We start from the raw sequence: 110,255 nt of genomic DNA on the forward strand, positions 1-110,255 counted from the left end.
GCCGCCGCCTACGAGGAGGTCACGCCTTATGGCGTCCGTTAGCCGGCGCGTGTCCTAAGAGAGCGGACAGCGGGCCCACGCATCCGACGGGACCGAGCCCGAACCGCGCGGGTCGATCCGGGCGCTCGCGCCCCGCCTCACGCGCCGATCGGCACCTTCAGCACCTGGCCGACGAAGATCTGGTTCGGATCGCTGATCAATTGCGGATTGGCGCGCGCGATGCGCAGGAACTGGCCGGCGTCGCCGTAATTGTCCCGCGCGATCTTCGACAGCGTGTCGCCGGCCTTCACCACATGGATGCGGTAACCGATGTAGCCCGGCACGATGCGCGGCCCATAGATCACGGGCACGATCACCTTGTTGATCTCCGACCCGTCCTGCGCGCTCTCCTCGAACACTTCCACGAACAGCCGGTCGAGCTGGAAGGCGGCATTGCCGATCGCCGCCTGAACCTGGAACTGGCCATGCTCGCCCGTCCCGCCGCCGACATTGAAGAATCCCGTCCGCTCGTCGTGTCCCTCGTGCACACGCCAGTTGAGCGTGGCCTCGAAACCCTGTCCGATCCCGGCGATGAGCACCGGATCCCCGACGAGATCGAACGGCTGGGGCTGCTGGATGATGTTGGTCATGGCGCAAATCTCCGCTCCGACGCGATAGGTGCCTCCAAAGGGCACGCTGTCAGGAAAAGCCGAAGAAGGCTCCGGCGTCTGTGTTGCGGCTCACAGACGCGGCGAGAAACACCGGATTTCGCCCGTCTCGGTCGGGTGATCGCCAGAATCCGCGTATGATCCCCTACTGCAGCGGGACCTCGTAGACCTTCCCCCAATAAGGCGCGTTGGACGTATCGTCGACCGACATGACGAAGATCGCCTTCCCGTCAGGCGCGAAGGCGAGGTTCGGCGCCGTCGGGGAGGGGACGTCGATGGCCTTCACGAAGGCACCTTCGGCATCCACCACGACAATGCGGCCGCTCGAATACTGGCCGATCCAGAAATTGCCGTCTGGCCCGATCTTGATGCCGTCCGGGTAGGCGCTTGCTCCCGACGCCTCGTCGACCGCGCCGACGCGCACGAAGAGGCGGCGGTCCGACAGGGAGCCGTCTTCGCCGACCGCGAAGGAGATGACACGGCCGGCCTCCGATTCGTTGACGTAAAGACGGTTGCCGTCCGGCGACATGGCGATGCCATTGGCATAGTGGAGATCGTCGGCCGCCATGCGGATCGTCCCGTCGGCGGACAGGTGGTAGATTTTTCCCACGATCGGCGCCGATTCCCAGGGTCCCGAAGCGGTGAACCAGGCTCCGTCCTTGCCGTCCGATGTTAGATCGTTCGGTCCGAGGAGCGCATTCCCGGCATCGTCCTTGTCATAGGTGGCGACCGTCTTGCCGTCGCGCGAAACGCGGGCGATGGTGCCGTTGTCGTAGCACGTCACGACCAGATCGCCGTCGCCGAGCGGCAGCACCGCGGAAGGCCCGCATCCCTCGCTCTTCCACAGCTCCTTGTTCGTCTGCCCGTCCCAGACCAGGATCGTATTGCCGCCATACTCCACGTAATGCAGCTTGCCGTCGATGGAGGCCGGCCCCTCGGGAAACGCCGCCTTTTCGTTGATGACCTTGATGTCTGCTGCCGCCGCACCCTGCGCAGCCCCGATCACCACCGCCACGGCGACGGCCATGCTCCAGTTCCTCATCGCGTGCTCCCGTGAATGTTGATACGTCCTCGGGAGGGAACTGTGATCGCTTTGTAGAAAGGAAACAAGACGGCTGCGGGCAGCCGAACGAGAGGAGCGAGAATTCCCTTATTTCGCCCTCTCGGACGAAAATATCTATTCCGCCGCGATCTTGTCCTTCCCGGCTTCGAGCACCGTTTCGACGCATTCGTGCCATTCGTCTGCTAGCGCCGGGTCGGCGGGCGAACCGTCCTCGAGCAGGGAGGCGCTACCGAGAAGCACGCCGATGTCGTCGGAAGCGGTCCGTGCATATTGCCGCTCGAGAAACTTCAGCATGGCCTCGTATGCCTGCCGCTCCGCCAGTATCTTCTTCTCTTTCTCGGGCATTCGATCACTCCGGTTTCGAGAGGCCGGTCAGCGCATTGAACGTTCTTGGAGCATCGTTCACTCCGCCGTTCCTGATCCGGTTCCCGCGACTTTGCACCCACACCTGCCGCCCATCGCTTAGGGCGCGAGCATACCACGAATTTCCAAACCGGTCCTGACCGAGGAAGTTGGGAAGCGCAAGAGTGGACAGTAGGAGTTCGCGATTTGCAGGCGTGTCGGGTACGTGGCCGGCGGCCTGACGGAAGATATGTGCTGCATCCGTCTCGTCGATGTGGCCGCCCGTATCCATTGCCTCACAACGGAATGTTGTCGTGCTTCTTCCAGGGGTTCTCGAGGTCCTTGTTGCGCAGCATCCGCAAGCCGCGCGCCACGCGACGGCGGGTGGAATGGGGCATGATGACCTCGTCGACATAGCCGCGCTCGGCCGCCACGAAGGGCGACAGGAAGCGGTCCTCGTAGGCCTTCGTGTGGGCGGCGATCTTCTCCGGGTCGGCGATGTCCTTGCGATAGATGATCTCGACCGCGCCCTTGGCGCCCATGACGGCGATCTGGGCCGACGGCCAGGCGTAGTTCAGGTCGCCGCGCAGGTGCTTCGACGCCATGACGTCGTAGGCGCCGCCATAGGCCTTGCGGGTGATGATCGTGATCTTCGGCACGGTCGCCTCGGCATAGGCGAAGAGCAGCTTGGCGCCATGCTTGATCAGCCCGCCATACTCCTGGCTCGTGCCGGGCAGGAAGCCGGGCACGTCCACGAAGGTGACGATCGGAATGTTGAAGCAGTCGCAGAAGCGCACGAAGCGCGCCGCCTTGCGGCTTGCATCGGAATCGAGCACGCCGGCCAGCACCATCGGCTGGTTCGCCACGAAGCCCACCGTGCGTCCCTCGACGCGACCGAAGCCGGTGACGATGTTCTTCGCGAACGCCGCCTGGATCTCGAAGAAGTCGCCCTCGTCGCAGGTCTTCAGGATCAGTTCCTTGATGTCGTAGGGCTTGTTGGCATTGTCCGGCACCAGCCGGTCGAGCCCCATGTCGATCTCGTCGACGGGCTGGAAACACTCGATCTCCGGCAGGGGCGCCGTATTGGACGCCGGCAGGAGGTCGATCAGGCGCCGCATCTGCAGAAGCGCCTCGACGTCGTTGTCGTAGGCGCCATCGGCGATGGAGGATTTGGTCGTGTGGATCGAGGCGCCGCCGAGCTGCTCGGCCGTCACGGTCTCGTTGGTGACCGTCTTCACCACGTCCGGCCCGGTCACGAACATGTAGGACGTGTCGCGCACCATGAAGATGAAGTCGGTCATGGCCGGGGAATAGACGTCGCCGCCCGCGCACGGTCCCATGATCACCGAGATCTGCGGGATGACGCCCGACGCCAGCACGTTGCGCTGGAAGATTTCGGCGTAACCGCCGAGCGCGGCTACACCCTCCTGGATGCGCGCGCCGCCCGCGTCGTAGATGCCGATGATCGGCGCGCGGTTGCGGAGCGCCATCTCCTGCACCTTCACCACCTTCTCGGCATGCGCCTCCGACAGCGATCCGCCGAACACGGTGAAGTCCTTGGCGAAGATGAAGACGGTGCGTCCGTTCACCGTGCCCCAGCCGGTCACCACGCCGTCGCCGGCGAATTTCGTCTTCTCCATGCCGAAGTCGGTGGAACGGTGCTCGACGAACATGTCGAACTCCTCGAAGGAGCCCTCGTCGAGAAAGACGCCGATGCGCTCGCGTGCCGTGAGCTTGCCGCGCTTGTGTTGCGCGGCGATGCGCTCGGCGCCGCCGCCCTGGCGGGCGACCTCGCGCCTGCGCTCCAGCTCGACCAGGACTTCCTTCATGAATCTCGACCCCCCAGAACCATCCATTTCGTCGGCGACCGTGTTAGCACGGCGCAATCGGAGTGCAAGCGCAACGCCGGTCTGCCGCGCCTTTCGGCGCGGCCGATCTCGAAGCGTGCTACCAGCTGCCGGTGTTCTGCATGGAAACCCAGGGCTCCTGCGGCGCCAAGGCTTCGCCCTCCTGGAGAAGTTCGATGGAGATGCCGTCCGGCGATTTCACGAAGGCCATGTTGCCGTCGCGCGGCGGCCGGTTGATGGTTACGCCCATGTCCATGAGCCGCTGGCAGGTCTCGTATATGTTGTCGACCTTGTAGGCGAGGTGGCCGAAATTGCGCCCGCCCTTGTACTCCTCGGGATCCCAGTTGAAAGTGAGTTCGAGTTCGGGTGCCCGTGACGCCGCGGAGGTCGCCTTGTCCTTCGGCGCGGCGAGGAAGATCAGCGTGAAGCGCCCCTTCTCGTTATCGATCCGGCGGACCTCCTCGAGCCCGAGCTTGTTGCAATAGAAATCCAGCGAGGCCTCGACGTCGGCGACGCGGACCATGGTGTGCAGATAGCGCATTTGGTACTTTCCTGATCATTTTTCGGCGGCGGCCGCCCCCTCGCATATGCCGCAGGCAGGCCGTCGAGGCAACATTCAGCCGGTTAAGCTTGCCGAAGCTTGTGCGGGGCTTGAATCGGACTGCGTAAAACTTGAAAAAAATGCTTAGCGCCTGCTGACAGGGGCGACCACGGTGTTATCCTGAAATCGGGAATCAGTAGAGTGGCCGATTGGAAGGTGCGTTCGGATGGGGGATAATTCCTCTGCGGAGGGACGGGAATTGTTCAGGGCCGCGGCCTTGAATGCCGACAGTGGCCCGTCCGAGGATCTGACCGAAATAGCCGGCGCGATCAAGTGGTTCGACGTCGCCAAGGGATACGGCTTCATCCTTCCCGACGAGCCGCACTTCGGCGACATCCTGCTTCACGTCACATGCCTGCGGCGCGATGGTTTCCAGACCGCCATGGAAGGGGCACGAATCGTCTGCCTGATCCGGCGCGGCGATCGCGGTTTCCAGTGCTTCAAGGTCCTGTCGATGGACATGAGCACGGCGGTTCACCCCAAGGAACAGCCCGCCCAGCGTACGCATGTCACCGTCACGCCCGAAAGCGGTCTGGAGCGGGCGCTCGTGAAATGGTTCAACCGCACGAAGGGCTTCGGCTTCCTGACGCGCGGCGAGGGGACGGAAGACATCTTCGTTCACATGGAGACGCTGCGGCAGTTCGGCATCGCCGAGCTTAGGCCTGGACAGGTCGTGCTGGTTCGCTTCGGCCGCGGCGAGAAGGGCCTTATGGCTGCCGAAATTCATCCCGATGTTGGGACCCTGCCGTTCTCCAACTGACGGGATCAGACATCATGCGACGCTTTGCCGGGCTGGCACGGATGCCAGCCCTCGTCATTTTCACCGCGCTCGTCGTTCTTTCCGTTGCCCGCGTGTCTGCGCAGGAAAGCGGAAGTCCGATGATCCTGCCGGTCGATCCGGCGCCGCTCGTCGTAGAGACCGACGCGGGTGCGAAGAGCTTCGCCGTCGAGATCGCCGACGAACCCGAAGAGCGTCGCCGGGGCCTGATGTTTCGCGAGCGGCTGCCAGAGAGCCAGGGCATGCTCTTCGTCTTCGAACAGACGCAGCCGCTCGGCTTCTGGATGATGAACACGATCCTGCCGCTCGATCTGCTGTTCATTTCGGAAGACGGCGAGGTGCGCGCCATCCTCCAGGGCGAGCCGTACTCGACTGACACGATCTCGCCGGGTCCCGACGAGCCCGGGCGGTTCGTGCTGGAACTGAACGCCGGTACGGCGGAAGCGCAGGGCATCGAGGTGGGAGACAGGCTCACCCATCCCGTCATCCAGGCCGCCGGCGGCAACTGAGACGGCGGGACGCGGAGCGGATGCCAACTTTCTCGCACGAAGGGTTCGACCTTGCCTTCATCGACGAAGGGGAGGGCGATCCGGTCCTGCTGATCCACGGCTTCGCCTCGAGCGTGAAGGTGAACTGGATCGGCCCCGGCTGGGTGAAGACGCTGACCGAGGCGGGATACCGCGTCATCGCCATCGACAACCGGGGTCACGGCAACTCCTCGAAGAGCTATGATCCGGAGGACTACCGGCCGTCGCGCATGGCGGCCGACGCGGCTGCCCTCTTGGATCATCTCGGTATCGAGCGCGCCCATCTGATGGGCTATTCCATGGGCGCGCGCGTCTGCGCGTTCACCGCGCTGGAGCACCCTGCAAAGGTCGCCACGATCGTGTTCGGCGGTCTCGGGATCGGCATGGTGGAGGGAGTCGGCGAATGGGACGCCATCGCAGGCGCGCTGCTCGCCGAAGATCCTGCCGCCATCGACCATCCCCGCGGCCGCATGTTCCGCGCCTTCGCGGATCAGACGAAGAGCGACCGTCGCGCGCTCGCTGCCTGCATCGCGACATCGCGCGAACTCGTCAGCGAGGCGGATGCCGCGCGCATCTCCCAGCCGACCCTGATCGCGGTCGGCACCATCGACGACATCGCCGGGTCGCCGGATCGTCTCGCCGCCCTGATGCCGCAGGCGGAAGTCTTCGCGATCGAGGGCAGGGACCACATGCTCTCCGTCGGCGACCGCACCTTCAAGAAGCGGGTCCTGGGGTTTCTGGGCCAACACCCGCTCCGCGCCCGCTGAGAACGCTGCGCTGCTTGTCTCGCGGCGTTCCGATTGATCCATCGCAATGCAGTTGCCCCCGTGCCGGACCATCCTGAGCCGTCAAACCGGTTCCGGTTGCGGAGGGGCTGCCCATGTATTCGAAGATTCTCGTTCCGATCCACCTCGGCGAAGCGGGCAAGGCAAAACTCATGCTCGACGCCGCGCGCCAGCTGGCCGACGCGGGCGCCGCCATCGTGCTCGTCAACGTCGTCGAGGAGGTTCCGGCCTACGTTGCGGCCGAGCTTCCGCGCGGCCTCATGGAGAGTTCGAGGGAGGAAGCCGTGCGCAGGCTCGAGGAACTGGCCGGGCGGGAGGGTATCGCGGCGACCGTCGATGTCCGGATCGGCCATCCGGCATCGACGATACTCGCAGCGGCGGAGGAGCATGGCTCGGATGTCATCATCATCGCGTCGCACCGGCCCGGATTCCAGGACTACCTGATCGGCTCGACGGCCGGGCGTGTGGTGCGCCATGCGCGCTGCTCGGTCCTCGTCATCCGCTGAACTCGTCGTTCCCCCTGGCGGCCGAGCCGCTTATTCGTCGGCCAGCATCTCCTCGATGCGGCGCATCTGCTCGCCGACGATGTCGCACTCCCGCGGGCTGGACTGCGACATCACCTTGTCGATGATCCCCGTATAGACCTCCAGCGCCTGCATCAGCAGGGCTTCGCCCTCCGGCGTCAGGAAGAGGCGCATGACGCGCTTGTCGGAGGCATCGCTCTCGCGCCGCAGCAGTCCCTGCTTCTCCAGCTGCGGAAGAAGCATGGTGATGTTGGACCGGCCGACGAGCAGTTTGCGGGCGAGGTCGTGCTGCGACATTCCAGGATGCCGGAACAGGTTCATCAGCATGTCGAGCTGCGCCAGCTTCAGGTCGAAGGGTGCCAGCGCCTTGGTCAGCGCCCGTACGACCGCCTTTTCGGCGCGCACGACAGCGATCCAGTTCCGGAATCGCGGATTGTCCCAGGGAAGGTCTTGCTTTTTGTTCATCCTTGAACTAATATTGTTCACGCTTGAACTAATTGACGGATTCCCACCATGGCATCATTTCCGCTGACTGTCATCCGTTCCGCGTTCCGAGTAGCAGACCACATCGTCCCCGAAATCGCCGGAAGAGCCGCCTTCGAGCTGTTCTGCCGTACCCCGCATCCCGATCGCGTCCCGGAGAAGGAAAGGCGTGCGCTTGAGCAGGCGGCGCCCTTCATGGCCGCGGCGCGGCAGCATCGCCTGACCGCCGGCTCCGGCTGGGTCATGGCGCATGACTTCCGTCCTCCCCAGGAGGTCGAGCGTCGGCGCACCGTCCTCGTCATCCATGGCTGGCATTCGCGAACCGATCACATGACGGCATTGATCGATGCGCTTCGCCGGTCGGGCGCCCGCGTGATCGCCATCGATCTTCCCGGCCACGGCAAGTCCTCCGGCCGCCGGCTCAACATGGCCAATGCCGTCGAAGCCGCCGCCACGGCCGCCGGATGGTTCGGCCCGTTCGACGCGGTCGTCGGCCACTCCTTCGGCGGCGCGGTTGCCGTCAATGCGATCGTCGGCTCCATCCGGGGTATCGCGGCGATCGCGGCCGAACGCCTCGTGCTCATCTCCGCGCCCAACTCCATGCCGGCCTATTTCGCCGATTTCGGCCGCATGATGGACCTCGGCACGCGCACGCAGACGGCGCTTGTCGGCCATGTCGAGCGGGTCTCCGGCCATCCGCTGGACGATTTCGTCGGCGCCAACCAGCTGGCGCAAGTGGATATCCCCACGCTCGTCATTCACGCGCCGGACGACAAGGAGGTGCCGGCCGAGAATGCGAAAGCCTATGCGGGCGCCGGCCGCCACGTGCGCCTTGTGTGGGCGCCGGGCCTGGGTCACCGCCGCATCGTCGCCGGCCCGGGCGTGCTCGCCGAGCTGACGTCCTTCGTCGCGGGCTGGCAGCACGCGGCGTTGGCCCACTGACGGCTCAGCTCCTGGGCTTGCCCGGCGCGTGGGGCAGGCCCGCTTCCTTCCAGGCGGAAAAGCCGCCCTCGATGTGGCTCACCCGCTCGAGCCCAAGATCCTGCGCGGTCTTGGCCGCGAGCGCGGAACGCAATCCGCCGGCGCAGAAGAAGACGAACTGCTTGCCCGAGGAGAAGATGTCCTTGTGATAGGGGCTGTCGGGATCGATCCAGAATTCGAGCATTCCGCGCGGACAATGAAATGCCCCGGCGATCCGTCCTTCGCGGTCGAGTTCCCGCGGGTCGCGCAGATCGACAAGCAGCGTGTCGTCGCGCCCGAGCCTTTCGGACGCGGCATGCGGCGACCATGCCTCGACCTCGGCGTTCGCCTCGTCGAGCATGGTTTGCAGGTTCTTCCTCGCCACCCGTTCTTCCTCCCTGGGGTCCGCCTCAGCGGATCACCACCACCTTGGTGCCGACGCCGACCTGCTCGTACAGGTGAATGACGTCCTCGTTCGCCATGCGGATGCAGCCGGAAGACATTGCCTGCCCGATCGTCCAGGGCTGGTTGGTGCCATGGATACGGTAGAGCGATCCGCCGATATAGAGCGCGCGGGCACCGAGCGGATTCTGTGGGCCGCCGGGCATGTAGGCGGGTAGCTTGCGGCCTTTGGCGGCCTCGCGGCGGATCATCTGCGGGGGAGGGGTCCAGCCCGGCCATTCGGCCTTGCGGGATATCCGGTCCGTACCGGCCCAGGTGAAGCCCTCGCGGCCGACGCCGACGCCGTACTTGATCGCCCGGCCGTTGCCCAGCGTGTAGTAGAGCCGCCGCTCCGCCGTATCGACGATGATCGTGTCCTTGCCGTATCGCCCGTCATAGCGCACCACCTGGCGGGGAATCGGAGACTTGTCGGACGAACGATAGCGGCTGTGTTCCGCCCTCGGCTGACCGCCGCGGAGGAAGCGTGCGAAGGCGTTCTCGGCCTGCGCCGTGCCGGTCGTACCGAAGCCCGGCCCCGGCGCGCACAGGAAAAGGGCCGCCACTACGGTCAGGAGAATACGCGAAGAAAGTCCCGTCATTCCGTCTTTTCCTCTCGATTGGACGGGGGTCCGTCCACTCCGCCTGTCATCATGCGGCCATGTCGCGGTCAGTCAACCTGGGACTCCGGCCAACGCCGCGAAGGATCATCAACGTTGCGTGAGCGTGCGTCGCGGCGAACGGACCGTCAGCCGAGATCGAATTCCTTGAAGAAGTCGTTGCCCTTGTTGTCGATGACGATGAAGGCGGGAAAATCCTCGACCTCGATCCGCCACACGGCCTCCATCCCCAGTTCGGGATACTCCAGCACCTCGACCTTGCGGATGCAGTCCTGGGCCAGCCGCGCCGCCGGTCCTCCGATCGAGCCCAGATAGAAACCGCCGTGCCGGGCGCAGGCCTCGCGCACCTGTCGCGACCGGTTGCCCTTGGCCAGCATCACCATCGACCCGCCGAACGACTGGAACTGGTCGACATAGGCGTCCATCCGCCCCGCGGTCGTCGGGCCAAACGATCCCGAGGCGTAGCCGGCGGGCGTCTTGGCGGGGCCTGCGTAGTAGACCGGATGGTCCTTCATGTAGGCCGGCATCTCCTCGCCGCGTTCGAGCCGCTCGCGGATCTTTGCATGCGCGATGTCGCGGGCGACCACGATCGTCCCGGTGAGGGAAAGCCGCGTCTTCACCGGGTGCTCCGACAGGATCTTCAGGATCTCGGCCATCGGCCTGTTCAGGTCCACCTCGACGACGCCCGATCCGAGCCGCGCCTCGTCGATGTCGGGCATGTAGCGCGCCGGATTGGTCTCCAGTTCCTCAAGGAACACGCCGTCCTTCGTGATCTTGCCGAGCGCCTGCCGGTCCGCCGAGCAGGAGACGCCGAGCCCGATCGGAACCGAGGCGCCGTGGCGCGGCAGGCGGATGACGCGCACGTCGTGGCAGAAATACTTGCCGCCGAACTGCGCTCCGACCCCCATCTGCTGCGTCAGCCGATGCACTTCCGCTTCCATCGCGAGGTCGCGAAACGCGTGCCCGGCCTCGCTGCCCTGCGTCGGCAGGCCATCGAGATAGCGCGTCGAGGCGAGCTTGACGGTCTTTAGGTTCATCTCGGCCGACATCCCGCCGATCACGATCGCGAGGTGATAGGGCGGACAGGCCGCCGTGCCGAGCGTCAGGATCTTCTCCTTCAGGAAATCGATCATCCGGTCGTGCGTCATCAATGACGGCGTGCCCTGGTAGAGGAAGGTCTTGTTGGCCGAACCGCCGCCCTTGGCCACGAACAGGAACTTGTAGGCGTCATCGCCTTCCTCGAAGATGTCGATCTGCGCCGGCAGATTGTTGCGGGTGTTCTTCTCCTCGAACATCGACAGCGGCGCCAGCTGCGAGTAGCGCAGGTTCTTGCGCTCGTAGGCGTCGAGGACGCCCTGGCCGAGCGCCTCCGCGTCGCCGCCTTCGGTCCAGACCCTGCGGCCCTTCTTGCCCATGATGATCGCCGTACCCGTGTCCTGGCACATCGGAAGGATACCGCCGGCCGCGATGTTGGCATTCTTCAGGAGATCGTAGGCGACGAAGCGATCGTTGTCGGTCGCTTCGGGGTCTTGGAGGATGCTCGCGAGCTGCCTGAGATGTCCGGGCCGAAGCAGGTGGTTGATGTCGGTAAAGGCCGCCTCCGAGAGGAGCCGCAACGCCTCCTTTTCGACGACCAGCACATCCTGACCGCGGAAGCTCTCCGTTCCGACATGGTCCGAGGCAAGTTGCCGGTAGGGGGTCGCGTCGGCGGATAGCGGGAAAATCTCGGCGAGAGCCTGTCCGGTCACGATCGGTCTCCTGTTCGGAAGCGCCGGCGCTGTTGTAGCGGCAGGCGGCGAAAAGTCCACGAGCGCAAGCGCCCGCGTCCAATGGCGCCGTATTTTCATGGAAGCTTAACCTTCACGGGATGATTCACTATAGTGGGCTCGGGTGACGCCGGTCGCCGACGGGTCTTCGCAACCCGCTCGGTCCAGGAAGGGCGGGGCTCGAAACGTGCAATCGGACAGATCATGAAGCTACGCCACCGCAGCATCCTCCTCCCCGCCGCCGTCGCTGCCCTTCTGGGCAACGCCGAGCAGCCGGCCCAGGCGCAAAATCTATTCCAGATGCTGTTCGGGGGCGGTATCCAGCAGCGCCAGTCGCGCGAGGATTATCGCGGGCGTCATCAGCGCTACGAGCAGCGCTCGACGCGCCAACCGGCGGTTCGGCCGGCGGCGCGACCGTCGGTAAAGTCCGCCCCAATCACGAAAATCTCGGCTCCATCCTACCACCAGTACAAGGCCGACCCGCTCGTGAAGGTCTCCTTTCGGGAACTGATCGAACGGCCGCGGAACGTCTCTTTCGAGCCGACGCTGAACGCTTCCGGGTTCGGCGAGGCTGTAGGCGGGCTCGAGGGGTTCGACCTTGCGGCGGAGAAGGAGATCGCCAAGGCGATCGAGGACTATTACGGGGAGCATCCCGATTTCATCTGGGTGACGGGCTACAACGCGAACGCACGCTCGGTGGAAGCCATGCGCGTGCTTGGCGCCGCCGGCACCTACGGGCTGGACCCCGCCCAGTACACGGTCACGCCGCCACCCGCCGGGTTCGACCTGTCGAACATGCCGGCACGCAACCGCGAGCTGATCCGGTTCGAGATGGCTCTGTCCGCCCGGGTGCTCCGCTACGTCCGCGACGCCTTTGCGGGACGCGTCAATCCGAACCGCATCTCGGGCTATTATGACTTCCCGGAGAAGCCGCTTGACCTCGCCGCCGTCCTCGCCACGCTTTCCCGCAGCCAGGACGCGCGCTCGTATCTGGAGTCGCGGCATCCGCAGAACGACAGGTACCAGGCCTTGGTGGCCGAACTCGAGGTTCTGCGCGCGAGCGCCGAGAACGACATCGTCGTCGACGCCGGGCTGCTGCTCAAGCCGGGCGGGAGCAGCCCGGAACTGCCCAAGATGCTGAAGCTCTTCGCCCGCGAGGCCGACGACGCTTTCCGCACCGAATACGCGGACCTTCTCGCGCTGAACGTGGATAGCCACACCTATGCCGACGATCTGGTGCCGCTGGTCAAGGCGGCTCAGAAATCCAAGGGGCTCAGTGCCGACGGCGTCATAGGCCCTCGGACTGTCGCGGCGTTCGCGGGGATGTCGAAGGCCGACCGTATTCAAAAGGTAGAGACCGCGCTCGAGCAGTTGCGTTGGCATCCATCCGACCTCGGCAGCCCACGCGTCTTCGTCAACCAGCCGGCTTTCACCGCGACCTACAACGACCATGGCGTCGACCAGCTGTCGATGCGCGTCGTCGTGGGCAAGGTCTCGAACCAGACAAGCTTCTTTTTCGACGAGATCGAGCAGATCGACTACAATCCCTACTGGGGCGTGCCGCAGTCGATCATCGTCAACGAGATGCTGCCGCGTCTGAGGGAAGACCCCGGCTACCTCGACCGTTCGGGATACGAGGTGACGGACTCCAAGGGCCGACGCATCGCTTCCTCGTCGATCAACTGGTGGCAATACGGTAGCAAGGTTCCCTTCAGCGTGCGCCAGACGCCGAGCGAGGCAAACGCGCTCGGGGAACTGAAGATCCTGTTCCCCAACAAGCACGCCATCTACATGCACGACACGCCTTCCAAGAGCCTCTTCGACAAGGACGTACGTGCCTTCAGCCATGGCTGCGTGAGGTTGCACGATCCGCGTGGCATGGCGGCGGCGGTCCTCGGCACCTCCGTCGATCACGTTGCGGAGAAGATCAGCCAGGGACATTCCACTGAAAAGGTGGGCCGCAAGATCCCGGTCTACGTCGCCTACTTCACCGCATGGCCGGACCAGGCCGGCAAGGTCGAGTATTTCTCTGACATCTATGAGCGCGACGACCGCCTTTCCAAGGCGCTCGAAGCCGTCGCCGAGGTTCGCTCGGCCTCCGGCTGAGCCGTCGGGGCGGGCGGCATCGCCCGTCCACTGGTCGTCGTTCCGCTACCGGTTCTGCGTCAGGCTGTAGAGAAACTGCGCGATGTCGCTCTCGAGCGGGAACGACAGCATTCCCATGACCGAATAACCGAGCAGCCACGGCATCAGGTAGAACCTGATCATGAAGAAGAACCAGGCAACGAATAGCGGCACGAGCGGTTCGATGAGGAAGCCTGGCGTGAGCGGCCGGAAGACGCGCAGGATCGGGTTGGTCGCGCGCACGAAGAACCGCATGAAGAAGAAGTCCGAATCTTCCGGAAGGAAGAGGTTCATCGCCGCGCGGCCGATCAGCGTCCACATCACCAGTCCCAGGATGTAGTCCACCACGATCACCCAGATCGGGTGCATGAAGATCAGGTCTTCCAAGAAATAACGCCTCCCAAGGAAAAGGGCGGGAGCAAGTCCCGCCCTCTCTCGTTCGCTCTAGCCTTGCTCAGTGGCCGGTTGCAAGGATGGTCTTGCCGCTCGGTATGCGCACCTCGTCGACCATGTCCTGCACCTCGCGCGAGGGCGCCGGCGTCAGCAGGCTGACGGCGACCATGCACACGAGGCTGACCGGCATCCCGATGATGCCGAAGCGGATGTGATCGATGCCCCACCACGGATCCATGAGCCCGTTGTAGACCATGTAGAGGTACCACGAGCCGGCGACGAAGCCGCCGACCATGCCGGCGATCGCACCGGCGGTGTTGGCCCGTTTCCACCATATGCCCAGCACCAGCGGGAAGAAGAGGCCGGAGCAGGCGAAGTCGAACGCCCACGCGACCGCGCCGAGGATTCCCGTCAGTTTCAGCGACGCGACCAGTGCGGCGGCCGCGCCGATGAACAGCAGGAGCACGCGGGCGACGATCAAACGCCGCGACGTGTCCGCCTTCGGGTCGATGATCTTGTAGTAGAGATCATGCGACAGAGCGTTCGCGATGGCGAGCAGCAGCCCGTCCGCCGTCGACATCGCGGCGGCCAGACCGCCCGCCGCGACGAGACCCGAAATCACGTATGGCAGTCCGGCGATTTCCGGCGTTGCCAGCACGACGATGTCGGGCCGCATGAAGAACTCGTTGATCTCCACCAGGCCGTTGCCGTTGCTGTCCACGACACCGAGCATTCCGACCGACATCCAGTGCTGGATCCACTCGAGATTCATCACCGTCTCGTAGGAACTGCCGATGATTGCCGTCGGCAGGCTGGGGTCGAGAAGCTGGAGCTTCGTCAGCGTGGCGAGTGCCGGTGCCGAGAAGTACAGCAGGAAGATGAACAGCAGCGACCAGCCGACCGAACGGCGGGCCGAGCGGACGGATGGCGTGGTGAAGTAGCGCATGAGGATGTGCGGTAGCGAGGCCGTGCCGGCCATCATGCAGATGGCGAGCGAGACCATCGCCCATCCCTTGCCCGAGGGCGCGTTCTGCGGCGTCGTCAGAACCGAAACGCCGGTTATGCCGGCCTCTCGCAGTTGGGCGATCGCTTCGGGTGCGGCGGCCGCCCCGACACCGAGCTGGGTCTCCAGCGCGGCGATCTGATTGACGGCGTCGCCGTAGGAGAAGTGCGGGATGATCCCGAAGCCCTGCTTGTTCGACATCCAGATGATCGGCACCAGGTAGGCGATGATCAGCACGATGTATTGCGCAACCTGGGTCCAGGTCACGCCACGCATGCCGCCGAGCATCGAGCAGATGAAGATGCCGAGCAGCCCGAGCCAGACGCCGAACTCGAACGGGACGCCGAGCGTCTGCGCGGCGATCGTTCCGGTCGCGTTGATCTGCGCCGTCACGTAGGTGAAGGACGCCACGACGAGCACGATGACGGCGCAAAGCCGGGCCGTGTTGCCGCCATAGCGCGTGCCGATGAAGTCCGGCACCGTGTAGCAGCCGAACTTGCGCAGATAGGGCGCCATCAGCGAGTTCACGAGCACGTAGCCGCCCGTCCACCCGACGATGAAGCCGAGGTAAGGATATCCGCCGAAATATACGCCGCCGGCGAGCGCCACGAAAGATGCGCCCGACATCCAGTCGGCCGCCGTTGCCATGCCGTTGTAGAGCGCCGGCACCTCGCGTCCTGCGACGTAGTAGGCGTCGACTTCCGCCGTCCTGGAAAGCCAGCCGATGACCGCGTAGATCGCGATCGTGAAGAGCAGGAAGCCGATGCCGATCGTCTCGGCTCCGACGCCCATTTGCTCGAGCACCGCCATGAAGGCGAAGAAGACAAGGAAGCCGAGCGTATAGAGCGCGTAGACCTTGCCCAGATTGTCGATGAAGCGGCCCCGTCCGGCCGTTGTGGTAGCCATCGTCGCGCCCCCCTCAGTCGCCGACGCCGAACTCGTCGTCGATCTGGTCCTGGCGCCAGTTCTGCACCCAGATCAGCACGACGAACGCGATGAGCGAACCCTGGACGGACATGTAGTATCCGAACGGGAAGCCCAGGAACGTGAACGAGTTGAGCGGTGCCGCCGCCCACGGGATGATGATTGCAAAGAGAACCCAGAGGGCCAGGATCACGTAGGTCAAGTTTCTGGTCTTGATCCAGTGCTGTGCCCGGGCCCCAGCGTCTGCGCTGGCCATCGAAGTTACCTCCCCTCGAGCGTGCCCGCGCGGGATGCCCGGACACAAGCCGCCCCGACCAGGATGGATTCGGGGCTGTGTAAATGATTAACCTCGAATACCCCTTGTGCAAATAATCCTATCGTAGCATGTCCAACGAGCCTTCCGGCCATCGGGTGAGCATGAAGCACGTCGCCAGCCAAATCGTCGAAGCCGCCCGCTGGGTGCGCGAGAGCATCTCCAAACTGTCCATCCGGCGCGATTCGGCCCCGATCGACAGTGTCGAGCGCGTCTGCCACTTCGCGCGCACCCGCGCCGCCCTGATCTCGCAGAAGAAGCTCTACGGCTACCTCAAGGAGAGAATGGGAACCCGCTATCCGAAGATGTTCACCGACGAGATCTTCGTGCAGTCGATCAACGTCGCGAAGCTCCATGTCTACGCAGCCAGCCTCGCGGACCTCACGTGCTTCTGCGTCGCGAATGCCACCGGGGACCCGGCCTTCGCGAACGATGACCGTGACCGTATTGCGCGCGAGTGCTTCCGGGCGGGAATCGAGGAGAACACGGGCGAGGCATCGCAGGCGGATCGCCAGGCCTGGATCGATGCCTTCGATGCACGTCTGGCGAAGACGGTCTGGTCCATGCGCCGCGCCGGCGGCCAGCACTTCATCGAATGTGGACCGGCGCTGATCCGCTGGGCTCCTATTGCCGACGAACTGAAGCGGTACGACCGCGAGATCGTGGAGAACTCCATACGCTACGCGTTCGTCGAGGTGCGGACCGATTTCCTCAACCGTCTCGACGGTGTAGCCGTGGCAGGGGACTGGCGGCGGATCGACGGATGACGCAAACCCGCATTGCCGCGGCTGCATCGACCCGGGCGCGGTGTCGTGGCTATTGAGCCGGTGATTGCTTCTCCATAAGAAGGGAAGCGTGCGGAGTGGGGAAGCGCTGCTTTGATGTTCAAGAAAATCCTGATTGCCAACCGTGGCGAGATCGCCTGCCGCGTCATCAAGACCGCCAGGAAAATGGGTATTGCGACCGTTGCCGTCTATTCGGATGCCGACCGCGACGCGGTGCATGTCGAGATGGCCGACGAGGCCGTCCACATCGGTCCGGCAGCGGCCGCTCAGAGCTATCTGGTCGGCGAGAAGATCATCGAGGCGTGCAAGGCGACGGGCGCCGAGGCGGTGCATCCGGGCTACGGCTTCCTCTCCGAGCGCGCCTCCTTTTGCGCCGCGCTGGAAAAGGAGGGCATCGTCTTCATCGGTCCCAAGCCCCGGGCCATCGAGGCGATGGGCGACAAGATCGAATCGAAGAAGTTCGCCAATGCGGCAAAGGTGAACACCGTGCCGGGCTGGCTCGGCGTCATCGAGGACGCCGATCATGCAGTGAGGATCGCCGGGGAGATCGGCTATCCTGTGATGCTCAAGGCGTCCGCCGGCGGCGGCGGCAAGGGCATGCGCATTGCCTGGAACGACGCCGAGTGCCGCGAAGGTTTCCAGTCTTCGAAGAACGAGGCGAAGTCCTCCTTCGGCGACGACCGCGTCTTCATCGAGAAGTTCGTCGTCGACCCGCGCCACATCGAGATCCAGGTGCTCGGCGACGGCCACGGCAACGTCGTCTATCTCGGCGAGCGCGAATGCTCGATCCAGCGCCGCAACCAGAAGGTCGTGGAAGAGGCTCCGTCGCCCTTTCTCGACGAAGCAACCCGGCGCGCCATGGGCGAGCAGTCAGTCGCTCTCGCCAAGGCCGTGGAATACCAGAGCGCCGGTACGGTGGAATTCATCGTCGACAAGGAGCGCAATTTCTACTTCCTCGAGATGAACACACGCCTTCAGGTCGAGCATCCGGTGACGGAACTGATCACCGGCATCGATCTGGTGGAGCAGATGATCCGCGTCGCCGCTGGCGAGGAACTGTCGATCCGCCAGGAGGACATCAAGCTGAACGGCTGGGCGGTCGAGAGCCGGCTCTATGCGGAAGACCCCTACCGCAATTTCCTGCCGTCGATCGGCCGCCTGACGCGCTACCGGCCGCCGCAGGAGGGGCGTTTCGGCGACGTGGTGATCCGCAACGACACCGGCGTCACCGAAGGCGCCGAAATCTCGATGTTCTACGACCCGATGATCGCCAAGCTCTGCACCTGGGCGCCGACCCGCATCGAAGCAATCGACGCGATGTCGGACGCGCTCGACGCGTTCGTGGTCGACGGGATCGAGCACAACATCCCCTTCCTCGCGGCGCTGATGCAGCATCCCCGCTGGCGCGAAGGGCGGCTTTCGACCGCCTTCATCGCGGAAGAGTATCCGGACGGTTTCGAACCCATCCTTCCGACCGACGAGGAAAAGACCATCCTGGCCGCTGTCGCCCTGTCGGTCGAACTCCTGCGCAAGGATCGGCTGGACCGGCTGACCGGCCGTCTGGCACCCCACTCCGGCGTGCTGAAGGCCGACTGGGAGGTCAAGATCGGCGACGAGTACATTCCCGTCAGCATCACGGAAGGGATGATCTCGATCCCCTTCGAGATGGATGTCTGCGTCGCGGGGGGCGAACCATTGACCGTAGCGTCCGCCTGGCGTCCCGGCGAGGCGGTGTGGCAGGGAACCGTCGGGAAACGTTCCGTGACGGCGCAGCTGCGGCCGATCGCCAACGGCCTTCGCATCGCCTGGAAGGGCATGTCGGTGACGGCCCGCGCCATGCTGCCGGCGACCGCCGCACTCGACCGGCTGATGCCTGTCAAGTTGCCGCCGGACACCTCTAAGCTGCTTCTGTGCCCGATGCCGGGAATGGTCGTCTCGATCGCGGTCGAGGAAGGGCAGGAGGTCAAGGCCGGCGAGACGCTGGCCGTCGTCGAGGCCATGAAGATGGAGAATGTGCTCCGCGCCGACCGCGACCTGACGGTCACGAAGGTGAACGCCAAACCGGGCGAGAGTCTTGCGGTCGACGCCGTGATCATGGAGTTCGCCTGAAGTACGTTTGATTCCGGTTCTGCGGCGGATTACATTCCCACCATTCCCACCATTCCCACCATTCCCCCGACCTTCGAATGCTGCCGGGGAGGGGCCTGATTCGACGGCTTACGGCTTGTTGCCGAGGCGCTTCACGGAAATCCTGATTCGCAGCTTTGCAAGGCGTGTGCGTGAGGGCCGGGCCTCGCGAACGATCCGTACTGAGTAGTGGACAGCCCGACATCACGGCTATCGGCACTGGACGCCCGTGGCTCCTGCAACGATGATGCCGCAAGAATTCCCTGAAGCCCCGAGTCTCATGGCCGAAGAACGCAAGATCCGCGATCCGCTGAAGCGCGCCGCGGCGGAAGCCGCCGCTCCGCCGGCGCGCGTGCGCACCTTCATCCACCTTCGCGTCCACTCGGCCTATTCGCTGCTCGAAGGCGCGCTGCCGCTGAAGAAGATCGTGGCGCATGCGGTTGCCGACGGCGCGCCGGCGATCGCGGTGGCCGACACGTCCAATCTCTTCGGCGCGCTGGAATTCGCGCAGTATGCCGCAAAGGACGGCGTCCAGCCGATCATCGCCTGCCAGCTTGAACTCGCCTTTCTGGGCGAGGAGCCACAGTCGAGCCGCGGCCACGGGCGAGCCGCCGGCCGGGAGCGCGCGTCGGTCGTGCTGATCGCGGCCACCGAGGCGGGTTACGCCAATCTCGTCCGCATCGTCAGCCGCGCCTATCTGGAGACCCCGCCCGGCGACCCGGTGCAGGTGCGCGAGGAGTGGCTCGCCGCGCTGTCTGACGGCGTCATCTGCCTGACGGGCGGCGAGGGCGGCCCGATCGGCTGCGCCCTGAAGGGGGACCGTCCCGCATTGGCCGAGGACCGCCTGCTCAGGCTGAAAAGCGTCTACGGCGACCGCCTCTACGTCGAATTGCAGCGTCCGAAGGGCTACGACCGCGCGGTCGAGGCGGCGACGGTGGAACTCGCCTATGCGCACGACCTGCCGCTCGTCGCCACCAACGAGGCGTTTTTCCCGACGCGCGACGACTACGACGCGCATGACGCGCTGATCGCCATCGCCGAGGGCTCGGTGATCGGCGACGACAACCGCAGGCGACTGACGCCGGACAATTTTCTCAAGTCACAGGGCGAGATGTCCGCACTCTTCGCGGACCTGCCGGAAGCGATCGACAACACCGTCGAAATCGCCATGCGCTGTTCCTACTATCCGAGGAACCGCAGCCCGATCCTGCCGCGCTTCACGTCCGCGTCCGCCGACGATGCCGAAGCCGCCGAACTGGCCGAGACGGAGGAACTGAAGCGCCAGGCGCGCGAGGGCCTCGCAATGCGGCTGGAAACGCTTGGCGCCTCGCCCGGATACACCCACGAGCAATATGCCGAACGGCTCGAATACGAGCTCGGCGTCATCGAGCGGATGAAGTATCCGGGCTACTTCCTGATCGTCGCAGACTTCATCAAGTGGGCCAAGGCGCACGACATCCCCGTCGGTCCGGGGCGCGGTTCGGGCGCCGGCTCGCTGGTCGCCTATGCGCTGACGATCACCGACGTCGACCCGCTGCGTTTCTCGCTGCTGTTCGAGCGCTTCCTCAATCCCGACCGCGTGTCGATGCCCGACTTCGACATCGACTTCTGCCAGGATCGTCGCGACGAGGTGATCCGCTACGTGCAGGAGAAATACGGCCGCGACCAGGTCGCCCAGATCATCACCTTCGGCACGCTGCAGGCGAGGGCGGTGCTGCGCGACGTAGGGCGCGTGCTGCAGATGCCCTACGGCCAGGTGGACCGGCTCTGCAAGATGGTGCCGGCCAATCCCGCCAACCCGGTCAAGCTCGCCGACGCCATCGCCGCCGAGCCGCGCTTCCAGGAGGAGATGGACAAGGAACCGATCGTCGTGCAGCTGCTCGACATCGCCAAGAAGCTCGAAGGCCTCTACCGCCACGCATCCACCCATGCGGCGGGCATCGTCATCGGCGACCGGCCGCTGTCGGAACTCGTGCCGATGTACCGCGATCCGCGCTCCGACATGCCGGTCACGCAGTTCAACATGAAGAAGGTCGAGGACGCCGGACTGGTCAAGTTCGACTTCCTCGGCCTGAAGACGCTGACGGTGCTGGACACCGCCGTGAAGCTCGTCAAGCGGCGCGGCATCGACATCGATCTCGCCAGGCTGCCGCTGGACGACGAGAAGACCTACCAGATGCTGGCGCGCGGCGAGGTCGTCGGGGTGTTCCAGGTGGAATCGGCCGGCATGCGCAAGGCGCTGATCGGCATGAAGCCCGACCGCATCGAGGACATCATCGCGCTGGTGGCGCTCTATCGTCCCGGCCCGATGGAGAACATTCCGACCTACAACGCGCGCAAGCACGGCGAGGAGGAGATCGCCTCGATCCATCCGAAAATCGACCACCTGGTGAAGGAGACGCAAGGCGTCATCGTCTACCAGGAGCAGGTGATGCAGATCGCCCAGGAACTGGCCGGCTACACGCTCGGACAGGCCGACCTCTTGCGCCGCGCCATGGGCAAGAAGATCCGCGCCGAGATGGACAAGCAGCGTGGCGTCTTTGTCGAAGGCGCGGTGAAGAACGGCGTTTCCAAGCAGCAGTCCGACTTCATCTTCGACCTTTTGGCGAAGTTCGCCGACTACGGCTTCAACAAGTCGCATGCCGCCGCCTATGCCATCGTCTCCTACCAGACCGCCTACATGAAGGCGCACTATCCGGTCGAATTCCTGGCCGCGTCAATGACGCTCGATATGAACAACACCGACAAGCTTGCCGACTTCCGGCAGGATGCCCTGCGCCTCGGCATCGAGGTCCTTGCGCCCTCGGTGAAGACCTCCTACCGCGCTTTCGAGGTCGGCGAGAACCGCATCTACTACGCGCTCGCCGCCATCAAGGGCGTGGGGGAGGCCGCCGTCGAGCACATCGTGGCAAAGCGCAAGGAAAAGCAGTTCGAGACTCTGGAGGATTTCTGCGAGCGCATCGATCCCAGGATCGTCGGCAAGCGGGTGCTGGAAAGCCTGGTCTGCGCCGGCGCGCTGGACTGTTTCCAGCGCGGCCGGGCGGAACTCTTTGCCGGCGTCGAACGGATGATGGGCCTGGCGCAGCGCGCGGCGGAAGACGCCCAGTCCGGACAGCACGACATCTTCGGTATGGCGCTCGCCGGCCCCCGCGAGCCGCTGCGGTTACCCGCGGTCGAACCCTGGGAACCGGCCGACATGCTGCACCGGGAGTTCCAGGCGGTCGGCTTCTATCTCTCCGCCCATCCGCTCGACGAGTACAAGCCGGTGCTGGAGCGCTTGCGGGTGCAGACCTGGGCCGAATTCTCGGCGGCCGTGAAGCGCGGCGCCACCGCCGGCCGCCTTGCCGGCACCGTCACCTCCAAACAGGAGCGCAAGACGCGGACGGGCAACAGAATGGGCGTGGTGACGTTCTCCGACACCAGCGGCCAGTACGAGGCAGTGCTTTTCTCCGAGACGCTGGCGCAGTTCCGCGATCTCCTGGAGCCCGGCCGCTCGCTGGTCATCACGGTCGCGGCCGAGGACCGGCCCGAGGGCGTGAGCCTGCGCATCCAGACGGTGCAATCGCTGGAAGACGAGGCCGGCCGCATCAAGCAGGCGCTCCGCGTCTACGTCCGCGACGCCGACCCGGTCCCGGCACTCGCCTCGCGCCTGTCGCAACGCGGCGAGGGGCAAGTGAGCCTCATCGTCATCAAGGAAGGCGGCAAGGGCGAGGTCGAGATCGAGCTTCCCGACCGTTACAAGGTCTCGCCGCAGATCGTGTCGGCGATGCGGGCCGTGCCGGGCGTGGTCGAGGTCGAACTGGTCTAGGCCTTCACGAAAGGCTCGCCGCTGTCATTCAAAGTGTTGCGTTCTCACGAGCCGGTCGCTTGCCACGCGCGCGGCGGCGCTCACATACCTCTGGACGAAAAGTCAGACGCCGGACCCGAGAATCGGACGCCAATGAGAAAGACAATCCTTGCCGCCCTGGGGCTCGCGCTTTGCCTGGGGTCGCCGGCCGCCGCTTCGGATACTGAATTCCTTCAGTCGCTGGAAGGAAACTGGACCGGCGGCGGTCCCGTCCGGATGACGGCGGCGTCCAAGCCTGTGAACGTCTCGTGCCGCATCGTCGGCGACGCCGGCTCCGATACGATTTCCCTCAATGGCGACTGCCGCGCGATGCTCGTCTTCTCGACCCGGCTCGGGGCTGAACTGAAGGTCTCGCAGGGGCGGTATGCGGGATCGTATGTCGGGTCGCCGCGCGGCACCGCCGACCTCGCCGGCAGCCGCAACGGCCGGACGCTCGAACTCGCGCTCCAGTGGCCGGGTCATCCGCAGGCCTCCATGACGCTCGCCAGTCCGAGCGAGAACGTCATGATCCTCACCACGGTTGAGAAGCACCCCGAGACCGGAAAACCGGTGGAAACCGCAAGGCTCGAATTGAAACGCGACTGAGAAGCGGAGCCCGTCCGCGGTTAGTGCATCGCCGTCGGTTTCGGCTCGTAGCGTCCGTCGGGCGTCTTGACGAAGAACTCCGCGATCTGCGGATGCCGGACCGGCTCGCCGGACTCGTCCGGTACCAGGTTCTGTTCCGAGACGTAGGCGATGTACTCGCTCTCGGCGTTCTCGGCCAGCAGATGGTAGAACGGCTGGTCCTTGCGCGGCCGGATGTGCTCCGGGATCGCCTCGTACCATTCGTCGGAGTTGGCGAACTCCGGATCGACGTCGAAGATCACGCCCCGGAACGGGAACAGCCGGTGGGAAACCACCTGGCCGATCTGGAACTTGGCTTGTCGTATAGAACGCATATGTGTCACCACCCGCGATTATAAGTGGCGCAACCCGCACGCCAGTTCAATAGCGGTTGTGCTTGACGCACCGTCTCGCAGCGGCTAGCGCGACGGCGGTTCTCGGGCGCATTCATTCATGGCAGACATCTTCGGGCTCGTACTACCGTTCTTCGGGCTGATCTTCCTCGGATTCATCGTCGCCAGAATCGTCCGCCAGCCGCTCGAAGCGCTCGGCTGGATGAACATCTTCATCATCTATGTCGCGCTGCCGGCACTGTTTTTCCAGCTTCTATCGCGGACGCCGATCGAGCGCCTCACGGAATGGGGCTACATCTTCGGCGCGGTGTTTTCCACCTACGTGATGTTCGCTCTGATGTTCGTCGGCTCGGCGATCGTCTCGCGGGGCGAGATCGCGGAGAGCACGATCAAGGGACTGGCCGCGGCCTACGGCAACATCGGCTACATGGGGCCGGGCATTGCTCTTCTCGCCTTCGGCGAGGCCGCGGCCGTGCCGGTCGCGCTGATCTTCTGCTTCGAGAACATCATGCATTTCGCGATCGCGCCGATGATGATGGCGCTCTCCGGCGGCGAGAAACGCTCGTTCGGATCGCTGGTCCTCGACGTCGTCAAGCGGATCGTCCTCCACCCCTTCATCATAGCCACGGCCGTCGGGGTTTCTGCCGCCGCCTTCGCCTGGACGCCGCCCGAGGCGCTCCAGAGGCTTCTGGAGATGCTCGCCCGAGCGGCCGCGCCCTGCGCTCTCTTCACCATGGGGGTGACGCTGGCGCTGCGGCCGCTGAAGCGGGTTCCCCACGCCATGGCCTCGATCGCGGCGATCAAGCTGATCCTGCACCCCTTGCTCTGCTATCTGGTACTGAGTGCGATCGGCGACTTCGATCCCGTCTGGGTCTACACCGCCGTGCTGCTGGCCGGCCTTCCGACCGCGACCAACGTCTTCGTCATCGCCCAGCAATACGGCGTCTGGACGGAGCGGGCGTCGGCGAGCGTCCTGATCACGACGGTACTTTCGGTCTTCACCGTCACCGGGCTGCTCTATCTGATCAAGAGCGGCGTGCTACCGCCCGACCTCTTCCCTGCGTCGTGAGAAGAGCTTGCCGAACCCGGATCCCGGCTCCAGCCCTTCGCGCATGAACATGGCGCGCAGCGGCGCGGATGCCCCCAGGAGGCCGAGCCCGGCGGAGCGGGCAAGCTGCGCCGGCAGGAGATCGGAGAGCAGCGAGCGGTTGAGCGCATTGACCGCTCCGGTGCGGGCGAGGATGTCGGGTCCCCGGCGCAGCGAATAGGCGCGCAGCGCGGCCGAGGACCCAGGATCCTCCTTGTGGCTGCGCGCCGTCGCCACGAGATCGCGGATGTCCCGGATGCCGAGATTCAGCCCCTGGGCGCCGATCGGCGGGAAGACATGCGCGGCCTCGCCGACGAGCGCCACGCGCTTTCGCGCGAAGCTCGACGGCAACGCCGCCGAAAGCGGGTAAACCTGGCGGCCCGGTTCGACGGTGACCTTTCCGAGCATCGATTGCATCTGCTCCTCGACCAGCCCGGACAGCTCCTCGTCGCTGATCTCGGCGAGATGCTGCGCCCGCTCGGGGCGGAGCACCCACACCAGGCTCGATCGCTGGCCGGGCAGGGGCACCTGCGTGAACGGGCCGGTTTCGGTGTGGAACTCGGTGGAGACGTCGCCATGCGGGCGGTGATGGGCAAAGTTGAAGACCAGCGCCGCCTGCCTGTAGGCATGCGTGGCGACGCGGATACCGGCGGCTTCCCGCGCCTTCGAATTCCGCCCATCGGCGGCCACGACCAGCCGGGCGGCGATCGGCGGAGCCTCCTTCGGGAACGCCTCGACGAATTCGGCGCCCGCCTGCCAGTGCGACACGACCTCGCGAGTCCAGCTGATCTCCGCCCGCGCCGCTACCGCGGCTTCGAGTTCCCGCACCAGCGCGCCGTTGGGCATGTTCCAGCCGAAGGCTTCCTCTCCGATCTCGCTGGCGTGGAAGGAGACGGGACGGCTGCGCAGCAGGCGCCGCGTCGCGTCCACGATGCGCATCGCCCGCAGCGGCGCGCCATGCGCCAGCACTGCGTCCTTGAGCCCGAGTCCGTCCAGGAATTTCAGGGACGGCATCATCAGGGCCGTCGTGCGGCGGTCCTCGCCGGAGGCGGCCGGACCGATCAGTTCGACGCCGAAGCCCGAATCGGCGAGCGCGAGGGCCGCGATCAGTCCCGCCGGCCCCGCACCGGCGACGATGATGTCTTTCGCGTCCGCCTTGTCCATCGCGCAACCCTCGATCCTGTTCCGCACGTCTCGGTGCGGTCCTTGTATATGGCGGCTGGAGGTCTCCGATCAACGCGGCGCGATGCATCATGGCTTGTGCGGCGGACGGCGCTGACTGTACTGTCCGTGCGAGAATCCGCGGGAGGACAAGGGACGAATGGTTGCACGGGGCCCGACGCGGTCGGATAGACAGGGGAGACCGCTGGATCGCTCAACCGTTTCGCCGCGTTGTTTGCGAATGGCCGTCTATTCGAAGCAGGACCGGCATCGACCGTGAACAAGAATATCATCGGCCGCAAGCTCGCCGAACGGATTCCCCTGAGCCGCAAGAAGGTGACGTGGCCGCAGGCGCGCGCCTTTTCGGTTCATCTGCTCACCGCCTCCGGCTCTTTCCTGGCATTCCTGTCGCTCGTGGCCGCGAGCGAGGAGCGCTGGACGGCCATGTTCTGGTGGCTGGGCCTCGCCCTCTTCGTCGACGGGATTGACGGGCCGATCGCGCGCAAGCTGCAGGTCAAGACGGTGCTGCCGACCTGGTCCGGCGACTTGCTCGACAACATCATCGACTATGTCACCTACGTGCTCATTCCCGCTTTCGCGCTCTACCAGCGCGGCTTCATGGGCGAGGGGCTGTCGTTTCTGTCGGCCGCCATCATCGTGGTCTCCAGCGCGATCTACTACGCCGACACGGGGATGAAGACGAAGGAGAACTTCTTCAAGGGGTTTCCGGTCGTCTGGAACATGGTCGTGTTCACCCTCTTCGTCATCGAGCCGGGTGAATGGGTGTCGTTCGCCGTCGTCGTCTTCGCAGGCATTCTCACATTCCTGCCCATCAATTTCCTGCATCCCGTGCGCGTCCAGCGGCTGCGCAACATCAATTTGCCGATCTTCTTCGCCTGGTGCATCTTCGGGGCGATCGCCCTCGTCCAGGACATGCGGGCATACGACTTCGTGAAGATCGGCATTGCCGTCACCGGCGTCTATCTGTTCGTCATCGGCGGGATCATGCAGTTATTTCCGTATCTTGGAGCAAGGAGTTCAAAGAGTGCCTAAGGCAGTGAGAGTTCACAACCACGGCGGCCCGGAAGTCCTGGTCTATGAAGACGTCGACGTCGGTTCACCGGGAGCGGGTCAGGTTCGCGTGCGGCATACCGCGATCGGCCTGAACTTCCTCGACACCTATTTCCGCAGCGGCCTCTATCCGGCGCCGAACGGCCTGCCGCTGATCGCCGGCAATGAGGCCGCGGGCGTGGTCGAGGAGGTAGGCGAGGGCGTCGACTGGCTGAAACCGGGCGACCGCGTCGCCTACGTCGGCCCGATCGGATCCTACTGCGAAGCGCGGGTCATGCCGGTCGGAACGCTCGTCAAGGTGCCCGACGGCGTCACCGACGACCAGGCCGCGGCCATGATGCTGAAGGGTATGACGGCCGAGTATCTGCTCAACCGTACCTTCAAGGTGAAGCCGGGCGACACGATCCTCTACCATGCGGCCGCCGGCGGTGTCGGCCTTCTGGTCGGCCAGTGGGCGAAGCACATCGGCGCGACCGTCATCGGAACGGCCGGCGGTCCCGAAAAGGTCGCGCTCGCCAAGGCCCACGGCTTCGATCACGTCATCGACTACAATTCGCAGGATTTCGTCGAGGAGGTGAAGTCTCTAACCGGCGGGAAAAAGTGCGACGTCGTCTACGATTCGGTCGGCAAGGACACGTTCCCCGCATCGCTCGACTGCCTGCGGCCGTTCGGGCTCTTCGTCAGCTTCGGCCAGTCGTCAGGACCCATCCCGCCGTTCAACCTGGGCATTCTCTCGCAGAAGGGATCGCTGTACGCCACGCGGCCGACGCTGTTCACTCATGCGGCACGGCGCGAGGACCTTGAATCGATGGCCGCGAACCTCTTCGACGTCGTGGCGAAGGGCATCGTGAAGGTCGAAATCAACCAGCGCTACGCCCTGAAGGACGCCGCGCAGGCCCATACCGACCTCGAAAACCGCAAGACCACCGGTACGACGATTCTCCTGCCTTGATATTGTGCCGGAATTGTTGAAGCTCTTTCAATGAGCAGGTCGCTTTCCGCGGCGCGAGGGGCGCGCCTACGATCGCGATCGGGAACATAAAGAAAAAGAATGGGGTAGGCAGTTTGGCGGACGAAGGCGCTCAAGGGGGCGTGACCCTTCTCGATGTCCGCGGTCTCACGAAGATCTTCGGGAGCCTGAGGGCGTGCGACGGGATCGACCTCGACATCGCCCGGGGCGAGATCCATGCCCTGCTCGGCGAGAACGGTGCCGGCAAGTCCACGCTCGTCAAGATGCTCTTCGGCTCGCTTGAGCCGAACGCGGGGGAAATCCGCTGGGAAGGCCGCGCGGTGCGCATCGCCAACCCCAGCGAGGCGCGCAAGCTCGGCATCGGCATGGTCTTCCAGCACTTTTCGCTCTTCGAGGCGTTGACGGCCGCCGAGAACATCGCGCTGTCGCTGGACGACAAGACCCCCATCTCGACCATCGCCGCTAAGGCGCAGGCGCTCTCCTACAGCTACGGACTTCCGCTCGATCCCTACGCGATGGTCGGCGACCTGTCGGTCGGCGAACGGCAACGCATCGAGATCATCCGCTGCCTGCTCCAGACCCCGCAGCTGATCATCCTCGACGAGCCCACCTCGGTGCTCACCCCGCAGGAGGCCGACAAGCTCTTCGAGACGCTGGAAAGGCTGCGCGGCGAGGGCAAGTCGATCCTCTACATCTCGCACAGGCTGGAGGAGGTGAAGCGCATGTGCGACCGCGCCACCGTGCTGCGCCACGGCAAGGTGGTCGGCCACTGCGATCCCCGCAAGGAAACCGCGGCCTCGCTCGCCAACATGATGGTGGGCAGCGAAGTGCATGCGGTCGTGCGCGAGCATTCCAGTGCCATCGCGAGCGCCGAGGTGCTCCTGCGCATCGACCGGCTGAGCCGCGCGCCGGCGACGCCTTTTTCCATTCCCCTGCGCGACATCTCGCTGGATGTTAGAGCGGGCGAGGTCATCGGCATCGCGGGTGTTGCCGGCAACGGCCAGGGCGAGTTCTTCGAGGCGATCTCGGGGGAAGTCGTGCAGGACCGGCCCGGGACGGTCACCGTCAGAGGCAAGCCGGCCGGGCGCGACGGCATCTCCGCGCGGCGCATGATGGGTGCGGCCTTCGTGCCAGAGGAGCGGCTCGGCCATGGCGCCGCGCCTGCCATGAAGCTGTCCGACAATCTGCTCCTGTCGCGCCACGCGACCGACCGCAACGCCTATCTCGGCGCGGCCGGCACGATCCGCAACGGCGCGGTTTCGGCCGCCGCCAAACGCATCAACCAGGAAATGGACGTGCGCAAGAGCGCGGAGGACCCGCCGGCCTCTGCGCTGTCGGGCGGCAATTTGCAGAAGTTCATCATCGGGCGCGAGCTCGACCGCAAGCCTGCGGTGCTGGTCGTCAACCAGCCGACCTGGGGCGTCGATGCGGGTGCTGCCTCGCGCATCCGCCAGGCGCTGATCGAACTCGCCCGCGACGGGTCGGCCGTGCTGGTGATCAGCCAGGACCTGGACGAACTCTTCGAGATTTCCGACGCGATCGCCGTCATGCACAATGGCGAACTGTCGAAGCCGCTGCCGCGCGCCGAGGCTACGTTCGAGAAGATCGGCCTCCTGATGGGCGGCGCCGAGCCCGGCCATGTCCACGATCACGCGGCGGAGCCGGCCTGATGCGCATCGAACTCGTCCGCCGGCCGCTGCAGTCGAAGCTCTTCTCCGCGCTGTCTCCCTTCATCGCCTTCGCGCTCATGGTGATCGCCGGCGCCATCATCTTCGCCGCTCTCGGCAAGAACCCGGTCGACGGCCTCTACGCCTATTTCATCGATCCGCTGACGGAGGTCTGGTCGCTGCACGAACTGGCGATCAAGGCCGCGCCGCTGATCCTGATCGCCGTCGGGCTCTCGGTCTGCTTCCTCTCCAGCAACTGGAACATCGGCGCCGAGGGACAGTTCACCATGGGCGCGATCGCGGGCAGCGTCATCCCGCTCTACTTCCCCGACTTCCAGAATGCCTCCGTGCTGCCGCTGATGCTGATCTTCGGCGCCGTCGGCGGCGCGCTCTATGCCGGCATCCCGGCGATCCTGAAGGCGCGCTTCAACACCAACGAGATCCTGACGTCGCTCATGCTTGTCTATGTCGCCCAGCTGATCCTCGACTGGCTGGTGCGCGGACCCTGGCGCGACCCGGCGGCGATGAGCTTTCCGCAGGCGCCGCCTTTCCACTCCTGGGCGATCGTGCCGGAACTGTTCCCGATGTCGGGCCGCGCCAACTGGGGAATCGTCTTCGCCATCGTCGCGGCGATCGGCATCTGGTTCATGATGTCGCGCACGCTCAAGGGGTTCGAGATCAAGGTCATCGGCCAGAGCCCGAGGGCAGGGCGCTTCGGCGGCTTCTCCACCACCCGGACGATCATCTTCGCCTTCCTCGTATCGGGCGCGCTGGCGGGCCTGGCGGGCATCACGGAGGTTGCCGGCGCCATCGGCCGGCTGCAGCCCTCGATCTCGCCCGGCTACGGATTCGCGGCCATCATCGTCGCCTTCCTCGGGCGGCTCAATCCCCTCGGCATCATTGCTGCCGGCTTCGTGCTGGCGCTCTCCTATCTCGGCGGCGAGGCGGCGCAGATCGCCATCGGCGTCACCGACAAGACGGTGCGCGCCTTCCAGGGCATGCTGCTGTTCTTCGTGCTGGCCTGCGACACGCTGATCCACTACCGCGTCCGCCTCGTGCGCCCGGCACCGGCAACCGCGCCCTCCGCCCCGGCGCTGGAGACCGCCCATGGGCATGGCTGAGGCGATCCTGCTGACGATCGCGACCGCGGCGACCCCGCTGCTTCTGGCCGCCATCGGCGAACTGGTCGTGGAACGCTCCGGCGTGCTCAATCTCGGCGTCGAAGGCATGATGCTGATGGGCGCGGTCGTAGCCTTCGGCATGGCGCACATGACGGGCAATGCCTGGATCGGCGTCCTTGCCGGCGCCATCGCCGGCATGCTGTTCTCCCTGCTCTTCGGCTTCCTGGCGCTGACGCTCGTCACCAACCAGGTGGCGACCGGCCTTGCCCTGACGCTGCTCGGCATCGGCCTGTCGGGCATGATCGGCGAGGCCTTCGTCGGCCAGCCGGGCGTCAAGCTCGGCGCCCTCGACATTCCCGTGCTGACGGACATCCCGCTGATCGGCCGCCTGCTTTTCGGCCAAGACCCGATGTTCTACATCTCGCTCCTGCTTACCGGCGGCGTGATGTGGTTCCTGTTCCGCACGCGCGCCGGCTTGACCCTGCGCTCCGTCGGCGACAGCCACTCATCGGCGCATGCGCTCGGCATAAAGGTCATCGCGATCCGCTACATGGCGGTGATGTTCGGCGGCTTCTGCGCCGGTCTGGCAGGCGCCCAGCTCTCGCTGGTCTACACGACCCAGTGGATCGAGAACATGACGGCCGGCCGCGGCTGGATCGCGCTGGCGCTGGTCGTCTTCGCCTCCTGGCGTCCCTGGCGCGTGCTCGCCGGTGCCTATCTCTTCGGCGCCATCACCATCGCGCAGCTGCACATCCAGGCGACCAACCTCGGCGATCTCGCCGGACTTCCCGGCCCGCTCTACTGGCTGGCGGGGCTCGTCAAGGCGGTTCCGTCGCAGTTTCTTTCCTCGCTTCCCTATCTGGCAACCATCGTCGTTCTCGTCCTAATCTCCCGCAACAGGCGCCTGACGATGATGAACACACCGGCTTCCCTGGGGCGGCCGTTCGTGCCGGACCGCTAGATCCACCGGGATGATTGCCCCATTTCGAAACCAACAGAGGACATGAACAAATGAGAAAGAGAACGCTACTGGCACTGGCCGCCGCGACGGCCCTGATGTCGGCGGGGACCGCCCTGGCGCAGGACAAGACCAAGGCCTGCTTCATCTATGTCGGCCCAATCGGAGACTTCGGCTGGTCCTATCAGCACCACCAGGGCGCGCTGGAGATGCAGGAGGAACTCGGCGGCGAGGACAAGGTCGAGATCGCCTATCTCGAAAGCGTTCCTGAGGGCGCCGACGCCGAACGCGCCATCGAGCGCTTCGCCCGGTCCGGCTGCAACATCGTCTTCACCACTTCCTTCGGCTACATGGACGCCACCAACAAGGTCGCGGCGAAGTTCCCCGACGTGAAGTTCGAGCACGCCACCGGCTTCAAGCGCGAGCATCCGAACGTCGCTACCTACAACTCGAAGTTCCACGAAGGCCGCTACGTGCAGGGCGTGATCGCCGCCAGCCTCTCGGAGAAGGGCGTCGCCGGCTACATCGCCTCCTTCCCGATCCCGGAAGTGGTGATGGGCATCAATTCCTTCGTGCTCGGCGCGCAGTCGGTCGATCCCGATTTCAAGGTCAAGGTCGTGTGGGCCAACACCTGGTTCGACCCGGGCAAGGAAGCCGATGCAGCCAAGGTGCTGATCGACCAGGGCGTCGACATCATCACCCAGCATACCGATTCCACCGCGCCGATGCAGGTCGCGCACGAACGAGGCATCAAGGCCTTCGGCCAGGCCTCCGACATGATCAAGTTCGGTCCCGAGACGCAGCTCACCTCGATCGTCGACGACTGGGGTCCGTACTACGCAAAGCGGGTCAAGGCGGTCATGGACGGCACCTGGGAGCAGGTCGACGTCTGGGGCGGCATGGCCGACGGCCACGTCGTGATGGCGCCCTACACCAACATGCCCGACGACGTGAAGAAGCTCGCCGAAGAGACCCAGGCCAAGATCACCTCGGGCGAACTCAACCCCTTCGCCGGACCGATCAACAAGCAGGACGGTTCGGTGTGGCTGAAGGAAGGCGAAGTCGCCGACGACGGCACGCTGCTCGGCATGAACTTCTACGTCGAAGGCGTGGACGACCAGCTGCCGCAGTGAGGCTGCGGCCCAGAGACCAGACGGGGAGGGCGCCCATTGCGGCGCCCTTCCCCATACAGTCGCTTCTGCTGGATCTCTGGTGAACCCCGGGACCGTTCACTGACCCTTGAGCCTGTCGATCTCGTCTAGGCAACGCGATCTGATCTCAGAGCGGCAGGAGCGATTCCAGAATTTATCAACTGAAGGCTGGCCTGTTGCACGCCTTGCGTGGGTTCCGATGTCTTGGCGTTGTAGCCGCAGTCAGCCCACGAAAGCCCGCTCGACCACGAAATCCGCGGGCGCAGCGTTGGACCCCTCGACCAGCCCGGCCTTCTCGACCAGTTCCTTGACGTCGCGGATCATGTCGAGCGAACCGCAGATCATCACCCTGTCCACCTCCGGATCGAAGGACGGCACGCCGAGGTCGGCGAAGAGCCTGCCCGACGAAATCAGGTCGGTGATGCGGCCGTTGCGCGCCGACGGCTCGCGGGTGGTGGAAGCGTAGTAGGACAGCCGCCCTTCCGTGAGTTCACCGATCAGCGGATCCTGCGAGACGCTCGCAAACAGCGCATCGCCATATTGTAGCTCGGCGACGTCGCGGCAGGTGTTGGTGAGCACGATCTCCTCGAACTTGTCGTAGGTGTCGGGATCGCGGACGAGGCTGGCGAAAGGCGCGATGCCGGTGCCGGTGGCGATCATCCACAGCCGCTTGCCGGGCTTCAGCGCATCCACCACCAGCGTACCGGTGGACTTCTGGCGGAGCAGGATCGTGTCGCCCGGTACGATCTTCTGCAGTTCAGAAGTCAGCGGTCCGTCCGGCACCTTGATCGAGTAGAACTCCAGTTCGTCGTCCCACGCCGGGCTCGCGATCGAATAGGCGCGAAACACCGGCTTCTCCGCGTTCGGCAGGCCGATCATGACGAATTCGCCCGAACGGAAGCGAAAGCTCTGAGGCCGCGTGATGCGGAACGAGAACAGCCGGTCGGTATGGTGCTTCACCGACACCACGGTCTCGGCATGCACGTTCGCCGGGATCGGGAACTTCCGCGGCTCGTCATTGGCGTTGGCGGGAACCGGAATCATCGGCTCGACCCTCGTGTCTGGAGTGCGTGCTGCATGACCTCTCGCGGCGTTTCCGCGGGCGGTCCGGATGACTGGACGAGGCCTCGAAAACCTCTCTCTTGCCCGGTGAATTTATTAGTATACAAATGAAAATCGGGTCAAGGCGCGGGGGTAGACGCCCATTCCAAATGGCGCCCGATCCGTAGGGCGCGCGTTTCGGGAATCCGCCATGGACGAGAAAACCGGCGTTTCATCGGCCGGAGTGGTCGCGGGCGTGGACGTCGGCGGAACGTTCACGGACCTGATCCTCATCGACGGCAGGGACGGCGGCAAGGTCCGCCTCGCCAAGACGCCCACCACGGTCGACAATCAGGCATTCGGCGTCGTCAAGGCGCTGGAATCGATCGATTTTCCGATCGCGGGCATCGACCTCCTCGTGCACGGAACCACCACGACCACGAATGCCGTTCTGGAGCGCCGTCTGGCTCGGACGGGCATGATCACCACGGCCGGCTTCCGCGACGTCATCGAACTCGGCCGGCGCACCCGGCCTCAAGCCTACGGCATGACGGGCGTCTTCGTGCCGGTGATCCCGCGCGACCTGCGTCTCGAAGTCGCGGAGCGGATGGAAGCTTCCGGCGCCGTACGGGTGCCGCTCGACGGGGAGGGGGTGAGGACGGCGGTCCGCCGTCTGCTCGACGCCGGCTGCGAATCTCTCGTGATCCACTTTCTGCATGCCTATGCCAATCCGGCGCACGAACTGCGCGCCGCCGAGATCGCGGCGCAAGAATGGCCGAACGGGCACATCACCATGGGACATGCGCTCCTGTCGGAAGCCCGCGAGTTCGAGCGCGGCGTCACGGCCGCGGTCAACGCCTCGGTCCAGCCGATCCTGGAGCGTTATGTCGGCCGGCTGCGGGCGGAGTTGCAGGCGCGCGGCTATCGCCGCGAGTTCCTGGTCATGAACGGCAATGGCGGCATGATCTCGGCTGGCCTCGTCACGCGGGAGGCGGCCAAGACCGTGATGTCCGGGCCGGCCTCGGGGGTGATGGCTGCCGCCTACACGGCGCGGCGCGCGGGCTTCGAAAACGTCATCACCTACGACATGGGCGGCACCTCCACCGACGTCGCGCTCATTCGCGGCGCCCAGCCGGCCGTCTCGAACGAGATCGAGATCGAGTACGCCATGCCGATCCACGTGCCCATGGTGGACGTCCACACGGTCGGCGCCGGCGGTGGCTCGATCGCGCGCGTCGACGATGCGGGGCTGCTGCGGGTCGGCCCCGAAAGCGCCGGCGCCATGCCCGGCCCGATCTGCTACGGGCGCGGCGGCACCGATCCGACCATCTCGGACGCTAACCTGTTGCTCGGACGGCTGAACGCCAAGAAACTCCTGTCGGTCGACGGCGCCGTGGATGTCGAGTTCATCCGCGACACATTCGCCCGCACGCTCGGGCAACGGCTGGGAGTCGATGCGACCACCGCCGCCGGCGCGGTGCTGACAATCGCCAATACGAAGATGGCGGGCGCGGTGCGCATGGTGTCGATCGCGCGCGGCAACGACCCGCGCGACTTCGCCCTTTTCGCCTTCGGCGGCGCCGGTCCGCTCCACGCCACCGCGCTCGCCCGCGAACTTGGCATCCCCAGGGTCATCGTCCCGGCGCGGCCAGGCATCACCAACGCGCTCGGTTGCGTCGTCGCCGACCTGCGCCACGACTTCGTGCGCACGGTCAACCAGCCGGTCGCCGGCCTCGACGAAGCGGCGGTCCGCGATATCCTCGAAGCTCAGGCCGTTGAGGGACGCGAGGCCATCGGACGCGAGGCCGTGAAACCCGCGGCAGTCAAAATCGTCCATTCGGCCGACATGCAGTTCGTCGGCCAGACGCATCTCCTCAACGTCCCGCTTCCCTCCGCCGCGGTCGATCGTGCCGTGCTGCAGTCGCTCTTCGAAAAGGCTTACTTCGCGCGTTTCAAGGTGGAACTTCCCGAGATTCGCGCCAACCTCGTCAACCTCAACACCTCCGTCATCGGCGAACGCGCGTCTGTCGACCTGGCGACCCTGATCGATCCGGCGGGCCGCCGCGCGACGTTGGCGGAGGCGCTGGCCGAGACCCGCCCCGTCTGGTTCGACGGGAGCTGGCATGACACGCCAGTCTACGACCGCGAGCGGTTGCCGCTCGACGCGATCTTCGACGGACCGGCCATCGTGGAACAGATGGATGCCACGACGGTGGTCGAACCCGGCGACCGGGTCCGCTCCGACACCGACGGCAACCTGATCGTGGAGGTGGGGAAGTCCGCATGAGTTTGCTCGACGCCATCACGCTTTCCGTCATCCAGGCCGGCCTCGCGCAGGTCTGCGACGAGATGGACCTCACCTTCTCCCGCGCTGCCTTCTCCCCGGTCATCGCGGAAGCCAACGACCGTTCCGACGGGATCTATTCGGCAACGGACGGTTCGCTGATCGCGCAGGGCATCGGCGGCCTGCCGGTCTTCGTCGGCGTCATGCAGTATTCCACCCGCACGATCATCGAGATGATCGCAGACGGGCGCTGCCAGCCGCCGGAACCGGGCGACATCTACATCGTCAACGATCCCTATCTCGGCGGCACGCACCTGATGGACGTGCGCTTCGCCATGCCGGTCTGGCGCGGCGAAAAGATCTTCTGCTGGCTCTCCAACACCGGCCACTGGCCCGACATCGGCGGCTCGGTTCCCGGCGGTTTTTCCGCCTCGGCCACCGCCGTCGAGCAGGAGGGCCTGCGCCTGCCGCCGGTCAAGCTCTTCAAGCGCGGAAAGCTCGATCCCGAGATCCACGCGATCATCGCCTCCAACATCCGCATCGCCGACCAGCGTATCGGCGACATCAAGGCGCAGGCCGCGGCCCTGATGGTCGGCGAGGACCGGCTCTGCCAGCTTCTCGACCGCTACGGCGACGCCACGATCACCGATGCCATCGCCGAGTTGCGCCGTCGCGCCACCGACCAGATGCGCGCGCGCATCGCCGAAATCCCCGACGGCGTCTATCGCTCGAAGGCCTATGTCGATTCCGACGGCGTGGTCGACGCGCCGCTCACCATCGCGCTTTCCGTCGAGAAGGCCGGCGAGACGCTCACCTTCGACTTCTCCGGCTCCAGCGCGCCGTGCACCGGGCCGATGAACAGCGTGCTCGCCACCACGCTCTCCTCCGTCTATCTCGCCATGCGCCACATCTTTCCCGACGTGCCGATCAGCGCCGGCGCCTTCGAGCCGCTGGTGGTGAAGCGGCCGGAAGGCACCTTCCTCGATGCGCATTATCCGCGCCCCGTGTCGGGCTGCGCGGCGGAAGTCTCGCAGCGCATCGCGGAGGCCGTGTTTGCCGCCATGGTGCAGGCGCTGCCCGACAGGGTGACCGCCGCGCCTGCCGGTTCGTCCGGCAATTTCGCGCTCGGCGGCTTCGACCCGGCGAGGAACCGCAGCTTCGTGCTCTACCAACTGTCGGGCGGCGGCTATGGCGGCAATGCGGACCACGACGGGCTCTCGAACGGCTGCTCGACCATCGGCATCTCGAAATCGCCGCCGATCGAGGTAATGGAACAGGCCTATCCGATCCTCTACCGCCACTACGCCCTGCGCGAAGGCTCCGGCGGCGCCGGCCGGCACCGCGGCGGCTTCGGCCTGTCCTACGAGATCGAACTGCTGAGAGGCGAAGCCCGCGCGTCCTTCGTCATGGACCACGGGCGATTCGGCCCGCAGGGCGCGCTGGGTGGCGAGGACGGCGCGGTGAACACCGTCACGGTCTGGCGCGGCGGCGAGCCGCACGTGCCAAAGCACTTGTCCAAGGAACAGGACATTCCCATGAATCCCGGCGACCGCGTGGCGGTCGGCACGCCTGGCGGCGGCGGTTACGGCGATCCTGGGGAGCGCGATCCGGCGCTGGTCAGGCGCGATCTCGAACTGGGCTACTATACGCCTGAGGAGGCAGCCCAGAAATTCGGCTACCGGGGCTGACCGACCCGCCGCTCAGCCGAAATTCTGTTCCCAAGGATGCAGCCGCGCGAGTTCGGCGTCCTTCGCCTGCACGCGGGCATAGGCGGGGCGGCCGGTCGCGCGGGCGAGATAGTCCTGGAAGACGGGCTTGTCCGGCAGCACCTTGAGGATGTTCATGGTGAAGCTGATGCCGCTCGCAAGCTGCGTGTCGGCGGCGGTGAAGCGGTCGCCGGCGGCGAATTCGTTGGCCGAAAGATGCCGCTCGAGGTTGCCCACGATGTCGTCGAACAGGCCGAAGGAATAGTCGTTGCTGCGATAGGTCAGCCCGTGCGCCCGGGCGGCGATGGCAGGGTCGAATACCGAATCGCAGTAGACCAGCCAGGTGAGATACGGCCCCCGGCGCGGATCGCCGATCGCGGGCGCCAGGCCTGCCTCGGGAAAGGCATCCGCCAGATGGATGCAGATCGCCGCCCGCTCGGTCACCGTGACGCCGTCATGCACGATCGCCGGCACCTTCTTGTTGGGCTGGATGGCGCGGTAGCTCTCCGCCACGCCGCCCTTGGCGCGGATGTCCACGATCTCCAGGGAATAGTCGACGCCGAGTTCCTCCAGCAGCCAGAACACGCCCGAGGATCGGGACCAGGGAGCGTGGTAGAACGTCAGCATGGCGGCAACTCCGTGTTTGGTTTGATGTTGTCGACGGAGAGTAGCACGCCCCCTGACACCGGACCGTCAGGAGACCCCCGAAGAGAGGGTCGCCGGCTCCCGGAGGCATTGTAGGGGCAAGCCGATCCGGGAGCCGGGAAAAAACCCCTGTCCGAGCCTCGTTCGAGGACAGGGGGTGAGCCGCACCCGAATGTTGCCAGATCGCGTGGGAGATACGCTTTCGGGATCCGCGACGCACGCAGATGATGTTTCCCGATTCCAGAGCGCGATCATATTCCGCGATCACGGAAAGCGGGGCGGCCGTTGTTCGCGCCGGCCGGAGCCGGTTTCCTCCGGATGTGCACGGAGCGCATCGTGCGCCGCCTCGAAACCGCCGGGCCGCGCCCGCCATTGAAGCGGAGCGTCGTTTGCCCTATATTCGCTGCATCGATCTTCTTGACGAACAATTGCTATCGCGCTCCGGCGCGTTCGGTTTTCCTTCTCGATTTCGATGCCTGACCGGTTCCGGCACGCGGCCGACCGGCGACAACAGTGCCGATTGAAAGGAAATCGTCATGGAAACCGGAACAGTAAAGTTCTTCAATTCCGCCAAGGGCTTCGGCTTCATCCAGCCCGACAATGGCGGCCAGGACGTCTTCGTCCACGTCTCCGCAGTGGAGCGCGCCGGCATGAACACGATCGTGGAAGGCCAGAAGCTCTCCTATGAAGTCGTGAAGAGCAACCGCGACGGCAGGAGCTCGGCCGAAAACCTGCAGGCGGCTTAGAGTTTCAGGCGCCTCCGGTCTGACCACGGATGTACTGGCACGGCCGTGGAGGCGCTGAGGAGAAGGTCGGGAAACCCCCGGCCTTTTTTTTTCTCATCAGAGGAGCATGTCGATGCAGAACCCATTCGCACCCGAAGCCGCCTTCGCGCCCAAGATGTCCAAGCATGAGGCCAAGGCCGACACCACCACCCGTGTGGCGCGCGAGATCATGGACGCCGAGCTGAACAAGCGCGAGGCCAAGACCGAGCGGCTGCGGCTGGCGCGGCTCGCCCAGGAAGCCGCCGCCCCCGCCGAGGAGCCCAAGAAGAAGGCCGCGCCGAAGAAGAAGGCGGCCAGGAAAGGCCAGGGCAGCTAAGACAGCCCGGTCTCCGCCGCCCGGAGAAGCAGGGCGTCATCAGCTCGTCATACAATGCGGCTATCCGTCAGGACGGCTGCAGCGGAAACCCGCATGCGGCATACGCTTCCGGTCGCATGACCACGGATGAACTGGCATCGCCCGTGACGGCGCAACAACGGAAAGGTCGGGTCTTCCCCGGCCTTTTTTCGTTCCGGGGCTCACTCCTTCTCAGGGCGCCGCAAGGATACGCAGAGGCGCCCGCCCGTGTCAGCATCCTCCCGCCCCCTCCTTCAAAATTCCTGCAGCTTCCTGTATGGGGCCCACTTCCGAGCGGCGGGACGGTCTTGAGAGATTGCGATGAACGAGACTGTCAGGAATTTTCATGAGGCCGGGGGCCCGGCGTCCCTGGTGCCCGAAGTACCGCTCGCCATTTCCGCGCGCGGGCTCGTGCGCCATTTCGGCGCGGTGAAGGCGGTCGACGGCGTCGACCTCGACGTGCCGCGCGGCATGATCTTCGCCGTGCTCGGCCCCAACGGTGCCGGCAAGACGACCCTGATCCGCATGCTGGCGACCCTGCTGACGCCCGACGCGGGCCAGGCAACCGTGATGGGTCACGATCTGCTCACCGAGCCGCAGGCCGTGCGCGCGTCGATCGCGCTCACCGGCCAGTTCGCTTCGCTGGACGAGGACCTGACGGGACGCGAGAACCTCATCCTGCTGGCGCGTCTCTGGGGGTTCCGTCACCGCGCCGCGCGCGCGCGGGCGGACGAGCTGCTCGCCGCCTTCGAGCTGACGGAGGCCGCGCGGCGCCAGGTGAAGGATTTTTCCGGCGGCATGCGTCGGCGGCTCGACATCGCCGCCTCGCTGGTGGTGACGCCCGGCGTGCTCTTCCTCGACGAGCCGACGACCGGGCTCGACCCAAAGGCGCGCCAGGGCGTGTGGCGCATGATCCGCGAACTGGCGGCCGGCGGCGTCACCATCCTGCTCACCACGCAGTATCTCGAGGAGGCGGACCAGCTCGCCGCGCGCATCGCCGTCATCGACCACGGCCGCAAGATCGCCGAGGGGACGAGCCGCGAGCTGAAGGCCGCGACCGGCTCCGGCTACGTGCACGTGACGCCGGCCGACCCGGCGCGCCTCGACGAGGCGGCCGCGCTTCTGGCCGCCCGGCTTGGCGGCACGGTGAAGCGCAATGCCGAAGGCGCGCGCCTTTCGGTCATGACGGGATCGGCGAGGCAGGCCAACGAAGCGATCGCGGCGCTTATCTCGTCGGGCATCGAGATCGCCGATTTCTCCATGGGCGCGCCGAGCCTGGACGAGGTGTTCTTCGCTCTCACCGGCGCGCCGGCCGACGAGGCTTCCGGCGACGAGGCACGACCCGGGGAGGTGACGCCATGACCGCGCGGTCGCCCGCGATGCTTTCCACCGTGGCGCCGCCGCGGCCGGCCGGCGCGTTCTCCAACGCGCTCACCTTCGGCTGGCGCGCGGTGCTGAAGTTCCGCCATCTGCCCGAGCAGCTTTTCGACCTGATCATGACGCCGCTCATGTTCACGCTGCTCTTCACCTTTGTGTTCGGCGGCGCGCTCGCCGGCTCCCCGGGCGACTATCTGCAGTTCTTCCTGCCGGGCATCCTGGTGCAGACGGTGGTGTTCAACTCGGTCTATTCCGGCGTCGGGCTCTCGACCGACCTCACCAAGGGCCTGTTCGAGCGCTTCCGCTCGCTGCCGATCTGGCAGCTCTCGCCCTTTGCCGGGCTGATGGTGGGAGACGTTCTGCGCCACCTGATCGCCGGCCTGATCATCCTCGGCGTCGGCCTGGCGCTCGGCTATCGGCCGCAGGCAGGTGTTGCCGGCGTCGTCGCCTCCTTCCTGCTGCTCTTCGCCATCGGCTTCGGCACGGGGTGGATCTTCATCGTGCTGGGGTTGGTCATCCGCACGCCGATGACGGTGATGACGGTCGGCTTCACCTTCATGTTCCCGCTGGTCTTCGCCTCCAACATCATGGTGCAGCCCGAGACGATGCCGGCCTGGCTGGAGGCTTTCGTCGTGAGAAACCCCGTCTCGCACATGACGACGGCGCTGCGCGGCCTGATGGCCGGCACCGCGAGCGGCAGCGAGGTGCTTCTGGCGCTCGCCGCGCCGGTGGTGCTCACGCTGCTGCTGGCGCCGGTGACGCTGTGGCTCTACCGGCGGAACTAGGCCGAGAACCGGCAGGCACGCCTCTTCTTCTGCCCTTGTGGGGTCCGGAGGACGAGACCCGAGGCTCGCCTTTGCGGCCGAGCCAAGCTCGGTCGGATGAGGGCTGCTGCCCGACCGCTACCTTGTCCCGGGCCGCCATGACGCAACCTGCGCCTCCAGCATAGGCGCGGTCGCGAAGCTGCTGATCTCCCCCCTCGTGGGGGAGATGTCGGCAAAGCCGACAGAGGGGGGCGCCTCGCGAGATCCTGCCGCCGTTCCTTCTCCCGCAAGAGGAAAAAGGGTAGGGAGGTGGCGTAGGACGACCGAGGAGACTGCAATGTCGAACGTGCCTCTTCCGCTTTCGGGTTCGTGCCGCTGCGGCCGCGTCGAAATCCGCGTGTCGAAACCGCCGATCGCCACCAGCGCCTGCCACTGCCGCGGCTGCCAGAAGATGTCGGCCAGCGCCTATTCGCTGACGGCCATGGTCCCCGCCGACGGCTTCGAGGTGACCAAGGGCGAGCCCGTCATCGGCGGCCTGCACGGCCCCCAAAGCCACCACTTCTTTTGCGGCCACTGTATGACCTGGATGTTCACGCGCATTGAAGGCATGCAGTTCGTGAACGTGCGGCCGACCATGCTGGACGAGACAGGCTGGTTCCGGCCGTTCATGGAGACCTTTACGAGCACGAAGCTGCCCTTTGCGGAGACGGGCGCGGCGAGGAGTTTTGCGGAGTTCCCCGCGATGGAGGAGTATGAGGGGCTGTTGACGGAGTATCAGGCGTAGCACGGGTGAAGGGCGTGGCCGTGGCTCGCCTTTCCTTCTCCCCTTGTGGGAGAAGGTGCCCCGAAGGGGCGGATGAGGGGTGTTGGCCGGAGACGGATCAGGCAGCTCAAGACACGAGGAGGCTGCGGGACCGATACCTCTCGGATATCTCGCTCCGGCTAGCACCCCTCATCCGACCTCGCTGACGCGAGGCCACCTTCTCCCACAAGGGGAGAAGGCAAGGCGCGCCTTCACCGCCACGGCTGCAATGACCGGTCCCGCACATAGGCGATTATCGTATCGCACACGGCATTCATGTCCCGAAGCACGTCATCGTTCCAGAACCGCAGCACCCGGAATCCGCGCCGCTTCAGGTCGGAGTCGCGTTCGATATCACGCACCGACTCGGCATGTTGGCTACCGTCCACCTCGACGATCAGCATCGCCTCCGCGCACAGGAAGTCGGCGACGTAACGCCCGACCGGCACCTGCCGGCGGAACTTGATGCCGTCCAGCCGGCGTCCGCGCAGTTCCTGCCAAAGCCGGTCCTCGGCCTCGGTCATCGCGCGGCGCAAATGCCTGGCGAAGCGGCGCTTCTCCTCTGGAACGGACTGGTGCGGCATGGCCGCAGACTATTCCTTCTCCCCTTGTGGGAGAAGGTGGCCTCGCGTCAGCGAGGTCGGATGAGGGGTGCTAGCCGGAGCGAGATGTCCGAGAGGTATCGGTCCCGCAGCCTCCTCGTGTCTCGACCTGCCTGATCCGTCTGGCCAATACCCACTTTTCCCACAAGGGGAGAAGGAAAAGGTCCCAACCATCCTCGGCGAACGCACCACGAACCGGTCCGCGCGTAGACAAACCCCGCTAGCCTTTCCAACAAAATCAACCCCTTCCATAAATCCCACTCGCTTTCCGTCCACGCCCCAACTGGCCAGCACCACAATACCCGTCGGTTTCACGAGGCGCACACATGGCTGCAACACTGGACGATCGGACGCTGAGGCGCATTGCGGAGCTGCTCGTCTCGTTCGCCGTGATGGCCGAGCGTGCCGCCGGCCGGTCCTTTCCGGTGCGCTTCGTCGTGCTGTGCATCCTGCGCCGGGCGGAGGCCGTAGCGCTGGGGTTCGTGGCGGAGACGATCGAGACCGACTTTTCATGCTTCGGGGACGATCCCGAAACGGGGTGGGGCCCGGTGGACGCGATGGTGCTCGCCCTGCGCCTGCGCGCACTCGCGGCCCTCGTCTTCGCCATGCTCGACCCTGTTGGCCGGGACGACGGCTGGGTGATCGTCCTCAGCCCGCGGCTCCCGCGGTCGCACGCCCGCCCACGCCATGTCGCGCCCGGCGGATGGGTCATCGCCCGTCTCGACACCTCCTGAAATGCCATTGCAGGCTCGCGTTCCACTCTCGGATCCGGTGAGCCGGGCGGCGAAAGCGCCTCGCGGCGCGCCGGGCGTTGCGCGCGGCTCTGCCGGCGCCGCAACCTCGCCGCAATGCTGGGACTGAATGCCGTCGACGATAGGTGCGCGTACAACCGGAAAACCGCCAGCCGGTGGCGCGCGAGGAGGTTCGATGAAACTGGTTGCCCTGACGATCGCTCTCGCTGCCGCGGCCGCACCCGCGCATGCCATTTCGCGATACAATTCGCTGGACATGAGCTGCGCGCAGGCGCAGTCGGCCGTGGCGCGGGAAGGGGCGGTGATCTTCCGCTATCCGTCCAGGCGCAATCCGAGCCTTACGCGCTATGACCGCTATGTCCAGCACGCGGGGTTCTGCGCGGCCGGCGAATATGCCGCCAATGCGTGGATCCCGACCGCCGACCGGGCGCAGTGCTTCGTGCGCAACTGCAAGCAGATCAACTACGACGACGACATACTGTTCAATTGAGACCGGCAAATGAGCCCCGGGGGAATCAGAAGGCAAAGCGCGTCTGGGCGGCTGCGTCCGGCCCGATCCGCACGCCTTCGAGCGCCAGAAGGCGCGTCTTGGTCGATACGCCTCCGGGCGCGGAAAAGCCGCCGGGCTTCCGGCCGGCGGCAAGAATGCGATGACACGGAATCACCAGCGGACACGGGTTCGATCCCATCGCCTGTCCCGTCTCCCGCGCCGCCCCCGCATGACCGGCGCGCTCGGCGAGTTCGCCGTATGTGGTCACGTCTCCGAACCTGATCGCCCTTGCTTCCCGGTAGACGGCCCTGCGGAACTCGCCCACGCCCCGAAGGTGAACGGGGACCTCGTCGAAATCCACCACGTCGCCGGCCGCATAGCGCTTCAGGCTCGCCGCGAGACCTGCCATGGCGGGCGGAAGCAGCGCCTCCAGGATGACCCTCGCGTCGCTCCGGCATTCGGGATTGTGAAACCCGCTGCGCGGCATGGTCAGCAGCCGCTCGGTCTCGGCCGCGTCGCGGCCCGGAAGCTGCAGCCGCGTCAGCCCGCGCTCGCTCCACGCGATGCCGACGACGCCGAGTCGCGTTTCGACCAGGTGATAGCCGATGGCTGCCGGTCTCATGGTGCCTCCGGTGCGATCCTTCCGGAAGCGTCCTACCACATCCGAGCATCGGAACAAATGAAGAACTTGAATGCTTCCACCGCTTCGAGCCTCCGTCGGCACCGTTCGTCAGCCGGCTCTTGCCCGGCAAGCGTCTCTCCGGTAAGGAAAATCCGGGCGGGACTTCGAGACGGCAAGGCTGAAGCGGTGCGCTCCGTACGATATCTATTTCTGTCCGCCATCTGTCTCCCGCTGCTTGCGGGCGCGGGCTGCAGCACGAGCGGGATCGACGCGGCAGCCGTCCTGTCGGTGGCGCCCATGGCCGATCCGGTCCTTCCCGCCGAAGGACCCATCCTCTCCCTGGCAGAGGAGGAAGCCATCCTTCATCCCACACCCGAGATCAAAACGGTCTCCTATGCCGGACCGACGCCGGCTTCGATCAGCGCCGCCGCCGTGGCATTCGCGCCGGCAGCGGCCAGCGACGACGAACGCGCCAAGGTCGACCGGCTGATCACGCATTATGCCGCCGAATACGACGTGCCGGAGGACCTGGTTCGCCGGGTGGTGAAGCGCGAGAGCAATTTTCGCCCCAGCGCCTACAATCGCGGTCACTGGGGGCTGATGCAGATCAAGCACGCCACGGCAAGGGGGATGGGCTTCGACGGTCCGGCCGAAAAGCTGCTCGATGCCGAGACAAATCTTCGTTATGCCGTCCGCTATCTGCGCGGTGCCTATATGGTTGCGGGCGGGAATCACGACAGGGCGGTGCAGTTCTATGCCCGGGGCTATTACTACGACGCCAAGCGCGCCGGCCTGCTTGACGAGACGGGTCTCGGCCGCGACCGGACACGAAAGCCCAAGGCCGGCTGACCCCGCCGGTCCCCGGGACCGACCGCGTTCCGTGAAGCCTGCATGAGCCGGGGTTCCGTATTACAGGCATCGGAAGGATCGACCGCGAATCCCCGCGAAATCGTGCTGGTCGGCGGCGGACATGCGCATGTCCACGTGCTGCGCTCCTTCGGCCGGCATCCCGATCCGCGGATCCGCCTGACGCTCGTGACCAAGGACCTCGACACGCCCTATTCGGGTATGCTGCCCGGCCTCGTCGCCGGGCTCTATGATCGGGACGACGTCTACATCGACCTCGAGAAGCTCTGCGCGGCGACGGGAACGCGCCTCGTCCACGCCACCGCGACCGGGCTGGACCAGGGGAGGCGGCACCTCCTGCTCGCCGACGGCTCGTCGCTGCCCTATGACCTCCTGTCGCTCGACGTCGGTATCACGCCGGCGCTCGACAGGATCGCGGGGGCTGCCGAGCACGGCATCGCGGTCAAGCCCATCGGCAGGTTTCTGGAAAAGTTCGATGCCCTGCTCGAACGGCTTTATCGGCCCGACGGTCCGCGCCGCATCGCCGGCATCGGGGGCGGGGCGGGCGGCGTCGAACTCCTCCTGTCGCTCAGGCACCGCCTGCTGCGGGACGCGCCGGCGCACGGGCTTTCGCCCGACGCCTTCTCCTTCGCGCTGGTGACGGCAGGCGATATCCTCGCCACGCACAACCGGCATGTGCAGGACGCGTTTCGCAAGACCTTCGCCGAACAAGGGGTGCGGCTGATCGAGAACGCCAGGGTAAGGGAAATCCGCGCCGACGCGGTGGTCACCGAGGAGGGGATGGAACTTCCCGCCGACGCCGTCCTGGTGACGACCCACGCCGCGGCGCCGGGCTGGCTGGGGAACACCGGCCTCGCCCTCGACGAGAACGGCTTCGTGAAGGTGGGGCCGACCCTCCAGTCGCTCGATGATCGAGCCGTGTTCGCGGCCGGCGACTGCGCCGCGCTGGTGGAAACCCCGCGGGAGAAGGCCGGCGTCTATGCCGTGCGCGCCGGTCCGCCGCTGGCGCGTAATCTTCGCAGCGCCGCGCTGGGCGAGGCACCGCAGCCATGGCGGCCGCAGAAACGGCATCTCGCCCTCATCTCGACCGGCGGGAAGCACGCCGTCGCCTCGCGCGGCTGGCTCTACGCACGCGGCGACTGGCTCTGGACCGCGAAGGAATGGAACGACCGCCGCTGGATGCGGAAGTACAAGGACCTTTGAGGCATTAGGACTGGCCGGCGTCCGGCGCTGTCTCGTCTTCGGCGCCTCAGTCGGCGCCGATCGATGACAGCAGCGCGGCGTCGCCGATCGCGACGAACCAGGGATTGGCGAAGTCGACGTCGTCGGCCTGCTTGCGCTTGCCGTAGACGAACGCTCCGCCGTCGACGAGGCGGGTCGTCCCGCCCGCCGCACGCAACACCGCGTCGCCGGCCGCCGTGTCCCATTCCATCGTGCGGCCGAAGCGCGGGTAGAGGTCGGCCTCGCCGCTCGCGAGCAGGCAGAACTTCAGCGACGATCCGACCGAGACGGTCTCGGCGCCCGGGAACTTTCCGATGAAGACGTCGGTCTCGGGGGTGCGGTGTGAACGGCTGGCGACGACCTTCGGCGGCGAAGCCGCCTCGCGGACCGACATTGCCGAAGTCTTCTCGATCGCAAATGCGCTGGAGACCCGCCCGTGGCTCGCATGACCCGGGCGGCCGGAATAGATATCTCCGCGCGCAGGTGCGAAGACGACGCCGATGACCGGCTTTCCTTCGCGAACCAGGGCGATGTTGACGGTGAAGTCCGACTTGCGCCCGATGAACTCCTTCGTTCCGTCGAGCGGGTCGATCAGGATGAACTCCGAGCCAAGATCGCCCGGCACCTTGCCGGCCGAGATTTCCTCCTCGGCGACGCAGACGATGCCTTCCAGCCTGTCGCGCAGCCCGGCGAGGATGATCTTCTCGGCCGCGCGGTCAGCCTCCGTCACAGGCGAGGAATCGGCCTTCGTGTCGGTCACGAAGCCCGCATCGTAGACCTTCATGATGGCCTGGCCGGCCTTCAGCGCCAGATCCTCGAAAAGCGCCAGTATCGCGCCGTCACCGTGCCTGTTGTCGTTCATCCGCTCAGGCAATCCCTTTGTCGTTCAGCCAGGTGCCGATCTCCTCGGCAAGTTCCTCGGGCGACCGGCCGGAGGTCTTGAGATGGATCTCGGCGTGCTCAGGCTCTTCGTAGGGCGAATCGACACCCGTGAAGTTGGTGATCTCGCCTTTCAGCGCCTTGGCATAGAGCCCCTTGGGATCGCGCCGCGCGCATTCCTCGAAGGGCGTGTCGACGAAGATCTCGACGAATTCGCCTTCTCCCAGAAGTTCGCGCGCCATGCGCCGTTCCGCGCGGAACGGCGAGATGAAGGAGACCAGCACGATCAGTCCGGCATCGACCATCAGCCGGGCAGTCTCGGCTACGCGGCGGATGTTTTCCACCCGGTCTTCCTCGGTGAAGCCGAGGTCGCGGTTGAGCCCGTGGCGAATGTTGTCGCCGTCGAGGATGTAGGTGTGGCGCCCCTCCGCGTGCAGCTTCTTCTCGAGAAGGTTCGCCACCGTCGACTTGCCCGAACCGGAAAGGCCGGTGAACCACAGCGCCACGGGCTTCTGGTGTTTCTGTAGCGCCCGCGTCGCCTTGTCGATGTCGAGCGCCTGCCAGTGCACGTTGGAGGCGCGACGCAGTGGATGGCGTATCAGTCCCGCGCCGACCGTGCGGTTGGTCATCCGGTCGATCAGGATGAAGGCGCCGGTCGCGCGGTCGTCCGAGTAGATGTCGAAGGCGATCGGCTGCTGCGTTGAGATGTTGCACGAGCCGATCTCGTTGAGTTCCAGCGACTTCGCCGCCTCGTGCGCGAATGTATTGACGTCGATCCGGTGCTTGAGCGCCGTCACGGAGGCCGGACACTGGTTCGTCTCCGTGCGCAGGATATAGGTGCGTCCCGGCATCAGCGGATGCTCGTCGAACCAGATGATGTCGGCGGTGAACTGGTCCGCCACATGCGGACGCGCGGTCGGGGAAACCAGCATGTTGCCGCGCGACGCATCAATCTCGTCCTGGAGAACGATCGTTACCGCGTCACCCGCGGCGGCTTTCTCGCGATCGCCGCCATGCGTCACGATACGGGCGACCTTGGACGCCTTGCCGGATTTCGCCACCACGACCGGATCGCCCTTGGCGATCGTGCCGGAGGCGATCGTGCCGCTGAAGCCACGGAAGTCGAGGTTCGGACGGTTGACGTATTGCACCGGAAACCGGAACGGCTTTTCGGCCTCGACATGCCCCACGGGCACCTGTTCGAGGTGGTCGAGCAGGGTCGGACCCGTATACCAGGTCATGTTTTTGGAGCTCGAGGTGACGTTGTCGCCGTAGCGGGCCGAGATCGGGATCGGGACGATCGCCTCGAAGCCGAGGTCCTTCGCGAAGTCGACATACTCTTCCGCGATGCGGTCGAATACCTCCTGGTCGTAGCCGACGAGGTCGATCTTGTTCACTGCGAGTACGATCTGGCGGATGCCGAGCAGCGAGGCGATGAAGGAATGCCGCCGCGTCTGGCGCAGGATGCCGCTGCGGGCATCGACGAGCACGATTGCCAGATCGGCGGTCGAGGCGCCGGTTGCCATGTTGCGCGTGTACTGCTCGTGGCCGGGCGTGTCCGCGACGATGAACTTGCGCTTCGCCGTCGCGAAGAAGCGATAGGCGACGTCGATCGTGATGCCCTGCTCGCGTTCCGCCTCGAGCCCGTCGACCAGCAGCGCGAAATCGATGTCCTCGCCGGTCGTGCCGTGCTTCCTGGAATCTTTCTCGAGCGCGGCAAGCTGGTCCTCGAAGATCAGCTTCGTGTCGTAGAGCAGCCGTCCGATTAGCGTCGACTTGCCGTCGTCGACCGATCCGCAGGTAAGGAAACGCAGGAGCGACTTGTTCTCCTGTTCGGCGAGATAGGCGCGAAGCTCTGAAGGAACCTCGGCGGCCAGCGTGGCGCTGTCGTTCATCAGAAATAACCCTCGCGCTTCTTCTTTTCCATCGATCCGGACTCGTCGCGGTCGATCATCCGGCCCTGCCGCTCGGAGGTGCGGGCAACCAGCATCTCCTCCACGATCTCCTCCAGCGTCTCGGCGTCGGAATCGATCGCGCCGGTCAGCGGATAGCAGCCCAGCGTCCGGAACCGGACCTTACGGCTCTGCACCGTCTCGCCCGGCAGGAGCTTCATCCGGTCGTCGTTGACCATGATCAGCATGCCGTCCCGTTCGACGACCGGGCGCTCTTTCGCGAAGTAGAGGGGAACGATCGGGATGTTCTCCTGCAGAATGTACTGCCAGATGTCGAGCTCGGTCCAGTTGGACAGCGGAAACACGCGGATGGATTCACCGGCGGCGACGCGCGTGTTGTAGATGTTCCACATCTCCGGCCGCTGGTTCTTCGGGTCCCAGCCGTGCTGCGAATCGCGGAAGGAGAAGATACGTTCCTTGGCTCGGCTCTTCTCCTCGTCGCGCCGTGCTCCGCCGAACGCCGCGTCGAAGCCGTACTTGTCGAGCGCCTGGCGAAGCGCGACCGTCTTCATGATGTGCGTGTGGGTGTTGGAACCGTGCGAGAACGGACCGATGCCTTCCCTGACGCCTTCCTCGTTGATGTGCACGAGCAGATCGAAGCCGAGTTCCGCAGCCATGCGATCCCGGAAGGCGATCATCTCGCTGAACTTCCAGGTCGTGTCGACGTGGAGAAGCGGGAAGGGCGGTTTGCCCGGATAGAAGGCCTTCATGGCAAGGTGCAGCATGACGGCCGAATCCTTGCCGATCGAATAGAGCATGACCGGCTTCGACATTGTCGCGGCCACCTCACGCATGATGTGGATGGATTCTGCTTCGAGGCGCTGCAGGTGGGAGGCCACCAGGGACATATCGGCCATTCCATTCTTAAAAATGAGAAAGTGCGGGCTCTATGTTCGATCTGCCGGAGAGTTTCAAGCAATCGATTATCGAAATTTCCCGAATTCCGGTGACGTTCACCCCAATACACCGGTCCTATCACTGTGCCGACGGTGGATGGCAAGGCAATCTCTCGAAGGGCCGGGGCTCGCGGCACGGAGATTGCCTTCATTCATGACAGACTTCGAATCGGCGAAGTGTCGCAGGCGAGCAAGGCTTATCGATCGCTTTTCGTGGCTCGCGGTCCCCGCGATGCGTTCTGCGCCGTTCCAATCATCGGCGACCTTCAAGCAATTGTCGCGGATGAATGGGGCGGAAGGGGGAGTTGGCGATCGGCAAGGTTGGTAGCATGCGATTCGATCGCCGCCGGATTTCGATCATGACCGGCTGCATTCCAGTGGAGGCTCGACCCGTCGTCGGATATTGTCGCCGCGCTCGGGGAGAAGCGCAGCCGCACCTGCCGCCCCGGGGTCTCGACAGCCTGGATGACCGACCGCAATGCCGCCCAGCAATTCCTTCCCCGACTACGGCCTAACGCCCGAGGAGCGCCGCGAGGCGGTCAACGGCAACAGGTACGAATGGCCGGGCATGGATGGCGAGCGCGGCGAGATCTGGTGCTACACGGACCACTACTCATACGCCGCCGGCGACAGTGTCCGACTGCACGTGTCGTCCACCGCGCCGAGCTTCGCGATCGAGATCACGCGCGACGGAGGAACGGAGACGCCCGTGTTCTCTCGCGAAGACATCCGATCACGTTGGCAGGACACACCGGACCAGTGCTCCGTCGAGGGCTGCGGCTGGGACGCGAGCTTCGCGTTCGAGGTGCCGCGCGAGTGGCCCTCCGGCGCCTACCGCATCACGCTTACGGCGGAAGCACGAAACGGTGCGCCGATCCGCTGCCATCATCTCTTCATCCTGCGGCCGGAGCCGGGCCGCAGGCCGGGCCGCGTCCTCCAGGTCGCCGCGACCGGCACCTGGACGGCCTACAATACCTGGGGCGGGTCAAACCACTACCAAGGCATCACCGGGCCGAACCGCGACATGTATGCGCCGACGGTGAGCATCGAGCGTCCGTTCTGCCGCGGCTTCGTCGTGCTGCCCGCGGACGCTCCGCGCGTGCCCCTCGAGTTCCAACTCCCGCCGGCGACCGCGCCGCGCTATCCGCACATGGAATGGGCCTTCGCCAACGGCCATTCGCGCAAGTATGCCTCCTCCGGCTGGGCAAGCTACGACAGCCATTTCTTCCGCTGGGCGGAGCGGGCGGGCTACGCCATCGATCTGGCGAGCCAGCACGAGCTTCACTTCGATCCGGAGATCCTCGACGGCTACGACTGCGTCGTCTTCGTCGGGCATGACGAGTACTGGACATGGGAGATGCGCGACGCCGTCGACGGTTACGTCGAGCGGGGAGGGCGGGTTGCGCGTTTCGCCGGCAACTTCATGTGGCAGACGCGGCTGGAGGACGAGGGGCGGCGCCAGACCTGTTACAAGTATCGCGCGCGGGCCGAAGACCCGGTCTACCGCCTGGAAGAGAGGAGCCGCGCCACGACCTCGTGGGAAGCGCCCGAGGTCGGCCGGCCGGGCGCCCTGACCTTCGGACTGAACGCCACGCAGGGGCTCTATGCCGGCTGGGGCGGCTGCGCGCCGCGCGGCGTGCGCGGCTTTCCGGTCTACAGGCCCGAGCACTGGGCATTCGCGGGAACCGGCATCTACTATGGCGACCTGCTCGGGGAGAAGAGCCACGTCTTCGGCTACGAGGTCGACGGGCTCGACTACGTCATCCGCGGCGGATTGCCCGAACCCTCGCAGACGAGCGGCGCGCCGGACGGATTGCGGATCCTGGCGCTCGGCATGTCGTCCCTGAAGGAAGAGAGTACGGACGTTCCCGCCGACGACCAGTTCCTTTCCGACGAGGATGCGAAGTTCGTCGCGCAGACCCTGGTCGGCGACGACAGCGATGCCTCCGTCGACCGCGTGAAGCGCGGCGCCGGCATGATCGTCGATTTCCAGCGCGGCGAGGGTGAGGTATTCCATGCCGGAAGCTGCGAATGGGTCGCGGGGCTCATGCGGCGCGACGCGATGGTCGAACGCGTCACCGCCAACGTCCTCGACCGCTACCTGAACCGATAGGCAAGAGCGCCATGCTGACGAATGCGACACCGACGACGGACAAAGCGCCCGAAGGCGCTCCGCGACCGTCCAACCTCTTCTATCTCGCCAGTTCGCGCCGGCCGCTGGTCGACCGCGCCGAAGGCATCTACATCTGGGACCAGTCCGGCCGGCGCTACATCGACGGCTCCAGCGGTCCCATGGTCGTCAACATCGGCCACGGCAACCGCAACGTCATTCAGGCGATGAAGCGGCAGATGGACCGCGTCACCTTCGCCTACCGGCTGCATTTCGAGAACGAGCCGGCCGAGGAACTGGCGCGGCAGCTGGCGGCGCGGATGCCCGCAGGGCTCGACCGCATGTTCTTCGTCTCCGGCGGTTCGGAGGCGGTCGAATCCTGCATCAAGCTCGCCCGCCAGTGGGCCGTGGCGACGAACCAGCCGCAGCGCTGGAAGGTGGTGACGCGGTTTCCTTCCTATCACGGCGGGACGCTCGGCTCGCTATCGGTCACAGGCGACGACGCGCTGTCGCAGAGTTTCTGGCCGCTGATGCAGAAGATGCCGACCATTCCGGCGCCGGCCGCCTGGCGCGACCGCGACAACCTCTCCATGGAGGAGCGCGGGCTGCGCTACGCCGACATGCTGGAGGAGAAGATACTCGAGGAAGGCCCCGAATCCGTGCTCGCCTTCATCATGGAGCCGATCGGCGGCGCGGCCACGGCGGCGCTGGTGGCGCCGGACAGCTACTACGGCCGCATCCGCGAGATCTGCGACCGCCACGGCGTGCTCCTGATCCACGACGAGGTGATGAGCGGGGCGGGGCGCACCGGCCGCTTCCTCGGCGGAGACCACTGGAACTGCCGGCCCGACATCGTCGCTATGTCGAAGGGGATCGGCTCCGGCTATGCGCCGCTCGGCGCCATGGCGGCCTCCTCCCGCCTGGTCCAGCCGCTGCTCGAGGCCGGCGGTTTCCAGCACGGCCACACCTATGCCGGTAACCCGCTCGCCTGCGCGGCGGGTCTTGCCGTGCTCGGCGAAATGGACCGGCTGCGGCTGATCGAGAACGCCGCCGCCATGGGCGAGGCGCTGATGGAGGAACTGCGCGGCCTGCAATCACGCTTTCCCTTCATCGCCGACGTGCGCGGCAAGGGCCTCCTGATCGGCGCCGAAATGGTCGCCGACCCGGAAACGCTGGCACCCATACCTCCGCGCCGGATGGCCTACCAGCGCCTGCTGGACCTCTGCTACGAGCGCGGCCTCATCATCTATGCGCGGCGGGTGAAGGGCGGGCGGGACGGCGACAATTTCATCCTCGCACCGCCTATGGTCGTGACGCGGGAGCAGGTGGACGAGATCATCGGGATTCTGGGCGATGCGCTGGTGGCGCTCGCGGGAGAACTCGACCTGCCAGTGAACGGGTGAGGCGCACATGGTTTGGGACCGCGACAGCGTGATCGCCTAGCATGGGGAACGCGCTCACATTTCGGATGGCCACCTCCGCGGATGCCGCAACCATCCACGATGCCGTCCTCGGCCTTTCCGATGCGATGGACGAACGCCACCGCGTCGTCAGCACGCCGCAGGATATCGCCCGCCACGGGTTCGGCGACAAACCCGCCTTCGAGGCGCTGATCGCCCAAGACGGCTCCGAGACGGCGGGCGTCTGCGTCTTCTTCCCGAGCTTTTCGACCTACCGCGGCAAGCCCGGCGCCTATGTCCTTGATCTCTACGTCTACCCCCAATGGCGCCGGCGCGGCGTGGCGGGCGGACTGCTGCAGCGGGTCGCCGCCATCACCCGGGCGCGCGGCGGCGCCTATGTCCGGCTCTCCGTCGATGCCGCCAACGTCTCAGCGCAGCTCTTCTATGAGGGGCTCGGCATGAAGCATGCCACCCGGGAGCGTATTCTTTCCGCCCATGACGAAGCATTCGCCGCATTGGCGGATGCCGGCGACAGACTGGCCTCGAAGGAAACCGGATGAAGGCCTACTACGCCGACGAACAGAAGCGGCACGATCCCAAGGCGTTCCTCTCGAGCGGCGCGCCGCAGCCCAACCCCGAACAGCCCGAGCGCGCGGTGCGGCTGCTTGCCGGTGCGATTGCCGCGGGATGCACGATCGAGCGGCCGGCCGATCTCGGGCTGGCGCCGATGGCGGCGGTCCACACGCCGGAATATCTCGAATTCCTGCAGAACATCCATGCCCGCTGGCGGCGCATCCCCGACGCTTCCGAGGAGGTGATCCCCAACATCCACCCGCTTGCCCGCAACGGCGCGTATCCCGCATCGGCGGTGGGTCAGGCCGGCTACCACATGGCCGACACGGCCTGCCCGATCTCGGCCGAGACCTGGCGCAGCGTGTGCTGGAGCGCCTGGAGCGCCGCTGCTGCCGCCGATGCGGTGATGGCTGGCGATCGGGTCGCCTACGCGCTCTGCCGGCCGCCGGGCCACCACGCCTTCGCCGACGTCGCGGGCGGGTTCTGCTTCGTCAACAACTCCGCCGTCGCCGCGCAGCGCCTGCGCCGCCGGGCGGACCGGGTTGCCATCCTCGACGTCGATCTCCACCACGGCAACGGGACGCAGGGCATCTTCTATGCACGCCCGGACGTGCTGACGGTCTCGATCCACGCCGATCCCGTCCGCTTCTACCCGTTTTTCTGGGGCCATGCCGACGAGCGCGGGGAGGGGCCGGGCCTCGGCTACAATTTGAACCTGCCCCTGCCGCGCAAGACCGCCGACGAAGGTTTTCTGGCAGCGCTCGAAGCAGGCCTGCGCCGCATTCGTGCCTTCGCGCCCGACGCACTCGTCGTCGCGCTGGGGCTCGACGCCTTCGAGGGCGATCCCTTCGGCGGCTTGTCGGTCACGACGGAGGGCTTTTCGCGCATCGCTGCGGCCATCGCTGGACTGGGGCTGCCCAGCGTCATCGTGCAGGAAGGCGGCTATCTCTGCGACGAACTGAGCGACAACCTGACGGCATTTCTCACCGGTTGGAGCGGCTGAACGGAGGTCCGGCCGCATAACGGCCGCGCGCCCGCCCGTCACGGATCCCAAGATTATCAATCGTGTGCACCCGCCGCCTGCCGGAATCCTTGAAAACCGCGCCGGCTTCGCCCATACAGCGCACAGCCGGAGGGATGGCCGAGCGGTTTAAGGCACCGGTCTTGAAAACCGGCGTGGGCGCGAGCTCACCGTGGGTTCGAATCCCACTCCCTCCGCCATTCTTCCGCTTTCGATTATGATTTTCAAGTACTTATAGGATGCGTGTGTTCTTACCCTCCAACCCACCCATCAACGTCTGACTGCTTTCGGCGGAAGCGGTTGGGCTGATAATGTGGTCAAGGGTTCGAGTCACCTAAGCGGCACCACCCATTCCTTCTCATCTACCGGTCTCTCGGCCGTCTCTGCCTAGCTCCAGAATAGCTCCGCGTTTCCCGTGGGTTGGCAGCTCTTCTGCTTCTTAGACCGCAAACTCGGGGACAGAGAAGGGCTCTTCTCGGGGCAATTCTGGCGCTCGTCTCTGTCGCCCCTTTTGGACATCCCCATGTTTTCGGAAGCGATGGTTGGATGATGCAAACCGGAGGGCAGGCCGGCCGGCGTTACATCAGGCGCCGAGTAGCTCGTGCTGTTCCGTCCACGAATGCGGAAGCTCCGGAAGACGCGAAAGCGTCTGAGCGGTGAGCTCTGATGACTGCGAACCAGAGAGGATCTGATCGGCGATCTTGGGCGTCAGGAACGCCAGGCGCAGCACCCTGCTGAAGTCGGAACGATCCATCTTGTTCGCTGTCGCCACGTTGCTGATGCTGCGACCGGAACCGTCCGTCAGCTGGGCCAAGTAGAAGTGCGCCTTCCGGAGCATCCGGATCATGTTCTCGTCGGAGGCGACGGCGCGCCGACTGTTGTCGGCCAGAACGATCCGGGTCTCCTTGCCGCGGCGGCGGAGGGATATCGGCCGCTCGATTGCGATGTATCGGAGCCGATCATCAGGTTCGCTTCTCACTGGAGATCCGGCCAGTTGTTCTACGAGGTTCTCTGCATCGAGGCGCAGTATCAGCTTGGCAGGTGCGAGATCGATCCGCGGGAACAGCTTCTGGATGATGCTGCGCCGGTGCTGAGGAGTAGATGCCTGATAGGTGGCGTGAAGGTCTGAGGCTCTGGAGATTGTAGCGGGGATACGATCGGCCGGGATGCGGTCCTGAAGCAGCTCTGACAAGAGTCGAGCATTGGTCAGGATACGGGCCAGCTCCGCCTCGACAACCTGCTCCATCTGTCGCGCGGGAAGACGCCAGCCATTCTGAGTTCCGCTCCCTCGTTCCTCAACGAAGGCTTTCGAGACGTAGTAGCGATATCGAACGTTTTCCTTCTTCGTGTGAACCGATCGGAGGCTGTTTCCATCCTCATCGAACAGGATACCGGTCAGCAGATGGAGATCGGCCGAGTTGGTTGCCCTCGACCGAGCAGGTGCCTGCGTGGCGAGAAGTGCCTGCGCGGCAGCAAACTTTTCTGCATCGATGATCGCCTCGTGCTCGCCCTCATAGACCTTCTCACGATGCCGGACCTTGCCGATGTAGATCGGGTTCGAAAGCAGATGGTAGAGGGGCCCTCGTCCGAAGCGGCGCACTGCTGGGTCCGTTGAAGTTGGGTCATCCGATTCCAGTTCCGTCCGGTCCTTCTCCAGCGATCGTGCAGGGAAGCGCATCGCATTCGCCTCCGCGGCAAGCGCGCGGACCGACTTCAGTTCCAGATAGCGGCTGAAGAGATAGCGGACGATCTCTGCCTCACTCTCATCCACCTTCAGCTTCCGGTTCTCTGCCCGGTAGCCAAGAGGAACGCCGCCGCCCATCCACATCCCCTTCTTCTTCGAGGCAGCAATCTTGTCCCGAATGCGCTCGGCTGCGACCTCACGCTCGAACTGAGCAAAGGACAGGAGCACGTTGAGCGTCAGTCTTCCCATCGAGGTGGTGGTGTTGAACTGCTGCGTGACCGATACGAAGGAGGCGCTCGCCGCATCGAAAATGTCGACCATCCTGGCGAAATCGGAGAGGGAGCGGGTGAGGCGGTCGATCTTGTAGACCACCACCACGTCCACTCTCTTCTCTCGAATGTCTTGAAGTAGTCGCTGCAGGGCAGGGCGGTCCATCGTCCCGCCAGAGATGCCACCATCATCATAGCGGTCCGGAACCAGCCGCCAGCCGAGGGAGGATTGCGAGAGAACATAAGCTTCGCAGGCCTCCCGCTGGGCGTCGAGAGAGTTGAACTCCTGCTCAAGTCCGTCCTCGGTGGATTTGCGGGTGTAGACGGCGCAGCGCAGGCGAGGGGAAGCCGATGTGCTCATAACCCGAAGAACCTCGGTCCTGACCAGTGCGCGCCGGTGATCCGATTTGCGACGGAGCTCAGGGATCGATAGATCTTACCGTCGAAGAGGATGCCTTGCTCGGTGACATCGACGACATGCATCCGTCCGTTCCACTCGCGCATCAGTCGTGTTCCCATGGCGAGCGGAGGTGCAGCGGGTGTCCGATCAGCGATGTGCAGGTTCTCCTGTGGAGGAGGAACGGCAGCGCTGGCAGCAAGGTGACCAACATCAGCACTGTTGCTCGGCTGTGGCGCCGACAAGGATGGCTTCTTATGAGTAAGAGAACCGCGGCGCAGGCCAGCCCGAGCAGCCGCTGACAGCCCGCCAAGCTTCTTCGCCTGCAGGTGCCATGCAGCCGATCGCTCCAGGAGTGCCCGGTTGATGCCCTTCGGCGGCGGGCAGCCATAGGTCTTGTGCCACCGCACGACGAGTTCCTCGCGTGGGAGAACGCCGATTGCGGCGACCTCCCGTTCCAGATTGTCATTGCCTCGCATGGCAATTATTCCGCGGCCGCGGCGGTGATGATCCGGTACCGGCGCACGCCCTGCTTGCCCACCTCGCTCGACAGGTTCAGCCCCAGCTTCTTCTTCACCGTTCCCGACAAGAACCCTCGCACCGAGTGCGCCTGCCAGCCGGTTGCCTCCTGCAGCTCAGGAAGGGCAGCACCATTCTTTCGCCGCAGGAGCTTCAATGCCGCTTCCGTCTTGGAGGTCCTGTGGCCGCTTACGGCTGCCGCGCGAACCTGGATAGGGGAAAAAGGGCTCAATGCTGCCGTCGTCCTCCCTCGTATGCTCCGGCGCTTCATTCGGGGAGATCACGGCTGCAACCGCTTCCTCAGGCTGAAGTCCGACTTCCTTCTTCCGACTGTGTCCGTCGAGGCTGCCGGTTTGCGGTGCGGGGACAAGTGTATGCTGCGAACGCTCGGCAGATGCCGCGATTGAGTTCCTATGGGTCATGGCTTGGCTCCTTCGCCTCAGGGCGCAGAACCATCCTGCGCCGCTACCACGACAAGCCCGGCAGAATGCCAGGCGCGGATCTCAAGCGTCGCGCGAGCCGCAGCGACCGACAGACCAATGCTTGCTCGCGGGATGAAGTCGAGTGGAATCTTCCGTGTACCGGTGCGACCGAAAAAAGAATGGAGCACTGTCCGGAATGACGGAAAAGGGGCCGTCACCCGACGGTCCGGTTCTGGCGAAGACACTGAGAAAGCCGACGTTCGGCCAGCAACGTCAATTGCGGACGTGTTGTGAAAGCCGACGATCCGACTGCGGCGGATAACGTTCACCCGGTCAGGATCGGCTTCAGCGCCTCGACCTCCGAGACGACGAACTCGAAGAAGGCTTCGACGCGCGGCAGGTGACGGCCATCAGGATGCGATCAGGGGATGGTACTTCAGGTCCTCAACCGATGTCGGGATCATGTCGGCGAAGGTGCCAGAAGGGTTTTGCCTCCAGGCCCAGACGTGCAGTTCGTAGAAGGGATCGAGGCCGTAGCGGGTCGAAGCCTGGACGAGTTTGAACAGGTGGCCTTCGAGCGAGGCGGGGCCGGTGAAGGTGATGTATTCGACAGCGATCACTTCCAGCGAGCCGTCAGGCTTCGGCTCGTACATGACTGCTTCCGGGCGATCGACGTCGATCGAGTTGTCCTTGAGATACTCCCCTTTCACATAGTGGATGCCGATGGCGCCCCCGTTCTGGGCGCTCGCTTAGGGAATAGGGGCGTATCCTTCGGCGACTGCGGCCGCGACGTTCCCGAATCGTTCGTTGGCCGCGCGTACCCTCTCGACCAGCGGTCCCGTATCCGCAGACGCTCCAAACGGACCGGTGGCGAGGTCGAGAAAGGCTGCCGACACGAGCGATGGGATTCGCACAAGCGCTTTTACGACAAATCCTTTCGACCTATTGATCTTGGTGCGGCGCGCTCGCCGCGCGCGAAGCATTCGGCAGCATGGTATTGGGGGATCATTCACCGATGCCGTCTGCGGTCGAGGGATCGATGAATGCGGCCACTTCCGTCACCCTGTTGGCCGGGAAACCGCCTTCTCTCGCGTGCTGGAGGACAACGTCCGCGCTTGGCGCTTCGTGCACGCAGTAGATCTTGTCGCCGGCGACATAGCTGGTGATCCATCTGTACGGGACGCCCAGCCCAGCTACGACTTCGTTCGACTTGGCCGAGATGTCCTTGAGCTGCTGGGGGCTCAACTTGCTAGCACCGGAAATCTCTCGTTCGATGACATAGGTTGGCATGGCGTTGCATCCTTCTGCTAACATGCGTTGCGCGGTTGGCCCGAAGACGCGTCGGTCGAGTGGACCTATGCTTGTTCACCTCGGTCACGCCAGAAGGATCGAACGAGATGGCCGCGATGACCATGACCGGAACACCGAACCGCCTGATCGAGACCCCGGACCTTTCGGCCGGCCCCAACAGGACCGCGCTGCTGGCCGACGTGCTCTCGCGCATCAAGCTCGACGGCGCGATGTTCCTGCGCGGCGAGTATTCGGCCGGGTGGGCATTCGATTCCCCGGAAACGAGCGATCTCGTCGGGCTGCTTGCGCCCGGCGCGCAGCGGCTGATCCTCTTCCACATCGTCAGGAAAGGCCGTGCTTGGGTCAGCGCGGGCAACCTGCGCGTGGAGCTGGAGGCCGGCGACGTCGCGGTGCTGCCGCACGCCCATCGGCACCTGATGGGCAGTATCTCGAAGGCGGCAGATCCCATTCCGATCGCGGATATCCTGCCCCCGACCCCTTGGGACGGCGTGCCGGTCTGTCGCTTCGATGGAGGCGGAGAGGAGACGGAGGTCGTTTGCGGCTATCTCAAGTGTGACGACCTCCTGTTCAACTCCTTCATTCGCCGCTTGCCGCCCGTGTTTCGCGTCCGACCGCCTGACGGGCCAACCGCGGAACTTATTCGCGCCTGCGTCAACTATGCGGTCGACGAGCGCACGCATTCGCGTCACGGCGGCGCACCGCTGACGGCTCGCATGTCGGAACTGCTACTTACGGAGGCGCTCAGGCTCTACAGCGAGCAGGATGCCAGCGACGATGGCTGGTTGGCGGCAATCAACGATCCCTTGGTGAATCGTGCTCTTGCCCTGCTCCACGCCGAACCAGGTCGCCGCTGGAACGTGGAGGAGCTTGCACGCCGAGCCGTCACCTCACGCTCTGTGCTCGACGAACGATTTCGCAAGCGGCTGGGGCAATCCCCCATGCGCTACCTCGCGGAATGGCGTATTCAGCTAGCCGCCGACTTGATGAAGAACAGCGAAAGGAAGCTGGCTGGAATTGCTCAGGCTGTCGGATACGGATCCGAGGAGGCATTCAGTCGGGCTTTCCAGCGACATGTCGGTATCTCCCCAGCCCACTGGCGGAAGCGATAATAGCCTGACGCGTTCAGCCAAACGGATTTCGCGGTTGGGGCCGAAAGCCGACCGACTGCTCTGGGGAGAGGACTGAAATAAGCTGCCGGATAGGTCGGAGCACGCCCTATCCGAGGACAAGGCCGCCGGGGGCGGTTCCATCGCTTCCAAGGCATTCGCCACCAACGACGAATGGGGTAGCGGCCGGGGGTAGCGGTCAGGTATTCCGGGCGATGCTCTGGTCCAGCGCGGCAATCTGTCGCCGCAAGCCGTCGATTGAAGCCTGCTGGGCACCCTTGAGAGCTCGATTAGCCTTCCAAGCAGCGCTGATCTTGGCGGTGGCGAGCTTCTTGCCATCCTCTGCCTTCTGTAGGACCTCGGCCCACTCCTCGTCAGTCATGGAGTAGTCCTCGCCGGATTGGTCGTTGTGAGCAGGCCAATGCACGTCGCTCAGCGTGTCCGTCAGGTCTTTGAGCGCTGCCTTGAGAGCCGCCTTAGCTTCCTCCACCGCCGCGTCCTCGGTCCCCTCGAGCGTGATGAGATACCAGTCGAGGCGGCCAAGAATCATCTGCTCGACGCCATGCGCATCGTGCTCGGTAATCTCGAGCGGCTCGCCCGCCGGGCCGCTCGTCACATCTTGGGCCTTCCACAGCGGGTCATCTATCGCCTTGGCGACCCGGACGGCGCGCTCCTCGGCCTCGCGCAGCCGAATCGCGAGTGTCTCCCGGTGCATGATGCGGGTCTGGAGGTTGCTATCCTTCAGTTGCCGCCAAACGGGAGCTCCGGCGTACCAAGCCGCGCCGATGGCGAGTACGCCCGCGATCAGCGTCTGGTAGTTGTAGATGAAGGTGCCAGCACCGGCCCAGATCACCGACAATAAATGCGAAGCGGTAAGTTCCATCGCGATTACCTATCCCCGGAGAGCCTGCCCTCTCAACGGGCAGGGCCGATACTGTTCCAACTTTCCGTCGCCGACTTGCCGGCAACCGCTCGGGGGTGGACGCGGGGGGCAGCGAAGCCGCGCCGCTGCTCAGATGACCTTCCTCTTGTAGCCAATGGTCCGCAGGAATTCAGGCCATCCACGGTAGCGATCCGCACCGGGGCGAGGCTCCACACCATGCTTCTCGAGCGCCGCCAGAATGTCAGCGTCAGAGCCATGCTTCGTCTCATCGGCCGACAGGTCCATCGGGGAGAAGCTCGAGGACATGTACTCGCGAAACCTCACGGACAGCAGGCGGTCCGAGGGCGGATCAACATGGGTCCATCCGGCGAAATCAATCTTGCTGCTGCCCTGCACCCAACCGCCCGGGGTGAGGTGCATTTCGTCAACCTCGTCACTTGCCGACATGATGCCTGCTCCTCCTGTTGACCTTGCAGGTGTGATCGAGGATGGAATATTCAACCGGCCCACTCTCATCAATGCCCCGCTGCCCGGCTGAACGAGCCCAGCCGCTGGCTAACCGCCGCCATCGTCCGCAAGATCGCGCGACTGTTCGAGGTTCCGGCGGCCGAACTCGGTGCCTTCTTTGGACTCTGCGAGGGCGCCTACGATCGGCTTTGCCTGCCCTGTGCCAACCGCGCCGGGGAGGTGAGCCACTACGCGGTTCGATTGCACCGATACTGAACAAACACATGAACAGCTTTGACTCCACGTCGATTCGGAGTCAGCTTTTCATGCATGTTCAAGAAGATCGTCATTCGCAACGTGGGGGTATTGAAGGCGTTTGACGCCGGGACCTCTCCGCCACTCTCACAGCTCACGATGTTCTACGCCCGGAACGGCCGGGGCAAGTCCACCCTCACCGCCGTCATGCGCGCGGCCCGGGATGGTTGCTCGAACACCGTCATGGCGCGACGTTCGTTGGGCAACAATGCTGCTGATCCCGAGATCACACTCGTCTCCGACAGCGGAAATCGGCTGTTCAAGAGCGGCAAGTGGCAACACAAGCGCGCACCAATCGAAGTGTTCGACGCCACCTTCATCGCGGATAACGTATTTGCCGGAGAAATGATCGAGCTGCCACAGGACCGGGGCTTGTTCTCGGTCATCATCGGGGAGGAGGGCGTGCGGCTCGCCAATCTCCTCGAGCGCTTCAATGCCCATGCCAAAGCGGCGGCCACTAAACTGAAGGACGCTGAGGCGGCTCTGGAGGATGATTTGCCCTCCGACATCAGCCGCATGGACTTCTTTGCGCTTGCGGCCAACCCTGCGTATGCGGACCGTCTCGACAAGGCCGAGAAGGCGTTGAAGGCCGTTCAACAGGTCGACAAGATCACGGCGCTCAAGCAACTCGACACCATCGCCGCGCTAACTCTGCCCGCTGACATGGCGACGATCCTTAGCGCCACGGTCCCGGACATCGACGCAGCGGCCCGAGACCGGCTGGCCGAACACTTCCGGCACTTTAAGCTCGGCAAACAAGGCGAGGCGTGGGTCAACTACGGCATTGAGCACATTCACGATAATGCCTGCCCGTTCTGCGCTCGGCCGAACGCTGACGAGCTCGGCATTGTCACGCTGTACGGACAGATATTCGGTGAGCAGTACAAGGCCCACATGACCACCATCACGGACGCAGCGACCGCGCTGGACGATGCGTTGGGCGAGGACGCGCGCACAGCGATTGCGGCGACACTGACCGCGAACGTCGCGTCGGCAAAGGCATGGGAACAATTCGTCCAGCTCGGGGCTGAATTGCCCGACTGCGCTGACCTCGGGGCCGACCTCGTGGAGGCCCACACAGCTGCGAAGGAGCTGCTTGATCGCAAGCGTCAGTCCCCACTCGAGGCTGTGGCGGATGCAGAGCTCACCGCGAAGGCCAATGCGGCCCTTTCCCGCGCCGCCGCCACGCTGGCGGCCTACAATCCCGCCGTTGAAGCCATCAACACGGCCACGAAGGGCGCGCAGTCAGCGTCAGCGACGATGACGGAGGACGATGCCAAGCTGGCGGTCACGAATGTTAAACGCCGCATTGCCCGGACAGAGGACCCGGGCGTCCAGCGCCGCATTGAGGAATATCTCGCAGCGTCACGGCACGATGAGCGTGCGAAGAATGCGCGCAAGGTGACGCAGAAGAGGCTCAAGAGTGCCAATGACGCGGCGGCGGACCACTATCACCTTCGCGTGAACCACTATCTCGAGCGCTTCGGGGTCTCGGCTCGGATCACGCGGCCCACGAACAGCATGGCTGGCAACGCCGGGTCCTCCGATTACTCGCTGGTCATCCGGGGTGAGTCAGTGCCGCGCGGCCGTGGGCCCGGAGCCGCACCCATCCCGAGCTTCCGTAACACCCTTTCGACCGGCGACAAGACCACGCTCGCGCTCGCCTTTTTCCTCGCCAAGCTCGACCACGATGGAGCGCTGAACCAGAAGGTTGTCGTCTTTGACGACCCGCTTGCCAGCCACGACAGCCACCGTCGCGGCAAGACGGTGGAGGCCGTCAAAGAGCTCTGTGGTCGGTGCCTCCAGCTCATCGTCCTGTCCCATGACGAGTATTTCCTCCGGGATGTGGAGAAGCTGTGCGCCAGCGCCACCAAGGCGTCCTATCAGATGGAGTACAGCGACGGGGACGAGTGGTCAGCCGCGAAGCATGTCCGACTTGGGGACCTGTGCCGCTCCGATCACACTAAGCGCCTAGACAAGCTCGCTGCCTACGCCGACAACCGGCAGGGCGACCCCGACGACATCGTGCTACACGTCCGGCAGGTGATCGAGACGCACTTCCGCCGCTCATACACGGCTTACTTCCCGCACAACCGGAACCTCGGCCAAATGGTGCGGGACATTGACGATCACGTGGGCAGTCACCCTTGCGACGGAGTGCGCAACCGAATGGACGCGCTCAACTCTGCCACTTGCGACAATCACCACGGGGATGATGCGGACGTGATGCCCAAGAAGGGCGTCGATCCCGATGCCTTGAAGGTGATCGTCACTGATGCATTGGAATTGATCGGGGCGCGGCGCCCGGCGGGCTCGACCGCTGCTCCCGCCCTGGCTCCGGGCTCGACCGCTGGCGGCGCCTCATCGGGCGTGACTGTGCCCTGAGCCGCTTTCGAGGCGGCCGGGGTAGCGGTGAGATCGCTACCCCTCGGCTACCCGGAAGGACTGGCGGGACCATCTTTCCAGCTGACTACCTGAAGAGATGGTGGGCGCGGCAGGGATTGAACGTGCTACCCCACCCGTGTGAAGTGCAGGATCGATAGCCAGGTAAGAATGACCGCTTTCGGCTGTGAATGGAGAGTTCACGAACGTCCGACTTGGGGGCGCGAACCTGTCGTTGAACGGAACTTTATCAATGCGGATGGGCGGGCATGCGGCGGCGCTAACCGACCGATACAATGTCGAGGCTCCGGTTTGAGCCGCCGCTATCCGCAGCAATGAATAGTTCAAAAACACCGAATCAGGAGCGGCTCGACAGCCGAGGTCCCGTCCACTGCCTCAACTGTGGCGGCTGACAGCCGTCGGGGGACGAGGCCCATCGCCGGGCTACCGGTATTCGCCGATCTACTGTTTGCGTCGGTGAAATAGAATCATCCAAACAGTTCCAACTGCAAGTCCGTCATGTAAGGTGAAGCAGTTCAGAGCCGATATTCGACCGCGTGATAGAACGCAATCATCGCGATGGCTGACGGACCCCACCACCGATTGCGGATAAGGGAACAGACAGAAATCATGCCCTTCAACGAACGCTCCAGGCACATAACGCAAGGGATCGCCCGCTCACCCAATCGCGCGATGTACTACGCGCTAGGGTACGAGAAGGCTGATTTCGACAAGCCGATGATCGGTATTGCCAACGGCCACTCAACCATTACGCCATGCAACGCAGGCCTGCAGCCGCTCGCGGACGCCGCGGTCGACGCGATCAAGACGGCTGGTGCCAACCCGCAGGTGTTCGGCACGCCTACGATATCGGACGGTATGTCGATGGGTACGGAGGGCATGAAATACTCGCTGGTCTCCCGCGAAGTGATCGCCGATTGCGTTGAGCTCTCGGTGCAAGGGCAGTGGATGGACGGGGTGCTTGTCCTCGGCGGCTGCGACAAGAATATGCCGGGCGGCATGATCGGCATCCTGCGCGCGAACGTTCCTGCAATCTACGTCTATGGCGGCACGATAAAGCCCGGCCGATGGAAGGGAGAAGACCTTTCCATCGTCTCCGCGTTCGAGGCAGTGGGCGCCTTCATGGCCGGAACGATGAGCGAGGAGGACTTCGAAGGCATTGAGCGCAATGCCTGTCCCTCCACAGGTTCCTGCGGCGGCATGTACACCGCCAATACCATGAGTTCGTCCTTCGAAGCGCTCGGCATGTCCCTATTGTACACCTCGACCATGGCGAACCCCGACCGAGAGAAGATCGATAACGCCGCTGAATCCGGCCGCATTCTCGTGGAGGCAGTGAAGAAGAACATCCGCCCGCTCGACATCGTTTCGCGGGACTCGATCGAAAACGCGGTGGCGCTGATCATGGCTCTTGGCGGATCGACGAATGCGGTGTTGCATTATCTGGCCATCGCAAGTGCCGCCGGCGTCGAATGGACGTTGGACGACTTCGAGCACGTTCGCCGCAGGGTGCCGGTGCTGTGTAATCTAAAGCCTTCCGGGCGGTACATGGCGGTCGACCTGCATCGCGCCGGTGGAGTTCCACAGGTTCTGAAGATACTGCTGAACGCCGGGCTGCTGCACGGGGATTGCCTAACGATCACCGGCAGGACGCTAGCGGAGGAACTCGCAATCGTACCCGATGAGCCGAGCGCCGACCAAGACATCATCATGCCCAGGCAGCGAGCGCTATACCAGGAGGGTCACCTTGCCATCCTCAAAGGAAATCTGGCTGAGGATGGAGCGGTCGCCAAGATAAGCGGCTTGAAGAGCCCGGTGCTTACCGGGCCGGCGCGCGTCTTCGATGACGAGCAGTCGGCCCTCGACGCGATCCTTGCGGACCGGATCAAACCGGGGGATGTGGTCGTATTGCGCTATCTGGGGCCTAAGGGGGGGCCCGGTATGCCCGAGATGCTGGCGCCCACATCCGCGCTCGTCGGCCGCGGGCTCGGAGAGACAGTTGGACTTGTCACAGATGGACGGTTTTCGGGCGGTACCTGGGGCCTGGTGGTGGGGCATGTGGCTCCGGAAGCGTTCGTAGGCGGCACCATCGCCTTGGTGAAGGAAGGGGATACCGTCACCATTGACGCACGCAGCCTGCTACTGCAGCTGAACGTGGACGCAGACGAACTCGCGCAACGCCGTGCGGCGTGGAAGCAGCCGGGGCTTCGCTACAAGCGCGGTGTTCTGGCCAAGTTCGCGGCGCTGGCTCGTCCTGCCAACGAAGGCGCCCTTAGCGGGTAATCACCGGAGTTCCGATCGACTCATCCTAAGGAATGCCGCCATGACCACCGCACCCGAATTATTCGATGTGAACGCCGCACCGATGCGGATAGGAGCAGTCCGGCTGAAGGTGCGCGATCTGGAGACTGTCTCGGCCTTTTACCGAAAGGTGCTTGGTCTTTGCGTCATCGACGCCGGTGATTCGCGCGCTGTTCTCGGAGCTGGAAGTACGCCACTCCTCGAACTCGACGGAGATGCCACACTGGCCCCGCTCGACCCGCGACAGGCCGGACTCTTTCACGCGGCTTTTCTGATGCAGCGAGCCGATCTCTCGCGGTGGGTGGCCCATGTAGTCGAAGCTGGCGTGCCGCTTGAGGGGGCATCCGACCACCTCGTCAGCGAGGCGCTCTACCTAGCCGACCCTGAAGGCAACGGCATCGAGGTCTACGCTGACCGTCCAACCGCGCAATGGCGCACTGAATCGGGCGAGGTGCGCATGGCCACCGATCCGCTTGACCTCCAGAGTCTGATGCAGAGCGCCTCGGGCACCCAGTGGTCGGGGTTCCCCGACAGCGGTAGCATCGGCCACGTGCACCTCCAGGTGGGTGATACCGAGGCGGCCGACCGATTCTACCGCGACGTGCTTGGCTTCGCCCTCTCCGCGCGCTACCCAGGCGCGAGCTTCTATGGCAGCGGCGGCTATCACCACCAGCTCGCGGGCAACGTCTGGAACAGTCGCCGCGCGGGTCCGCGGCCGGAGGGAATGGCGGGTCTCGATGTGATAGAGGTCGTTCTCCGGGACGCGGCCGACCTCGACGCGATCGCCACGCGGGCCGAGAGCGTCGGCATCCCGATCACGAAAGAGGGGAACGGCATGAGATTGCGCGATCCCTGGGGCACCGCCGTCGCGCTGACGCACTGAAATAGACGACATGCTGTGAACGGCGAATCGGCGGCTAGCTGGCAGCCGGTGCAGGCAGGAGACGAGAAGGACGGATTCGTCCGTCAGTCATCGATCTTTCGCAACTGGGTGGGGCCCACCGCTCTCGCGAGGCGTGGCAACGCGGGAGGCGCTGAGGCCGTATCCATCGCCCTTCACCACGGCAGCGCAGGCGGGCTGGCGGAGCCGCCGCCTTAGCTGGCGAAATTCCACGCAAGTGCCGCAAGGTCGACCGACAGGACCGCGCCGGCTCGTTCCACTGTTGTAGTCATCGCGAATACCGCGAGAGGTTCAAGCCAGCTGTCTCCACTTCTGGCGTTTCTCCGGAGATGATGTCGGACAACACGCGCCCGGAGCCGCATGCCATGGTCCAGCCCAGGGTGCCATGGCCGGTGTTCAGAAAGAGCCGATCAAGGGGCGTGTTCCCGAGGATGGGCGGTCCATCTGGCGTCATGGGACAAAGGCCGCTCCAGAACGTGGCCTTCCGCATGTTCCCGCCGAAGGGGAACAGTTGTCCCACTGAATGCTCGAGCGCCGCCCGTCGAAGGGTTCGCAAGGTCGTATCGAATCCGGCCAGTTCTGCGGTGCCTCCCGCGCGGATCCTTCCTCCGAGACGCGTGATGGCGGTCTTGTAGGTTTCGTCCATGACAGTCGACACAGGCGCCATAGTCTCTTCGACTATCGGGATGGAGAGCGAATAGCCCTTGACCGGATGCACCGGAAGCCTGATCCTGAGCTCCTTGAGCGCGGCAGGGGAGCGGGTTCCGAGCGCGACCACGTACGCGTCAGCTATCCGCAGGCCCCGAGATGTCGCGGCCGACTTCACGGCGCGGCCGTCGGTCACGAGCGAAAGGAGTTCCGTGCTGTAGGAGAACGTTACGCCCAGTACCTCCGCCATGGCCGCGAGACGCTCGGTGAACAGCCTGCAGTCACCCGTCTCGTCGTCCGGCAGCCTCAGTCCTCCGACGAACTCGGCCGGAGCTTCGGCAAGCGCCGGTTCGACTTTGATGCAGCCCCTGTGGTCGAGCGCTTCATAGGGTACGTTCAGGTTCCTGAGCACCTCGACGTCTCTGGCAATGGCATCGAGCTGATTGCTGGAGCGAAAGAGCTGCAGCGTGCCGCGACTGCGCTCGTCATATGATATCCCGGTCTCCACCCTAAGCTTCTTCAGGCAGTCGCGGCTGTACTCCGCCAGAGGTACCATCCGTGACTTGTTGAGCGCGTAGCGTTCCGAGGTGCAGTTCCGCAGCATCTGGAGCATCCACGACCACATCGCCGGATCAGCCCTGGGGCGGATGACGAGAGGGCCGTGATGCATGGCTAGCCACTTCAATGCCTTCAGGGGCACCCCGGGCCCCGCCCAGGGAGAGGAGTATCCGGGCGAGACCTGGCCCGCGTTGGCGAAGCTCGTCTCGCAAGCCGGACCTTCCCGCCGCTCGACCACCTCAACCTCGTGCCCTGCCTTAGCCAGGTAGTAGGCTGTCGTCACGCCGATCACGCCCGCGCCCAGAACCAGCACCCTCATACTTCTTTTCTCCGTTCGAACTTCCCGCGTCCCGCGCTCAGGCGAGGAGCCTGCCCCACCGAGGTAGCCGTAAAATACGGCCTCGGCGTTCGTGGCGTTCGCGGCCAGGACCGGCAGTCCCGCATAGACGAGGGCCGGAAACGTCAGAAACGTCCCGCCCTCTCCAAAGTGTTGAGGGTGGCGACAAAGAAGGCCGCCGCCAGGACAAGATAGTCGGTCATGAACTTGAGTTTGCCTGGCTGGCGGCGCTGAGCTCACGCGGCCGACGGGCCCGGATCATCATACCCGTCCGGCTCGGCCGCCACGCTCGCATGGGCTCTGCCGTAATGGGCGCCGCGGATGAGCTTGAGCTGAGGTCTGCGTCCGCCGGACGGTTCGACCATCGCGGTCCGTTCCCTCTCGCGGCGTGTCTTTTCGGGCTGATAGAGCACCTTCTCGAGCCGCAGCGTTTCCACGCTTCCGTCGTTCACGGGCAGCCGGAAGGATTGCCCTTCCGAAACCCCCAGGAGAGCCAGGCCGCGCGGCGATGTTATCGGGAGGAAAAGCCCGTTCGGGTGGTGCATCGGATCGTGTGAAAGGACCCTCGTCTGCGCGTGGCCATCGTCAACAGCGAAACGCACCCTGCTGTTGAGGGTGGCGACTATTTCCGACACGTCGTCGCGAAAGACGATGAGCGCTGATTCGATCTTCCGGCGCAGCAGGGGCGCCATCGGATCGTCTCGGCCCATGCATCGGTCGAGCATGACTTCCAGGATCGTCAGATCCTTGGTCGTGAGGATGCAAGCATCTTGTGACATCGCAGTTCTCCATCGCTCCGCTCCGGGAGCGGCCAAGTTCGAGACGAATTGGAGATCCCCCTGGGCCACCGGTAGGTGGCACAGGGGCAATCAGCCTGCGATGAGACAACCTCCGACGAGGGAAAGGCGCGACGGTCGCGGGACGCACCTCATTGCGCGTGTCCGGCTTCCGCCGCCAAGCCTTGGTGCGAAGGGTGGGAAGGCGCTTCGACGTGTTCGACGGTCAGGCGATGCGTACGCCCGTCGCGGGCCGTCCAATCAATGGACTGTCCAGCGGAAAGCCCGATCAGAGCCGCACCGATAGGGGTAAGGACAGATACTTTTCCTTCGGCGATGTCGGCATCGGCCGGGAACACGAGCGTAACAGTCCGGCCTTTTCCCGCATCTGTCGTGAAGCGCAGGGTAGAACCCATCCGCACGACATCTGCCGCGAGCTTCCCAACGGCCACTATACGCGCGCGGTCGAGCTCCGACATGAGTTCCTCCGCCATGTCAGGGTTCCGGGCCATGACGGAATCAGCAAGTCGCGACAGGCGTTCATGGTCCGTGCGCGTCAGGCTGATGGCGGTCTTGCGCTGCCGGTTCGAATGCGGAGCCATTCCGGCCTCCTGATGTCAATTGCCTGCGACAGCGCACGACGCGCGCTGCCGCGGCTCAGATGGTACTGTTGTGGAAATTTTCGTCGCACCTTCGGCTTCGCCCTTGCCCCATAACCGGGATGGCTGCCAATGCCCCGCGGCCAGGGCGCGACGCGACCGAGCCGGGGGTCAGGTGCCCGCGATAGGGCACACCCTGTGAAGGATGGAAAAAAGTTTGGTCCTGTTCATGGGGCGAACGTGGGAAAGATTGCGAGGAAAGTCAAGCCTCAGGCCAGCGCCGACCAATTGTGACCTGTCGAACCTCGTCCTGCCTGCTGCTCGAGGCTACGTCTTCTCCCCTTTCTGGGCCCAAGTCCGGGAGTGCGTGCGTGGTCTGAGCATGGGCCGGAAACCTCTGCCTCCCAACTGCACTCCTGAGCTTGCGCTAGAACAAAGAAGCCCTCCACGAAAAGCGACATCGTAATTCGAGCCATTCAGTGGAGGTGAATCTCATGGGCGTATTTTCGATGTGGTCCGAGCGGACAAGCCGCCAGTCAGCTCTGTTGCATGACATGATGGAACAAGTGGACGTGGATCTCGTGAACGCTGGCAAACAACCGCTGGGTCTGCAGCTGGAGCGCGCGGTACGTGCCTGCTTCTTTTGCCGACACGGGAAGGAGTGCCGCGAGTGGCTCGATGGTTCGCATCGAACGAGGGAGAACGCGCCCGAATTCTGTCCAAACCGCAGCTTCTTCAGTGCGCATCGTAGGCAGAGTACGACCGTTCGCCACGCTACATCTGATCCAGGCCGCCCCATCCGCCGGCAGGTCCACTGAGCACGCGAACCCGCCGGACAGTATCGAGGCGATCGGCGGCGTCCAGGTCTCCCAGGTAGTGGCACCGCGCTTGACCCATCGGCTTGAGAGCCTGAGGATCGGCCACGACCAACTCCTGCCGTCCGTCCTGAAACAGCATGAGCTTCTCATATCCGTTTGGAAGATGGCCCGCGGTGTGGGGCATTCTGTAGCCGCGAAAAGGCGCCTTGATGAATAGTGCGCCCCGTGCCCGGCATCCCGAACGATCGGCCTCAAGGACTCGAAAACCGAAAAGGGAAAGTTTCCGCTCAACTCCCTTGCGTATGCGCGGACTCATTCGGGTTCGTGAGAAGCGGTTCTCTCCACGGACGCCGGATCTCGCCCGCAAAGCTCCGGAACGTTGACGGATCTGAAAATAGTCATTCGGGTTCGCCCATCCCTTTGATTGCTGTTTGCGCCAGCGCAAAGAGCTGTCGTCCGGCAAGGTCTAGATGCGGCACAACGGCTCAACGAAGCCGCGACGTGAAAGGATAAGAAGATGAAAAAGCTGATTGCCGCGCTTGCTCTCGGAACCGCGGTCGTGTTCGCAGGATCCGCCGGGGCGGCCGAATTCGAGGTCAAATTGCTGAACAAGGGCGAGAAGGGAGCGATGGTCTTCGAGCCCGACTACATCAAGGCGGCACCGGGAGACACCATCCGCTTCGTTCCGACCGACAACGGCCACAATGCCGAAACCATCAAGGGCATGGTTCCCGAAGGCGCAGAAGGCTTCAAGAGCAAGTTCAACGAGGAGTTCACCGTAACCCTCGATAAGGAAGGGATCTACGGCATCAAGTGCACTCCACATTACGGAATGGGTATGGTCGCGCTGATCGAAGTCGGCAAAGCCACCAATCTTGAGGAGGTCAAGGTGGTCAAGCATCCTGGAAAGGCAAAGACGGCGTTCGCCGAACTCTTCGGACAAAGCGTCGCTGCAAAGTAAGTGGGCCGAACGGCGACGCCGTGTCGGAGGGCCCTCGAGGCTCTCCGGCATTTTGTTTATTGACCGAATTGAAGGATCTGTCGAAGGCCGGCTTTTTTCTTGACGACATATCGCCCAAGATTCATCGATCGATCATGTATTGATGTCAAGTGGTACGCGGTAGGATCTCTGCATTGGCACGATCATCATACAGCCGCCGAATTGAAGCGATTTGAGAGCGGCCGCCGAGCCCCTGTAGAAAGGGGAACATTCTTCGGAAGGCGCGGCTCTTTCGGCGCGAAGGAGGATCCCATGAAACGAACGCTCACTCTAGCGGGCGTTGTGCTTGCCTTCACATCTTTCACGACCTGGGCACAGGAGACTGACGACACCGCCACGAACGCCGTTCTGCAAGCCACCTCGGAAGCTTCGGCAACACCGGCCGGGTGGAACGGCGACGTGCTCAGGGAGGAACTGGCCAGCAAGTCATTGGCTGCAATCCGGCAACCTTGCCGCCCCAAGGCTACCGATAGCCTGGTCGGCGATCTCGGAGACGTCGGGGTGTTGCTGCACAAGCAGGTCATCTAGCATGTGGAGCGGCCGGAACTATGGACGAGGAAGACCAGCAGCGCCTGGATGAACTGTCCGTCCTGAACTAGGCGGAGTTCGCTACAGGCTTCGCTGGATGGATTGTGGAGACCTACCCCAGTTAATCGAGAAGTGGCAAGCGATATACCAATCGCGGTCTTCCGGTTCGTTCGCGGACAAAGTCGCCGAGCAGCTGCGGGCGCAGCTGGAGGTTGCCAGCACGATCATGGCCGCAGACGGTGACCTAGCCACTACCGACGAGCAAGTGCGAGAGACACTTGCCTGGAGCGGAGCTCAGGATGAAGGCAGAGTGGCGGAACAATTCCACCTCGAACGCGAGATTGATCCGGCTGAGGAAGGTACGGAAGCAGACTGAGTTCCGCTGTAAGGCTCCGGGCGGCCCTTACTCAAGAGCCGTCCGTATCGTCGAGCGGCAGTGAATCAGTTGTGCGGCATAGGATTGGGCGCGAGCCCGATCCTCCTCACTGGAAAGCCGCTCGGCGAAATCCAGGTAGCAGTCGAGCAGCAGTTCGCATAGCGGCACAAGGCGGCCAGCCACCTCTTCGGACACCCCGTCGTTCAATAGCGGCGAGATGCCCAGAGGTGCTCGGCCAAGAAGGAACGAACGCTCCCTGGCTTCTTCCATAAGATTCCGGAAGGTGTCGTCGACTCCCTTAGATTGGCCCCCTGCGGCGTCCAAGAGGTCGGAAAACCTGAGTTCGAGCTTTGGCAGCTCGGCAGGGGTCATATCTCCTCTCGCCTTGCGTTCAGCATGGAAAGCGCGACGTCTTTCTCTTCGGAGAATAGTCAGATGCCCGAGTTCCTCGCGTGCCATTTGTTCAGCGGCTTGCCTTAGTCTCTCCTGATCCGTCTGAGCGGCGACATAGGTCCAGAACAGGAATGCCCGTTCCTCGTTGCGGACGGCCATCGAGAAAGCACGGTACGCGGTGAGCAGTTCCGGTGCGACGGCGCTGGCACCCTCGTCATCGAATGTCTCGGCCGGCACCCACTTTAGATTCGCAAGATCAGGTCGTGATCCGCTGATCCGCTCCGACCACTCCACTACGTTGTCGAGATGGCCGGATTCCTCACTCTTTAGCTGTCCGAAAACAGCCACCATGTCAGGTCGACCTTCCCCGACCATACGTTCAGCAAGTTCAGTATAGTTCTCGATCGCCTCCTGCTCCATCCGGTACGCGATGGCCAAGAGTTCCTCCATGCTTTCAACCGCCGCGAACGGTTCGGACTTCAGCAATGACACGGCAACCTCCCCTATGGTCATCAACGTAGGGTTAGCATTCGCTCCGCTCTTTGTCCTGGAACAAAGAAGGCGACGTTGAAACGCTGCAGTGTTGGGCTACGTCCAAAATCAGGTCGCGCCGGCGGATGCTGGCGCGCAGAACTACGATAAAGGCGGGGCGAACCAGAGAATGCATCGTGACTATGGAGACAACACACTTCCGAGCGTTGTGCCGGAAGTAGCGCATGCCGCATTCCGGCTGCTGCTCGCAGGACTTTTCCTGCTCGCTTCGGTAGCGTTGGCGACCGCGGCAGGACGGCTCGAACAATTCCTCTCCGATGCACAGCCGTCTCAGTTCTTTGAAGCCGCTGACCGTTTTGGCGAGATCGAAGGAGATCCGCCTCTCGTTCCGGTGTACCGAGGCGACGCACTGGCTGGCTATCTTTATCTGAACTCGGATTTCACCAGCGCCGTCGGCTACTCGGGTAAGCCGATCCATATCCTGGTCGGGATCGATCCCGCGGGAGTCATCCAAGGCCTCAAGCTGGTCGACCATCAAGAGCCGATCGTACTCATCGGGATTCCCGAGGAGGAGGTATTAGAATCGCTCAACACACTGGTCGGTCAAGATATCGGACGTGTTTCCGCGGGTGCCGCCAGGCCGCCACAGGTCGACATCGTCAGCGGCGCCACCGTGACGGTCCTCGTCATGGGCGACAGCGTCGTGCGATCCGCCGTCCGGCTCATCCGCAGCGGTCGGCTCGGCGGCGCGCCGGATGTAGTCAGCACCGATGCGCCTTCCGAGACGCGTGAACTCATCCCAACGGAGAGCGAGGTTAGGGATTGGCAAACGCTGGTGGGCGATGGCTCTGTGCGGAGCCTGCGCTTGACCGTCAGAGAAGTTAGTGACGCCTTCCGCGCAGCCGGACATCCGGAGGCTGCCCAACGGCCAGAAACCCGTGATCCCCAGGACCGCTTCATCGAACTCTACATCGCCCCGGTTAGCGTTCCCACGATCGGACGAAGCCTTCTTGGAGACGTGCAATACGAGAGACTGCGTCAACGCCTGGAGCCGGGCCAGCAGGCGATCGTGGTGGCAGGTGACGGCGCATATTCCTTCAAGGGCTCCGGATATGTGCGCGGCGGCATATTCGACCGAATCGAGCTTCTCCAGGACGGACAGGGAATCCGCTTCCGAGACCGCAACCACACGCGGCTGGCCGACCTGGCAGCCGAAGGCTCACCGCGTCTGCGGGAGATCGCGCTGTTCGTTGTGCCGGATGACTTCGATTTCGATGTCACCGAGCCATGGGAACTGCAGCTTCTCGTGCAGCGCAGCATCGGCGCACGCGACAAGGCGACGATCTCCTATGATGTGGGCTATCTCCTGCCGGACCGGTACGTCACGATCACTCAGGCCCCGCTTCCGCAGCCGGTGCCTTTGTCGCCTGCGCAAGCGGCCGAGGACGGGAGTGCTTCCATGGAAGCGGGCCAGCCAGAAGGCGCGGCCGCGGTCGACTCTGCAATAGAGGAGGAGCCGCTCTGGCAGCGCATCTGGAAGATGAACCCGGTCTTCATCGGCATCACCGTCGCGGCACTGCTCGTGCTTACCGCCATCTTCTTCTTTCAGGACTGGCTGGTGCGGCGTCCCCGCCTCTTTGGCTGGATCCGCCGAGGCTATCTCGTCTTCACTCTGTTCTGGCTTGGTTGGTACGCCAATGCGCAGCTGTCGGTGGTCAACGTCCTGACCTTCACCAACTCACTGGTCACCGACTTCAGCTGGGAGTTCTTCCTCGCGGCTCCGCTGATCTTCATCCTGTGGGCAGCGGTAGCGGTCGGCCTCCTCTTCTGGGGGCGCGGTCCTTTCTGCGGTTGGCTCTGCCCATTCGGTGCGCTTCAGGAACTCACCAACAACATCGCCCAGTGGCTGAAGGTGCCGCAGATCAAGGTGCCCTTCGGGCTGCACGAGCGGCTCTGGCCGATCAAGTACATCATCTTCCTCGGATTGTTTGGGCTGTCCTTCTATTCAATGAAGATGGCGGAGATCGCCGCGGAGGTGGAGCCGTTCAAGACCGCAATCATCCTCAAATTTATGCGCGACTGGCCCTTCGTTGTCTTCGCGGTCGGGCTGCTCGTCATAGGCCTGTTCATCGAACGCTTTTACTGCCGCTATCTCTGTCCGCTCGGTGCAGCGCTCGCCATCCCGGGGCGCATCCGGATGTTCGAATGGCTCAAGCGGTGGCCCGAATGCGGATCGCCCTGCCAGCGTTGCGCCAAGGAATGCCCCGTCCAATCCATCCATCCGGAAGGGCAGATCAACGTCAATGAATGCATCTACTGCATGAATTGCCAGGAACTCTACCACGACGATCACCGCTGCCCGCACATGATCCAGGTGCGGTTGAAGCGAGAGAAATTCCAGGCACTTTCATCGCCCTCAATGAAGGGCAAGGGGCCTGCGAAACCGGTCATTTCACATAAGGGGGCTCCGGTGGAGAAGCCGGACACCGTGACGCGACCGACCACCTGAAGGAGAAGGAGAGAACCATGCAATCGGAAGAGATGAAAAAAGGCTGGAGCCGGCGCCAGTTGCTAGGCAGCACTGCAGCGGTGGCGGCTGCGGGCGCAGCCGGAGCTGGCGGTGCCTTCACGCTTGCCGGAGGTGCAATTACACCGGCTGCGGCGCAGTCCGCCGCCGCTGGTGCAAACAACTGGGAAGTGAAGCCGGGGGAACTCGACGAGTACTACGTCTTCTTCTCGAGTGGTCAGACCGGCGAGGTTCGTGTCGTTGGGGCGCCCTCCATGCGCGAGATGATGCGCATCCCGGTGTTCAACCGCTGCAGCGCGACGGGCTGGGGACAGACGAATGAGAGCCTCAAGGTGCTGACCGAAGGTCTGCTGCCGCAGACGAAGGAATTCCTGAAGGACAAGGGAGGCATCTATCTGAACGGTGACCTGCACCACCCGCATCCTTCGCAGACCGACGGCACCTATGACGGGCGCTACCTCTACGCCAACGACAAGGCGAATACCCGCGTCTGCCGAATCCGCCTCGATGTGATGAAGTGCGACAAGATCATCCAGTTGCCCAACCAGCACACGGTGCACGGCCTGCGCGTGCAGAAGTATCCGAAAACGGGGTATGTGTTCTGCAATGGCGAGGACCGCGTGCCGCTCCAGAACGACGGCACGACGATGAACGATCGTGGTACCTACCGCGCGATCTTCACCGCCGTCGATGGCGAGACCATGAAGGTCGCATGGCAGATCATGGTCGACGGCAATCTCGACAATGTCGATGCCGACTATCAGGGCAAGTACGCCTTCGCCACCTGCTACAACTCGGAAGAAGGCGTCACTCTTGCCGAGATGATGAGCAACGAGCAGGACTGGATTGTCATCTTCAACCTGGGCAGGATCGAGGAAGCTGTCGCCAACGGAGACTTCGAGGAGATCAACGGCGTTCCCGTGCTCGACGGACGCAAGGGATCGCCCTACACACGCTACGTTCCGGTGCCGAATAGCCCCCACGGGATCAACACGGCGCCCGATGGCATCCACGTGGTAGCGAACGGCAAGCTGTCCCCAACGGTGACAGTCTTCGATGTGCGCAAGTTCGACGACCTGTTCGACGACTCGATCGAGCCACGGGACACAGTGGTTGCCGAGCCGGAACTCGGGCTCGGACCGCTTCATACGGCATTCGACGGCAGGGGGAACGCCTATACGACTTTGTTCATCGACAGCCAGATCTGCAAGTGGAACATCGAGGATGCCAAGCGGGCCTTCTCCGGCGAACAGGTGGACCCGATCCGGCAGAAACTCGACGTCCATTACCAGCCCGGCCACAATCACACCTCGATGGGTCAGACCAAGGAGGCGGACGGGAAGTGGCTGATCTCGCTGAACAAGTTCTCGAAGGACCGCTATCTAAATGTCGGGCCGCTCAAACCGGAGAACGATCAGCTGATCGATATCTCGGGCGACGAGATGGTGCTCGTGCACGATAACCCGACCTTCGCGGAACCCCATGACGCGACAATCGTGCACCGCTCCAAGATCAACCCGCTGCACGTGTGGAATCGCGACGACCCGTTCTTCGCGGATGCCGTGAAGCAGGCCGAAGCGGATGGTGTTGATCTGACTGCCGACTCCACGGTCATCCGGGATGGCAACAAGGTGCGTGTCTACATGTTCTCGGTCGCCCCGGCTTTCGGTCTCGATGAGTTTACCGTCAGACAGGGCGACGAGGTGACGGTCTACGTGACCAACATCGACGAGGTCGAAGACCTTACCCACGGGTTCAGCATCGTGAACTACGGGATACAAATGGAAGTGCCTCCCCAGGCGACCGCCTCCGTCACGTTCACCGCGAGCCAGCCCGGTGTCTACTGGTACTACTGCTCCTGGTTCTGTCATGCCATGCACATGGAAATGAAGGGCCGCATGCTCGTCGAGCCCCAGGGCGCATGACATGAGGAAACTCGGCTCCAGATCGATCGGAGTCCTGGTGGCGGCGGTCTTCGCCGCCACCCTGGGCCTGCCCGCATGGGCGAAAGTCACCGAACACGCGCCGGGCGCTGGCGGCCTTCAGTCCGTCATCGACGCCGCCTCGTCCGGCGACGTGATCCGGCTGCTGCCTGGCGATCACACCGGGCCGGTGAAGATCGAAAAGACGCTGACCCTCGAGGGCGAGGAAGGAGCCGTGCTCCGCGGCCCCGGCAACGGCAGCGTGATAACCGTTGAAGCACCTGAATCCGTCGTTCGCGGCCTCGAGATTCGGGGATCAGGCACCGACCTGTTCGAGATGGACTCCGGCGTTTTCGTCACGCAGACGGCAAAAGGAGCTCGCATCGAGCAAAATCAGATTATCGGAAATCTGGTTGGCATCTATCTCCATGGAGCCGCAGACGCCGTGGCGCAGGGGAATACGATTGTCGGGTTTCGGGAAGGACGCACCAGCGAAGCGGGCGACGGCATATCTGTCTGGAATGCGCCCGGCGCTCAGGTGATTGGAAACGAGATCAGCTTTGGTCGCGACGGCATATTCACCAAGACAAGCAAGCGCAACGTCTTCAGGGACAACACCATCCGGAACGTTCGTTTCGGCATCCACTACATGTACACCAACGACAGCGAGGTGAGCGGCAACGTCTCGGTCGGCAACAATGTCGGCTACGCCATCATGTTCTCCGACAGGCTCCAAGTGACAGACAATCTCTCCGATGGCGACCGCGACCACGGCCTGCTGCTGAATTACGCCAACGGTTCCGAGATATCGGGCAACGTCGTCCGAGGCCGCCTGCAGTCCGTCGAGAGGTGGACGGCGGCAGCCCGCATCGGGGGCACGCACGGGGTTCCTGCCGAAGCCGAGGCCTCGGTGGGGACGGCTCCGTATAGCATGCGCCTCGGCCCTGAAAAATGCGTCTTCATCTACAACGCGAACCGGAACCGCTTCACTGACAACGTGTTCGAGGGCTGCGCGATCGGCATACACTTCACCGCCGGTTCCGAGGGTAACGCTATGGCTGGCAACGCCTTCATCCGCAACCGGAATCAGGTCAAGTACGTCGGGACTCGGCATCTCGACTGGTCCTACGAAGGTCGCGGCAACTACTGGAGCGACAACCCGGCCTTCGACCTCGACGGCGACGGAATCGCGGACAAGCCGTACCGTCCCAACGATCTCGTCGACAGAGTGCTGTGGACCGCCCCGCAGGCCAAGGTTCTCATGAACAGCCCCGCCGTTCAGGTCATCCGCTGGGCGCAGTCGCAGTTCCCGGCAATCCTCCCAGGCGGGGTCGTCGACAGTCGCCCCCTCATGGCACCCCCGGCTCAGGATGGAGCGGCAAAATGACAGCGGAGACAGTCCAGGTGTCGGGTGTGACCAAGACCTACGGCAAGGTACGTGCTTTGACCGACGTGTCTTGCGAGCTCAACGAGGGTGAGACAATTGCGCTCGTCGGGCACAATGGTGCCGGCAAGACGACATTGATCAAGCTGATGCTGGGCCTGATCCGCCCGACTGCGGGAACCGTGTGTGTGCTGGGGGAGGATCCGGCCGCCGGAGAATTCGAGGCGAGACGGTCTCTGGGCTATCTCCCCGAAAACGTCTCCTTCAACATGGCGCTGACGGGCCGCGAGACGCTGTCTTTTTATGCGCGTCTGAAGCGCGTGCCCCTCGCCTCGACGCCGGCCCTGCTGGAGAAGGTCGGCCTCGATGCCGCCGCGGACCGCCGTGTTGGCACCTATTCGAAAGGCATGCGCCAGCGGCTGGGTCTCGCCCAAGCTTTGCTCGGACAGCCTCGGGTCCTGCTGCTCGACGAGCCGACGACAGGGCTCGATCCGGCCCTGCGCCGCAGCTTCTATGACATCGTCACGGAACTGCGTTCGGCAGGGGCGACCGTGCTCCTCTCCTCCCACGCACTTACCGAACTGGAAGGCAGGGCCGACCGCGTCGTGATCGTCAACCGCGGCGTTAAGATCGCCGACGGGACGATCGAGAGCCTGCGACGTATAGCCCGGCTGCCGACCCGCATCCGGGTGAAGCTTGCGGATGACAGGGCCGGGGGATTGTTCCGCACGGGCGGTTGGCGACGCGTCAACGGCCACCAGGCAGAGATAGACGCGGGACCGGGAGAGAAGATCGAGCTCCTCAGAAGCATAGCCTCGCCGGAGGTTCCGGTCGAGGACATCGAAGTCGTTCCCCCATCGCTCGACGATCTTTATGCGCATTTCCTGGGCTCGCGGGAGAGTGCCGGATGAACAACATCCTGATCATAGCACGCAAGGAGATACAGGAAGGGCTGCGCAACCGATGGGTGCTCACAACGACGGCTCTGCTGGCGGCGCTTGCCCTCACGCTGACGTTTCTCGGGAGCGCCCCAACGGGGAGCGTCGGTACAAGCGAGCTCGACGTGGTGATCGTAAGCCTATCAAGCCTCACGGTTTTCCTGGTTCCGCTGATTGCGCTGCTGATCTCGCATGACGCGATCGTGGGAGAACTGGAACGCGGCACCATGCTGCTCCTGCTCAGCTATCCGATCGGACGCTGGCAGGTCATTGTCGGCAAGTTCGTAGGTCATCTTGCAATTCTGGCGTTTGCGACCCTGGCGGGATATGGGGCCGCGGCGCTGGCGTTGTGGGGGACCGGCTCTGCCATCGATGGTTCCAGCTGGATCGCGTACGTTTCCATGATGCTGTCGTCCGTGATGCTCGGGGCCGTGTTCGTCGGGATCGGATACCTCATCAGCGTGCTGGTTCGCGAGCGCGGCACTGCCGGGGGTGTAGCCATCGGTGTCTGGCTGCTTTTCGTCCTGATCTACGACATGGCATTGCTTGGCCTGCTCGTCCTAGACCAGGGCCGGACCGTTAGCGGCGGCGTGCTCAACGCCCTGTTGCTCGCAAATCCAACAGACGTCTACCGGCTTTTCAATCTCGGCTCCGGCAATGTCGGTGCACTCTCCGGAATGGGCGGCATCGCAGAAAACGCGGCACTTCCACCCAGCCTCCTGGTGATTGCGCTGCTCGCGTGGGCACTCATACCGACAACCGTCGCGGCGTCACTATTCTCAAGGAGAGAACTGTGAAGGGTGTACTGATCTCTGTAGCGGCAGCAGCCTTGCTGGCCTTGACCGCCTGCAGCGACGAGGGGCCGACGGAAGCGCCAGCTCCTTTCGCGCTCACTGCCGAAGCCATGGGGCATTATTGCGGAATGAACGTACTCGAACACCCCGGCCCGAAGGGCCAGATCGTTCTCGGGCGAGTTCCCGAGCCGATCTGGTTTTCATCCGCGCGGGATGCCGTTGCCTTCACCATGCTGCCGGAGCAACCGAAGGACATCGCCGCGATCTTTGTTTCAGACATGGGGGCGGCACAGGAATGGAAGAACCCAGGGGCAGAAAACTGGATTGATGCCCGTGGTGCATTTTACGTGATCGGCAGCTCGGCGCAGGGGGGAATGGGAGCTCCCGAAACCGTACCTTTTTCCACCCTCGAAGCGGCGGAGAAATTCGCGAACGAGAACGGCGGCAACGTGGTTACGTTCGAGGAGATACCCTCGTCCTATGTGTTGGGGAGTGGCGGAAAGACCAACCCCGAAGAAGATGCCGACCAAATGGATCACGAACCATGATGAACCGACGTCGTTTTATCGCCATCAGCGGTGTGGCAGCGGGCCTTGGGCTGTTCGGGGCGAATGGGGTCGCCGTATCCGCGCCAGAGGCCGTTACCTGGCGGGGAACGACCCTTGGCGCCTCCGCTTCCCTGACGATTCATCACCCCGACCGAGCGGTTGCCGAACGCCTTGTCCGCGAGGTCCTGATGGAAGTGGAGAAGCTGGAGCAGGTGTTTAGCCTGTACCGCGTGGATTCGTCGCTCTCGCAACTGAACCTGAGCGGCGCCCTGGCGGCACCGCCGGCGGACCTCGTCCACCTTCTGGACAGATGTCGGGATGCATGGGAACTCACGGATGGCGCGTTCGATCCTACCGTGCAGCCGCTCTGGACCCTGCTCGCTAGACACTTCTCCCGTGCCGATGCTGACCCGACCGGTCCCTCATCCGATCAATTTCGGGAAGCACTAAGTCGCGTCGGCTTCGACAGGGTGGTCTTCGACCCCGATCGGATCGTGCTTGAACGAGGTATGGCGCTCACATTCAATGGTATCGCCCAAGGGTACATCACTGACCGGGCGGTTGAGATTCTGCGCCGAGGCGGGATCATCTCGAGTCTGGTGAACATGGGTGAGATCCGCGGTCTCGGCCGAAGACCGGACGGAGACCCCTGGCGCAGCGGGATCCACGCAGGTCGAGGCGTTGCAGGACTGCTCCACCCACTCGAACTGGTGGATAGGGCCATAGCGACTTCGAGCGGGGATGGCTTCGCATTCAGCCCGTCAGCGGGCTTCAATCACCTTCTTGATCCGCGGAGCGGTGACAGCGCCCCCAGCGAGGAGAGCATCACTGTAACCGCTCCCGACGCAGCCGGCGCCGATGCGTTCTCCACCGCGTTCAGCCTCATGCGCCACGAAGCGATCAGGCACGCTCTCAATCGAAGGCCGGAAATCAACGCATTTCTACTGGATAGCAAAGGCGCGGTCAGAACACTGTGATAAATGGACCAGGCAACAGCCTCCGGATAGTGCTCGAGGACGCTCGCCCAGCCGACAGCGCCACTCCTGGAAGGAGCGACGCCGCGTGGGTCTCGCCGTCTGGAAAGGATACTGTCGACAACCCTCTCTGACGGGAGACCTTCGCCGGAGCCGCGATATTAATCCCTCTGCGCTTCTTCCGATCCGGCTCCTCCGGCGCCCACCTGGGCGATCAGTTCGGCCATCCGGGTCTTTGCTCTGCCTGGCAGCTTGGCGGTTTCTGCGGAGTCCAGGTTGTCGGTGTTGTCCCCGACCTGGATGATGCCGACCATGCCTAGAGGAAAATGCGGCTGGCACTTGTAACCGTAGATGCCTTCCACATCGAAAGTCACGGTGATCGCTTCGTTGATCTTGCCCTTCCAGGTTTCGGCCCCTTCGGGGATCATTTCGAGAATGGATTCCGAATTGTGTCCCTTGTCGGTGGCAACGAATTTAACGCTATCGCCGGGTTCGATCTTCAGGAATGCCGGATCGAACTGCATCGCCTGTCCTTTAGGTCCCTTGTTCAACATCCGGACCTCATGTTCCGCCGCATGCGCACCGCTCCAGCCAATGGCGGCGATGCCTATAGCAGATGCAAAGAGTGCAAGTTTCATCCGTGAAAGCTCCTCGTTGGTTTCGCTGGCCTCGGCCCGCAGAAGCGGGACATGCCGCACTAACAAGCCTTTCCAACCAAGGTTCCTCATAATCCCACGGGGTTTGTGCCGGTGCTGCGGAGCGTCCCTCCAGGCCAGCACTTTACGGATGCTTACGAGGCGAGCGCCGGCTGCATCGCGTCTTCCAGTTCCTGCACGAATGACTCTTCGACGACGCCATGGGCGAGGCATGCATCCGTTACGGTATGGAACGGACCGATGGGGCACCCGATGCACAGCATCTGATGCTTCATGAACACCCTTACGGTCGCCGGCCATTTGCGCATCAGTGTGTCGACCGGCATGTCGGGATCGACTGTCAATCTTCTCATCATCTCCTCCATCCCGTTTGTCGTTAACAGCCACTACTGCTTCGCGCCGTCCGATCAGTCATCGCCGCACTCAGCTCATGGCCACGTAGCGGTCGGACCGGTGATTCATTGCCAAGACAAGGTTGAGGACCACGGCTCCGAACACAGAAAGCAGGATTTCTCCTGCACCTAAGACGAGGAAAGCGCCCGCCAGCACCGCGAGGTCGAGGATCATCTGGAAGTACCCAGCGCGAATACCGATCGTGTCCTGCAGATACCATGCCAGCAGATTGAAGCCGCCCAGACCGGTCCGGTGCCGGAATAGGATAAGCAGTCCAACGCCGCAGAGCCCGCCGCCTGCGATCGCTGCGAAGGCGGTGTCGAGGTGCGAGAATTCGACCCACGAATGGATCGCGCCTGCCAGGATACTGACCAGGCTGACGGCCAGGAGCGTCCTGAGAGCCACAGCCGGCCCCAACCTATTCCAGGCAAGAAGATAGAAGGGAAGGTTCACGGCGAAGAAGGCGACCCAGAACGGAAACGTACCTGAATGCTGGAGAAGGAGCGCTACCCCCGCGATACCTCCGGTAACCAGATGTGCGTCCGCAAAGAGCTTGGTTCCGAAGGCGACAAAGGACGTACCCAGCAGGATCGCCGCGACGTCTTCCTGCAAGGAGTGCTGTGTCGGAGAGACACCGATCGTCTTCTTGGAACCAATCGGTATCCTGAAGCGCAGAGCAGTTACGACGTTCCTCATTTCCGATATCTCCAAAGGATGGGCGCGTACCGGGCCGCAAACAGCGCGAAAGCGAATGTCCAGAGAATCCCTCCGGCCATCAGCAGCGTGAGGTAGGTGTCGGTCGCAAAAGGCGCGGCGACACGCAGCAAGGCTCCGACCGTGACGGCGACATAGATCGCCTGGGTCCAGAGGTCCGCCTTCATCTGACGACCTGTATGGCCAAGGCTCGCGCGGGTCATCACCGCGAGTGTCATAGTACCGATCGCGCCCGCAGTGAGAGCATGCACGGCAGCGCTCGTAGGAACGACTTCGGTCACCGTCGAGAGGCCGAGCAGCAGCATCGAGACAGCCAGCCACGCATAGCCGAGGTGGAGGACGAGAACGATGGGTTCGCGCCAGGTCTGCCAGCCCTGCCATCGCGCAACCCGGACGGCGAGCAGAGTGCCCGAAGTCATCAGCAGCCAACTCGAGACTGCGGTTTCCGCGGCAAACATCCAGCTGATCACGGCGAGAGCGGTGCTGGCGAGCGCCGCCTTGTCCAGGATGCCGAATTGTGCCGGAAGGCTTGTTGGACCCTGCTTGACCAACCAGTTGCGTGTGAAGCTCGGCACGATGCGGCCGCCGATCAGCGTGATCAGCATCGCGACCGTCCCGAGGGCGATGCGGATCGCGTATCCATCAGGCAGCGTGCCCACAGCCTCAAGGTGATGCGCGAGGTTGCTGAGGGCCAACAGCGTCAGCATTCCCGCCACGGGAGCATTGCGCCAGTTGCCTCCGGCGGCCACTTCTCGCCACACCGATGCGGCCAGCACGATCGGGAACGCCAGATCCATACCCATCGCCACAGCCGGAGACGTGACGAACGCACAGCCGATCCGTCCGATCAGCCAGAGCGATACGAGCCCCAACAGCGGCAACCCGCTGAGCGGAAGCCTGCCAGTCCAGTTCGGCACTGCGGTCAGAACGAAGCCTGCGATCACGGCGCCGAGATAGCCAAACACCATTTCGTGCGCATGCCACGCCATTCCTTCGAACGGACCGCCCAAAACGCCTCCGGACGTGTATATCCAGAGCCATATCGGCAAGGCGATCGCCGCATAGGAGGCGCCCAGAAAGAAAAACGGGCGGAAACCATAGTGCAGGATGGCCGGCATCGATCTCACGCGTCCCCGACCGTCGCGGCTCTTGTCGCCACGCGCCAGCGCGGCGCGGGGCATAGAGTTGTCCTGGCGGACTCCGGTTGTGCTCGTGCTCATAGCCCCATCTCGTGGCGCGCCGTTTGCAGCAACTCACGAGCATCCCTGAGGGCGGCCGCTCCGCCATGTGCCGCCGCTGCGACCTCGTCGAACAGGACCGCGGCTTCCTCAAACGCTGAGAGATCCGGCTCCTGCGGTGTCAGTCCATCGAGTTCTGAAAGAAATGGTAGCAGCCTCCGGATGGCCTCCCGTTGCTGGCGGGACTTCTCCAGCCGTTTACCGGCATCGGCATCGGCGCCCAAAGTGGAAAGACGGTCGAGCGTCTGCTTCGCCTTCTTTTCGCATTCGCAATCGAGGCCGGCTCCGAGGAGCGCGGTCCTGACTTCCGAAATCATCGATCGTGCGGTCAGCTGGTCACTGAGAAGGGTAGCCATGGTTTTCCTCCTGCGGAAAAGACGGAAGCGGACCGCCGATCTCTCGACGGCCCGCGGGAACTGAAGATTGCTATTGGGCGACCATGCTGAGCTTCTCGTCGATGCCTTCGCGGAATATCTCGGGTTGCTCAGATCCGTCCACGACGAGCTTCCCCACCAGACCCCTCATCGCGCGGGACAACGCGTGGTCGACCAGCAGGTATTCGCCGGGCACCTCCACCTTGAAGTCGACCGCCGCGGCTCCTCCCGGAGGAACACTGATCGTCTGGACGTCCGGCAGAGGTTCTCCCGTCAGCGACCCCAGATTGTAGACCTTGTCGAAGATCTCGCCGATGACGTGGAAGCTCGAAGTCTTGTTCGGGCCGCCGACGCCGAAGTAGATGCGCACCGTTTCGCCGACCTTCGCCTTAAGGGCGTTGTCCCCGGTCAGCGCCTGGTCGGCGCCGTTGAAGACGTAGTATTCCGGCTGCTCATCGATCAGCTTCTGATAGCTCTCCGTCAGCTGCCCCTGCTCGCCATAGGCTTCTTCGGTGTAGAGCTCTCCCTGCATGACGTAAAACTCATGATCGACGGGAGGCAGGCCTCCTTCGGGTTCAACTAGGATCAGGCCGTACATGCCGTTGGCAATGTGCTGAGCAGCCGGACCGACGGCGCAGTGGTAGACGTATAGGCCAGGATTCAGCGCCTTGAAGGTGAAACCCTTCTCCTCGCCGGGAGCAGCCATTGTTGCATGCCCGCCGCCGTGCAGGCCGGTGACCGCGTGGAAGTCGACGTTGTGCATCGCCCCGCTGTCTTCGTGGTTCTTGAGCGTGACCTCGACGGTGTCGCCGACGCGTACCCTGACCAACGGCCCCGGGACCTTCCGGTTGAACGTCCAGTAGTGGTAGGCAATGCCGTCGGCGAGTTTGCCCATAACCTCGACCGTCTCCAGCCCGACCTTGACTGTCTGCGGTCCGCGCTCTCCGATGGTGCCGGGGAGGTCGGTCGCCTGACGCACGATGTCGAGCGGCGCCTCTGCGGTGCCGAGTTCGGCGATATGCTGATGATCCCCGTCCGCGAAGGCCGGGAGAACGCCGGCGGCGCCCGCCATCATCAGGCCGACGGCGGCTGCGGTTGCGAGGAGGCTCTTGCGGGTGGTCATGACACTTGTCCTTGTTGACCCGGTTGTTGATGGTCGCAAACTACCGAGACCGCTGCGGGCCTTCTTTGTGCTTGCGCAAACAACGGAGCGAAACGCGGCCAGTGGGGATGCCCCCGCGACCGCGCGATGTTGGACGCGAGTGCTGGGCGTGCGGCTAGGTCGTTCCGATCTCTGCGGGTGAAATGCTGCCGCTAATGAGGATCAGCCTCCTCGCGGCGGAGCTCAATTGCTGGAGCCCGTCTGCAGTGCGTGGGTTTGCGATGTGTCGCTCAGGTATTTCTTCCAATCCGCGCATTGATCTCGATCAAGGTATCCCGTCCTTCGCGGCTGCACCATTCACTCCTCGATGGAGGAGCATGATGACCGGGCTTAGAAGCGCAGTTGAAGGAATCGCAGTAAGATGGCGCGACCATCGAAACGCGATGGCTGCCATTCGCGAGTTCGCCAATCTTGATCCGGCAATCGCCGGCGAGATCGCGGCGGAAGCAGGCGTCTCGGTGCGTGATCTTGGGGAGGTCGTCGCTCGCGGGTCAGGTGCCGATAGGCTGATGCAGCGGATGATCGCGGCATTCGGCATTGGAGACGAGATTACGGCAAGCGCTTCAGGTGTTCTCCGCGACACAGCCGTTCTGTGTTCGCGCTGCCGCGCCAAACGCCGGTGCCGGGACGAACTTGATGCTGGAACGGCGCGTAACAATGCACATTTGTTCTGTCCCAATGCGCCGACATTCGAATCGCTGACCTGACTTCGTTCGCCCGATCACGTGATTGGAGGGCCGAGATCGTCCTTTTCTTGTGGGTTGATCTGTGGAGCAGCCAATTTTGCGCAAGCGCAAAGAACGCGCAATCGCGGTCGCCTATTGTTGGCTCGTACCCCGGCTTCCGAAGCTGGCGAGCACCGAATTGCTGGTCAGTGTTCGCCCGCACTCCTGGACCGATGAGGAACATGGCGATGCTGCTGAAAGTGAACGTTCCCGAAACAGGAATGACAGGCGCGGACACTCTCGAGATCGTGCGCACTGGATACGAGAGATGCCATCCAGACGACACTTTCGCAGATCTCGTCAGGCGATCGCGCTTTTCAAAGCAAGACCGTCGGCTTCTACAGGACTGGGTGGCTTCAAGCGACAGAGAGTTCGTTCGCCATGGCTAAAGGACTGACCTCGAGCGCTTCCGGAATCAGTTTGGACAACGGCGAAGTGGAAGTCGATGCGGAACTGATTGCGAAGGGGTTGGATCTCCATCCTGCTGAGGTGCATTCCGAACTCCGCAGGGGAACTATCCAGAGCATCTGTGAGATAGGCACGGGCGAGGACAGCGGCACCTATCGCCTGACATTCCGGACATCGGACCGACGGTTCCGTATAGTCGTCGACCAGACAGGCCGCGTGATCAAGTGGGGGAAGGTGAAGTTCCCATCGCGAGCGAACCCACCGCGCGGCCGGATCTGATCGCATCCACCTTATCGCAGGACAAGCAAGAACAATGAAGACACCAAATCCGAAAAACGGTTCCGGATATGGCACAGAAAGATCGGAAGACGAACGGCGGTTGCTCCCGATGTTGATCTGGGGGCTCCTGCTGATCGTGGTTGGCATGATTGCTGTGATGACGTTTGTCTAACTGACGGAGCCGTTTGGGCGGGCTGGTGCACGAGCGACTGCGAGTCGTCAACCGCAAGAGCATGCAACGAATCATGTAGCAGATGAAGCTACTTCTGCCGCGCCATACCGGCCGTCGCGAGGGACGCGTTTACGCTGGCTGGCTGTGTCCCGGCCGACGGTGACGCTGGCGGTCATCGCCGATCTTCGAGAAAGTTCGGGTTGCAACACCTAGAACCTGAAACGGAGACGACGATGACCGGCGAGAGAATGGCTCTGATCGAACTGATTGAGAAGCAGGCCGACAGCGACTTCGTGCGCGACATGCTGGCCTTCGCGGCCGATCGCATCATGGAGATGGAGGTGGAGGCGCGCACGCGCGCGGCGAAGGGCACACGCTCGCCGCCGCGGGAGGTGCAGCGGAATGGCTATCGCGATCGGGACTGGGATACCCGCGCCGGCCGGATCGCGCTGGATATCCCGAAGTTGCTCAAGGGCAGCTACTTCCCGAGTTTCCTCGAACCGCGCCGGACAGCCGAGAAGGCATTCGTGGCGGTGATCCAGGAACGTCCGGTGACCGCTGGACGCCTTAGGATAACAAGGCGATGCGATCTGAGGGTGTTCCGTTCCGCTGCCATTCTTTCGAGGAAGCTTGCGCCGATCTCGATATCGCGCACTGACTGACGAACCGGCGCACCCGTGGCCCGATGGACAGCTCGAGAGAAGGGACCGAAACATCGACGACGCTACCGTTCGCAGCTACCACTATGACGATCACGCTCAACTCGAACGGCACCTCACCGACTTCATTCGCGGCCTAAGATTTTGGCCGCCGGCTCAAAACACTGAAGGGCCTCACACCCTACGAATTCATATATGAGCGGTGACGGCCGAGCCTCACCGCTTCATGTTCAATCCGCTCCCGAAAAAATCCGGAACTAAACAGAAAGACCATTGAATTGCGGTGCTTGCAGCATCGCAAAGCTGCAGCCTAAAATCACTACCCAGATGAGCTTGAGCCCCCGCCAAATCAGCTCGCCATCTGTCTCAATAACACCTAGCGACGGACAAAAGGTTGGGATTGTTCAGAACAGCTTAAGCGCGACCGCGGCCAAGCTGATAGCCAGAACTGCAAGAGAGGGGATCATCACCGCCGCTCCCGCGGCAACAGAGAGCGCCGCGATCCAGTCGAACTTCCTGTCGGCCGTCATTCCCATGGTCGTTCCTTTTCGTCCTCAACGCCTGCTTCCGGGACGACGTTCCGGCCCGGGCAGCGGCGCATCACTGCCTTGGTGAAGAACGCGCTCCGCCGCTCCGTCGAGATCCTCAAGCTGTCCGCTCTTCATCGACCAGAGGAAGGCAAGCAGGCCCGCCAGGCCCATGCCCAGGGCCACGGGAACCAGCCACGCCAGGAGCCCGGTCATGCCGTCGCCGGACGCAGGACGTCCGCCCCCAATTTTGGCGCTGGCTTGCGTCTGTCGGAAAGCACTCGCAGCGAGTTGGCCACGACCAGGATGGATGACGTCGACATCGCCACGGCAGCGACGAGCGGCGTGACGTAGCCCGCCACGGCGAGCGGCAGCGCGAGCGCGTTGTAGGCGATCGAGATCGCGATGTTCTGCCGGACGAGGCGCATCGACTTACGAGCCACGGATATCGCCTCCGGCACGCTGCGCAGGCTGGAGCCCAGGAAGACGAGATCGGCCGCGCTGCGTCCGACATCGGCTGCCGTCGATGGTGCCATCGAGACGTGCGCCGCTCCAAGGGCAGGTGCGTCGTTGATGCCGTCGCCGACCATCAGCACCCGTCTTGTTTCGCGGCGGAGCGTTTCCAGGCGTCCGACCTTGTCTTCCGGACGCTGCCTGCCTGACATCTGCCCGATGCCCGTCAGCCTCGCGACACGCCGGGTCTCTTCCTCGGCGTCCCCCGACAGCAGTTCCACCGACAGCCCGGAATCCTTCAGGGCCGTCACCGCCGCGGCGGCTCCCTCGCGTACCGTATCCGACACGGCGAGACAGCCGACGAAGATGCCGTCGCGGGAAAGCCAGGGCCCCGAGCCGCTCAGATCGCCGTCTGCTTCGACCGCCCAGCCGGGTCTGCCGAGCCGCCAGATGCTTGCTCCGATACGAGCTTCGATCCCGTCGCCGGGAATCTCACGGGCCTCGGATACTTCGACGCCTTCGCCGCTGCCAAGTGCCGCGACCGCGTTGGCAGCCGGATGGCGCGACAGCCGCGCCAAGGCGGCAGCGACAGGCAGTTCGGCATGAGGAACGTCATGCGAGGAGATCCGCATCCGTCCGGTCGTCAGCGTCCCGGTCTTGTCGAGGACCACGTGATCGATCTCCGCGAGCCGCTCGAGCGCGCTGCCATCCTTCATGGTGATGCCGATCCCGAACAGGCGGCGCGCGGCGGCCGCCTGGACCATGGGGACGGCGAGGCCGAGCGCGCAGGGACAGGTGATGATGAGGACGGCGATCGCCAGCGTCAGGGAATGGTGCCAGTCGCCCGTGACCACCAACCAGCCCGCGAACGTCGCCAGCGCCACCGCATGGACGACGGGAGAATAAAGGGCGGCGGCGCGGTCGGCGATCCTGCGGTAGCGAGCGCGGCTGCCTTCGGCTGCTTCCATCAGCCTGACCATATCGGCCAGGAATGAGTCAGCGGGGCGGCGGTCGATGCGCAGCTCGATCGGGCCGCTGAGGTTCAGCGCTCCCGAGAGCACCCGCGACCCCGGCGCGATGCTCTCCGGCGAGGTCTCCCCTGTGACGATGGAGAGATCCAGCGTTCCAACGCCCTTCAGCACGGTGCCATCCGCAGGTATCCGCTCACCGACGGCCACGAACACGGTATCTCCCTTGCGAAGCGACTGAACGTGGCGGAACTCGCGGCCGCCTTCCCTGTCCAGCACGGTCGCCCCGCGCGGCATCATTCGCGCCAACGACCGCACCGCATCGCGCGCCTTACCGCGCATGGAGTGATCGAGCGCGCGCCCGGCCAGCAGGAAGAACAGGAGCGACGTCACCGCGTCGAAGTAGGCGTGCTCTCCTCCGGACAGCGCGTCGTACGTGCTGAGACCGAAGGCCAGCAGGATGCCCACGCTGATGGGCACGTCCATGTTGGTCCGCCCGACGCGCAGCGCGCTCCAGGCGGACGCGAAGAAAATGCGGCCCGAGTAGGTCACCGCGGGCAAGGCCAGGGCCGCGGAAATCAGGTGGAAGGCATGGCGCGTACCCTCCTCGGCCCCGGACCAAATCGAAACGGACAGGAGCATGATGTTCATCGCGGCGAAGCCCGCGACGGCCGTCGCCCGCAGCAGCTTGCCCATCTCCGGGTCGCCGATCGGATCGGCCTCGGCCAGCGTCGCCGCGTAGCCGACACGGCGAACGGCGTCGATCATGGGCGGCACCGGACCGTCCGTCCGCCACCTAACGGCTGCCCTCCTTGCAGTCAGGTTCACGCGTGCGGCCGTCACGCCCGGAAGCGTTCCCAACGCGCCTTCGATCGCGCCGATGCACGCGCCGCAGTGCGCGCCGGGAACGCTCAGGTCGGTCTGCATGATGCCGTCACCGAGGTCCCGGCTGGCCAGCCGGATTTCCTCGGACGGCACGTCCCGGCCCGGCCCTGCTATCAGGGCGGCCTCCGCTCCGGGCGCGCAGCAGCTCATTGCGTCAGGCCTCCGGCCGCGCCACGGCGACGTAGGAATGCCAGGTCGCATGGCCGAGCAGCGGGAAGATCACGATCATGCCCAGCAGTCCGGTGGCGACGCAGAGCGCGAACAGCACGATCACCATCGCTCCCCATCCGATCATCGCCGGAAGGTTGTTCCAGACCAGCTTCATGCTCGTGCCCATGGCCGTGAGCGCATCGACCCTGCGGTCGAGCATCATCGGCACAGAAAATACGCTGATCGAGAAGGCGAAAGCGGCGAACAGTCCGCCAATGGCTGTCCCGACGACGATCATAGCCCACCCGTAGGCGGAGCCGACCAGCACGCCGATGACGTTGTCCAGGCCCGGGAAGGCGGTAATCCCGAAGAACAGAGCCCAGACGATGACGGCAGCGCGGGTCCACAGGAGCATGAGCAGGCTGAGCAGCAGTCCGGCGAAGAACACCTGTGCTCCGGCCTTCGGGCGCGTCCTCAGCATGGAAGCAAGCCCGACCGTCCTGCCCTCGCCGAGAGCGCGGCTCTTCGCGTAGAGGCCGATCGCGAGGAACGGCGCGACGATCAGGAAGCCTGCCAGCGACGGAAACAGGATGTAGTCCCGTCCGAACTCGAACAGGGTCCAGACGAAGGCTGCCGACAGCAGGAACACGCCGACGCCATAGGCGATGCTGGTCGAAGGCCCGCGCCAGAAATCGCGCCAGCCCAGCGCCAGCCACCGCAGTCCGGCCGTCGCCGGGAGGCCGCGTTGCAGAGCGGGGTCGCGCGTCTCTCCTATCCCGGAGGTCTCGCTCAGCAGCCAGTAGGACTTCTCGGTCTCGTTCATCGAAACTCCTCTCCCTCAGCACGCCGACTTGGCGGCCCGGTAGCTGCCGCCCGTTCCCGCCTCCTTGAGATGGGGCACGCAGTCCGGCTGCGACGTGACGGCAACGTAGACGAGATGGGCGTTCGCCGCCGCTACGAGCAGCAGCCCGGCCGGAACCAGCAGCCATGCGGAAGTCCAGCGTCTGCGCCCGCCTGCGGTCCGGGCCGTCATGGCTGCCCCGTCCCGAGATCGTGGACGTAGAGCGACAGGGTCCGGATTTCCGCATCGGTCATGCGTTCGTCCCATGTCGGCATGTGGCCCTGCCTGCCTCCATGGACAGACGCGATGATCGTCTGCAGGTCGCCGCCGTAGACCCAGCGCGCGTCCGTAAGGTTCGGAGCGCCTACCTCGCGGTTGCCTTCGGCGTTCTCGCCGTGGCACGCCGCGCACGTGGTTGCGAAGACCCCACGCCCGGCTTCGATCCGCTCCAGGTTCACCTCGGTCGAATAGGCGGGATTGCTCAGCGAATAGACATAGGCCGCGACGCTGCGCACCTGGTCCCGCTCCAGCATCCCGTCGCGTCCGAAGGCGGGCATTTGCGCGATCCTCGTGTCCGGATGGGCCGTGTTGATGCCGTAGCGCAGCGTCTGCTCGATGAGTTCGGGACCGCCGCCCCAGAGCCAGTCGTCATCGGTCAGGTCCGGGTAGCCGGCCCGTCCGCGTCCATCGCGCCCGTGACAGGCGGCGCAGTTGTCGCCGAAGAGCTGCCGCCCGGTGCCGCGAACGGTCTGCATCAGCGCCCCGTCGGCCAGGATGGCGTCGTAGGGTTCGGAATCCAGGCGGGACATCCAGACCGACCGCTCCTGCTGGCCTTCGACGACCCGCTCTTCGACCGTCGTGCGCTGGTCGACGCCGAGAAGGCCCTTCGTGTAGGTCGTGCCGAGCGGCCAGGCGGGCACGAAGAACCACCAGGCGATGGCCCAGATATGGGTCACGATCAGGAACATCAGCACGCCGCGGGGAACGGGCGTATCCAGTTCCTTGATGCCGTTCCACTCGTGCCCGGTCGTTTCCCTTCCGGTGACGGGGTCGCGCTCGTTCACTTCCATGGCTTGTCCTCCCGGTCGAGGATGCTGGTCTTCGCCCTGTCGAAGCGCTTCCGGTTCGAGGGCCAGAAGGCGTAGGCGACGACACAGAGGAAGAAGCCCATCAGGTAGAACAGGCCCCAGCTCTTGGAGAAGGCGACAAGGGTTTCGTGGCTGATCTCGAACATGGCTCAGTCCCCCGCATCGGGAGCTTGTTCAGTCGCGGCCGTGTCGCGGAACGCGGCGTCGGTCAGCCTCCCGAGGACCTGCAGGTAGGCCACCAACGCGTCCATCTCGGTCAGCCGCGTGGCTACCCCGTCAAACGCGCTCACCGAGGTGGCCTGGCCATAGCGCTCCGTGACTCCAGAAGCGGCCTCGCTGTCGGGGAAGGCCTGACCGTAGGCGTCCCGCGCCGCGTTGGCGACCATCTCGTCGGTGTAGGGCACGCCCAGCGCCTGCTGGGCCGCGAGATGCTGCCCGAGGTCGCTCGTCCGAAGCTCGGTCCGCGCCAGGAAAGCGTAGGCTGGCATGTTGGATTCCGGCACGACGTCGCGCGGATTGATCAGGTGCGCGACGTGCCAGAAATCGGAATACTTGCCGCCAACCCGCGCGAGATCGGGACCGGTGCGCTTCGACCCCCACAGCATCGGGCGGTCATACTGAGACTCGACCGCCAGAGAATACGGCCCGTAGCGTTCGACCTCGTCGCGCAGCGTGCGGATCATCTGGCTGTGGCAGGCATAGCAGCCTTCGCGCACGTAGATGTTGCGCCCCGCCAGCTCCAGCGGCGTGTAGACCCGCATGTCGGGCGCCTCCTCGACGGTTTCGTCGATGGTGAAGAGCGGCGCGATCTCGACGATGCCGCCGACGCTCGCGGCGGCGATGATCGCCAGCACGAACCCGATCGCCGAGCGCTCCAGCTTCCGGTGGAAGAGTTCAGGCATCGCTCATTCTCCCGGTACGGCGACGGCCGCGGGCACGTCGCTCTCGCGCCGCTCCGCCAGCGGCACCGACCGTACCGTCATCCAGATGTTGTAGCAGCAGACGACCGCGCCGATCAGGAACAGAAGGCCGCCGAAGGCTCGGGCGATGTAGTAGGGATACATCGCGACAAGAGAGTCGACGAAGGAATAGGCGAGCGCGCCGTCTTCCGTGTAGGTCCGCCACATCAGCCCCTGGATGATGCCGGAATTCCACATCGCGAAGACGTAGATCAGCGTTCCGGCGATCGCGAGCCAGAAGTGGACCTCGACAAGCCTCGCCGAATACATGCGCTCCCGGTTCCAGAGGGTCGGCACCAGCGTGTAGAACGAGCCGAAGGTGATCAGCGCCACCCACCCGAGGGCACCCGCGTGGACATGGCCCACCGTCCAGTCGGTGTAGTGGCTGAGCGCGTTCACCGGGCGGATCGCCATGAAAGACCCTTCGAATGTCGACAGGCCGTAGAAGACAGCCGCGGCCATCATGAAGCGTAACGTCGCGTCGTCGCGGACACGGTGCCAGGCACCGTTGAGCGTCAGCAGCGCGTTGCCCGCCGACGCCCATGAGGGAACGAGCAGCATGACCGAGAAGGTCATGCCGAGCGTCTGCACCCAATGCGGCAGCGCCGTGTAGTGGAGGTGGTGGGAGCCTGCCCACATGTAGAAGAAGGTGATGCCCCAGAAGCTGAGGATCGAGAGGCGGTAGGAGAAGATCGGCCGCTGCGCCCGCACGGGAAGATAGTAGTAGAGCATGCCGAGGAAGCCTGCCGTGAGGAAGAACGCGACCGCGTTGTGCCCGTACCACCACTGGACCATCGCGTCCTGGACGCCCGGCCAGATCGTGTAGCTCTTGGCATGCCCCCACGATACGGGAAGGGCGAGGTTGTTGACGATGTGGAGGATCGCGACGACCACGATGAAGGCCATGAAGTACCAATTCGCCACGTAGATATGCGGCTCGCGGCGGCGCGCGATGGTGCGAAGGAAAAGGACGAAGTAGGTGACCCAGACCACGACCAGCCAGAGGTCGGCATACCACTCGGCCTCGGCGTATTCCTTCGATTGCGTCACGCCGAGCAGGTAGCCGGAGACGGCGAGGACGCAGAACAGGTTGAAGCCAAAAAGCACGAACCACGGGCTGAACTGCCCGGCGAGCCGCGCGCGCGAAGTCCGCTGCACGACATGGAATGACGTGGCGATCAGCGCGTTGCCGCCGAAGCCGAAGATCACCCCGGAGGTGTGCGTCGGCCGCAGTCTTCCGAAGGTCGACCAAGCCGCGTCGAAGGCGAGATCAGGCCAGGCGAGCTGGGCGGCGACCCAGACGCCCATGAACATGCCGAACACGGCCCAGGCCATCGATAGCACGATGCCGACCTTGATCGGATCGTCGTAGTAGGACGCCTCGCGGTCCTCGGTCGGCTCGGACTCGTAAAGCCCGGACAGGACCGGGTAGAGCAGGCCTCCCGCGAAGAGAATCACCAGCAGGCCATGAACGCCAAGCGTGTCGCTCCTGCCGAGCGCGGCCATCGCGATTCCGGCGGCGCATAGCATGACGAGGACGACCGCCGCGTACTGTCGCTCGGTCGAACTGAGTTTCCCGATCATAGTGCCCTCTGAAAGTCGATCATGCTGGCTCCGCAGTCTTGCCCATGAGTCCAAGCAGCTCGGCAAGAAATTCGCTGTTTCCGGATATGTCCGCCAGCGAATAATCGTCGAAGACGGATAAGAACGCCTCGACCGCTTTCCTGACAACCCCCTTCAGCCGGCAGGCGGGAGATATCGCGCAAGTGCCGCCGTCCGCGCGCATGCACTCGACAAGGGCGAAGCCGTCTTCCATCTGCCTGACGACCTTTCCGAGATTGATTTCCTCCGGCTTCATCGCAAGCGCGATGCCGCCAGAGCGCCCGCGCACGGTCGTCAGGTAGCCGAGGCGTCCAAGCCGCAGGGCGACCTTGAGCAGATGGTTGCGGGAGATGCCGTAGCTTTCGGCGACGTCGGCGACGCGGGTCGACCCGTCCCGGTTGACCGCGAGGTAGACCAGCATGCGTAGCGCGTAATCGGTGTGGAGGGTCAGTTTCATAGGCCGCCCGCGACGTTTTCCGGACGGTCGCGCCAACCCAGTCTGAACAACGCGACGAGCCCGACTGCCACCAGGGCAACGGCTTTGACTGCCTCAAGCGCTGCGTGGGCTCCGTGGTGCATCGATGGCGGTAACGGTGCGCCCGCGATGACAGCCTCGACCCGCATGTCAAGGACAGGCAGGAGCCAGAAAGCCTGGATCGAAACGACCAGGACCGCTACGGCGGTGAAGACCATCTCCGCGCGCGGAGCCCTCGGAAAGAACGTCGCTATTACGAGGAGCGCCGCCAGGCCCCACTCTATCCTCGAGAAGATGTCGAAGGTTACACGACCGACCTCGAGCGCGACTGTGAGCTCTAGCGAGGGCGCCTGAAACTTTACCGGGGTAGCCAAGAACGAAACGCCAAGGAGCATTCCAAGCCAGACGAGCGATACGAACGCCGCGACAGCATCCGGAAAGGGATCGGTAGAGCGAGGCAACATCTCAGCCTTCCCTCGAAACCGTCCCCGCGGCGGGAAGGCGGAAGAACATGGCGAGCTGCAAGCTTCGGGCGATCCTCTCCGCGCGTTCAATGAAGACGGCAGCGATCTCCGGCTCGCAAAGCTCGCCCGCTGTCTGCCGGAAGGTGTCGAGCCAGATCTCGAAATCTTCCTGGCGGACCTGTTTCAGTTTGAGATGAGCGGGCACGGGTCGCCCGCTGTAGGAGCCGTCCTTCAGAATGACCGAGCACCAGAAGTCCGTCATCTTCTCAAGATGCGGCTCCCAGGTCTCCCCTATGTGGGCGGCGAATATTGGCCCCAGGCGGTCGTTCCGGCGGACGCGTCCGTAGAACTCGCGCACGAGGCGGCCGATGAACGTCCGGTCGACTTCCGGATGGACGACGGCTCGTTCCTCGCGAGGGCGTGGCAGCTGCGCGGATGTTTGTATGGTCAATGTGGTATCTCCAATACCACTATCTAGCGTCGGCGCGCCGTGAAGGAAAGCTTCCGGATGTCGCAGCCCGCTTTCGTCTGGCTCTTTGCGCAGGAACAACGAGCGGCCGGGTCACGGCCGACCAGCCGTCCGCTTGGCGTCCAAGTACTGGCGATCGCCTAGCGCACTGGGCGGCCTGGTGAACCGGCCGGGCAACTGGGCAAGTAGCGAAGCCGAAGCGCGCAGTTTTACCCGCTCGTACCGCGTCCGCAATAATCCACGCCGGTTCAAGCTGACCTAAGGTTCAGCAGCTCCCGCGCTGAGGCCACGAAGATGGTCCCTGGCGATGCTATGGTCGCGATAACTTTGGTTGATCCTGATCCGGGATGACCCTCCTGATGACGTCGAGCAGCTTCTTGTCATGCTCGATGTCAGCTTCGACCAAATCGCGGTACGGGTAGTCGGGCTCATCCCGTAGCAACTGCTGAAGTTCATCGAGTTCAGCCTGGAAATCAGCCTTCGCTTTCGCAAGCTTGTCATATCGTGCCTTGTCCTCCTTGGTGAAGGGGCCGGTGATCCGCACATCGCCAGTCTTCATGTCGATCACCACGTGGTCGGGGTGGGGCAGGGGAGCAGGACCTTCTATTCCGTAGCGTTCGCGCCGCTGGAGTTCGCGTTCCCATTCGATCTTGTACTCAATAGCGGTTTCTACCCATTCGTCGTGAAGCCGCTTGTTCTCGCGCTCGACGGTCGTCAGAAGCTGCGTGAACAGGCGCTGGGCTCGCTGGTTGCCTTTCACCGCATTGACGGCCAGGGAGCGGATCACGGCCTGCGCCATGGGGACACTTACCTGACCGGCACCATCATTGACCTTGATGGTACGGTAGGCTTCTTCGAGCAGAATTGACTTCAGTCGCTCCTCGCTCAGGGCAGGGAGCTTCGATTTGTTCTTGCTGCCCTTCGGGCGCCCGCGTGGGTTTCCGGAACTGCCCGGCCGAAAGCGCGTATGCTCGGGAGGTTTTCCGTAGCCGAGGACGTAGTCGTCGCCTCCCGGGCGTACCGACAGTGCCTTGCGCTGCTTGTCGCTGTCGCTGCTCATTCTGCGGCCACCTGCAATGCCGCCAGGGAGGTCACTCCGCAAGCGACCTGCTGGGCGTCGTCCTTGGCATAGGCCTCCCATCGCCTGATGATGCGGTCGCAGTAGATCGGATCGAGTTCGCAGAGATATGCACGTCGGCCGGTCTTGTGGGCCGCAATGAGGGTGGAGCCGGAGCCGCCAAACACATCAAGGACGGTTTCGCCGCGGCGCGAACAATCGCGGATGGCGTCGGCCACCAGCGCGACCGGCTTGACCGTCGGGTGCATGGCCAGTTCCTCGGCCCGGTTGCCGCCAAGGCTGCTGATCCCGGCGTAGTCCCACACGTTGGTGCGGTAGCGCCCGGTCTCGCCCAAGCCGAAGGCGTTGGTGTGAGGTCCTGCGCCGATCTTGTAGACGAAGACCAGCTCGTGCTTGGAGCGATAGAAGCTGCCCATGCCGCCATTGGTCTTGTTCCAGACGCACAGGTTCTTCAACTCCGAGAATATCGCATTCCCGGCATTCATCAGTTCGCGCATGTGCCGCCAGTCCATGCAGACGAAAGCAATGGCTCCGTCCTTTGCTACCGCTGCAACATTTCCCAGCGTGTCGGTCAGGAACGAGGTGAATTCGGTGGCCGACATCTCGCCCGACGCAAAGGCGAACTCGCGGTGCTTCGTCTTGTCCAGCCCGCCGACATGGCCATTGACCGGAACATTGTAGGGCGGGTCGGTGAAGACCAGATCGACCGCCTGGCCAGCCACCAGCCGCTCGACATCCGTCCTGCTCCGGGCATCACCACATGAGAGCCGGTGACGGCCAAGAAGCCAGATGTCTCTCATTCTAGTCGCCGCCCGCTCGGGCAGGGGAAGGACGATGTCCGCCTCGCTCGGCCCCACCGGTGCAGCCTCCTGCGCCCGGTCGAGCGTCAGGTCGACCTCGGCCAGCGAGAAGCCGGTCAAGGTGACGTCGAACTCCAGGTCGATCAGCGCCTGCAGTTCAACGCCAGCTTGTTGTCGGCCAGCACATAGGCGCGCCGCTCGTCCGCCGTCAGATGCGACAGCCGCAGCACCGGCACGTCGGTCATGCCCAGCTGCTTTGCCGCCATGACGCGGCCGTGTCCTGCAACGATCTCGCAATCGTCGCTGACCAGCACCGGATTGGTGAAGCCGAAACGGCGGATGCTGTCTGCGATCTGCGAGACCTGTTTTCGCGAATGGGTCCGGGCATTGCGGGCGTAGGGCCGCAACACGCTCACCCCGACCATCTCTATGCTCGGGTGCTCAATACTCATGACTGCTCCTCGAACCGCTGCCCAAAGCGGGCGCGTGGGCGGAACGATGAGGGAACAAACTGATTCGCCAAGTCCCAGATGCGGTGGAGAAAACGCAAATGCCCTTCAAAAGTCTCTTCAGAGAATTCGTTCTCCTAACTGCCTCCTTGGAATTTGATCATTTCTTGTAGAGCCTATCTGGGGAATGAGCTCTACTGGAAATGGCTGCCCAAACCAGCGGAAGCCTGGCCATCTGCAAATCGGTTGAACAATGGCTCGCAGGGTGATGTTACGCCTGCTCTACCCTGGGGCGGCAAGATCCATTATTAGATCATGAAACTTCCACCGCCGAGCTTGCAGGGCAGGGGAGGCAGCCCTGCAGTATGGTACTGACTATCGCGTCTTGCGCCTCATTGAAGTCCGCGATGCCGAGCTTTGCTTTTCCAACCGTCATCGCGGCGACCTCGGCAAAATCCGCGTAGAACTGCGTCGTGGCCCACATCATCATGAAGAAATGCCTCGGGTCCACCGGTCGCAGCTTGCCTTCGCGCACCCAGCCCTCCACCACCTCGACCCGTTCGTGCGTGATCTCCCGCATGTGGCGACGCTGTACCCTGGAAAGAAAGCCTCCGCCGCGCAGGATTTCGTTGGCGAAGAACCGAGATTCGGTCGCGTGCCGGCGCGAATAGTCCAGCTTGGCGGCGATGTAGGCTGTGATCGCCTCGCGGGGTTCGCGGTCTGCGCGGATATGCTCCAGCGCCTTGTCCCAACCCTGCAGGAGGCGCTCGATCAGAGTGGCGTAGATCGCTTCCTTGGTCTCGAAATAATAGTAGACGTTGGCCTTCGGCAATCCGCTCGCCTCGGCGATCTCGGTAATGCGAGTGCCATCGAAGCCCTTGCGGGCGAATAGTTCGACGGCCGCGCGCAAGATCGCCGACTCGTTGCGCGCGCGGATGCGTTCTTCTGGCGCTTTGGGCGTCCTGCGCTTATCGGGCGCCTTCTCCCGCGGCATTCCCCCACCTCCCGACATTTCCCTGGCCATAGTCATACTTCCCGACGGGCGCCATTCCCACGTTGGACACACGTTTAAGAGAACCTGACGATCTGGTCAAGAAATGCAAAACAGGAACTTGACATTCCGGTCAGGTTTTGGATTCATTCATCTCATGAGGGGAGCGGCGTCGGACATGGCGACAAGACTGGTCGATGCATTGCAGGAGACGCTGGAAGGCTGGCAAGCCGACCTACCGGCGGCTTGGCTTCCTGTGCTCGGTGAGGTCGAGCTCGGCTTCGACGACTGCGACCCGTCGCTCGCCTTCGAAGCGTGGGAGCCGATCTTTCCGGCGCGCCGCGGCCGGGTTTTCCCGGGTGCTCCGGCCCGCGCGCATATACTGCGCGCCTTCGACGACATTGTTCCGGACTCGGTTCGCTGCGTGGTGCTGGGCCAGGACCCTTATCCAGAGCCCGGATTCGCAACCGGCCGTGCCTTCGAAGCCGGCAACGTCGCGACGTGGCGCGAGCTCGACAAAATGTTCTCGAAGAGCGTACGCGCCTACATGCAGCAAATCTGCGCGGCTCGCACTGGTCGTCCGGAGGTGGCCACCTCGTTCCATGCGTGGCCCGGTTTGGTGCACGAGATAGAGGCCGGGACGGTGAGCTTGGAGGCGCCGGGCGCGGTAGCTGATCGCTGGGTAGCTGAGGGGGTATTGCTCCTCAATTCCTCGCTTACCCTCTCGCGCTTCCAGGTGGCGGTCGATCCGCACCAGTCGCGTGGCCACCTTCCGGTCTGGCGTCCACTGATTCAAGCGGTGCTGCATCATCTTGCGGGAAGCGGACGGCCAATTGTCTATCTCGGTTTTGGCGATGCGGCGGCCGACAACCTTCGGCTAGCGGGGCTGGCGACCGCCCCCGCGCCGCAGGTGACCATTCAGCGGGCGCATCCGGCCTTCGCAGACGAACTGTTTTCTCTCGGGAACCCGTTTCTGGCCTGCAATCGCCATTTGGCGGACGCTGGCTTGCGGCCCATCGACTGGTGACGTCATGACGAAGACCGCCACCTACGATTATATCATCGTCGGCGCCGGCTCCGCCGGCTGCGTCTTGGCGAACCGGCTCTCGGCCGATCCCGGCAACCGGGTGCTGCTGCTGGAAGCCGGCGGGCGCGACCGCAATCCACTGTTTCGCCTGCCCATGTTGATGGGCAAGCTCTTCCAGTCCGGCATATACAACTGGCACTACAACACCGAGCCCGAGCCTCATCTGAACGGCCGGTCACTCTACTGGCCACGCGGCAAGGCGCTGGGCGGCTCGTCCACCATCAACGGCATGATCTACGTACGAGGAAATCGGCACGACTACAATCGGTGGGGACAACTCGGCCTGCCTGGTTGGTCCTACGAAGAGGTGTTGCCAGCCTTCCGTCGTTCCGAGGGGCATGTTCAGCGCCAGGATGATTTCCACGGTCGGAGCGGCGAACTCACCGTCTGCCGCGCCCGGGGCAAGAGCATGTTGCACGACGTGTTCGTCGAGGCGGGCACCCAGGCTGGCCATCCCGCCAACGACGACTTCAACGGCGCCGAGCAGGAAGGCGTCGGCCGGTTCGACTTCACCATAAAAGCTGGCAAGCGCTGGTCGACGTCCTTCGCCTTCCTGCGGCCCGTGCTGTCGCGACCAAACCTTACGGTCGAAACCGACGCGCTGACCGAGCGCTTGCTGGTGGAGAACGGCCGTGCCGTCGGCGTGCGTTTTGCACAGGGCGGGACGACCCGGGAGGCGCGGGCGGAGCGCGAGGTCGTTCTGGCGTCCGGCACGGTTAACTCACCGCAGTTGCTCATGCTGTCGGGGATCGGTCCCGCCGACGAACTTGCCGCGCATGGTATCGAGGTGATCCACGACCTGCCGGGGGTCGGCAAGAACCTGCAGGACCATGTAGACTGCGTGATGTCCTGGGAGTGCCACGAGCCAGTGACGCTCTATGGCGACCTGCGGGCCGACAAACTGATCTGGTCCGTCGCGCAGGGCATGCTGTTCGGCACGGGGGTGGTCACCACCTTCCCCTATGAGGCGGGCGCGTTCCTCAAGTCGCGGCAGGACCTCGTCGCGCCCGACATTCAGCTTCACTTCATGCCGGCACTGGAAAAGACCGCCAACCTGCATCTGCCCAATCCGTTCCGCCGCAGGCAGGCGGTGGAGACCAATCATGGCTTCACGCTGCGCGTCGGACCGGTCAACCCGGAGAGCCGCGGCGAGATCACGCTACGCTCGGGCGACCCGGCCGACAAGCCGCGCATCCTCGCCAACTATCTCCAGTCAGACTTCGACCTGCGGACGATGATCTCCGGCATCCGAATGACCCGTGAGATCATCGCGCAGAAGGCTTTCGATCCCTATCGCGGCCGCGAACTGGCGCCTGGTCCCGATCGAGACGACGATGCCGGATTGGAGGCGTGGCTGCGGGCAACCGCGATGACGACGTTCCACCCCGTCGGCACCTGCAAGATGGGTAGCGACGCAATGGCGGTGGTGGATGCGCGGCTTAAGGTGCACGGCATTGGGGGCCTGCGCGTCGCCGACGCCTCGATCATGCCGATCATTTCCAGCGGCAACACCAACGCGCCCGCCATCATGATCGGCGAGCGGGCATCGGACTTCATTCTCGGGGAGGTTAGCACATGATCGTCGAGCATCGCACCTACACGTTTCGACCGGGCACGGTCGACGGTTGGCTGAAGAAGTACGAGACCGAGGGGCTGCCGATCCAGAAGCGCCACCTCGGCCGCTTCATCGGCCTCTTCGTCAGCGAGATCGGCGCCTTGCACACCACCGTGCTGATCTGGAGCTACGACGGTCTCGCCGATCGCGAGGCGCGGCGCGCGGCGATGTACGCCGACCCCGAATGGCAGTCCTTCATTTCCGGCGTCTGGTCGCTGAATGCGATCCAGAGCCAGAACGTGATGATCATGAACCCGGCAACCTTTTCACCGGGAGCCTGATCGGAAGCAGCAATCCAACCAACCCAACACTAGACCGGCAAACGGCGACATCCAGAGGAGCTAAAACGCATGACCAGCAAGCAGCAGACACTCTCTTTCCCGCGGTTGTCGTTCGACCGCCGAACCTTCCTCAAGATCGCGGCCGGCACCGCCGCGCTCACCATGACCGGCGCCCTAACGGCGGCGGTTGCCCAGGCGCAGGGCGGCCTGATCGCGCTCGTGCACACACAGGCGGCCGGCGATGCCGGACCCGTCGATTCCATGATCGCCCGGCTCAAGGAACTTGCCGAGGGAAAGGGGCTGGAGCACCGCGCCATCTATGCGCAGGATCCGGCCACTTACGAGACCATCTTCCGTACACTCGGCGATGCCGGCGCGGCGGTGGTGGTGTCGACCTTCAACGAGGTGGCGGAGCCCTTCAAGGCCGTCGCGCCGTCCTATCCCGACACCAAGTGGATCCAGTTGTTCGGCGATCCGTTCGAGCCGGCGATCCCCAACGTGGTGACGGTCTCCTACGACTATTACCTCGGCTGCTACCTGTCGGGCATCTTCGCCGGCCGCGTCAGCAAGACCGGCAAGATCGGCTTCATCGGCGGCATCTCCATCCCGCCGCTCAACGCCGACTTCAACGCGCTGAAGGCGGGCGTCCTGTCGGTGCGTCCCGACGCCACCGTCACCGCGGCCTTCGCCGGGTCCTTCCAGGATCCCGCCAAGGGCCAGGAAATCGCCACGCAGATGTTCTCCGACGGCATCGACTACATCCAGACCGACGCGGCCGCGACCGACTTCGGCATCATCGCGGCGGCCAACGAGGGAACGGGGCGCTATGTCAGCGCGCTCGATCCCGCGCAGTTCAAGCTCGGACCGAAGTCGCTGATCTCCATCGTCGGCCTCGATTTCGGCGTCTCGCTCCACAACGAGGCGACGAAAGCGATCGACGGCGACTGGGCCGGTGGCTCGCACGTCAATACGGGCCTTGGCACCGGCGTTATCGAGTTCATGCTGTCGCCGCTGTTCCAGGAAGAAGGCGACCCGGAGATGGTCGCCAAGTCGAAGGAGGTCTGGGCCGAAATCGAGAAGGCGAAGGCCGGCATCCTCGATGGATCGATCGAGGTGCCGTTCAACACGACCCTCTGACCAACGGACGAGGGGGAAGGGCATGCCGCGATGACGGGCAATGACGACGCGATCCTCGCCTGCCGGAACGTGAGCGTGCGCTACGGTGACGTGATGGCTCTCGACGACGTCTCGATCGCCTTTCCGCGCGGCATGATCCACGCCGTCGTCGGGCAGAACGGCGCTGGCAAAACAACCTTCGCCCGCGTCGTTTCCGGCCTCGTCCCGCCCAACCAGGGCACGGTCGAGATCGGCGGCAGCCTGATCGCGGGCGGCAATGTCAATGATGCCCGGCGCGCGGGCGTGGAACTGGTTCACCAGAGCTTCGCGCTGCCCCCGTCCTTCACCGTCGCCGAAGCCATGCAGTTCGGCGCCACGGGCGGAGCGCTCTACACGCGTTCCGCCCTGGAGCGCCGCTGGCAGGATCATCTCGACGCGCTCGACGTCAAGTTGCCGGCGCGGGCGCGAATCCGCACGCTGACGGTCGAGCAGCAGCAGGCGGTGGAGATCGCCCGCGCGCTGGTGACCGATGCGCGCTTGCTCATCCTCGACGAGCCGACGGCGGTTCTGTCGCCCGAAGGCGCGCAAAAGCTGTTCGAGCGTGTGCGAAGGCTGAAGGCGCGAGGCGTCACCGTCCTGCTCATCCTGCACAAGATTCGCGAGGTGTTGGCCATCGCGGATACGGTCAGCGTGTTGCGTGGCGGCAAGCTGATCGACGGACCGCTGTCGGCGGCGGGCATCGATGCCGACACGCTCGCCTCCCTGATCATTGGACCCTCGGCGAAGATGCTCGCGGGCGAGGATCGCGCCGCCCTGACCGGCGCCGCTGCTCCGCGCGGCGCGGAAGCCGAGGCGGTTCCGATGGCCGTTCCGCCGGTGGTGAGCCTTCGCGGCGTCTCGACGCGTCCGGACCTGGACGGACCCGCTTTGCAGGCGGTTGATTTCGCTGTGCAGCCCGGCGAAATTGTCGGCATCGCGGGCGTCGAGGGCAACGGACAACGCACGCTCGTGCGCGTCATATCCTCGCTAGCCGACATCGCCGCCGGTTCCCTCGAACTTGACGGTCGGGACGTCACCGCCGCCTCGCTTTCGCAGCGGCGCGGGGCGGGATTACGAGTGATTCCCTTCGAACGAAATGTAGAGGGGCTCAGCCTGACAAGCCCGCTGTGGGAGAACTGGTCAGCGGGCCGGTTGCTAGCCAGGCCGCTGCTCGCCGCCATCAGCCCCAGCGGACTACGCCGCGACTGCAAGACCGCGCTCGACGCCTGGGACGTACGTTACGCCGATGTCAGCCAGGCGGCGGGCGGGCTATCGGGCGGCAATGCCCAGAAGGTGATTCTGTCGCGCGAGATGGACGAGGCCGGCAAACTGATCATAGCGGCGCAGCCGACGCGCGGTCTCGACATCGGCGCCACCGCCTTCGTGTGGGATGCGCTGCGCAAGGCACGCGCCCGCGGCTGCGGGGTGGTCTTCGTGTCATCCGACCTCGACGAGATCTTCGATCTCGCTGATCGCGTGGTGGTGATGCTATCCGGCCGCATCGTCGCCGAATTCCGCCCGCCCTTCGACCTGGCCCGCGTCGGCGCGGCGATGACGGGAGCACGCGCATGAGCGGTAGCCTGAGCGCCATCATTCGGGCCCTTGTCTTCATTCTGCTGGCGCTCGCGATGTGCGGCCTGATCTTCGAGTTCGCGGGCTATTCCGCGCCACAAATGTTCCATTCGATCGTCGACGGGGCTTTCCTGCGCCGCAACGCCCTGGAGCATGCGCTGCGCTGGGCGCTGCCGCTGTTCATCACCGCGACCGGTGTAGTGATCTCGTTTCGCGCCGGCTACTTCAACATCGGCGCGCAGGGCCAGTTCTATGTCGGCGCCATCTGCGCGGCCTTCGTCGCGGAATGGCTTCGAGGCTATCCCGGGGGCGTAGTCATCCCGCTCTGCTTCGCCGCCGGCATGACAGGCGGGGCTCTCTGGGCGCTCTGGCCGGGCCTGTTGCGGCTGCGGTCCGGGGCCGACGAGGTGATCACCACGCTGATGGGCAATTTCCTCGCCGGACTACTGCTCGTCTATGTGACCGCTGGGCCGCTGAAGGACCCATCCGGTTCCGGCCAGCAGGCGTCGAGCCGTCCGCTGGAGGCGGCCTACCGCATCAGCACCTCGAACGGCGTGTCGCCGACCATCATCGGAATCGCGATCCTCGTCGGGCTCGCCGTGTGGTGGCTGGTCAACCGCACCGCCTTCGGCGTCCTGTCGGGCCTCGGGGGACGAAATCCCACCATGGTGCAATGGCAAGGCGCCAGCACCTGGAAGATCGGACTGGCGAGCTTTCTGATCAGCGGCGCGCTCGCGGGCCTGGCGGGAACCATTGAACTGATGGGACCGAACGGGCGGCTGGCCGGGGGCTTCCTGCCCGCGCACGGGTTCACCGCCGTGCTGATCGCGCTGG

108 protein-coding genes, 1 tRNA gene and 4 pseudogenes (2 of these 113 only partly in view) are annotated in these 110,255 nt (G+C 64.3%); 59 read left to right on the top strand and 54 right to left on the bottom strand.

From position 1 onward, the window contains the following. On the top strand, positions 1–42 hold the 3' end of the coding sequence (locus ABGN05_RS13290) for an amidase (RefSeq protein ID WP_367955127.1). Its footprint begins 1,404 nt before the window's first position; 42 of the gene's 1,446 nt are visible here — the last part of the coding sequence; its start codon lies off the left edge, out of view; it ends in the stop codon at positions 40–42. Positions 43–137: 95 nt separating this feature from the next. On the opposite strand, the gene ABGN05_RS13295 is transcribed toward ABGN05_RS13290, so the two are convergent. From ABGN05_RS13295 to ABGN05_RS13315, 5 genes are all read right to left on the bottom strand, one after another. Next, on the bottom strand, positions 138–629 hold the full coding sequence (locus ABGN05_RS13295) for a Gmad2 immunoglobulin-like domain-containing protein (RefSeq protein WP_367954535.1): 492 nt from the start codon (positions 627–629) through the stop codon (positions 138–140). A 163-nt stretch (positions 630–792) separates the two neighbouring features. Further along, positions 793–1,689, bottom strand: coding sequence for an SMP-30/gluconolactonase/LRE family protein (locus tag ABGN05_RS13300; protein ID WP_367954536.1), 897 nt, complete (start codon positions 1,687–1,689; stop codon positions 793–795). 135 nt (positions 1,690–1,824) lie between these two features. Next, a complete protein-coding gene (locus ABGN05_RS13305) occupies positions 1,825–2,055 on the bottom strand; it encodes a hypothetical protein (RefSeq protein ID WP_367954537.1) in 231 nt (76 codons plus the stop codon). A gap of 293 nt (positions 2,056–2,348) precedes the next feature. Beyond that, positions 2,349–3,881 (bottom strand): acyl-CoA carboxylase subunit beta, encoded by a 1,533-nt coding sequence (locus tag ABGN05_RS13310; protein WP_367954538.1) that lies wholly within the window; start codon positions 3,879–3,881, stop codon positions 2,349–2,351. A gap of 118 nt (positions 3,882–3,999) precedes the next feature. After that, a complete protein-coding gene (locus ABGN05_RS13315) occupies positions 4,000–4,440 on the bottom strand; it encodes a VOC family protein (protein WP_367954539.1) in 441 nt (146 codons plus the stop codon). 226 nt (positions 4,441–4,666) lie between these two features. On the opposite strand from ABGN05_RS13315, the gene ABGN05_RS13320 reads away from it, so the two are divergent. The 4 genes from ABGN05_RS13320 to ABGN05_RS13335 all read left to right on the top strand — a co-directional run bounded on the left by ABGN05_RS13320 (position 4,667) and on the right by ABGN05_RS13335 (position 7,096). Beyond that, positions 4,667–5,260, top strand: coding sequence for a cold-shock protein (locus ABGN05_RS13320; protein ID WP_367954540.1), 594 nt, complete (start codon positions 4,667–4,669; stop codon positions 5,258–5,260). A gap of 14 nt (positions 5,261–5,274) precedes the next feature. Next, positions 5,275–5,787 (top strand): DUF192 domain-containing protein, encoded by a 513-nt coding sequence (locus ABGN05_RS13325; protein WP_367954541.1) that lies wholly within the window; start codon positions 5,275–5,277, stop codon positions 5,785–5,787. A 20-nt stretch (positions 5,788–5,807) separates the two neighbouring features. Next, positions 5,808–6,572 carry an alpha/beta fold hydrolase gene (locus ABGN05_RS13330; protein WP_367954542.1) on the top strand — a complete coding sequence of 255 codons (765 nt, stop codon included), beginning with the start codon at positions 5,808–5,810 and terminating at the stop codon, positions 6,570–6,572. 113 nt (positions 6,573–6,685) lie between these two features. Then, the gene (locus tag ABGN05_RS13335) at positions 6,686–7,096 is read left to right on the top strand and encodes a universal stress protein (protein WP_367954543.1); all 411 of its coding nucleotides are present in this window, start codon (positions 6,686–6,688) and stop codon (positions 7,094–7,096) included. 30 nt (positions 7,097–7,126) lie between these two features. On the opposite strand, the gene ABGN05_RS13340 is transcribed toward ABGN05_RS13335, so the two are convergent. Continuing rightward, positions 7,127–7,579 carry a MarR family winged helix-turn-helix transcriptional regulator gene (locus ABGN05_RS13340; protein WP_367954544.1) on the bottom strand — a complete coding sequence of 151 codons (453 nt, stop codon included), beginning with the start codon at positions 7,577–7,579 and terminating at the stop codon, positions 7,127–7,129. Between the two features lie 48 nt (positions 7,580–7,627). On the opposite strand from ABGN05_RS13340, the gene ABGN05_RS13345 reads away from it, so the two are divergent. Further along, the gene (locus ABGN05_RS13345; RefSeq protein ID WP_367954545.1) at positions 7,628–8,539 is read left to right on the top strand and encodes an alpha/beta hydrolase; all 912 of its coding nucleotides are present in this window, start codon (positions 7,628–7,630) and stop codon (positions 8,537–8,539) included. Between the two features lie 4 nt (positions 8,540–8,543). Here ABGN05_RS13345 and ABGN05_RS13350 read toward each other — a convergent pair whose 3' ends face one another. The 3 genes from ABGN05_RS13350 to ABGN05_RS13360 form a co-directional block, all read right to left on the bottom strand. Further along, a complete protein-coding gene (locus ABGN05_RS13350) occupies positions 8,544–8,918 on the bottom strand; it encodes a rhodanese-like domain-containing protein (protein ID WP_367955128.1) in 375 nt (124 codons plus the stop codon). Between the two features lie 49 nt (positions 8,919–8,967). Then, on the bottom strand, positions 8,968–9,597 hold the full coding sequence (locus ABGN05_RS13355; protein ID WP_367954546.1) for a L,D-transpeptidase: 630 nt from the start codon (positions 9,595–9,597) through the stop codon (positions 8,968–8,970). Positions 9,598–9,743: 146 nt separating this feature from the next. Further along, positions 9,744–11,363 carry a fumarate hydratase gene (locus ABGN05_RS13360; RefSeq protein WP_367954547.1) on the bottom strand — a complete coding sequence of 540 codons (1,620 nt, stop codon included), beginning with the start codon at positions 11,361–11,363 and terminating at the stop codon, positions 9,744–9,746. 222 nt (positions 11,364–11,585) lie between these two features. On the opposite strand from ABGN05_RS13360, the gene ABGN05_RS13365 reads away from it, so the two are divergent. After that, positions 11,586–13,487, top strand: a complete 1,902-nt coding sequence (locus tag ABGN05_RS13365) for a L,D-transpeptidase family protein (RefSeq protein WP_367954548.1) — start codon at positions 11,586–11,588, stop codon at positions 13,485–13,487. A 45-nt stretch (positions 13,488–13,532) separates the two neighbouring features. Here the strand turns inward: ABGN05_RS13365 and ABGN05_RS13370 are convergent, their stop codons facing one another. The 3 genes from ABGN05_RS13370 to ABGN05_RS13380 form a co-directional block, all read right to left on the bottom strand. Then, positions 13,533–13,892, bottom strand: a complete 360-nt coding sequence (locus tag ABGN05_RS13370; protein ID WP_367954549.1) for a YggT family protein — start codon at positions 13,890–13,892, stop codon at positions 13,533–13,535. Positions 13,893–13,959: 67 nt separating this feature from the next. Next, the gene (locus tag ABGN05_RS13375; protein WP_367954550.1) at positions 13,960–15,807 is read right to left on the bottom strand and encodes a sodium:solute symporter family protein; all 1,848 of its coding nucleotides are present in this window, start codon (positions 15,805–15,807) and stop codon (positions 13,960–13,962) included. A gap of 13 nt (positions 15,808–15,820) precedes the next feature. Next, positions 15,821–16,081, bottom strand: a complete 261-nt coding sequence (locus tag ABGN05_RS13380) for a DUF4212 domain-containing protein (RefSeq protein WP_367954551.1) — start codon at positions 16,079–16,081, stop codon at positions 15,821–15,823. Between the two features lie 161 nt (positions 16,082–16,242). Here ABGN05_RS13380 and ABGN05_RS13385 point away from each other — a divergent pair, with 161 nt between their 5' ends. From ABGN05_RS13385 to ABGN05_RS13400, 4 genes are all read left to right on the top strand, one after another. After that, complete coding sequence (locus ABGN05_RS13385; RefSeq protein WP_367954552.1) at positions 16,243–16,905, top strand: hypothetical protein; 663 nt, start codon at positions 16,243–16,245, stop codon at positions 16,903–16,905. A 114-nt stretch (positions 16,906–17,019) separates the two neighbouring features. Beyond that, positions 17,020–19,032 carry an acetyl-CoA carboxylase biotin carboxylase subunit gene (locus ABGN05_RS13390; RefSeq protein ID WP_367954553.1) on the top strand — a complete coding sequence of 671 codons (2,013 nt, stop codon included), beginning with the start codon at positions 17,020–17,022 and terminating at the stop codon, positions 19,030–19,032. 298 nt (positions 19,033–19,330) lie between these two features. After that, positions 19,331–22,858, top strand: a complete 3,528-nt coding sequence (dnaE, locus tag ABGN05_RS13395; protein WP_367954554.1) for a DNA polymerase III subunit alpha — start codon at positions 19,331–19,333, stop codon at positions 22,856–22,858. A gap of 132 nt (positions 22,859–22,990) precedes the next feature. Continuing rightward, complete coding sequence (locus tag ABGN05_RS13400) at positions 22,991–23,482, top strand: hypothetical protein (protein ID WP_367954555.1); 492 nt, start codon at positions 22,991–22,993, stop codon at positions 23,480–23,482. 20 nt (positions 23,483–23,502) lie between these two features. Here ABGN05_RS13400 and hspQ read toward each other — a convergent pair whose 3' ends face one another. Then, the gene (gene hspQ / locus ABGN05_RS13405) at positions 23,503–23,835 is read right to left on the bottom strand and encodes a heat shock protein HspQ (RefSeq protein WP_367954556.1); all 333 of its coding nucleotides are present in this window, start codon (positions 23,833–23,835) and stop codon (positions 23,503–23,505) included. 118 nt (positions 23,836–23,953) lie between these two features. Between hspQ and ABGN05_RS13410 the strand changes: the two genes are divergently transcribed. Continuing rightward, a complete protein-coding gene (locus ABGN05_RS13410; protein WP_367954557.1) occupies positions 23,954–24,922 on the top strand; it encodes an AEC family transporter in 969 nt (322 codons plus the stop codon). Here ABGN05_RS13410 and ABGN05_RS13415 read toward each other — a convergent pair. After that, positions 24,893–26,104: a UbiH/UbiF family hydroxylase gene (locus tag ABGN05_RS13415; RefSeq protein WP_367954558.1), complete on the bottom strand. Its 1,212-nt coding sequence runs from the start codon at positions 26,102–26,104 to the stop codon at positions 24,893–24,895. The genes ABGN05_RS13410 and ABGN05_RS13415 overlap by 30 nt on opposite strands. Before the next feature lie 273 nt (positions 26,105–26,377). Between ABGN05_RS13415 and pcsA the strand changes: the two genes are divergently transcribed. The 6 genes from pcsA to ABGN05_RS13445 all read left to right on the top strand — a co-directional run bounded on the left by pcsA (position 26,378) and on the right by ABGN05_RS13445 (position 33,021). After that, positions 26,378–27,154, top strand: a complete 777-nt coding sequence (pcsA, locus tag ABGN05_RS13420) for a phosphatidylcholine synthase (protein ID WP_367954559.1) — start codon at positions 26,378–26,380, stop codon at positions 27,152–27,154. Continuing rightward, entirely contained in the window at positions 27,147–28,124 is a 978-nt protein-coding gene (locus tag ABGN05_RS13425; RefSeq protein WP_367954560.1) for a quinone oxidoreductase family protein, read from the top strand. The genes pcsA and ABGN05_RS13425 overlap by 8 nt, the downstream gene beginning before the upstream one ends. Before the next feature lie 113 nt (positions 28,125–28,237). Then, positions 28,238–29,812 carry an ABC transporter ATP-binding protein gene (locus ABGN05_RS13430; protein ID WP_373695933.1) on the top strand — a complete coding sequence of 525 codons (1,575 nt, stop codon included), beginning with the start codon at positions 28,238–28,240 and terminating at the stop codon, positions 29,810–29,812. Next, positions 29,812–30,930 (top strand): ABC transporter permease, encoded by a 1,119-nt coding sequence (locus ABGN05_RS13435; protein ID WP_367954562.1) that lies wholly within the window; start codon positions 29,812–29,814, stop codon positions 30,928–30,930. The genes ABGN05_RS13430 and ABGN05_RS13435 overlap by 1 nt, the downstream gene beginning before the upstream one ends. Then, entirely contained in the window at positions 30,917–31,891 is a 975-nt protein-coding gene (locus ABGN05_RS13440) for an ABC transporter permease (RefSeq protein WP_367954563.1), read from the top strand. Before ABGN05_RS13435 ends, ABGN05_RS13440 begins: the two co-directional genes overlap by 14 nt. A 50-nt stretch (positions 31,892–31,941) precedes the next feature. Then, on the top strand, positions 31,942–33,021 hold the full coding sequence (locus ABGN05_RS13445) for a BMP family ABC transporter substrate-binding protein (protein ID WP_367954564.1): 1,080 nt from the start codon (positions 31,942–31,944) through the stop codon (positions 33,019–33,021). Between the two features lie 240 nt (positions 33,022–33,261). Here the strand turns inward: ABGN05_RS13445 and ABGN05_RS13450 are convergent, their stop codons facing one another. Then, on the bottom strand, positions 33,262–34,083 hold the full coding sequence (locus ABGN05_RS13450) for a ferredoxin--NADP reductase (RefSeq protein WP_367954565.1): 822 nt from the start codon (positions 34,081–34,083) through the stop codon (positions 33,262–33,264). A gap of 208 nt (positions 34,084–34,291) precedes the next feature. On the opposite strand from ABGN05_RS13450, the gene ABGN05_RS13455 reads away from it, so the two are divergent. Beyond that, the gene (locus ABGN05_RS13455; RefSeq protein WP_367954566.1) at positions 34,292–36,367 is read left to right on the top strand and encodes a hydantoinase/oxoprolinase family protein; all 2,076 of its coding nucleotides are present in this window, start codon (positions 34,292–34,294) and stop codon (positions 36,365–36,367) included. After that, a complete protein-coding gene (locus ABGN05_RS13460; RefSeq protein ID WP_367954567.1) occupies positions 36,364–38,052 on the top strand; it encodes a hydantoinase B/oxoprolinase family protein in 1,689 nt (562 codons plus the stop codon). Before ABGN05_RS13455 ends, ABGN05_RS13460 begins: the two co-directional genes overlap by 4 nt. 12 nt (positions 38,053–38,064) lie before the next feature. Here ABGN05_RS13460 and ABGN05_RS13465 read toward each other — a convergent pair whose 3' ends face one another. Beyond that, complete coding sequence (locus ABGN05_RS13465; RefSeq protein WP_367954568.1) at positions 38,065–38,697, bottom strand: glutathione S-transferase family protein; 633 nt, start codon at positions 38,695–38,697, stop codon at positions 38,065–38,067. 242 nt (positions 38,698–38,939) lie between these two features. Between ABGN05_RS13465 and ABGN05_RS13470 the strand changes: the two genes are divergently transcribed. From ABGN05_RS13470 to ABGN05_RS13495, 6 genes are all read left to right on the top strand, one after another. Further along, complete coding sequence (locus ABGN05_RS13470) at positions 38,940–39,239, top strand: hypothetical protein (RefSeq protein ID WP_289153320.1); 300 nt, start codon at positions 38,940–38,942, stop codon at positions 39,237–39,239. Positions 39,240–39,251: 12 nt separating this feature from the next. Further along, complete coding sequence (locus tag ABGN05_RS13475; protein ID WP_289153322.1) at positions 39,252–39,461, top strand: cold-shock protein; 210 nt, start codon at positions 39,252–39,254, stop codon at positions 39,459–39,461. 112 nt (positions 39,462–39,573) lie between these two features. Then, positions 39,574–39,816 (top strand): hypothetical protein, encoded by a 243-nt coding sequence (locus ABGN05_RS13480; RefSeq protein WP_289153324.1) that lies wholly within the window; start codon positions 39,574–39,576, stop codon positions 39,814–39,816. A 339-nt stretch (positions 39,817–40,155) separates the two neighbouring features. Continuing rightward, on the top strand, positions 40,156–41,196 hold the full coding sequence (locus tag ABGN05_RS13485; RefSeq protein WP_367954569.1) for an ATP-binding cassette domain-containing protein: 1,041 nt from the start codon (positions 40,156–40,158) through the stop codon (positions 41,194–41,196). Then, positions 41,193–41,996, top strand: coding sequence for an ABC transporter permease (locus tag ABGN05_RS13490; protein WP_367954570.1), 804 nt, complete (start codon positions 41,193–41,195; stop codon positions 41,994–41,996). Before ABGN05_RS13485 ends, ABGN05_RS13490 begins: the two co-directional genes overlap by 4 nt. Before the next feature lie 316 nt (positions 41,997–42,312). Continuing rightward, a complete protein-coding gene (locus tag ABGN05_RS13495) occupies positions 42,313–42,759 on the top strand; it encodes a GFA family protein (protein WP_367954571.1) in 447 nt (148 codons plus the stop codon). Positions 42,760–42,989: 230 nt separating this feature from the next. Here ABGN05_RS13495 and ABGN05_RS13500 read toward each other — a convergent pair whose 3' ends face one another. Then, entirely contained in the window at positions 42,990–43,361 is a 372-nt protein-coding gene (locus ABGN05_RS13500) for an endonuclease domain-containing protein (RefSeq protein WP_367954572.1), read from the bottom strand. A gap of 344 nt (positions 43,362–43,705) precedes the next feature. On the opposite strand from ABGN05_RS13500, the gene ABGN05_RS13505 reads away from it, so the two are divergent. Continuing rightward, complete coding sequence (locus tag ABGN05_RS13505) at positions 43,706–44,113, top strand: hypothetical protein (protein WP_367954573.1); 408 nt, start codon at positions 43,706–43,708, stop codon at positions 44,111–44,113. Positions 44,114–44,306: 193 nt separating this feature from the next. Beyond that, complete coding sequence (locus tag ABGN05_RS13510; protein ID WP_367954574.1) at positions 44,307–44,621, top strand: hypothetical protein; 315 nt, start codon at positions 44,307–44,309, stop codon at positions 44,619–44,621. A gap of 25 nt (positions 44,622–44,646) precedes the next feature. On the opposite strand, the gene ABGN05_RS13515 is transcribed toward ABGN05_RS13510, so the two are convergent. Continuing rightward, a complete protein-coding gene (locus tag ABGN05_RS13515) occupies positions 44,647–45,243 on the bottom strand; it encodes a methylated-DNA--[protein]-cysteine S-methyltransferase (protein ID WP_367954575.1) in 597 nt (198 codons plus the stop codon). 480 nt (positions 45,244–45,723) lie between these two features. Between ABGN05_RS13515 and ABGN05_RS30275 the strand changes: the two are divergent. Further along, a pseudogene (locus tag ABGN05_RS30275) lies at positions 45,724–46,092 on the top strand (transglycosylase SLT domain-containing protein); the annotation flags it as partial. 42 nt (positions 46,093–46,134) lie between these two features. Continuing rightward, positions 46,135–47,313 (top strand): FAD-dependent oxidoreductase, encoded by a 1,179-nt coding sequence (locus ABGN05_RS13525; protein WP_367954576.1) that lies wholly within the window; start codon positions 46,135–46,137, stop codon positions 47,311–47,313. Positions 47,314–47,359: 46 nt separating this feature from the next. On the opposite strand, the gene cysQ is transcribed toward ABGN05_RS13525, so the two are convergent. The 3 genes from cysQ to cysD are packed head-to-tail and all read right to left on the bottom strand — an operon-like array spanning position 47,360 to position 51,010. Further along, positions 47,360–48,193: a 3'(2'),5'-bisphosphate nucleotidase CysQ gene (gene cysQ, locus ABGN05_RS13530; RefSeq protein ID WP_367954577.1), complete on the bottom strand. Its 834-nt coding sequence runs from the start codon at positions 48,191–48,193 to the stop codon at positions 47,360–47,362. A gap of 4 nt (positions 48,194–48,197) precedes the next feature. After that, positions 48,198–50,105, bottom strand: coding sequence for a sulfate adenylyltransferase subunit CysN (cysN, locus tag ABGN05_RS13535; protein ID WP_367954578.1), 1,908 nt, complete (start codon positions 50,103–50,105; stop codon positions 48,198–48,200). Beyond that, a complete protein-coding gene (gene cysD, locus ABGN05_RS13540) occupies positions 50,105–51,010 on the bottom strand; it encodes a sulfate adenylyltransferase subunit CysD (RefSeq protein WP_367955129.1) in 906 nt (301 codons plus the stop codon). The genes cysN and cysD overlap by 1 nt, the downstream gene beginning before the upstream one ends. Before the next feature lie 526 nt (positions 51,011–51,536). Here cysD and ABGN05_RS13545 point away from each other — a divergent pair. The 5 genes from ABGN05_RS13545 to ABGN05_RS13565 all read left to right on the top strand — a co-directional run bounded on the left by ABGN05_RS13545 (position 51,537) and on the right by ABGN05_RS13565 (position 56,362). Next, positions 51,537–53,171 carry a N,N-dimethylformamidase beta subunit family domain-containing protein gene (locus ABGN05_RS13545; RefSeq protein ID WP_367954579.1) on the top strand — a complete coding sequence of 545 codons (1,635 nt, stop codon included), beginning with the start codon at positions 51,537–51,539 and terminating at the stop codon, positions 53,169–53,171. Positions 53,172–53,182: 11 nt separating this feature from the next. Continuing rightward, the gene (locus ABGN05_RS13550; RefSeq protein WP_367954580.1) at positions 53,183–54,571 is read left to right on the top strand and encodes an aminotransferase family protein; all 1,389 of its coding nucleotides are present in this window, start codon (positions 53,183–53,185) and stop codon (positions 54,569–54,571) included. A gap of 65 nt (positions 54,572–54,636) precedes the next feature. Next, positions 54,637–55,128, top strand: coding sequence for a GNAT family N-acetyltransferase (locus ABGN05_RS13555; protein WP_367954581.1), 492 nt, complete (start codon positions 54,637–54,639; stop codon positions 55,126–55,128). After that, a complete protein-coding gene (locus tag ABGN05_RS13560; RefSeq protein WP_367954582.1) occupies positions 55,125–56,144 on the top strand; it encodes a histone deacetylase family protein in 1,020 nt (339 codons plus the stop codon). Before ABGN05_RS13555 ends, ABGN05_RS13560 begins: the two co-directional genes overlap by 4 nt. Positions 56,145–56,272: 128 nt before the next feature. Further along, positions 56,273–56,362: transfer RNA gene (locus tag ABGN05_RS13565), tRNA-Ser, on the top strand. A 383-nt stretch (positions 56,363–56,745) separates the two neighbouring features. On the opposite strand, the gene ABGN05_RS13570 is transcribed toward ABGN05_RS13565, so the two are convergent. The 5 genes and pseudogenes from ABGN05_RS13570 to ABGN05_RS13590 all read right to left on the bottom strand — a co-directional run bounded on the left by ABGN05_RS13570 (position 56,746) and on the right by ABGN05_RS13590 (position 60,743). After that, on the bottom strand, positions 56,746–58,476 hold the full coding sequence (locus tag ABGN05_RS13570; RefSeq protein ID WP_367954583.1) for a recombinase family protein: 1,731 nt from the start codon (positions 58,474–58,476) through the stop codon (positions 56,746–56,748). Next, positions 58,473–58,991, bottom strand: a complete 519-nt coding sequence (locus tag ABGN05_RS13575; RefSeq protein WP_367954584.1) for a DUF2924 domain-containing protein — start codon at positions 58,989–58,991, stop codon at positions 58,473–58,475. Before ABGN05_RS13575 ends, ABGN05_RS13570 begins: the two co-directional genes overlap by 4 nt. Before the next feature lie 5 nt (positions 58,992–58,996). Further along, positions 58,997–59,263 (bottom strand): DUF3489 domain-containing protein, encoded by a 267-nt coding sequence (locus ABGN05_RS13580; RefSeq protein WP_367954585.1) that lies wholly within the window; start codon positions 59,261–59,263, stop codon positions 58,997–58,999. Positions 59,264–59,863: 600 nt separating this feature from the next. Then, positions 59,864–60,349: pseudogene (locus ABGN05_RS13585) on the bottom strand (hypothetical protein). A gap of 109 nt (positions 60,350–60,458) precedes the next feature. Further along, positions 60,459–60,743, bottom strand: coding sequence for a DUF4242 domain-containing protein (locus ABGN05_RS13590; protein ID WP_367954586.1), 285 nt, complete (start codon positions 60,741–60,743; stop codon positions 60,459–60,461). A gap of 107 nt (positions 60,744–60,850) precedes the next feature. Here ABGN05_RS13590 and ABGN05_RS13595 point away from each other — a divergent pair, with 107 nt between their 5' ends. Next, positions 60,851–61,873, top strand: a complete 1,023-nt coding sequence (locus ABGN05_RS13595; protein ID WP_367954587.1) for an AraC family transcriptional regulator — start codon at positions 60,851–60,853, stop codon at positions 61,871–61,873. A gap of 196 nt (positions 61,874–62,069) precedes the next feature. On the opposite strand, the gene ABGN05_RS13600 is transcribed toward ABGN05_RS13595, so the two are convergent. Together ABGN05_RS13600 and ABGN05_RS13605 are read right to left on the bottom strand one after the other, a co-directional pair. Then, on the bottom strand, positions 62,070–62,753 hold the full coding sequence (locus ABGN05_RS13600) for a hypothetical protein (RefSeq protein WP_367954588.1): 684 nt from the start codon (positions 62,751–62,753) through the stop codon (positions 62,070–62,072). A 129-nt stretch (positions 62,754–62,882) separates the two neighbouring features. After that, the gene (locus ABGN05_RS13605) at positions 62,883–63,200 is read right to left on the bottom strand and encodes a hypothetical protein (RefSeq protein ID WP_367954589.1); all 318 of its coding nucleotides are present in this window, start codon (positions 63,198–63,200) and stop codon (positions 62,883–62,885) included. Between the two features lie 330 nt (positions 63,201–63,530). Here ABGN05_RS13605 and ABGN05_RS13610 point away from each other — a divergent pair, with 330 nt between their 5' ends. The 3 genes from ABGN05_RS13610 (at position 63,531) to ABGN05_RS13620 (ending at position 69,102) form a co-directional block, all read left to right on the top strand. Continuing rightward, the gene (locus ABGN05_RS13610; protein WP_367954590.1) at positions 63,531–65,900 is read left to right on the top strand and encodes an AAA family ATPase; all 2,370 of its coding nucleotides are present in this window, start codon (positions 63,531–63,533) and stop codon (positions 65,898–65,900) included. 627 nt (positions 65,901–66,527) lie between these two features. Next, on the top strand, positions 66,528–68,201 hold the full coding sequence (gene ilvD, locus ABGN05_RS13615; RefSeq protein ID WP_367954591.1) for a dihydroxy-acid dehydratase: 1,674 nt from the start codon (positions 66,528–66,530) through the stop codon (positions 68,199–68,201). Between the two features lie 40 nt (positions 68,202–68,241). Then, the gene (locus ABGN05_RS13620; RefSeq protein WP_367954592.1) at positions 68,242–69,102 is read left to right on the top strand and encodes a VOC family protein; all 861 of its coding nucleotides are present in this window, start codon (positions 68,242–68,244) and stop codon (positions 69,100–69,102) included. Between the two features lie 286 nt (positions 69,103–69,388). On the opposite strand, the gene ABGN05_RS13630 is transcribed toward ABGN05_RS13620, so the two are convergent. The 3 genes from ABGN05_RS13630 to rnk form a co-directional block, all read right to left on the bottom strand. Next, the gene (locus ABGN05_RS13630) at positions 69,389–70,903 is read right to left on the bottom strand and encodes a D-amino acid dehydrogenase (RefSeq protein WP_367954593.1); all 1,515 of its coding nucleotides are present in this window, start codon (positions 70,901–70,903) and stop codon (positions 69,389–69,391) included. Then, complete coding sequence (locus ABGN05_RS13635; RefSeq protein WP_367954594.1) at positions 70,900–71,442, bottom strand: GreA/GreB family elongation factor; 543 nt, start codon at positions 71,440–71,442, stop codon at positions 70,900–70,902. The genes ABGN05_RS13630 and ABGN05_RS13635 overlap by 4 nt, the downstream gene beginning before the upstream one ends. Positions 71,443–71,591: 149 nt before the next feature. After that, positions 71,592–72,041 carry a nucleoside diphosphate kinase regulator gene (gene rnk / locus ABGN05_RS13640; RefSeq protein ID WP_367954595.1) on the bottom strand — a complete coding sequence of 150 codons (450 nt, stop codon included), beginning with the start codon at positions 72,039–72,041 and terminating at the stop codon, positions 71,592–71,594. Positions 72,042–72,547: 506 nt separating this feature from the next. Between rnk and ABGN05_RS13645 the strand changes: the two genes are divergently transcribed. From ABGN05_RS13645 to ABGN05_RS13655, 3 genes are all read left to right on the top strand, one after another. Then, a complete protein-coding gene (locus tag ABGN05_RS13645; RefSeq protein ID WP_367955130.1) occupies positions 72,548–72,856 on the top strand; it encodes a DUF6455 family protein in 309 nt (102 codons plus the stop codon). A 517-nt stretch (positions 72,857–73,373) separates the two neighbouring features. Next, entirely contained in the window at positions 73,374–73,817 is a 444-nt protein-coding gene (locus ABGN05_RS13650) for a pseudoazurin (protein WP_367954596.1), read from the top strand. A 291-nt stretch (positions 73,818–74,108) separates the two neighbouring features. Beyond that, on the top strand, positions 74,109–74,384 hold the full coding sequence (locus tag ABGN05_RS13655; protein WP_367954597.1) for a hypothetical protein: 276 nt from the start codon (positions 74,109–74,111) through the stop codon (positions 74,382–74,384). Between the two features lie 403 nt (positions 74,385–74,787). Here ABGN05_RS13655 and ABGN05_RS13660 read toward each other — a convergent pair whose 3' ends face one another. Beyond that, positions 74,788–75,645, bottom strand: a complete 858-nt coding sequence (locus ABGN05_RS13660; RefSeq protein ID WP_367954598.1) for a ferritin-like domain-containing protein — start codon at positions 75,643–75,645, stop codon at positions 74,788–74,790. A 169-nt stretch (positions 75,646–75,814) separates the two neighbouring features. Between ABGN05_RS13660 and ABGN05_RS13665 the strand changes: the two genes are divergently transcribed. From ABGN05_RS13665 to ABGN05_RS13695, 7 genes are read left to right on the top strand one after another with little or no spacing between them, the layout of a single operon-like run. Further along, positions 75,815–78,154 carry a 4Fe-4S binding protein gene (locus ABGN05_RS13665; RefSeq protein ID WP_367954599.1) on the top strand — a complete coding sequence of 780 codons (2,340 nt, stop codon included), beginning with the start codon at positions 75,815–75,817 and terminating at the stop codon, positions 78,152–78,154. A gap of 17 nt (positions 78,155–78,171) precedes the next feature. Next, positions 78,172–80,097, top strand: a complete 1,926-nt coding sequence (gene nosZ, locus ABGN05_RS13670; protein WP_367954600.1) for a TAT-dependent nitrous-oxide reductase — start codon at positions 78,172–78,174, stop codon at positions 80,095–80,097. A gap of 1 nt (position 80,098) precedes the next feature. Continuing rightward, complete coding sequence (locus tag ABGN05_RS13675; protein WP_367954601.1) at positions 80,099–81,481, top strand: nitrous oxide reductase family maturation protein NosD; 1,383 nt, start codon at positions 80,099–80,101, stop codon at positions 81,479–81,481. Further along, on the top strand, positions 81,478–82,389 hold the full coding sequence (locus tag ABGN05_RS13680) for an ABC transporter ATP-binding protein (protein WP_367954602.1): 912 nt from the start codon (positions 81,478–81,480) through the stop codon (positions 82,387–82,389). Before ABGN05_RS13675 ends, ABGN05_RS13680 begins: the two co-directional genes overlap by 4 nt. Next, a complete protein-coding gene (locus tag ABGN05_RS13685; protein ID WP_367954603.1) occupies positions 82,386–83,213 on the top strand; it encodes an ABC transporter permease in 828 nt (275 codons plus the stop codon). The genes ABGN05_RS13680 and ABGN05_RS13685 overlap by 4 nt, the downstream gene beginning before the upstream one ends. Beyond that, on the top strand, positions 83,210–83,758 hold the full coding sequence (locus tag ABGN05_RS13690; RefSeq protein WP_373695935.1) for a nitrous oxide reductase accessory protein NosL: 549 nt from the start codon (positions 83,210–83,212) through the stop codon (positions 83,756–83,758). The genes ABGN05_RS13685 and ABGN05_RS13690 overlap by 4 nt, the downstream gene beginning before the upstream one ends. Continuing rightward, a complete protein-coding gene (locus ABGN05_RS13695; RefSeq protein WP_367954604.1) occupies positions 83,755–84,735 on the top strand; it encodes an FAD:protein FMN transferase in 981 nt (326 codons plus the stop codon). Before ABGN05_RS13690 ends, ABGN05_RS13695 begins: the two co-directional genes overlap by 4 nt. 158 nt (positions 84,736–84,893) lie before the next feature. Here the strand turns inward: ABGN05_RS13695 and ABGN05_RS13700 are convergent, their stop codons facing one another. The 6 genes from ABGN05_RS13700 to nirK form a co-directional block, all read right to left on the bottom strand. Further along, positions 84,894–85,370 (bottom strand): pseudoazurin, encoded by a 477-nt coding sequence (locus tag ABGN05_RS13700; RefSeq protein ID WP_367954605.1) that lies wholly within the window; start codon positions 85,368–85,370, stop codon positions 84,894–84,896. A gap of 152 nt (positions 85,371–85,522) precedes the next feature. Beyond that, positions 85,523–85,744, bottom strand: coding sequence for a DUF1858 domain-containing protein (locus ABGN05_RS13705; protein WP_367954606.1), 222 nt, complete (start codon positions 85,742–85,744; stop codon positions 85,523–85,525). Between the two features lie 67 nt (positions 85,745–85,811). Beyond that, positions 85,812–86,477 carry a YitT family protein gene (locus ABGN05_RS13710; RefSeq protein ID WP_367954607.1) on the bottom strand — a complete coding sequence of 222 codons (666 nt, stop codon included), beginning with the start codon at positions 86,475–86,477 and terminating at the stop codon, positions 85,812–85,814. After that, complete coding sequence (locus ABGN05_RS13715) at positions 86,474–87,613, bottom strand: NnrS family protein (RefSeq protein WP_367954608.1); 1,140 nt, start codon at positions 87,611–87,613, stop codon at positions 86,474–86,476. Before ABGN05_RS13715 ends, ABGN05_RS13710 begins: the two co-directional genes overlap by 4 nt. A 98-nt stretch (positions 87,614–87,711) precedes the next feature. Then, on the bottom strand, positions 87,712–88,089 hold the full coding sequence (locus ABGN05_RS13720; RefSeq protein ID WP_367954609.1) for a hypothetical protein: 378 nt from the start codon (positions 88,087–88,089) through the stop codon (positions 87,712–87,714). Positions 88,090–88,159: 70 nt separating this feature from the next. Then, positions 88,160–89,230: a copper-containing nitrite reductase gene (nirK, locus tag ABGN05_RS13725; protein WP_367954610.1), complete on the bottom strand. Its 1,071-nt coding sequence runs from the start codon at positions 89,228–89,230 to the stop codon at positions 88,160–88,162. Positions 89,231–89,586: 356 nt separating this feature from the next. Here nirK and ABGN05_RS13730 point away from each other — a divergent pair, with 356 nt between their 5' ends. From ABGN05_RS13730 to ABGN05_RS30240, 4 genes and pseudogenes are all read left to right on the top strand, one after another. Next, positions 89,587–89,976, top strand: coding sequence for a hypothetical protein (locus tag ABGN05_RS13730; RefSeq protein WP_367954611.1), 390 nt, complete (start codon positions 89,587–89,589; stop codon positions 89,974–89,976). 399 nt (positions 89,977–90,375) lie between these two features. Further along, positions 90,376–90,681, top strand: a complete 306-nt coding sequence (locus ABGN05_RS13735) for a DUF6522 family protein (protein ID WP_367954612.1) — start codon at positions 90,376–90,378, stop codon at positions 90,679–90,681. A 405-nt stretch (positions 90,682–91,086) separates the two neighbouring features. Then, a pseudogene (locus tag ABGN05_RS13740) lies at positions 91,087–91,398 on the top strand (transposase); the annotation flags it as partial. 127 nt (positions 91,399–91,525) lie between these two features. Next, positions 91,526–91,789: pseudogene (locus ABGN05_RS30240) on the top strand (IS481 family transposase); the annotation flags it as partial. A 127-nt stretch (positions 91,790–91,916) separates the two neighbouring features. On the opposite strand, the gene ABGN05_RS13750 reads toward ABGN05_RS30240, so the two are convergent. The 16 genes from ABGN05_RS13750 to ABGN05_RS13825 form a co-directional block, all read right to left on the bottom strand. Beyond that, positions 91,917–92,042, bottom strand: coding sequence for a hypothetical protein (locus ABGN05_RS13750; protein ID WP_367954613.1), 126 nt, complete (start codon positions 92,040–92,042; stop codon positions 91,917–91,919). A 24-nt stretch (positions 92,043–92,066) separates the two neighbouring features. After that, positions 92,067–92,255 (bottom strand): cbb3-type cytochrome oxidase assembly protein CcoS, encoded by a 189-nt coding sequence (gene ccoS, locus ABGN05_RS13755; RefSeq protein WP_148913036.1) that lies wholly within the window; start codon positions 92,253–92,255, stop codon positions 92,067–92,069. Next, a complete protein-coding gene (locus ABGN05_RS13760; protein WP_367954614.1) occupies positions 92,252–94,495 on the bottom strand; it encodes a heavy metal translocating P-type ATPase in 2,244 nt (747 codons plus the stop codon). The genes ccoS and ABGN05_RS13760 overlap by 4 nt, the downstream gene beginning before the upstream one ends. 4 nt (positions 94,496–94,499) lie before the next feature. Continuing rightward, on the bottom strand, positions 94,500–95,318 hold the full coding sequence (locus tag ABGN05_RS13765; RefSeq protein WP_367954615.1) for a DUF2189 domain-containing protein: 819 nt from the start codon (positions 95,316–95,318) through the stop codon (positions 94,500–94,502). A 15-nt stretch (positions 95,319–95,333) separates the two neighbouring features. After that, positions 95,334–95,528 (bottom strand): hypothetical protein, encoded by a 195-nt coding sequence (locus ABGN05_RS13770; protein ID WP_085463170.1) that lies wholly within the window; start codon positions 95,526–95,528, stop codon positions 95,334–95,336. Continuing rightward, on the bottom strand, positions 95,525–96,406 hold the full coding sequence (gene ccoP / locus ABGN05_RS13775) for a cytochrome-c oxidase, cbb3-type subunit III (protein WP_367954616.1): 882 nt from the start codon (positions 96,404–96,406) through the stop codon (positions 95,525–95,527). The genes ABGN05_RS13770 and ccoP overlap by 4 nt, the downstream gene beginning before the upstream one ends. Continuing rightward, positions 96,397–96,570 carry a cbb3-type cytochrome c oxidase subunit 3 gene (locus ABGN05_RS13780; RefSeq protein WP_187970663.1) on the bottom strand — a complete coding sequence of 58 codons (174 nt, stop codon included), beginning with the start codon at positions 96,568–96,570 and terminating at the stop codon, positions 96,397–96,399. The genes ccoP and ABGN05_RS13780 overlap by 10 nt, the downstream gene beginning before the upstream one ends. Before the next feature lie 3 nt (positions 96,571–96,573). Further along, on the bottom strand, positions 96,574–97,326 hold the full coding sequence (ccoO, locus tag ABGN05_RS13785; RefSeq protein WP_367954617.1) for a cytochrome-c oxidase, cbb3-type subunit II: 753 nt from the start codon (positions 97,324–97,326) through the stop codon (positions 96,574–96,576). A gap of 3 nt (positions 97,327–97,329) precedes the next feature. Then, positions 97,330–98,967 (bottom strand): cytochrome-c oxidase, cbb3-type subunit I, encoded by a 1,638-nt coding sequence (ccoN, locus tag ABGN05_RS13790; RefSeq protein ID WP_373695936.1) that lies wholly within the window; start codon positions 98,965–98,967, stop codon positions 97,330–97,332. Positions 98,968–98,986: 19 nt separating this feature from the next. Then, a complete protein-coding gene (locus ABGN05_RS13795) occupies positions 98,987–99,442 on the bottom strand; it encodes an Rrf2 family transcriptional regulator (protein WP_367954618.1) in 456 nt (151 codons plus the stop codon). After that, positions 99,439–99,924, bottom strand: a complete 486-nt coding sequence (locus tag ABGN05_RS13800) for a DUF4149 domain-containing protein (protein WP_367954619.1) — start codon at positions 99,922–99,924, stop codon at positions 99,439–99,441. The genes ABGN05_RS13795 and ABGN05_RS13800 overlap by 4 nt, the downstream gene beginning before the upstream one ends. A 1-nt stretch (position 99,925) precedes the next feature. Next, positions 99,926–100,375, bottom strand: coding sequence for a group III truncated hemoglobin (locus ABGN05_RS13805; RefSeq protein ID WP_367954620.1), 450 nt, complete (start codon positions 100,373–100,375; stop codon positions 99,926–99,928). A gap of 328 nt (positions 100,376–100,703) precedes the next feature. Beyond that, on the bottom strand, positions 100,704–101,453 hold the full coding sequence (locus ABGN05_RS13810) for a DUF5681 domain-containing protein (protein WP_367954621.1): 750 nt from the start codon (positions 101,451–101,453) through the stop codon (positions 100,704–100,706). Next, complete coding sequence (locus ABGN05_RS13815) at positions 101,450–102,391, bottom strand: DNA-methyltransferase (RefSeq protein ID WP_367954622.1); 942 nt, start codon at positions 102,389–102,391, stop codon at positions 101,450–101,452. Before ABGN05_RS13815 ends, ABGN05_RS13810 begins: the two co-directional genes overlap by 4 nt. A 23-nt stretch (positions 102,392–102,414) precedes the next feature. Next, complete coding sequence (locus tag ABGN05_RS13820; protein ID WP_367954623.1) at positions 102,415–102,723, bottom strand: ParB/Srx family N-terminal domain-containing protein; 309 nt, start codon at positions 102,721–102,723, stop codon at positions 102,415–102,417. A gap of 310 nt (positions 102,724–103,033) precedes the next feature. Further along, entirely contained in the window at positions 103,034–103,714 is a 681-nt protein-coding gene (locus ABGN05_RS13825; RefSeq protein WP_367954624.1) for a TetR family transcriptional regulator C-terminal domain-containing protein, read from the bottom strand. A gap of 175 nt (positions 103,715–103,889) precedes the next feature. On the opposite strand from ABGN05_RS13825, the gene ABGN05_RS13830 reads away from it, so the two are divergent. The 6 genes from ABGN05_RS13830 to ABGN05_RS13855 all read left to right on the top strand — a co-directional run. Beyond that, entirely contained in the window at positions 103,890–104,738 is an 849-nt protein-coding gene (locus tag ABGN05_RS13830) for a uracil-DNA glycosylase family protein (RefSeq protein ID WP_367954625.1), read from the top strand. A gap of 4 nt (positions 104,739–104,742) precedes the next feature. Further along, positions 104,743–106,377 carry a GMC family oxidoreductase gene (locus ABGN05_RS13835; protein WP_367954626.1) on the top strand — a complete coding sequence of 545 codons (1,635 nt, stop codon included), beginning with the start codon at positions 104,743–104,745 and terminating at the stop codon, positions 106,375–106,377. Continuing rightward, positions 106,374–106,694 carry an NIPSNAP family protein gene (locus ABGN05_RS13840; RefSeq protein WP_367954627.1) on the top strand — a complete coding sequence of 107 codons (321 nt, stop codon included), beginning with the start codon at positions 106,374–106,376 and terminating at the stop codon, positions 106,692–106,694. The genes ABGN05_RS13835 and ABGN05_RS13840 overlap by 4 nt, the downstream gene beginning before the upstream one ends. A gap of 69 nt (positions 106,695–106,763) precedes the next feature. Continuing rightward, a complete protein-coding gene (locus tag ABGN05_RS13845; protein ID WP_367954628.1) occupies positions 106,764–107,831 on the top strand; it encodes a BMP family ABC transporter substrate-binding protein in 1,068 nt (355 codons plus the stop codon). Between the two features lie 30 nt (positions 107,832–107,861). Then, a complete protein-coding gene (locus ABGN05_RS13850) occupies positions 107,862–109,421 on the top strand; it encodes an ABC transporter ATP-binding protein (RefSeq protein WP_367954629.1) in 1,560 nt (519 codons plus the stop codon). Then, positions 109,418–110,255 carry the 5' portion of an ABC transporter permease gene (locus ABGN05_RS13855; RefSeq protein WP_367954630.1) on the top strand. Its footprint extends 209 nt past the window's final position, so only the first 838 of its 1,047 coding nucleotides appear in the window; its start codon is at positions 109,418–109,420; the stop codon falls past the right edge of the window. The genes ABGN05_RS13850 and ABGN05_RS13855 overlap by 4 nt, the downstream gene beginning before the upstream one ends.

The organism is Aquibium pacificum, from assembly GCF_040839445.1.
Lineage (GTDB): Bacteria > Pseudomonadota > Alphaproteobacteria > Rhizobiales > Rhizobiaceae > Aquibium > Aquibium pacificus.

What these genes read in the sequence shown, in the direction of transcription:
- ABGN05_RS13295 (WP_367954535.1), bottom strand. Translation starts at nt 629, where the DNA reads ATGACCAACATCATCCAGCAGCCCCAGCCGTTCGATCTCGTCGGGGAT.
- ABGN05_RS13300 (WP_367954536.1), bottom strand. Translation starts at nt 1,689, where the DNA reads ATGAGGAACTGGAGCATGGCCGTCGCCGTGGCGGTGGTGATCGGGGCT.
- ABGN05_RS13305 (WP_367954537.1), bottom strand. Translation starts at nt 2,055, where the DNA reads ATGCCCGAGAAAGAGAAGAAGATACTGGCGGAGCGGCAGGCATACGAG.
- ABGN05_RS13310 (WP_367954538.1), bottom strand. Translation starts at nt 3,881, where the DNA reads ATGAAGGAAGTCCTGGTCGAGCTGGAGCGCAGGCGCGAGGTCGCCCGC.
- ABGN05_RS13315 (WP_367954539.1), bottom strand. Translation starts at nt 4,440, where the DNA reads ATGCGCTATCTGCACACCATGGTCCGCGTCGCCGACGTCGAGGCCTCG.
- ABGN05_RS13320 (WP_367954540.1), top strand. Translation starts at nt 4,667, where the DNA reads ATGGGGGATAATTCCTCTGCGGAGGGACGGGAATTGTTCAGGGCCGCG.
- ABGN05_RS13325 (WP_367954541.1), top strand. Translation starts at nt 5,275, where the DNA reads ATGCGACGCTTTGCCGGGCTGGCACGGATGCCAGCCCTCGTCATTTTC.
- ABGN05_RS13330 (WP_367954542.1), top strand. Translation starts at nt 5,808, where the DNA reads ATGCCAACTTTCTCGCACGAAGGGTTCGACCTTGCCTTCATCGACGAA.
- ABGN05_RS13335 (WP_367954543.1), top strand. Translation starts at nt 6,686, where the DNA reads ATGTATTCGAAGATTCTCGTTCCGATCCACCTCGGCGAAGCGGGCAAG.
- ABGN05_RS13340 (WP_367954544.1), bottom strand. Translation starts at nt 7,579, where the DNA reads ATGAACAAAAAGCAAGACCTTCCCTGGGACAATCCGCGATTCCGGAAC.
- ABGN05_RS13345 (WP_367954545.1), top strand. Translation starts at nt 7,628, where the DNA reads ATGGCATCATTTCCGCTGACTGTCATCCGTTCCGCGTTCCGAGTAGCA.
- ABGN05_RS13350 (WP_367955128.1), bottom strand. Translation starts at nt 8,918, where the DNA reads ATGCTCGACGAGGCGAACGCCGAGGTCGAGGCATGGTCGCCGCATGCC.
- ABGN05_RS13355 (WP_367954546.1), bottom strand. Translation starts at nt 9,597, where the DNA reads ATGACGGGACTTTCTTCGCGTATTCTCCTGACCGTAGTGGCGGCCCTT.
- ABGN05_RS13365 (WP_367954548.1), top strand. Translation starts at nt 11,586, where the DNA reads ATGAAGCTACGCCACCGCAGCATCCTCCTCCCCGCCGCCGTCGCTGCC.
- ABGN05_RS13375 (WP_367954550.1), bottom strand. Translation starts at nt 15,807, where the DNA reads ATGGCTACCACAACGGCCGGACGGGGCCGCTTCATCGACAATCTGGGC.
- ABGN05_RS13380 (WP_367954551.1), bottom strand. Translation starts at nt 16,081, where the DNA reads ATGGCCAGCGCAGACGCTGGGGCCCGGGCACAGCACTGGATCAAGACC.
- ABGN05_RS13385 (WP_367954552.1), top strand. Translation starts at nt 16,243, where the DNA reads ATGAAGCACGTCGCCAGCCAAATCGTCGAAGCCGCCCGCTGGGTGCGC.
- ABGN05_RS13390 (WP_367954553.1), top strand. Translation starts at nt 17,020, where the DNA reads ATGTTCAAGAAAATCCTGATTGCCAACCGTGGCGAGATCGCCTGCCGC.
- dnaE (WP_367954554.1), top strand. Translation starts at nt 19,331, where the DNA reads ATGGCCGAAGAACGCAAGATCCGCGATCCGCTGAAGCGCGCCGCGGCG.
- ABGN05_RS13400 (WP_367954555.1), top strand. Translation starts at nt 22,991, where the DNA reads ATGAGAAAGACAATCCTTGCCGCCCTGGGGCTCGCGCTTTGCCTGGGG.
- hspQ (WP_367954556.1), bottom strand. Translation starts at nt 23,835, where the DNA reads ATGCGTTCTATACGACAAGCCAAGTTCCAGATCGGCCAGGTGGTTTCC.
- ABGN05_RS13410 (WP_367954557.1), top strand. Translation starts at nt 23,954, where the DNA reads ATGGCAGACATCTTCGGGCTCGTACTACCGTTCTTCGGGCTGATCTTC.
- ABGN05_RS13415 (WP_367954558.1), bottom strand. Translation starts at nt 26,104, where the DNA reads ATGGACAAGGCGGACGCGAAAGACATCATCGTCGCCGGTGCGGGGCCG.
- ABGN05_RS13435 (WP_367954562.1), top strand. Translation starts at nt 29,812, where the DNA reads ATGCGCATCGAACTCGTCCGCCGGCCGCTGCAGTCGAAGCTCTTCTCC.
- ABGN05_RS13440 (WP_367954563.1), top strand. Translation starts at nt 30,917, where the DNA reads ATGGGCATGGCTGAGGCGATCCTGCTGACGATCGCGACCGCGGCGACC.
- ABGN05_RS13445 (WP_367954564.1), top strand. Translation starts at nt 31,942, where the DNA reads ATGAGAAAGAGAACGCTACTGGCACTGGCCGCCGCGACGGCCCTGATG.
- ABGN05_RS13450 (WP_367954565.1), bottom strand. Translation starts at nt 34,083, where the DNA reads ATGATTCCGGTTCCCGCCAACGCCAATGACGAGCCGCGGAAGTTCCCG.
- ABGN05_RS13455 (WP_367954566.1), top strand. Translation starts at nt 34,292, where the DNA reads ATGGACGAGAAAACCGGCGTTTCATCGGCCGGAGTGGTCGCGGGCGTG.
- ABGN05_RS13460 (WP_367954567.1), top strand. Translation starts at nt 36,364, where the DNA reads ATGAGTTTGCTCGACGCCATCACGCTTTCCGTCATCCAGGCCGGCCTC.
- ABGN05_RS13465 (WP_367954568.1), bottom strand. Translation starts at nt 38,697, where the DNA reads ATGCTGACGTTCTACCACGCTCCCTGGTCCCGATCCTCGGGCGTGTTC.
- ABGN05_RS13470 (WP_289153320.1), top strand. Translation starts at nt 38,940, where the DNA reads ATGATGTTTCCCGATTCCAGAGCGCGATCATATTCCGCGATCACGGAA.
- ABGN05_RS13475 (WP_289153322.1), top strand. Translation starts at nt 39,252, where the DNA reads ATGGAAACCGGAACAGTAAAGTTCTTCAATTCCGCCAAGGGCTTCGGC.
- ABGN05_RS13480 (WP_289153324.1), top strand. Translation starts at nt 39,574, where the DNA reads ATGCAGAACCCATTCGCACCCGAAGCCGCCTTCGCGCCCAAGATGTCC.
- ABGN05_RS13485 (WP_367954569.1), top strand. Translation starts at nt 40,156, where the DNA reads ATGAACGAGACTGTCAGGAATTTTCATGAGGCCGGGGGCCCGGCGTCC.
- ABGN05_RS13490 (WP_367954570.1), top strand. Translation starts at nt 41,193, where the DNA reads ATGACCGCGCGGTCGCCCGCGATGCTTTCCACCGTGGCGCCGCCGCGG.
- ABGN05_RS13495 (WP_367954571.1), top strand. Translation starts at nt 42,313, where the DNA reads ATGTCGAACGTGCCTCTTCCGCTTTCGGGTTCGTGCCGCTGCGGCCGC.
- ABGN05_RS13500 (WP_367954572.1), bottom strand. Translation starts at nt 43,361, where the DNA reads ATGCCGCACCAGTCCGTTCCAGAGGAGAAGCGCCGCTTCGCCAGGCAT.
- ABGN05_RS13505 (WP_367954573.1), top strand. Translation starts at nt 43,706, where the DNA reads ATGGCTGCAACACTGGACGATCGGACGCTGAGGCGCATTGCGGAGCTG.
- ABGN05_RS13510 (WP_367954574.1), top strand. Translation starts at nt 44,307, where the DNA reads ATGAAACTGGTTGCCCTGACGATCGCTCTCGCTGCCGCGGCCGCACCC.
- ABGN05_RS13515 (WP_367954575.1), bottom strand. Translation starts at nt 45,243, where the DNA reads ATGAGACCGGCAGCCATCGGCTATCACCTGGTCGAAACGCGACTCGGC.
- ABGN05_RS13525 (WP_367954576.1), top strand. Translation starts at nt 46,135, where the DNA reads ATGAGCCGGGGTTCCGTATTACAGGCATCGGAAGGATCGACCGCGAAT.
- cysQ (WP_367954577.1), bottom strand. Translation starts at nt 48,193, where the DNA reads ATGAACGACAACAGGCACGGTGACGGCGCGATACTGGCGCTTTTCGAG.
- cysN (WP_367954578.1), bottom strand. Translation starts at nt 50,105, where the DNA reads ATGAACGACAGCGCCACGCTGGCCGCCGAGGTTCCTTCAGAGCTTCGC.
- cysD (WP_367955129.1), bottom strand. Translation starts at nt 51,010, where the DNA reads ATGTCCCTGGTGGCCTCCCACCTGCAGCGCCTCGAAGCAGAATCCATC.
- ABGN05_RS13545 (WP_367954579.1), top strand. Translation starts at nt 51,537, where the DNA reads ATGCCGCCCAGCAATTCCTTCCCCGACTACGGCCTAACGCCCGAGGAG.
- ABGN05_RS13550 (WP_367954580.1), top strand. Translation starts at nt 53,183, where the DNA reads ATGCTGACGAATGCGACACCGACGACGGACAAAGCGCCCGAAGGCGCT.
- ABGN05_RS13555 (WP_367954581.1), top strand. Translation starts at nt 54,637, where the DNA reads ATGGCCACCTCCGCGGATGCCGCAACCATCCACGATGCCGTCCTCGGC.
- ABGN05_RS13560 (WP_367954582.1), top strand. Translation starts at nt 55,125, where the DNA reads ATGAAGGCCTACTACGCCGACGAACAGAAGCGGCACGATCCCAAGGCG.
- ABGN05_RS13570 (WP_367954583.1), bottom strand. Translation starts at nt 58,476, where the DNA reads ATGAGCACATCGGCTTCCCCTCGCCTGCGCTGCGCCGTCTACACCCGC.
- ABGN05_RS13575 (WP_367954584.1), bottom strand. Translation starts at nt 58,991, where the DNA reads ATGCGAGGCAATGACAATCTGGAACGGGAGGTCGCCGCAATCGGCGTT.
- ABGN05_RS13590 (WP_367954586.1), bottom strand. Translation starts at nt 60,743, where the DNA reads ATGCCAACCTATGTCATCGAACGAGAGATTTCCGGTGCTAGCAAGTTG.
- ABGN05_RS13595 (WP_367954587.1), top strand. Translation starts at nt 60,851, where the DNA reads ATGGCCGCGATGACCATGACCGGAACACCGAACCGCCTGATCGAGACC.
- ABGN05_RS13600 (WP_367954588.1), bottom strand. Translation starts at nt 62,753, where the DNA reads ATGGAACTTACCGCTTCGCATTTATTGTCGGTGATCTGGGCCGGTGCT.
- ABGN05_RS13605 (WP_367954589.1), bottom strand. Translation starts at nt 63,200, where the DNA reads ATGTCGGCAAGTGACGAGGTTGACGAAATGCACCTCACCCCGGGCGGT.
- ABGN05_RS13610 (WP_367954590.1), top strand. Translation starts at nt 63,531, where the DNA reads ATGTTCAAGAAGATCGTCATTCGCAACGTGGGGGTATTGAAGGCGTTT.
- ilvD (WP_367954591.1), top strand. Translation starts at nt 66,528, where the DNA reads ATGCCCTTCAACGAACGCTCCAGGCACATAACGCAAGGGATCGCCCGC.
- ABGN05_RS13620 (WP_367954592.1), top strand. Translation starts at nt 68,242, where the DNA reads ATGACCACCGCACCCGAATTATTCGATGTGAACGCCGCACCGATGCGG.
- ABGN05_RS13635 (WP_367954594.1), bottom strand. Translation starts at nt 71,442, where the DNA reads ATGTCACAAGATGCTTGCATCCTCACGACCAAGGATCTGACGATCCTG.
- rnk (WP_367954595.1), bottom strand. Translation starts at nt 72,041, where the DNA reads ATGGCTCCGCATTCGAACCGGCAGCGCAAGACCGCCATCAGCCTGACG.
- ABGN05_RS13645 (WP_367955130.1), top strand. Translation starts at nt 72,548, where the DNA reads ATGTGGTCCGAGCGGACAAGCCGCCAGTCAGCTCTGTTGCATGACATG.
- ABGN05_RS13650 (WP_367954596.1), top strand. Translation starts at nt 73,374, where the DNA reads ATGAAAAAGCTGATTGCCGCGCTTGCTCTCGGAACCGCGGTCGTGTTC.
- ABGN05_RS13655 (WP_367954597.1), top strand. Translation starts at nt 74,109, where the DNA reads ATGAAACGAACGCTCACTCTAGCGGGCGTTGTGCTTGCCTTCACATCT.
- ABGN05_RS13665 (WP_367954599.1), top strand. Translation starts at nt 75,815, where the DNA reads ATGCATCGTGACTATGGAGACAACACACTTCCGAGCGTTGTGCCGGAA.
- nosZ (WP_367954600.1), top strand. Translation starts at nt 78,172, where the DNA reads ATGCAATCGGAAGAGATGAAAAAAGGCTGGAGCCGGCGCCAGTTGCTA.
- ABGN05_RS13675 (WP_367954601.1), top strand. Translation starts at nt 80,099, where the DNA reads ATGAGGAAACTCGGCTCCAGATCGATCGGAGTCCTGGTGGCGGCGGTC.
- ABGN05_RS13680 (WP_367954602.1), top strand. Translation starts at nt 81,478, where the DNA reads ATGACAGCGGAGACAGTCCAGGTGTCGGGTGTGACCAAGACCTACGGC.
- ABGN05_RS13685 (WP_367954603.1), top strand. Translation starts at nt 82,386, where the DNA reads ATGAACAACATCCTGATCATAGCACGCAAGGAGATACAGGAAGGGCTG.
- ABGN05_RS13695 (WP_367954604.1), top strand. Translation starts at nt 83,755, where the DNA reads ATGATGAACCGACGTCGTTTTATCGCCATCAGCGGTGTGGCAGCGGGC.
- ABGN05_RS13700 (WP_367954605.1), bottom strand. Translation starts at nt 85,370, where the DNA reads ATGAAACTTGCACTCTTTGCATCTGCTATAGGCATCGCCGCCATTGGC.
- ABGN05_RS13705 (WP_367954606.1), bottom strand. Translation starts at nt 85,744, where the DNA reads ATGATGAGAAGATTGACAGTCGATCCCGACATGCCGGTCGACACACTG.
- ABGN05_RS13710 (WP_367954607.1), bottom strand. Translation starts at nt 86,477, where the DNA reads ATGAGGAACGTCGTAACTGCTCTGCGCTTCAGGATACCGATTGGTTCC.
- ABGN05_RS13715 (WP_367954608.1), bottom strand. Translation starts at nt 87,613, where the DNA reads ATGCCGGCCATCCTGCACTATGGTTTCCGCCCGTTTTTCTTTCTGGGC.
- ABGN05_RS13720 (WP_367954609.1), bottom strand. Translation starts at nt 88,089, where the DNA reads ATGGCTACCCTTCTCAGTGACCAGCTGACCGCACGATCGATGATTTCG.
- nirK (WP_367954610.1), bottom strand. Translation starts at nt 89,230, where the DNA reads ATGACCACCCGCAAGAGCCTCCTCGCAACCGCAGCCGCCGTCGGCCTG.
- ABGN05_RS13730 (WP_367954611.1), top strand. Translation starts at nt 89,587, where the DNA reads ATGATGACCGGGCTTAGAAGCGCAGTTGAAGGAATCGCAGTAAGATGG.
- ABGN05_RS13735 (WP_367954612.1), top strand. Translation starts at nt 90,376, where the DNA reads ATGGCTAAAGGACTGACCTCGAGCGCTTCCGGAATCAGTTTGGACAAC.
- ABGN05_RS13750 (WP_367954613.1), bottom strand. Translation starts at nt 92,042, where the DNA reads ATGACGGCCGACAGGAAGTTCGACTGGATCGCGGCGCTCTCTGTTGCC.
- ccoS (WP_148913036.1), bottom strand. Translation starts at nt 92,255, where the DNA reads ATGACCGGGCTCCTGGCGTGGCTGGTTCCCGTGGCCCTGGGCATGGGC.
- ABGN05_RS13760 (WP_367954614.1), bottom strand. Translation starts at nt 94,495, where the DNA reads ATGAGCTGCTGCGCGCCCGGAGCGGAGGCCGCCCTGATAGCAGGGCCG.
- ABGN05_RS13765 (WP_367954615.1), bottom strand. Translation starts at nt 95,318, where the DNA reads ATGAACGAGACCGAGAAGTCCTACTGGCTGCTGAGCGAGACCTCCGGG.
- ABGN05_RS13770 (WP_085463170.1), bottom strand. Translation starts at nt 95,528, where the DNA reads ATGACGGCCCGGACCGCAGGCGGGCGCAGACGCTGGACTTCCGCATGG.
- ccoP (WP_367954616.1), bottom strand. Translation starts at nt 96,406, where the DNA reads ATGGAAGTGAACGAGCGCGACCCCGTCACCGGAAGGGAAACGACCGGG.
- ABGN05_RS13780 (WP_187970663.1), bottom strand. Translation starts at nt 96,570, where the DNA reads ATGTTCGAGATCAGCCACGAAACCCTTGTCGCCTTCTCCAAGAGCTGG.
- ccoO (WP_367954617.1), bottom strand. Translation starts at nt 97,326, where the DNA reads ATGCCTGAACTCTTCCACCGGAAGCTGGAGCGCTCGGCGATCGGGTTC.
- ccoN (WP_373695936.1), bottom strand. Translation starts at nt 98,967, where the DNA reads ATGATCGGGAAACTCAGTTCGACCGAGCGACAGTACGCGGCGGTCGTC.
- ABGN05_RS13795 (WP_367954618.1), bottom strand. Translation starts at nt 99,442, where the DNA reads ATGAAACTGACCCTCCACACCGATTACGCGCTACGCATGCTGGTCTAC.
- ABGN05_RS13800 (WP_367954619.1), bottom strand. Translation starts at nt 99,924, where the DNA reads ATGTTGCCTCGCTCTACCGATCCCTTTCCGGATGCTGTCGCGGCGTTC.
- ABGN05_RS13810 (WP_367954621.1), bottom strand. Translation starts at nt 101,453, where the DNA reads ATGAGCAGCGACAGCGACAAGCAGCGCAAGGCACTGTCGGTACGCCCG.
- ABGN05_RS13820 (WP_367954623.1), bottom strand. Translation starts at nt 102,723, where the DNA reads ATGAGTATTGAGCACCCGAGCATAGAGATGGTCGGGGTGAGCGTGTTG.
- ABGN05_RS13825 (WP_367954624.1), bottom strand. Translation starts at nt 103,714, where the DNA reads ATGCCGCGGGAGAAGGCGCCCGATAAGCGCAGGACGCCCAAAGCGCCA.
- ABGN05_RS13830 (WP_367954625.1), top strand. Translation starts at nt 103,890, where the DNA reads ATGGCGACAAGACTGGTCGATGCATTGCAGGAGACGCTGGAAGGCTGG.
- ABGN05_RS13835 (WP_367954626.1), top strand. Translation starts at nt 104,743, where the DNA reads ATGACGAAGACCGCCACCTACGATTATATCATCGTCGGCGCCGGCTCC.
- ABGN05_RS13840 (WP_367954627.1), top strand. Translation starts at nt 106,374, where the DNA reads ATGATCGTCGAGCATCGCACCTACACGTTTCGACCGGGCACGGTCGAC.
- ABGN05_RS13845 (WP_367954628.1), top strand. Translation starts at nt 106,764, where the DNA reads ATGACCAGCAAGCAGCAGACACTCTCTTTCCCGCGGTTGTCGTTCGAC.
- ABGN05_RS13850 (WP_367954629.1), top strand. Translation starts at nt 107,862, where the DNA reads ATGACGGGCAATGACGACGCGATCCTCGCCTGCCGGAACGTGAGCGTG.